This is a genomic window from Flaviaestuariibacter flavus (genome assembly GCF_004337505.1).
GTDB lineage: Bacteria > Bacteroidota > Bacteroidia > Chitinophagales > Chitinophagaceae > Flavisolibacter > Flavisolibacter flavus.
This window is the reverse complement of sequence record NZ_SJZI01000002.1, coordinates 280,303-395,287: the sequence shown is the minus strand read 5'-3', so window position 1 is coordinate 395,287 and position 114,985 is coordinate 280,303. Positions and strand designations below refer to the sequence as shown.

At 56.7% G+C, this 114,985-nt stretch carries 101 protein-coding genes and 5 tRNA genes (1 of these 106 cut by a window edge); 52 read left to right on the top strand and 54 right to left on the bottom strand.

Translation table 11 applies throughout. The features are described from left to right. The 4 genes in view from EPD60_RS02400 to EPD60_RS02385 are tightly spaced (at most 7 nt apart) and all read right to left on the bottom strand, a layout consistent with a single transcriptional unit that may run on beyond the window. On the bottom strand, positions 1 to 929 hold the 5' portion of the coding sequence (locus EPD60_RS02400; RefSeq protein ID WP_131446471.1) for a glycosyltransferase. 205 nt of this gene lie to the left of the window's left edge; only the first 929 of its 1,134 coding nucleotides appear in the window; its start codon is at positions 927 to 929; its stop codon lies beyond the left edge, outside the window. Further along, entirely contained in the window at positions 929 to 1,873 is a 945-nt protein-coding gene (locus tag EPD60_RS02395; RefSeq protein WP_131446469.1) for a glycosyltransferase family 2 protein, read from the bottom strand. The genes EPD60_RS02400 and EPD60_RS02395 overlap by 1 nt, the downstream gene beginning before the upstream one ends. Before the next feature lie 3 nt (positions 1,874 to 1,876). Then, the gene (locus tag EPD60_RS02390; RefSeq protein WP_131446467.1) at positions 1,877 to 2,380 is read right to left on the bottom strand and encodes a DUF4199 family protein; all 504 of its coding nucleotides are present in this window, start codon (positions 2,378 to 2,380) and stop codon (positions 1,877 to 1,879) included. A gap of 7 nt (positions 2,381 to 2,387) precedes the next feature. After that, positions 2,388 to 3,656 (bottom strand): dihydroorotase, encoded by a 1,269-nt coding sequence (locus tag EPD60_RS02385; RefSeq protein ID WP_131446465.1) that lies wholly within the window; start codon positions 3,654 to 3,656, stop codon positions 2,388 to 2,390. Between the two features lie 219 nt (positions 3,657 to 3,875). Here EPD60_RS02385 and EPD60_RS02380 point away from each other — a divergent pair. Further along, positions 3,876 to 3,949: transfer RNA gene (locus EPD60_RS02380), tRNA-Pro, on the top strand. A 649-nt stretch (positions 3,950 to 4,598) separates the two neighbouring features. Here EPD60_RS02380 and EPD60_RS02375 read toward each other — a convergent pair. The 7 genes from EPD60_RS02375 to EPD60_RS02355 form a co-directional block, all read right to left on the bottom strand. After that, the gene (locus EPD60_RS02375; RefSeq protein ID WP_165871374.1) at positions 4,599 to 5,153 is read right to left on the bottom strand and encodes a helix-turn-helix domain-containing protein; all 555 of its coding nucleotides are present in this window, start codon (positions 5,151 to 5,153) and stop codon (positions 4,599 to 4,601) included. Between the two features lie 262 nt (positions 5,154 to 5,415). Next, the gene (locus tag EPD60_RS02370; RefSeq protein WP_131446461.1) at positions 5,416 to 6,186 is read right to left on the bottom strand and encodes a DUF4397 domain-containing protein; all 771 of its coding nucleotides are present in this window, start codon (positions 6,184 to 6,186) and stop codon (positions 5,416 to 5,418) included. Positions 6,187 to 6,204: 18 nt separating this feature from the next. Continuing rightward, positions 6,205 to 7,800 carry a SusD/RagB family nutrient-binding outer membrane lipoprotein gene (locus EPD60_RS02365; protein ID WP_131446459.1) on the bottom strand — a complete coding sequence of 532 codons (1,596 nt, stop codon included), beginning with the start codon at positions 7,798 to 7,800 and terminating at the stop codon, positions 6,205 to 6,207. Positions 7,801 to 7,819: 19 nt separating this feature from the next. Then, positions 7,820 to 10,909 (bottom strand): SusC/RagA family TonB-linked outer membrane protein, encoded by a 3,090-nt coding sequence (locus tag EPD60_RS02360; RefSeq protein ID WP_131446457.1) that lies wholly within the window; start codon positions 10,907 to 10,909, stop codon positions 7,820 to 7,822. Positions 10,910 to 11,446: 537 nt separating this feature from the next. Further along, positions 11,447 to 11,512, bottom strand: a tRNA-His gene (locus EPD60_RS16790). 47 nt (positions 11,513 to 11,559) lie between these two features. After that, positions 11,560 to 11,625 (bottom strand) — tRNA-His (locus tag EPD60_RS16785). Between the two features lie 47 nt (positions 11,626 to 11,672). Further along, positions 11,673 to 11,746: transfer RNA gene (locus EPD60_RS02355), tRNA-Pro, on the bottom strand. A 105-nt stretch (positions 11,747 to 11,851) separates the two neighbouring features. Between EPD60_RS02355 and EPD60_RS02350 the strand changes: the two genes are divergently transcribed. Next, a complete protein-coding gene (locus EPD60_RS02350) occupies positions 11,852 to 12,445 on the top strand; it encodes a TrmH family RNA methyltransferase (RefSeq protein ID WP_131446455.1) in 594 nt (197 codons plus the stop codon). Beyond that, positions 12,432 to 12,932 carry a TlpA disulfide reductase family protein gene (locus EPD60_RS02345; protein WP_165871373.1) on the top strand — a complete coding sequence of 167 codons (501 nt, stop codon included), beginning with the start codon at positions 12,432 to 12,434 and terminating at the stop codon, positions 12,930 to 12,932. The genes EPD60_RS02350 and EPD60_RS02345 overlap by 14 nt, the downstream gene beginning before the upstream one ends. Before the next feature lie 40 nt (positions 12,933 to 12,972). Here the strand turns inward: EPD60_RS02345 and EPD60_RS02340 are convergent, their stop codons facing one another. The 12 genes from EPD60_RS02340 to EPD60_RS02285 all read right to left on the bottom strand — a co-directional run bounded on the left by EPD60_RS02340 (position 12,973) and on the right by EPD60_RS02285 (position 23,492). Then, on the bottom strand, positions 12,973 to 13,572 hold the full coding sequence (locus EPD60_RS02340; RefSeq protein ID WP_131446451.1) for a thioredoxin family protein: 600 nt from the start codon (positions 13,570 to 13,572) through the stop codon (positions 12,973 to 12,975). 56 nt (positions 13,573 to 13,628) lie between these two features. After that, entirely contained in the window at positions 13,629 to 14,567 is a 939-nt protein-coding gene (locus EPD60_RS02335) for a YihY/virulence factor BrkB family protein (protein ID WP_131446449.1), read from the bottom strand. After that, positions 14,567 to 15,601 (bottom strand): endolytic transglycosylase MltG, encoded by a 1,035-nt coding sequence (gene mltG / locus EPD60_RS02330; RefSeq protein ID WP_131446447.1) that lies wholly within the window; start codon positions 15,599 to 15,601, stop codon positions 14,567 to 14,569. The genes EPD60_RS02335 and mltG overlap by 1 nt, the downstream gene beginning before the upstream one ends. Positions 15,602 to 15,674: 73 nt before the next feature. Beyond that, a complete protein-coding gene (secG, locus tag EPD60_RS02325; protein WP_131446445.1) occupies positions 15,675 to 16,010 on the bottom strand; it encodes a preprotein translocase subunit SecG in 336 nt (111 codons plus the stop codon). A 1-nt stretch (position 16,011) separates the two neighbouring features. Then, positions 16,012 to 16,815, bottom strand: coding sequence for a hypothetical protein (locus tag EPD60_RS02320; RefSeq protein WP_131446443.1), 804 nt, complete (start codon positions 16,813 to 16,815; stop codon positions 16,012 to 16,014). Between the two features lie 21 nt (positions 16,816 to 16,836). After that, the gene (lptE, locus tag EPD60_RS02315) at positions 16,837 to 17,364 is read right to left on the bottom strand and encodes an LPS assembly lipoprotein LptE (protein WP_131446441.1); all 528 of its coding nucleotides are present in this window, start codon (positions 17,362 to 17,364) and stop codon (positions 16,837 to 16,839) included. Positions 17,365 to 17,494: 130 nt separating this feature from the next. Further along, positions 17,495 to 18,745 (bottom strand): sigma-54 interaction domain-containing protein, encoded by a 1,251-nt coding sequence (locus EPD60_RS02310; protein ID WP_131446439.1) that lies wholly within the window; start codon positions 18,743 to 18,745, stop codon positions 17,495 to 17,497. 9 nt (positions 18,746 to 18,754) lie between these two features. Then, positions 18,755 to 20,167 (bottom strand): tRNA (N6-isopentenyl adenosine(37)-C2)-methylthiotransferase MiaB, encoded by a 1,413-nt coding sequence (miaB, locus tag EPD60_RS02305; RefSeq protein WP_131446437.1) that lies wholly within the window; start codon positions 20,165 to 20,167, stop codon positions 18,755 to 18,757. A 675-nt stretch (positions 20,168 to 20,842) separates the two neighbouring features. After that, positions 20,843 to 21,355, bottom strand: a complete 513-nt coding sequence (locus tag EPD60_RS02300; RefSeq protein ID WP_131446435.1) for a hypothetical protein — start codon at positions 21,353 to 21,355, stop codon at positions 20,843 to 20,845. Between the two features lie 140 nt (positions 21,356 to 21,495). Next, positions 21,496 to 22,119, bottom strand: coding sequence for a hypothetical protein (locus EPD60_RS02295; protein WP_131446433.1), 624 nt, complete (start codon positions 22,117 to 22,119; stop codon positions 21,496 to 21,498). A 9-nt stretch (positions 22,120 to 22,128) separates the two neighbouring features. Continuing rightward, a complete protein-coding gene (locus EPD60_RS02290; protein WP_131446431.1) occupies positions 22,129 to 22,620 on the bottom strand; it encodes a hypothetical protein in 492 nt (163 codons plus the stop codon). A 92-nt stretch (positions 22,621 to 22,712) separates the two neighbouring features. After that, positions 22,713 to 23,492, bottom strand: a complete 780-nt coding sequence (locus tag EPD60_RS02285) for a (Fe-S)-binding protein (protein WP_131446429.1) — start codon at positions 23,490 to 23,492, stop codon at positions 22,713 to 22,715. A 250-nt stretch (positions 23,493 to 23,742) separates the two neighbouring features. On the opposite strand from EPD60_RS02285, the gene EPD60_RS02280 reads away from it, so the two are divergent. From EPD60_RS02280 to EPD60_RS02270, 3 genes are all read left to right on the top strand, one after another. Further along, the gene (locus EPD60_RS02280; RefSeq protein ID WP_131446427.1) at positions 23,743 to 24,783 is read left to right on the top strand and encodes a hypothetical protein; all 1,041 of its coding nucleotides are present in this window, start codon (positions 23,743 to 23,745) and stop codon (positions 24,781 to 24,783) included. A 79-nt stretch (positions 24,784 to 24,862) separates the two neighbouring features. After that, a complete protein-coding gene (locus EPD60_RS02275; RefSeq protein ID WP_131446425.1) occupies positions 24,863 to 25,582 on the top strand; it encodes a LysE family translocator in 720 nt (239 codons plus the stop codon). Between the two features lie 9 nt (positions 25,583 to 25,591). Beyond that, positions 25,592 to 26,083, top strand: coding sequence for a DinB family protein (locus tag EPD60_RS02270; protein ID WP_131446423.1), 492 nt, complete (start codon positions 25,592 to 25,594; stop codon positions 26,081 to 26,083). Positions 26,084 to 26,178: 95 nt separating this feature from the next. On the opposite strand, the gene EPD60_RS02265 is transcribed toward EPD60_RS02270, so the two are convergent. Next, positions 26,179 to 27,522, bottom strand: a complete 1,344-nt coding sequence (locus tag EPD60_RS02265; protein WP_131446421.1) for a 4Fe-4S dicluster domain-containing protein — start codon at positions 27,520 to 27,522, stop codon at positions 26,179 to 26,181. A 33-nt stretch (positions 27,523 to 27,555) separates the two neighbouring features. Between EPD60_RS02265 and EPD60_RS02260 the strand changes: the two genes are divergently transcribed. After that, complete coding sequence (locus EPD60_RS02260; protein WP_131446419.1) at positions 27,556 to 28,065, top strand: phosphoribosyltransferase family protein; 510 nt, start codon at positions 27,556 to 27,558, stop codon at positions 28,063 to 28,065. A 197-nt stretch (positions 28,066 to 28,262) separates the two neighbouring features. Here the strand turns inward: EPD60_RS02260 and EPD60_RS02255 are convergent, their stop codons facing one another. After that, complete coding sequence (locus EPD60_RS02255) at positions 28,263 to 29,249, bottom strand: DUF2279 domain-containing protein (RefSeq protein WP_165871372.1); 987 nt, start codon at positions 29,247 to 29,249, stop codon at positions 28,263 to 28,265. Positions 29,250 to 29,333: 84 nt separating this feature from the next. On the opposite strand from EPD60_RS02255, the gene EPD60_RS02250 reads away from it, so the two are divergent. Next, positions 29,334 to 31,058, top strand: a complete 1,725-nt coding sequence (locus tag EPD60_RS02250) for a phospho-sugar mutase (RefSeq protein ID WP_131446415.1) — start codon at positions 29,334 to 29,336, stop codon at positions 31,056 to 31,058. Between the two features lie 60 nt (positions 31,059 to 31,118). Here the strand turns inward: EPD60_RS02250 and EPD60_RS02245 are convergent, their stop codons facing one another. Further along, entirely contained in the window at positions 31,119 to 31,745 is a 627-nt protein-coding gene (locus EPD60_RS02245) for a methyltransferase family protein (protein ID WP_131446413.1), read from the bottom strand. 22 nt (positions 31,746 to 31,767) lie between these two features. Here EPD60_RS02245 and EPD60_RS02240 point away from each other — a divergent pair, with 22 nt between their 5' ends. From EPD60_RS02240 to EPD60_RS02190, 11 genes are all read left to right on the top strand, one after another. Next, positions 31,768 to 32,424 (top strand): protein-L-isoaspartate(D-aspartate) O-methyltransferase, encoded by a 657-nt coding sequence (locus EPD60_RS02240; RefSeq protein WP_131446411.1) that lies wholly within the window; start codon positions 31,768 to 31,770, stop codon positions 32,422 to 32,424. Between the two features lie 146 nt (positions 32,425 to 32,570). Further along, positions 32,571 to 35,015 (top strand): penicillin acylase family protein, encoded by a 2,445-nt coding sequence (locus EPD60_RS02235; RefSeq protein ID WP_131446409.1) that lies wholly within the window; start codon positions 32,571 to 32,573, stop codon positions 35,013 to 35,015. 7 nt (positions 35,016 to 35,022) lie between these two features. Next, positions 35,023 to 35,364 carry a hypothetical protein gene (locus EPD60_RS02230; protein ID WP_131446407.1) on the top strand — a complete coding sequence of 114 codons (342 nt, stop codon included), beginning with the start codon at positions 35,023 to 35,025 and terminating at the stop codon, positions 35,362 to 35,364. An 8-nt stretch (positions 35,365 to 35,372) separates the two neighbouring features. Further along, on the top strand, positions 35,373 to 37,841 hold the full coding sequence (locus EPD60_RS02225) for a DUF5686 and carboxypeptidase regulatory-like domain-containing protein (protein ID WP_131446405.1): 2,469 nt from the start codon (positions 35,373 to 35,375) through the stop codon (positions 37,839 to 37,841). A 45-nt stretch (positions 37,842 to 37,886) separates the two neighbouring features. Further along, positions 37,887 to 38,228, top strand: a complete 342-nt coding sequence (locus EPD60_RS02220) for a hypothetical protein (RefSeq protein WP_131446403.1) — start codon at positions 37,887 to 37,889, stop codon at positions 38,226 to 38,228. Positions 38,229 to 38,364: 136 nt separating this feature from the next. Then, positions 38,365 to 39,414, top strand: a complete 1,050-nt coding sequence (gene trhO / locus EPD60_RS02215) for an oxygen-dependent tRNA uridine(34) hydroxylase TrhO (RefSeq protein WP_131446401.1) — start codon at positions 38,365 to 38,367, stop codon at positions 39,412 to 39,414. Between the two features lie 47 nt (positions 39,415 to 39,461). Beyond that, positions 39,462 to 39,968, top strand: coding sequence for a hypothetical protein (locus EPD60_RS02210; protein WP_131446399.1), 507 nt, complete (start codon positions 39,462 to 39,464; stop codon positions 39,966 to 39,968). A 53-nt stretch (positions 39,969 to 40,021) separates the two neighbouring features. Next, positions 40,022 to 42,253: a TonB-dependent receptor gene (locus EPD60_RS02205; RefSeq protein ID WP_131446397.1), complete on the top strand. Its 2,232-nt coding sequence runs from the start codon at positions 40,022 to 40,024 to the stop codon at positions 42,251 to 42,253. Between the two features lie 48 nt (positions 42,254 to 42,301). After that, positions 42,302 to 43,156 (top strand): heme/hemin ABC transporter substrate-binding protein, encoded by an 855-nt coding sequence (locus tag EPD60_RS02200; RefSeq protein WP_131446395.1) that lies wholly within the window; start codon positions 42,302 to 42,304, stop codon positions 43,154 to 43,156. Beyond that, the gene (locus EPD60_RS02195) at positions 43,156 to 44,217 is read left to right on the top strand and encodes a FecCD family ABC transporter permease (protein ID WP_131446393.1); all 1,062 of its coding nucleotides are present in this window, start codon (positions 43,156 to 43,158) and stop codon (positions 44,215 to 44,217) included. Before EPD60_RS02200 ends, EPD60_RS02195 begins: the two co-directional genes overlap by 1 nt. Positions 44,218 to 44,254: 37 nt before the next feature. Continuing rightward, positions 44,255 to 44,980, top strand: coding sequence for an ATP-binding cassette domain-containing protein (locus EPD60_RS02190; RefSeq protein ID WP_425474778.1), 726 nt, complete (start codon positions 44,255 to 44,257; stop codon positions 44,978 to 44,980). Between the two features lie 43 nt (positions 44,981 to 45,023). Here the strand turns inward: EPD60_RS02190 and EPD60_RS02185 are convergent, their stop codons facing one another. After that, on the bottom strand, positions 45,024 to 45,947 hold the full coding sequence (locus EPD60_RS02185; RefSeq protein ID WP_131446389.1) for a phosphoribosylaminoimidazolesuccinocarboxamide synthase: 924 nt from the start codon (positions 45,945 to 45,947) through the stop codon (positions 45,024 to 45,026). A 204-nt stretch (positions 45,948 to 46,151) separates the two neighbouring features. On the opposite strand from EPD60_RS02185, the gene EPD60_RS02180 reads away from it, so the two are divergent. Continuing rightward, positions 46,152 to 49,070 (top strand): TonB-dependent receptor, encoded by a 2,919-nt coding sequence (locus EPD60_RS02180; RefSeq protein WP_131446387.1) that lies wholly within the window; start codon positions 46,152 to 46,154, stop codon positions 49,068 to 49,070. A 316-nt stretch (positions 49,071 to 49,386) separates the two neighbouring features. On the opposite strand, the gene EPD60_RS02175 is transcribed toward EPD60_RS02180, so the two are convergent. Next, positions 49,387 to 50,394, bottom strand: a complete 1,008-nt coding sequence (locus tag EPD60_RS02175) for a hypothetical protein (RefSeq protein ID WP_131446385.1) — start codon at positions 50,392 to 50,394, stop codon at positions 49,387 to 49,389. A 120-nt stretch (positions 50,395 to 50,514) separates the two neighbouring features. Between EPD60_RS02175 and holA the strand changes: the two genes are divergently transcribed. After that, entirely contained in the window at positions 50,515 to 51,519 is a 1,005-nt protein-coding gene (gene holA, locus EPD60_RS02170) for a DNA polymerase III subunit delta (RefSeq protein WP_131446383.1), read from the top strand. On the opposite strand, the gene ribF is transcribed toward holA, so the two are convergent. Next, the gene (ribF, locus tag EPD60_RS02165) at positions 51,516 to 52,439 is read right to left on the bottom strand and encodes a riboflavin biosynthesis protein RibF (RefSeq protein WP_243647743.1); all 924 of its coding nucleotides are present in this window, start codon (positions 52,437 to 52,439) and stop codon (positions 51,516 to 51,518) included. The two genes, holA and ribF, sit on opposite strands and share 4 nt — an antisense overlap. A gap of 192 nt (positions 52,440 to 52,631) precedes the next feature. Here ribF and EPD60_RS02160 point away from each other — a divergent pair, with 192 nt between their 5' ends. Together EPD60_RS02160 and EPD60_RS02155 are read left to right on the top strand one after the other, a co-directional pair. Beyond that, on the top strand, positions 52,632 to 53,798 hold the full coding sequence (locus EPD60_RS02160; protein WP_131446379.1) for an AIR synthase-related protein: 1,167 nt from the start codon (positions 52,632 to 52,634) through the stop codon (positions 53,796 to 53,798). Between the two features lie 21 nt (positions 53,799 to 53,819). Further along, positions 53,820 to 54,509: a cell division ATP-binding protein FtsE gene (locus EPD60_RS02155; RefSeq protein ID WP_131446377.1), complete on the top strand. Its 690-nt coding sequence runs from the start codon at positions 53,820 to 53,822 to the stop codon at positions 54,507 to 54,509. Here the strand turns inward: EPD60_RS02155 and EPD60_RS02150 are convergent. The 5 genes from EPD60_RS02150 to EPD60_RS02130 all read right to left on the bottom strand — a co-directional run bounded on the left by EPD60_RS02150 (position 54,493) and on the right by EPD60_RS02130 (position 60,476). Beyond that, positions 54,493 to 55,605 carry a glycosyltransferase family protein gene (locus EPD60_RS02150; RefSeq protein WP_131446375.1) on the bottom strand — a complete coding sequence of 371 codons (1,113 nt, stop codon included), beginning with the start codon at positions 55,603 to 55,605 and terminating at the stop codon, positions 54,493 to 54,495. The two genes, EPD60_RS02155 and EPD60_RS02150, sit on opposite strands and share 17 nt — an antisense overlap. After that, a complete protein-coding gene (locus tag EPD60_RS02145) occupies positions 55,595 to 56,692 on the bottom strand; it encodes a glycosyltransferase family 4 protein (protein ID WP_131446373.1) in 1,098 nt (365 codons plus the stop codon). The genes EPD60_RS02150 and EPD60_RS02145 overlap by 11 nt, the downstream gene beginning before the upstream one ends. After that, complete coding sequence (locus tag EPD60_RS02140) at positions 56,693 to 57,595, bottom strand: Gfo/Idh/MocA family oxidoreductase (RefSeq protein WP_131446371.1); 903 nt, start codon at positions 57,593 to 57,595, stop codon at positions 56,693 to 56,695. It abuts the gene before it with no gap. 78 nt (positions 57,596 to 57,673) lie between these two features. Beyond that, a complete protein-coding gene (locus EPD60_RS02135) occupies positions 57,674 to 60,256 on the bottom strand; it encodes an outer membrane beta-barrel family protein (RefSeq protein ID WP_243647742.1) in 2,583 nt (860 codons plus the stop codon). A gap of 146 nt (positions 60,257 to 60,402) precedes the next feature. Beyond that, a tRNA-His gene (locus EPD60_RS02130) sits at positions 60,403 to 60,476 on the bottom strand. Positions 60,477 to 60,705: 229 nt separating this feature from the next. On the opposite strand from EPD60_RS02130, the gene EPD60_RS02125 reads away from it, so the two are divergent. Then, on the top strand, positions 60,706 to 62,850 hold the full coding sequence (locus EPD60_RS02125) for a carboxy terminal-processing peptidase (protein ID WP_131446369.1): 2,145 nt from the start codon (positions 60,706 to 60,708) through the stop codon (positions 62,848 to 62,850). 66 nt (positions 62,851 to 62,916) lie between these two features. Here EPD60_RS02125 and EPD60_RS02120 read toward each other — a convergent pair whose 3' ends face one another. Both EPD60_RS02120 and EPD60_RS02115 read right to left on the bottom strand, forming a co-directional pair. After that, positions 62,917 to 63,441 carry a DinB family protein gene (locus EPD60_RS02120; RefSeq protein WP_131446367.1) on the bottom strand — a complete coding sequence of 175 codons (525 nt, stop codon included), beginning with the start codon at positions 63,439 to 63,441 and terminating at the stop codon, positions 62,917 to 62,919. A gap of 76 nt (positions 63,442 to 63,517) precedes the next feature. After that, positions 63,518 to 65,257: a S8 family serine peptidase gene (locus EPD60_RS02115; protein WP_131446365.1), complete on the bottom strand. Its 1,740-nt coding sequence runs from the start codon at positions 65,255 to 65,257 to the stop codon at positions 63,518 to 63,520. 117 nt (positions 65,258 to 65,374) lie between these two features. Here EPD60_RS02115 and EPD60_RS02110 point away from each other — a divergent pair, with 117 nt between their 5' ends. The 4 genes from EPD60_RS02110 (at position 65,375) to EPD60_RS16780 (ending at position 67,037) form a co-directional block, all read left to right on the top strand. Next, positions 65,375 to 65,815: an AraC family transcriptional regulator gene (locus EPD60_RS02110; RefSeq protein ID WP_131446363.1), complete on the top strand. Its 441-nt coding sequence runs from the start codon at positions 65,375 to 65,377 to the stop codon at positions 65,813 to 65,815. A 41-nt stretch (positions 65,816 to 65,856) separates the two neighbouring features. Beyond that, positions 65,857 to 66,291: a VOC family protein gene (locus EPD60_RS02105; RefSeq protein WP_131446361.1), complete on the top strand. Its 435-nt coding sequence runs from the start codon at positions 65,857 to 65,859 to the stop codon at positions 66,289 to 66,291. Positions 66,292 to 66,370: 79 nt separating this feature from the next. Then, entirely contained in the window at positions 66,371 to 66,823 is a 453-nt protein-coding gene (locus tag EPD60_RS02100) for a VOC family protein (protein ID WP_131446359.1), read from the top strand. Between the two features lie 76 nt (positions 66,824 to 66,899). Then, a complete protein-coding gene (locus tag EPD60_RS16780; RefSeq protein WP_165871371.1) occupies positions 66,900 to 67,037 on the top strand; it encodes a hypothetical protein in 138 nt (45 codons plus the stop codon). Positions 67,038 to 67,181: 144 nt separating this feature from the next. Here EPD60_RS16780 and amaB read toward each other — a convergent pair whose 3' ends face one another. The 8 genes from amaB to panC form a co-directional block, all read right to left on the bottom strand. Beyond that, entirely contained in the window at positions 67,182 to 68,708 is a 1,527-nt protein-coding gene (amaB, locus tag EPD60_RS02095) for an L-piperidine-6-carboxylate dehydrogenase (RefSeq protein WP_131446357.1), read from the bottom strand. Positions 68,709 to 68,720: 12 nt separating this feature from the next. Further along, positions 68,721 to 70,649 (bottom strand): TonB-dependent receptor plug domain-containing protein, encoded by a 1,929-nt coding sequence (locus tag EPD60_RS02090; protein WP_131446355.1) that lies wholly within the window; start codon positions 70,647 to 70,649, stop codon positions 68,721 to 68,723. 124 nt (positions 70,650 to 70,773) lie between these two features. Further along, positions 70,774 to 71,589 (bottom strand): 3-methyl-2-oxobutanoate hydroxymethyltransferase, encoded by an 816-nt coding sequence (panB, locus tag EPD60_RS02085; RefSeq protein WP_131446353.1) that lies wholly within the window; start codon positions 71,587 to 71,589, stop codon positions 70,774 to 70,776. A gap of 59 nt (positions 71,590 to 71,648) precedes the next feature. Continuing rightward, entirely contained in the window at positions 71,649 to 72,551 is a 903-nt protein-coding gene (locus EPD60_RS02080; RefSeq protein WP_131446351.1) for a Ppx/GppA phosphatase family protein, read from the bottom strand. After that, positions 72,532 to 74,622 carry a polyphosphate kinase 1 gene (gene ppk1, locus EPD60_RS02075; RefSeq protein WP_131446349.1) on the bottom strand — a complete coding sequence of 697 codons (2,091 nt, stop codon included), beginning with the start codon at positions 74,620 to 74,622 and terminating at the stop codon, positions 72,532 to 72,534. Before ppk1 ends, EPD60_RS02080 begins: the two co-directional genes overlap by 20 nt. Before the next feature lie 21 nt (positions 74,623 to 74,643). Next, on the bottom strand, positions 74,644 to 75,675 hold the full coding sequence (locus tag EPD60_RS02070) for a lysylphosphatidylglycerol synthase transmembrane domain-containing protein (RefSeq protein WP_131446347.1): 1,032 nt from the start codon (positions 75,673 to 75,675) through the stop codon (positions 74,644 to 74,646). Between the two features lie 49 nt (positions 75,676 to 75,724). Further along, positions 75,725 to 76,069: an aspartate 1-decarboxylase gene (gene panD / locus EPD60_RS02065; protein ID WP_131446345.1), complete on the bottom strand. Its 345-nt coding sequence runs from the start codon at positions 76,067 to 76,069 to the stop codon at positions 75,725 to 75,727. A gap of 49 nt (positions 76,070 to 76,118) precedes the next feature. Continuing rightward, the gene (gene panC, locus EPD60_RS02060; RefSeq protein WP_131446343.1) at positions 76,119 to 76,961 is read right to left on the bottom strand and encodes a pantoate--beta-alanine ligase; all 843 of its coding nucleotides are present in this window, start codon (positions 76,959 to 76,961) and stop codon (positions 76,119 to 76,121) included. 90 nt (positions 76,962 to 77,051) lie between these two features. Here panC and EPD60_RS02055 point away from each other — a divergent pair, with 90 nt between their 5' ends. The 6 genes from EPD60_RS02055 (at position 77,052) to EPD60_RS02030 (ending at position 83,604) form a co-directional block, all read left to right on the top strand. Beyond that, the gene (locus EPD60_RS02055) at positions 77,052 to 77,867 is read left to right on the top strand and encodes a glycogen/starch synthase (RefSeq protein WP_131446341.1); all 816 of its coding nucleotides are present in this window, start codon (positions 77,052 to 77,054) and stop codon (positions 77,865 to 77,867) included. A gap of 41 nt (positions 77,868 to 77,908) precedes the next feature. Then, positions 77,909 to 79,417 (top strand): DUF4270 family protein, encoded by a 1,509-nt coding sequence (locus tag EPD60_RS02050; protein ID WP_131446339.1) that lies wholly within the window; start codon positions 77,909 to 77,911, stop codon positions 79,415 to 79,417. 75 nt (positions 79,418 to 79,492) lie between these two features. Further along, on the top strand, positions 79,493 to 80,743 hold the full coding sequence (gene metK / locus EPD60_RS02045; protein ID WP_131446337.1) for a methionine adenosyltransferase: 1,251 nt from the start codon (positions 79,493 to 79,495) through the stop codon (positions 80,741 to 80,743). 185 nt (positions 80,744 to 80,928) lie between these two features. Continuing rightward, a complete protein-coding gene (gene rlmB / locus EPD60_RS02040; RefSeq protein WP_243647741.1) occupies positions 80,929 to 81,699 on the top strand; it encodes a 23S rRNA (guanosine(2251)-2'-O)-methyltransferase RlmB in 771 nt (256 codons plus the stop codon). A 6-nt stretch (positions 81,700 to 81,705) separates the two neighbouring features. Continuing rightward, entirely contained in the window at positions 81,706 to 82,566 is an 861-nt protein-coding gene (locus EPD60_RS02035; protein ID WP_131446335.1) for a hydroxymethylglutaryl-CoA lyase, read from the top strand. Next, a complete protein-coding gene (locus EPD60_RS02030; RefSeq protein WP_131446333.1) occupies positions 82,567 to 83,604 on the top strand; it encodes a GSCFA domain-containing protein in 1,038 nt (345 codons plus the stop codon). Here the strand turns inward: EPD60_RS02030 and EPD60_RS02025 are convergent. Continuing rightward, positions 83,601 to 84,212 carry a MiaE family protein gene (locus tag EPD60_RS02025; RefSeq protein ID WP_131446331.1) on the bottom strand — a complete coding sequence of 204 codons (612 nt, stop codon included), beginning with the start codon at positions 84,210 to 84,212 and terminating at the stop codon, positions 83,601 to 83,603. The genes EPD60_RS02030 and EPD60_RS02025 overlap by 4 nt on opposite strands. 198 nt (positions 84,213 to 84,410) lie before the next feature. Here EPD60_RS02025 and rpsO point away from each other — a divergent pair, with 198 nt between their 5' ends. The 9 genes from rpsO to EPD60_RS01980 all read left to right on the top strand — a co-directional run bounded on the left by rpsO (position 84,411) and on the right by EPD60_RS01980 (position 95,173). After that, positions 84,411 to 84,680, top strand: a complete 270-nt coding sequence (rpsO, locus tag EPD60_RS02020; protein ID WP_131446329.1) for a 30S ribosomal protein S15 — start codon at positions 84,411 to 84,413, stop codon at positions 84,678 to 84,680. A gap of 149 nt (positions 84,681 to 84,829) precedes the next feature. Then, positions 84,830 to 87,268: a polyribonucleotide nucleotidyltransferase gene (pnp, locus tag EPD60_RS02015; RefSeq protein ID WP_131446326.1), complete on the top strand. Its 2,439-nt coding sequence runs from the start codon at positions 84,830 to 84,832 to the stop codon at positions 87,266 to 87,268. A 90-nt stretch (positions 87,269 to 87,358) separates the two neighbouring features. Then, positions 87,359 to 88,165 (top strand): 50S ribosomal protein L11 methyltransferase, encoded by an 807-nt coding sequence (gene prmA / locus EPD60_RS02010; protein WP_131446324.1) that lies wholly within the window; start codon positions 87,359 to 87,361, stop codon positions 88,163 to 88,165. Positions 88,166 to 88,237: 72 nt separating this feature from the next. Next, entirely contained in the window at positions 88,238 to 88,894 is a 657-nt protein-coding gene (gene plsY / locus EPD60_RS02005) for a glycerol-3-phosphate 1-O-acyltransferase PlsY (protein WP_131446322.1), read from the top strand. Positions 88,895 to 89,000: 106 nt separating this feature from the next. Beyond that, a complete protein-coding gene (locus EPD60_RS02000; protein ID WP_131446320.1) occupies positions 89,001 to 89,816 on the top strand; it encodes a M48 family metallopeptidase in 816 nt (271 codons plus the stop codon). A gap of 184 nt (positions 89,817 to 90,000) precedes the next feature. Next, positions 90,001 to 90,468: a hypothetical protein gene (locus tag EPD60_RS01995; RefSeq protein ID WP_131446318.1), complete on the top strand. Its 468-nt coding sequence runs from the start codon at positions 90,001 to 90,003 to the stop codon at positions 90,466 to 90,468. Positions 90,469 to 90,653: 185 nt separating this feature from the next. Continuing rightward, the gene (locus tag EPD60_RS01990; RefSeq protein ID WP_131446316.1) at positions 90,654 to 91,853 is read left to right on the top strand and encodes a glycosyltransferase family 1 protein; all 1,200 of its coding nucleotides are present in this window, start codon (positions 90,654 to 90,656) and stop codon (positions 91,851 to 91,853) included. A gap of 52 nt (positions 91,854 to 91,905) precedes the next feature. After that, positions 91,906 to 94,086: a sugar nucleotide-binding protein gene (locus EPD60_RS01985; RefSeq protein ID WP_131446314.1), complete on the top strand. Its 2,181-nt coding sequence runs from the start codon at positions 91,906 to 91,908 to the stop codon at positions 94,084 to 94,086. A 10-nt stretch (positions 94,087 to 94,096) separates the two neighbouring features. After that, on the top strand, positions 94,097 to 95,173 hold the full coding sequence (locus EPD60_RS01980; protein ID WP_131446312.1) for an aldose epimerase family protein: 1,077 nt from the start codon (positions 94,097 to 94,099) through the stop codon (positions 95,171 to 95,173). Between the two features lie 46 nt (positions 95,174 to 95,219). On the opposite strand, the gene galK is transcribed toward EPD60_RS01980, so the two are convergent. Then, on the bottom strand, positions 95,220 to 96,383 hold the full coding sequence (gene galK, locus EPD60_RS01975) for a galactokinase (protein WP_131446310.1): 1,164 nt from the start codon (positions 96,381 to 96,383) through the stop codon (positions 95,220 to 95,222). Between the two features lie 228 nt (positions 96,384 to 96,611). Between galK and EPD60_RS01970 the strand changes: the two genes are divergently transcribed. After that, entirely contained in the window at positions 96,612 to 97,742 is a 1,131-nt protein-coding gene (locus EPD60_RS01970) for a cellulase family glycosylhydrolase (RefSeq protein ID WP_165871370.1), read from the top strand. A gap of 168 nt (positions 97,743 to 97,910) precedes the next feature. Here EPD60_RS01970 and EPD60_RS01965 read toward each other — a convergent pair whose 3' ends face one another. From EPD60_RS01965 to EPD60_RS01955, 3 genes are all read right to left on the bottom strand, one after another. After that, positions 97,911 to 98,162, bottom strand: coding sequence for a hypothetical protein (locus tag EPD60_RS01965; RefSeq protein WP_131446306.1), 252 nt, complete (start codon positions 98,160 to 98,162; stop codon positions 97,911 to 97,913). A 140-nt stretch (positions 98,163 to 98,302) separates the two neighbouring features. Then, positions 98,303 to 100,438 carry an elongation factor G gene (locus EPD60_RS01960; protein WP_131446304.1) on the bottom strand — a complete coding sequence of 712 codons (2,136 nt, stop codon included), beginning with the start codon at positions 100,436 to 100,438 and terminating at the stop codon, positions 98,303 to 98,305. 82 nt (positions 100,439 to 100,520) lie between these two features. Then, positions 100,521 to 100,898, bottom strand: a complete 378-nt coding sequence (locus tag EPD60_RS01955) for a hypothetical protein (RefSeq protein WP_131446302.1) — start codon at positions 100,896 to 100,898, stop codon at positions 100,521 to 100,523. 208 nt (positions 100,899 to 101,106) lie between these two features. Between EPD60_RS01955 and dnaG the strand changes: the two genes are divergently transcribed. The 4 genes from dnaG (at position 101,107) to EPD60_RS01935 (ending at position 104,553) form a co-directional block, all read left to right on the top strand. After that, entirely contained in the window at positions 101,107 to 103,128 is a 2,022-nt protein-coding gene (gene dnaG / locus EPD60_RS01950; RefSeq protein ID WP_131446300.1) for a DNA primase, read from the top strand. 59 nt (positions 103,129 to 103,187) lie between these two features. Further along, positions 103,188 to 103,661, top strand: a complete 474-nt coding sequence (locus tag EPD60_RS01945; RefSeq protein ID WP_207896518.1) for a hypothetical protein — start codon at positions 103,188 to 103,190, stop codon at positions 103,659 to 103,661. A gap of 72 nt (positions 103,662 to 103,733) precedes the next feature. Continuing rightward, entirely contained in the window at positions 103,734 to 103,940 is a 207-nt protein-coding gene (locus EPD60_RS01940) for a hypothetical protein (RefSeq protein ID WP_131446298.1), read from the top strand. 82 nt (positions 103,941 to 104,022) lie between these two features. After that, positions 104,023 to 104,553 (top strand): YceI family protein, encoded by a 531-nt coding sequence (locus EPD60_RS01935; protein WP_131446296.1) that lies wholly within the window; start codon positions 104,023 to 104,025, stop codon positions 104,551 to 104,553. A 43-nt stretch (positions 104,554 to 104,596) separates the two neighbouring features. Here EPD60_RS01935 and EPD60_RS01930 read toward each other — a convergent pair whose 3' ends face one another. The 3 genes from EPD60_RS01930 to EPD60_RS01920 are packed head-to-tail and all read right to left on the bottom strand — an operon-like array spanning position 104,597 to position 108,247. Beyond that, positions 104,597 to 105,589, bottom strand: a complete 993-nt coding sequence (locus EPD60_RS01930) for a YpdA family putative bacillithiol disulfide reductase (RefSeq protein ID WP_131446294.1) — start codon at positions 105,587 to 105,589, stop codon at positions 104,597 to 104,599. A gap of 9 nt (positions 105,590 to 105,598) precedes the next feature. Beyond that, entirely contained in the window at positions 105,599 to 106,333 is a 735-nt protein-coding gene (locus tag EPD60_RS01925) for a YqjF family protein (RefSeq protein WP_131446292.1), read from the bottom strand. 21 nt (positions 106,334 to 106,354) lie between these two features. Next, positions 106,355 to 108,247, bottom strand: coding sequence for a PKD domain-containing protein (locus EPD60_RS01920; protein WP_131446290.1), 1,893 nt, complete (start codon positions 108,245 to 108,247; stop codon positions 106,355 to 106,357). A gap of 64 nt (positions 108,248 to 108,311) precedes the next feature. Between EPD60_RS01920 and EPD60_RS01915 the strand changes: the two genes are divergently transcribed. Further along, entirely contained in the window at positions 108,312 to 109,496 is a 1,185-nt protein-coding gene (locus EPD60_RS01915; protein ID WP_131446288.1) for an acetyl-CoA C-acyltransferase, read from the top strand. 94 nt (positions 109,497 to 109,590) lie between these two features. On the opposite strand, the gene EPD60_RS01910 is transcribed toward EPD60_RS01915, so the two are convergent. Then, complete coding sequence (locus tag EPD60_RS01910) at positions 109,591 to 109,902, bottom strand: SemiSWEET family sugar transporter (protein WP_131446286.1); 312 nt, start codon at positions 109,900 to 109,902, stop codon at positions 109,591 to 109,593. Between the two features lie 64 nt (positions 109,903 to 109,966). Between EPD60_RS01910 and EPD60_RS01905 the strand changes: the two genes are divergently transcribed. Further along, positions 109,967 to 110,953: a pyruvate dehydrogenase complex E1 component subunit beta gene (locus EPD60_RS01905; protein WP_131446284.1), complete on the top strand. Its 987-nt coding sequence runs from the start codon at positions 109,967 to 109,969 to the stop codon at positions 110,951 to 110,953. A gap of 326 nt (positions 110,954 to 111,279) precedes the next feature. Beyond that, positions 111,280 to 112,443: a sigma-54-dependent transcriptional regulator gene (locus EPD60_RS01900; RefSeq protein WP_131446282.1), complete on the top strand. Its 1,164-nt coding sequence runs from the start codon at positions 111,280 to 111,282 to the stop codon at positions 112,441 to 112,443. On the opposite strand, the gene EPD60_RS01895 is transcribed toward EPD60_RS01900, so the two are convergent. Further along, positions 112,432 to 113,313 carry a MerR family transcriptional regulator gene (locus tag EPD60_RS01895; protein WP_131446280.1) on the bottom strand — a complete coding sequence of 294 codons (882 nt, stop codon included), beginning with the start codon at positions 113,311 to 113,313 and terminating at the stop codon, positions 112,432 to 112,434. The genes EPD60_RS01900 and EPD60_RS01895 overlap by 12 nt on opposite strands. Before the next feature lie 99 nt (positions 113,314 to 113,412). Here EPD60_RS01895 and lepB point away from each other — a divergent pair, with 99 nt between their 5' ends. After that, entirely contained in the window at positions 113,413 to 114,963 is a 1,551-nt protein-coding gene (gene lepB / locus EPD60_RS01890) for a signal peptidase I (protein WP_131446278.1), read from the top strand. Positions 114,964 to 114,985: the final 22 nt, after the last annotated feature.

Genomic DNA, 114,985 nt, shown 5'->3' with positions numbered 1-114,985 from the left:
TTCGTCACCACCATCGGGCGCTCGAAATAGTAGGCCAGGGGCGTTACCCCGCTTTGCGTGGCATTGCGGTAAGGCTGCACGATGAAATCGCCGGCGCAGAGGTACTGGCGCACGGCCGGGTCGGCGATGAACCGTGTGTGAAGGATCACCTTGTCGGCGATGCCTTTGTTGCGGATGATCTCCCGGTAGGGCGCTTCGTCCTCGTAAAACTCGCCGGCGACCAGCAGCCGGATATCGCTGTCGCGAAGCGGTGCTTCAGCCATTGCTTCCAGCAGGAGGTCAAGGCCTTTATACTTGCGGATGAAGCCAAAAAAAAGAATGATGCGGTCACCTTCCGGCAGCCCGAGCATGCGGCGCGCCTCGGCTTTCGGCAGCAGCGCGCCAAAGTTGTCATATAGCGGGTGACGAACAAGCCGCGCGGGTTTTTTCGGAACGAAGCGCTTCAGGTCGCCCATCACCTTGTCGCTCATCGTAACGAAGGCGTCGACCGCGGGAAGGAAATATTTGGTGAAGGCGGTGTCGAAGGCGCGCTTCTCGTGCGGCACTACGTTGTCGGCGATGCAGACGATACGCGTATGCCCGTTGCCGCGAACGATGCGCAGGATCGTTCCCAGCGCAGGACCCATAAAAGGCAGCCAGTAACGCACTACGATGAGATCGGGGCGTTCGCGGCGCAGCCGGCGGCCTTCCGAAACCCAGTTGAACGGGTTGACCGAATTCACCAGCGAACGGATGCGCAGCCCTTCGGGCGCCGGCTCATCGCTGTATTGCGTCGTTCCGGGAAAAAGGAAGCCGGGGTATTGCAGCGAAAACGAAACAAGGGAGCAGTCATGCCCTTCATGTATGAATTCTTCGGCAAGTCGCTGGTTGAAGGTTGCCAGGCCTCCGCGCAGCGGGTGTGCCGGACCAAGAATCAGGATTCGGGCCATCAGATGCCGGCTTTTTCTTCGATGAGGTAGGAGTTTCGCCCCGGCGCATTACGTGCCACGAGCTCCGACACGAAGCCCGCCAGGAACAGCTGCATGCCCATCACGAGAAAGGCAAGTGCCAGGTAGAAGCCCGGCTTGTTGGTAAGCGGGTAGTCGTTCGGGTAAGCAATTTTAGAGACGATCAGCCACAGCGTGTTGATGGCGCCCAGCAGGAAAAATATTGTTCCCCAGAGACCGAAAAAGTGCATCGGTCGCTTAGAGAATTTACCCACGAACGAGATGGACAGCAGGTCGAGGAAGCCGTTGATAAAGCGCTCCCAGCCAAACTTTGTTACGCCGTATTTGCGGGCGCGGTGCTCCACCACCTTTTCACCGATCTTCCGGAAGCCGGCCCACTTGGCCAGCACCGGGATATAGCGGTGCATCTCGCCATAAACTTCTATGCTCTTGACGACCTTTTTTCGGTAAGCCTTCAACCCGCAGTTGAAGTCGTGCAGGTGAATCTTCGACATGCGGCGTGTGGCCGCGTTAAACAGTTTGGAAGGCAGGTTTTTTGTAAGCTTGTTGTCGTAGCGCTTTTTTTTCCACCCGCTCACCAGGTCAAAGCCATCCTCGAGAATCATGCGGCGCAATTCGGGGATCTCATCGGGCGAATCCTGGAGGTCGGCATCCATCGTGATCACCACATCGCCCAGCGCGGCCTTGAAGCCTTCGTTGAGCGCGGCCGATTTACCATAGTTACGCTGGAACCGGATGCCTTTGATGTTCGGGTTGGCGGCACGCAACTGTTGAATCACTTCCCAGGAACGGTCGGTGCTGCCATCGTCGATGAGGATCACCTCGTAGCTGTAGCCATGCTGGGTGCACACGCGGTGAATCCACTCCGTAAGCTCGGGCAGCGATTCTTCTTCATTCAGCAGGGGCACGACGAGGGAAAGGTCCATGAATTAGTCCGTTTTTGTTTTGCGGGTACTCACCAGCGCAGCCAGTGCGGCAGCTACCGCGCCGGTAACGAGGTGGAGGAAAATATAAATAGTAACGATACGCTGTGTAAAGTGTTGGTCCCAGTCCTGGATGGCCTTGCTCACCGCCTCATCGTCCATGCCCGAACTCCTGCGGTCAACCGAACGCTGGAGCGCTTCTACAAGGTGGTCTTTATAGCCCGGGAACGCCTTGAAAAAGATCACCACGAACAGCACCATGATGACCGTGATGACGCTGGCGATGCGGAAGCCATAGGCGAAGTTGGTGCCGAAGGTGCTGCCGGGTGTAACGCGGGCATGCTGCCAGGTATTGTAAAAGATGCCGATGACCATGGGCAGTGTCGCTGCCAGCAGCATCGACGGGTTGAGGCCGAGGCCCCGGGTGTGGATCCAGGTGTGGATGCCGAGCATTACCACTGCGATCAGCAGTGCCGGCCGCAGGTGTGCATTTTTTTTGGTCGCCTCCATAAGCAGTTTAAAAAGTGTTCAAAAATAAGCCGCCCCGGTGAATAATGCCGCCAATGCGTGCGGTAAAGGCTTTGCCGAAAAACGGCGAGTTGGCGCTGCGGCTCCGGTTCTGTGTTTCTGTGAAGGTCCAGGGAGTCTGCGGGGCATGCAGCGTGATCGTCGCGGGGCTTCCTTCGCGGATCGTCGCATCGTCGAGGCCGAAGATGCGACGCGCGTTAGCGCCGAAGAGGGCTGCCAGCATATCCGGCGCCAGTTCCGGCATTGCCTTGGCAACGGCGGCATAAGCGGTTTGCAGTCCCAGCGCCCCGTTGGCAGCGTATTCAAACTCCACCACTTTGTGGTCGCTGTCTTGCGGCAGGTGATGGCTTGCGATGCAATCGACGGTACCGTCGATAACGGCAGCACGCAACGCTTCCCGGTCGGCAGCGGTGCGCAGGGGCGGGGCCAGCTTCAGGTTGGTGTCGTAGCCGGCCAGGTCATCATCGGTGAAAAGCAGGTGCAGCGGCGTCACGGAGCAGGTCACCCGCAGGCCTTCGGCTTTGGCGGCGCGGATGCGGCTGACGGAGCCCGCGCAGGATATGCCGGTAAGGTGCAGGCGGGCGCCGGTATAGCGAAGCAGCTCGATGTCGCGGGCCACCATCAGCTCTTCGGCAAGGGCAGGGCGGCCGGGAAGCCCGAGCCGGGTGGAAACCACGCCTTCATGCATCAGTCCGCCCGGGTTGAACGAACGGTCGTCGGGCAACTGAATGATAACGCCATCGATCGCCAAAATGTATTGAAGGGCCTTGAGGAGCAGGCCGCCCGACTGGATCGGTTTGAGTCCATCCGAAAATGCTTTGGCGCCGCTGGCGGCCATGTCATAAAGCTCGGCCAGCTCTTTTCCTTCGGTGTTGCGGGTAAGAGCGCCGATGGGATGAAGGTTAACCGGCCCGTTTTCACCGCTGCGCCGGATGTATTCCACGGTTGATTTGTTGTACACGCAGGGATTGGTATTGGGCACCAGCAGCACATCGGTATAGCCACCTGCGGCTGCCGCTGCTGCCCCGCTCTGCAGGGATTCGCGGTGCTCTTCACCCGGGTCGCAGAACTGCGCAAACAGGTCGACGAAGCCAGGGCTCGCGCACAGCCCGTCTGCGTCGGTTACTTCATAACCGGCCGGGTCGATGCCGGTAGCGATCTGATGAATGATGCCGTCGCGAATGGCGATGTCGGCAATTTGCCCGTGCAGGTGAGAAGCGGGATCGACGATCGTCGCCCGGCGAAGGAGCAGGTTCATGACGGGGCGAAGGTACCGATTGGCGCGCGCAGTTGTTTCGCTTCGCTCTTGAAGTTTGTACACAACCGGAGGCAGTGAAAACGAAGGGAAAGGAAAAGGTTAAAAAAATATGGAATAGTGTGTTGAATTCCTTTATTTTGCACCTCCGAAACCGGTTTCTGCAACGCACGTGTCGCCAGCAGGGCCGGGGTGAGACCCGCTTCGGCGGAGATCATCGATCGGGATGTAGCGCAGCCCGGTAGCGCGCTTCGTTCGGGACGAAGAGGCCGCTGGTTCGAATCCAGTCATCCCGACAAACAAAAAAAGTCCGTGACGTAAGTCACGGACTTTTTTTTGCGCATGATCCCTGCAGGAAGCGACGAAGCCGGGACGTCAATCCCGGCTTGCATCGTGGCTGAACAAAAACTTCAGGCGCTTGGTTGCAGTAACCGGCTGAAGTCGCGCCAATTACGACTCGCGCGTTCTGGTAACGCGTGATGCTGAAGTTTCTGGTTAAGAATATACAGTTAGCACGGTCTCGCTGCGACGCCAGTAATGGTACTACCGTTCCCAAAGTCCACTTCGTCCATTTCGAATTCTAAGCGGAGGCTATTTGCATGCTAAAAAGTGCTACCACAGTGACTACTAAGCTGAGTAGTTTTCATAGCTGCAGATTAAGGTGGTTGTGGTTTTGCTTTTTGCCGGAGCCCCAGGTTGCCTATTGTATGTTGTCATTGAATCAGGGGAAACAGGGGGTGGAAGATCTTGCGCCCCATTGGTGGGAAGCGCTTTTGCCGGATCGGTATTCAGGTTGCTCATGCTTTATTGGTTTTGTTGACGGTTCAGCTTTTTTTTGCCGGGCGCGTTGTTGGACGGCTGGTTCAGGCGATAAAGGTGCGCTGAATTCCTTGCGGCTTCGTTACGTGATTTATTCAAAAGATTATAGAATTTATAGACGGCAGCTCATGCCTCAACATGCTTTAGCCGCACTGCACTTTTCTTTTTAAATAGTGACGGTGTTATACCGGTTACTTTTTTAAACTGTGCCGACAGGTGCTGTACGCTGCTGTAATTCATGAGGTAGGCAATTTCGGTAAGCGTAAGTCTTTCCTGGCTGAGCAGGAATTTTACCCGCTCAATTTTCCGGTCAATCATGTAATGCTCCAGTGTAACGCCTTCCGATGCGGCGAAGAGGTGGGAGAGGTAATTATAATCATAATGCAGTCGACCGGAAAGAAATTCAGAAAATTTCAAGGTCAGTGGTTCAGCCTGCTGAATGGCATCCATGACCACTGCTTTTATCTTGTCCAGCAGCACACCGTTTCCGCCATTGGTCAGCTCAAGGCCAGCAGTTTTCAACCGGTGGTTCAGGGAGTCCAGCTGTGCCGTTGTAACCGGTTCGCGGATCTCCGCGTACCCGATCTCCACCTGGTCATAGGCAAGTCCGAGTGCGTCGAGTTGCGCTTTCACAAAAAGTCTGCAGCGGGTGCATACCATATTTTTGATGAATACTTTCATAACAGCTGGACATTCCATCTGTTGCCGAAAGAGTCACCGGAAAACACCACCCTTCACCCCGAAATATTGTGCCGATATTGTTGGCAAACAGGCACTTCCGCCGCTGCCTCAGGCATTCCTGCCGGTGGTCGGAAACAGGGCTTGGGGTAAGCCTCGGAAGGAGGTTTCCAGCTGCCGGTGGCTTTATTCCAACTATTGTTCATGGCCGGTAAAAACAAAAGGCTATCCCGGGGGATAGCCTTTTGCTATTGGAAAAGTAGCCTTAGTTGTGCGTGTAGAAGCTGCTTTTCAGGGTAGTGGATGCGCGGGTCTGGCCGGCGAGGTAGAAGGTATACTTCTTCGCGCGTGCCGGGGTAAAGGTGGTGCTCGCCGTCGCCAGCGTAGCCCCGTTGCTCACCCGCTTGTAGGTCACCGTATACACCTGGCTGGCGCCGGCCGAAACCGTGTCGAACGAAGTCACGGTCTTGGGAGCGATACCCGTGAAGTTGCGGGTGTAGGCGAACTCGTTGGTAGGCGAGGTCTTGGTGATCGTAACCGTCACGGAGCTGTCGCTGGCAAAGTTGGCCATGCGCACATAAGCCTTGGTGGGCATATCAATGCTCAGGTCATCCTCGATCAGGACCCCGCTTGCCTGTGTGAACGTGTCCACCAGCGCGTAAGTGTAAAACTTACCCGGTGCCAGGGTTTGCGTGGCGGAGCTCAGTGCAGCTCCGGGCATTACGGTTGATGATTCGATCACGGTGCCGTCAATCTTTACCGAACCGGCCGGAACAGACACGTAAGCCACGGTCGACGGAAAGATGCTGCCGTAGGAGATGCCGGTAACAGAACCGTTCGAGGCTGCTGCTGCGCCCGACACCTTGGTGCCATTGACGAAGAAGTTGAGCGCCGGCGCATTGGTGGCGAAATTGAGAAACTTAACGTTGGCATTTCCTTCCGGGGCCGGGGTGAAGCGCTCGGTGATGGTCGCTTCTTTCTTGCAGGCTACAACCAGCATGGCGAGGAATGCAAATCCGAATATTGTCTTTTTCATGATAATGTTTCTGGTTGTTTATTGCTGAATCCACATTTTGTATGTCTGGTAGTCGGCGTTGAATCCACCGATGCGGGTGAGCGCATCCACGTTCCAGGCATACTCGGAGTTATAGCGAGGGCGCATCCGGTAGGCGGGCTTGCCGCCGTTGTCCGGAAAGAGGGAGGCGGGCAGCGCAAAGGTCGGAAACTGGTCGGCGCTGTAGTCAAACTTGCGCAGGTCAACCCAGGTTTCGATGAATCCATAGCCCCAGAGTGCGATGTACTTCTGCAGCATGATCTTGCTGATGTTGATCTTGGTGACGTCGGTCGGGATTACAGAAGTATCGGCCAGGTAAGCATTCTTGGCGGCTGTATAGTTTACGGCGACGTTGGGATCCGTGATAAAGGGGAATGCAACCTGCAGCGTTGTGGCGCCGGTGCCGGTAGCGCCGTTGCCAACGAAGTCCACGTGGGCCTTGACGCCTTTCGAATAGGCATCGAGGGCGGTTGCGTTATCATTGTTTTTCAGGGCGGCTTCTGCCTTGATAAACTGCAGCATCGGGTAGGTCATCAGCGGGAAGGGAGCGCGGTCCTGGTACAGGTATTTACCGGGGTTGGAGGCCGGTGAAGGCAGCGTACCCATCGTGGTGCCCCAGAGGCTGCGCACAGCCGTTGTAGCCGTGTTGGAGGCCTGTGTGGTGTAAGGCGCAAGTCCGCGGTAGATACCGTCGGTGGAAGCCGACAGCATGATCGGGCGGCGCGGGTCTATAGCCCCGTTGAAGCGGCTACCGTCCATAAGGCGTACAATAAAGGCAGACTGGCCGAAGTTTGCCAGGTTCTGGCGCGTTGTGCCGAAGAAGTTGGCATCGGCGGAGCCGGTAGCGTCAAACGGAACAAGGGCGTCGTCGTTGTTGCCGGTAAAGGAAGAATCGACATAGCGAATCACAGCGGCCGCGTTATAGTCAGCCTTCTTGATCCGGTGGTGCTCGTTGATCGCCATCAGTCCGTAAACGAAGCGCTTCCAGCGCGTCACGTTGCCGCGGTACATGATATCGAAACGGCCGAAGATCGGCGTGCCTACGCCATCGGAGTTGCGGTTGAGGTAGGTAATCGACTCTTCGCAGAGGCGCTTTACGACTGCATAAACCGTATCCTGGGTGTCGTAGTCGAAGGTGTTGCGGTTCGGATCGAAGGCTTGCTTCAGAATGATCTCGCCATGGTAGTCGGTGAGCATCTGCCAGCCCCAGGCCTGCAGGGCAAGGCCGGCGCCGGCGATATCCCACTTCTTCTGCTCGCGGGCGATGTTGATCATGTCAACAGTGTTCATGCCGCCCTTCCAATACACATTGCGCCAAAGGTCGCCGCTGGCGTCGCTGCCGGGGATGTAGCCATGACGCTCGAAAGGAGCAAAGCTGTTGCCGGTGCTGGAGTTGGCCCAGTTTTGAACGATCGTGCCGAGCGCGCGGGCGTCGAACTGGATACCAAGCGCGTAGTTGCTCTCGATCGTCGGGAGATACAGGGCGGGGTCTACAGCGGCGGGGTTGTTGACGTTGTTGTTGACGTCGAGGTATTTTTTACAGCTGGTAGCGCCCACAAGAACGGTTGCTGCCAGTATGATGGATAACTTTTTCATTGTTGTTTTCTTGTTTGGATTAGAAGCCTACACGCACATTGAAGTTGAACGTCTTGGGAACGGGCAGGTTACCGAAGTCGATACCCATGGAGCCGCTGCCACCCGTAGCTACGGTGGTGCCGTTCACGCCCGGGTCGCCGCCGGTGTAGTTGGTGAACATGAACAGGTCGGTAGCGGTTACGCCGATCGAGGCCGACTTGATCACCTTGGTGAAGCCGAGGATGCGCTCGGGCAGGCGATAGCTGAGCGTGATGTCACGCAGACGCACCCAGTTAACGTCGCGCTCGATAAACTCCTGGTCGATCACCGACGAAGTGTAGAACGTGTTGTTGTAGTAAGGGTTGATCACGATGTTGTTCGGCGTCGGGTTCTTGGTGTTCTCGAGGCCGTCGCGCAGTACGCCGGTGAACACCAAGGGCTGCTCGCGGTTGGCCACGGCGAGGGGGTGCAGGCCGAGGTTGTACATATAGGCACCGGTAGCGTTGAACACATCTCCGCCCTTCTTGATATCGATCAGGAAGTTCAGGTTGAGGCGCTTGTAGGAGAAGCTGTTGTAAACACCCATTTTGAAGTCGGGGTTACGGTCGCCGGCAACCGGCCATACGGCGAAGGATTGCTTCAGCGGCAGGCCCGAGGTCGGATCGATGAGTAGCTGGCCGGCATCGTTGTACATGTACTCCTGCAGGGCCGTCAGCGTCGTCAGCGGGCCACCGAGGCGGGCACCGTTACGAACGTTGTTAAACAGCCAGGTATCCGAGTTGTAGAACTCCGATACGCCTTCCGGCAGACGGGTCAGGCGGCTGTCGGTCTTCGTGTAGTTGATCGACGCTTCCCAGGTAAAGTTCTTGCCCTGGATCGGTGTACCACGGAGCAGGATCTCGGTACCCCAGTTCTCCAGCTCACCGCCGTTGATCACTTTCAGGATGTAGCCGGTGCCGTAAGAGATACGCAGGTCATTGATGATCTGGTCAACGCTCTTGCTCTTGTAGTACGCAACGTCGAGGCTGAGGCGGTTCTTGAAGAATTGGAGCTCGGCGCCGATCTCGCGGGAAGTTACCTTCTCCGGACGCAGCTCGGGGTTGGGAGCGGTAAAGATGGCGCCGTAGCCGCCACCGGTGGTTTGCTGGGGCTCGAGGGCAGCCGTCGTAGCAAACGGGCGGGCGTCCTTACCAACCTGCGCGATGGAAGCACGGATGCGTCCCATCGTCAGCACATTGGTCAGCTTTGAGTTCTTCATCAGCTCCGTGAATACGAAGGAACCACTGGCAGAGGGGTAGAAGAAAGAGTTGTTCTTCACCGGCAGCGTCGACGACCAGTCGTTACGTCCTGTAACGGTCATGTAGAACATGTCGTTGTAGCTCATGGTCAGGTCGCCGAACACACCTACTACACGCTTCGGCGTATAGGTCTGCTTGCCGCGTACCGAATTGTAGGTGGCGTTGTTGATAGAGTTGAAATCCGGGTCGAGGAAGCGCTCGCCGTACGTAGCGAAGGTGCGGTCGTCGTAATCATACACGGCGCTACCGACACGGAGGGTCGTCTTGAACCGGTTGTCCAGGAAGTTCTTGCGGGCCTCGCCGAAATAGGTGAGGGTGGTTACGCGGTTTACCTGGTTGGCTACGTTGAGGCTACCCTGTGTGCCCACGGCGCGGGCCGATTCGGGGTGGTAGAACACGCGGTAGTCGTTGTTGCTGACGTCGATGCCGAGGCGGCCGGTAAACGACAGCCAGGGGAACATGTCATAGATCAGGCTCAGGTTCGAGATCACGCGGTTGCCGCGGTCATCGAGTTTGTTCTTGTTAACGTCGAAGAAGGGGTTCTCGATCTCCGAGGCGGTCGTCGTGAACTTGGCACGGGTACCGTTCGGGTTGAGATAGTTCGCCATCTCCACATCGGCGGGGTAGGTGAGCAGCGACAGGTAGAAGCTATTGGCACCTTTCGAAACCTTTGTGTTCTTCGTGTTGATGAACTGGAGGTTGGTTTCGGCGCGCAGCTTCGTGAAAAGTTGTGCGGTACCCGTAAGCGATACGTTGAAGCGGTCGTACTTGGTGGTGGGAACGACACCTTCGCGGCTGCTGTAGCCGGCCGACAGGCGGTAGGTATAACCGTTGGCGCCGCCGTCAAGCGAAATATTGTGCTTCTGCACCGTACCGGTACGGAAGAAATTGTTCATGTTGTCGTAGAACACCGTTCCTTCCGGGTAGCGCGGACCGAAGGCACCGAAGGTGGTGGAGCTGGTCACGCCGTTGGCGCCGCGCTGGTATACACGGGGCACTTCGGGCAGGTTGTCGATCTTCTCGATGCCGTAGGTGAAGTCGTAGGAGATCGAGGCGCGGCCCGACTTGCCTTTTTTCGTTGTGATCACGATCGCGCCGTTGGCTGCACCGATACCATAAAGGGCGGCTGCTTCGGGTCCTTTCAGGATCGTGAGGCTTTCGATGTCGTTGGGGTTCAGGTCGGAGATCCGGTTGGAGAAGTCAACCGTCCGGTTTTCCGTCTGTGACACCATGTTGTTGGCCTGGAAGGTCTCGTTGTTTACCGGCAGACCGTCGATCACAAAGAGGGGCTGGTTGGAGCCGCTGAGCGAGTTGATACCGCGCAGCTGGATGGAGGTAGACGAGCCCGGCATGCCGCTGGTGCCGCTGACGGTAACACCCGGCACGCGGCCGGCGAGGGAGTTGACAAAGTTGTCGCGTTGCGTTTGCGCGAGGTCGCTGCCTTTAACGTCGTTGGCGGCGTAGCCCAGTGAGCGCTTCGAGCGGGTGATACCGAGGGCGGTCACCACCACCTGGTCCAGCTCGGTGCCACGGCGCGTGAGGCGCAGGCTGACATTCGACTGGTCGGCGCTTACCGTTACCGAGCGGTTGCCATAACCGACCGAAGTAAACACCAGTTGCTGGCCGGCCTGTACCTCGATGGTATACTTGCCGCTGGCATCAGTGAAAACGGTTGCTTTCGTTTGAGGGTTCGTTACCGTAACACCCTGCATCGGCTTGCCGTCCTCATCGGAAAGGACAGTGCCCGTGATTCTTCGCTGTTGGGCAAAGGCCGACAGCTGAAGTAGTAGCCCGCACATAAGTATGGCGGACGGTCTTGCGTACTTGTACATAGAAGCGGTTTTCTAAATGTTAATAAGAGCAATCAAAAAAGTAATCAATTGTAATGGGTATGGAAATGCACCGTGTTTAGTTGGATTCTCAGGCAGTTTTTAGATCAAGGGTGCATAAGCCAATTACGCATAAGCAATCGCGTACAAAACTATAAATAATTTGTTAAATGTCTGATAAGGGTAACACCTGATCTGGAAAACTGGCGGTGAGTTGCGCGCAGCCCGGTTTCATTTGAGGAAAAATGACGGTGAATCGGTAGCGGATGCGGGCCGGGAAAAATAAATTACAATGAAACCTTTATAGTTAGAAGTCGTTCCGGTTCATTTTTTTTTCCTGCCTGCCGGTTTGCGCTGACAGTTTCCCATTCTGCTGATCGATCCAAAAATGAATCAGAACGCATTTTGAAAAACTTGGTTGCTCGCCTGTTTTCTTCAGCGTTCATCGAAACGACTATTCAATTTTATTAGCGGTAGTCTTCGAGGCGCACCGGTAAATGAAAAAAGCTCCGAATTTCTTCAGAGCTTTTTTACTGTTCGTCGGGTGGACTGGATTCGAACCAGCGACCCTCCCGCCACAGGCGGGATGCGCTACCGGGCGCACCGGGAAATGAAAAAAGCTCCGAATTTCTTCAGAGCTTTTTTACTGTTCGTCGGGTGGACTGGATTCGAACCAGCGACCCTCCCGCCACAGGCGGGATGCGCTACCGGGCGCACCGGGAAATGAAAAAAGCTCCGAATTTCTTCAGAGCTTTTTTACTGTTCGTCGGGTGGACTGGATTCGAACCAGCGACCCCTTGCACCCCATGCAAGTGCGCTACCGGGCTGCGCCACCACCCGAACCGGGATTCAATAAAACGCCTTGCGTTGTTCCATTGACGGGGTGCAAATTTAAGGGAAATAGTCAATTCAAAATCAACCGACAAAGATTTTCTTTGCAGGGCTATGACCCCCGAACGCCGTGCTAAGATCGAAGCCGTGCTGGCCAAACGCCAGGACAACCTCACCATCGTATTGGAAAACGTTTTCGACCCCCACAACATCTCCGCGGTCATGCGGAGCTGTGATGCGGTAGGGGTGCAGGAGATCTACGTTTTGAATACCAAAATTCCCCGCCACAAGAAGTGGGGCGACCGCAGCTCGAGCAGCGCCAACAAGTGGCTTACCGTTCACCAGTTTACAGACACCGATGCCTGTGTAGCCGAACTCCGGAAACGCTACGGAAGGATTTTAACAACACACCTGAGTTCGGATGCCGTAAGTTTATACGACACTGACCTGACGATTCCGGCTGCCCTTGTGTTCGGAAATGAACATGCGGGCGTAAGCGAGGAGTTGCTGGCACATGCCGATGGAAATTTCATCATTCCGCAGCTGGGGATGATCCAGTCGCTGAACATCAGCGTGGCCTGTGCCGTAACGCTCTATGAAGCTTTCCGGCAAAAGTCGGCTGCGGGGCATTACGCCGAATCAAAACTGCCAACGGCGCTGCAGGCGCAGCTGGCGCAACAATGGGGATTGCAAGATGAAACAGATTAATAATATCATACTGGCGGCCTTGCTGCTGTTCTCGCTGGGCGCCGGCGCACAAAGCTCTGTGCCGAAAGTGAAGATCGACGCGCTCGAGAAAATGATCGCTGAATCCGACCGTCCGACCGTCGTGAATTTCTGGGCCACGTTCTGCGCGCCATGCGTCAAGGAGATTCCGTATTTCCAGGGTCTGGTAAAGAAGTATGAAAAAGCCGGTGTACGCCTCCTCCTGGTATCGCTCGACATGCCGGAGGATTATGCGAAAGTGGGCGCCTTTGCAAAAAAGCGCGGCTTCACAGCCCCGGTCTACTTTCTCGATGAAACCAATGCCGACCTCTTTTGCCCACGTGTCGACCCCAAGTGGTCGGGGGCCATCCCGGCGACGCTGTTCATCAACCGGGCAACAGCCTACCGGAGTTTCTATGAAGAAGGTGTTTCAAAAGAAGCGTTTGAAAAGGAATTGAAAAAGATGCTTATTAAAGCTTCGAAATTATAAAAGCCGGCTCATCGCCGGCTTTTTCATTGAATTCAATTTATCAGATCCGCTTGATCGAGCAACCGACGGAGTTGGAGGTTTTTTGTGAAACATCTTTACCGGCAAGCATTTCGTCCATCGCGATCCGGAGGTGCTTGCGCGTTACACCGGAAGCATCGGGATTGTTGTCGATGGCGCCATGGTACACCAGTTTACCGCTTTTGTCGAAGAGGAAGCACTCCGGTGTTCTCTTTGCACCGAAGGCATCGGCCAGGGCTGATTTCTCGTCCACCACGTAATGCCATTTGTAGGCTTGCTCTTTTGCGTATTCTTTCATCGCGTCATAGGAGTCGGCATCGCTGCGCTGCGCCTCGTTGGAGTTGATCAGCACCACACCGATCTTCTTGTCGAGTGCATAGTTGCAGTGCGCCACGGTGCGCTCCTGGTTCCTGATCACATAGGGGCAGGTGTTGCAGCTGAACATTACCAGCAACCCGTTTTCCTTCGCGGCTTCTTTCAGCGAAACCGACTTGCCGCTGATGTCTTTCAGCTTTACATCGGCTTTGGGGAGGCTGGCGCCGATAGGCAGTTCATCTATGCCCCGGAAGGCGACGATGGCCACGATGGCGGCAAGGAACAGGAACATTCCGCTCTTTTTCATGTTGTGTATTTTGTATTCCCTAAGATCGGAAAAGAATCACTACGGCATCCCGCCGCTCATGGATTTTCAATTCCCTTTTGCTTGCGCAGGTTCAGCAGGGTCACATTCAGCTCAAAGCCGAGCAGCAATACCAGCGAGTTGACGAATATGAGCGACATGAGGATGAAAACCGCGCTCACCGATCCGTAGAGCTTGTTGTAGTTCGAGAAATTATTAGCCCAGATGCTCACCAGGAAGGAGGCAAGCACCATCAGCGACGTTGCGAATACCGAGCCGGGTGTCACCAGCGGCCACTTTTTGGAAACCGCAGGGCCGTGCCTATAAATGAAAGATACGGACCAGAAAATGAGCCCCAGGATCACGATCCAGCGGGTGCTTGAAATGATGTCGCGGACATTCTGGTTTTCGATGCCGACCCATTTGAGCACGCCGCGCTGGGCAATGAGCAGCAGCACACATACAAAGATGGTCACAAAGAAAATCATCGTCAGCCGCAGCGCGGTCTTCCGCTTCTGGAGGCCCGAGGTATGTGCAAAACCCTCATAGTTCTTATCAAATGAGCGCAGGATGCCCATCATGGCGTTACTGGAGAAGAACAAAGCCAATACGAGGCCAAAGGAAAGCAGTCCGTTCCGCGGACGCTGGAGGAAGTCGCGGAGAAACCCGATAATGACCGAGTTGTTCTTTTCACCTGGAACAATATCGCGGATGATGCCGAAAAGTTCGCGGGTAAACTGGCGCGAGATCGGCAGCAGCGGCACGAGCGTAAAGAGGAAGAGCAGCGTGGGCGGAATGGCCATGAAAACATTAAACGAGATAGCCGCCGCCCGCTCCGGCAGGCTGGTGCGTTGCAGCTGCCGCCCGAAGGCGCGTGTCAGCTCAAAGAGACTGAAGTGGCGGATACCCGGCACATAGGCGTTCTTCGAGCCCTCGATCACCCGGTTGATGGGGCGCCGGCCGGGAAAGCGTCTGCGGAATGAGGTCGGGATGGCCATCAGCGTTCGGAAGATTTGTTTTTTTGCGCACGCTCGTCGAGCGCCTGGTGGTAGGCCTTTGCGTTCGCAAGGTGCTCGCCATAGGTGGCCGTAAAGGTGTGCGTGCCGGGCTTTTCGGGGTTGGCAACGAAGAACAGGTAGTCCGTCTTCGGGGAATCCAGCACCGCGTCGATAGTTTTCCGTTGCGGGGTGCAGATCGGGCCCGGCGGCAGGCCGGTTACCTGGTAAGTATTGAAGGGCGATGCCACGGCCGTGTGCACCTGCAGCACCCGCGTGATGCTGAAATCTCCCACCGCGTATTTTACGGTCGGGTCGGCCTGGAGGCGCATCCCTTTATGCATCCGGTTGAGGTACACCGAAGCAATATTTCCTTTCTCTTCCTGTGCATTGGTTTCTTCTTCCACGATCGAGGCGAGGGTATAGGCATCTTCCTTGCTCAGGCCGAGTTTCTTTGCTTTATCGAGGCGCTCGTTGGTCCAGAAGCCCGCGGCTACATCGGCCAGCTTGCGCAGCACCTGGCGCGGACCGGCGGTCCAGTTGTAGGTATAGGTATCCGGGAAGATGAGCGTCATGGCCTTGTCGGGCGTCACCTTGAAAGCCGCCATCGAATCGGGGTTGCGGAAGAAGGCCATGAATTGCGCCGAGTCCATTTCAAACTTATTCCCCACGATTTCCGCGAGGTCGCCGGGTGTGCGCAGCTTTTTGATGGTCAGCTTCACCGGTGTCTGGGTGCCGTTGCGCAGGGTGCGGACAATGGTCAGCAGGCTGGTGCCTTCGCTGAATTCGTATTTGCCGGGGTGGATGCGGCCCCAGTAACCGAGGCGTGATGCCAGCCACTGGAAAGCCCGTGGCGAGCGCACGATCTGTCGCTTCCCGATCGAGTCGAGCACGGCTTCCCGCGTAGGCGCAGCGGAGCTGATGTAAAGGGTGCCCTTCCGGCCTTCGAAGCCGGTGCCGGGGCCAAGGAGGATCCAGGCGGCGCCGATGGCGGCCAGGAAAAGAACCAGGAAGATCAGGAGCAGGATGCGTCTCATACCGGGGTAAAGTAAATAAAAAAACCCTGCCGGTGTGGCGGGGCTTTTCCTAAGATTATGTTAGGGCCGGCGCTTACTTGGTGGGACCAGGCTGTGCACCGGGGAGGGTCGTGGTGTTTTTGGGAGCAGGGCGCGATACCGGGCCGGTACCGATGTTTTCCAGGCCGGCTTCGTTGCTGCGGCTGTCGCCGATGAACACCTTCGAGAAGATGCACAGCAGTGCGATCACAGCGGCACAAACCCAGGTGCCTTTTTCGAGTACGTCGGTCGTTTGCTTCACACCCATGAACTGGTTGGAGAAACCGCCTACGGAGCCGGCAAGGCCGCCGCCCTTGGGGTTCTGCACCAGCACGAAAAAGCCGAGGATCACACTAGCCAGGATAATGAGTATGATGAATAAGGTGGTCATGTCAGTCGTTTAACGTATTGATTTTGTCTGCAAAATAAGCGCTTTTTGCCGGATAGAGCAAACTTAATTTCCGGTAGATCTCCTGGGCTTTCGCCTTGTTTCCCTGCTTCAGCCACACTTCGGCCATCGACTCGGTAACGATCTCCGATTCGCGTACCGACTTGCCGGCCATGCCTTCCACGCGCGCATCGGAGCGGTGCTCATTTCCTGCTTCCGTGGTTTCGGTGGGCTGAACGCGCTTCATCGTCTTGAGCCACTCGGTAAAGCTTTTGAGCTGCTTGCCGAATTTGTCGGTGCCGAAATCAGCTTGCGACAGCTTGATACCCTGCGAAGCGAAATAGTCGACCGTATGATAAGGCTCAAAAGAAATGTCGCCGGTAGGAGGGGCATTGAGATCGATCTCGTTGAGACCGGGGAGGGGCGCGTCGGTGGCATCCGGATCGCCGGTTTCGGCTGCTTCCAGTTCCTCTTCCGGCGTAGCGATGGCGTGCTCCTCGATCGATGTCGGCCCGAAGTCCGGAAGCTCGATCGGCGCCGGGGCAGACGCGGTCTCCTCTTCGGGGAGCACCGCTATATCGCGGTTGAGAAAGAATTCAAACGAAACAGGATCGTGGTAATAAAGCAGCGCCTTCTGGTAATAGCGCCGGTATTCTTCCGTGGCTGGGTCCAGCTTTTTCAGCAACATGAAGTGCGCCGGCGCGAAATACGGATACTGCTCGGTCAGCTGCGCGATCTCGGCAGGCGTGCATTCAGCAAAGGATTTTTGCAAAAGCGATTCGGAAAGAATGTTCATCGGCGCTGCCATGGCGCCAAATTACGGTCAATCTTACCAATTCGAAAAAAGGCGGTTGAAAATATCGTCGGTGAGGCCGCGGACGATTTCTTCAAACAGTTCCCGCTCCGCATCCTGCAGCGACTTGGTGGCCTGGAAATCGAACGGCCGCGACAGCGTATACTCCTGCGGCGGCGCGGCGGGATCGCGCCCCTTGGTGACACTTACCTGAACCGTGACGGTGAGACGGTTGAGCGAGGCACCGGTGCTGCTTACGCCCGACGTGCTGAGGGAATAATCGGTAATGGTCGCATTGACCACGAGGTCGGCGCCGGGGTCGTTCGATACGCGGAGCCTGGTCTGGTTCTGGATCTTACGGCGCAGGCGGTCGGTGAGGTTGCCGGCGAGCTGCGTGTTCACATAGGGCGCGCGGTTCACGATCGGCGCAATCTGCACCGACTTCACCGTGTCGGGTATCGACACGTCGCGGAAGCTGTATACCCCGCAGGAGCTGAGGAAGGTCGTGCCCGCGATCAGTGCCACGATTGCGATCAGGAAACCGATTTTTTTATAGTTGCGCATGCCGTGTAAAACTAAGTCGAATGGGATAATGGGGTGATGGGGTAATGTGCTAATAAACTGCAAATGTCGGATTGCATAAATCGGTTGGAAAAAGGTGATTACCCCATCAGCACATCACCCCGTTACCCCACTATTCGTCGATATTGTATTCTTTCAGCTTCCGGTACAGCGTCCGCTCGGAAATGCCAAGGTCGGAAGCCGCGTCTTTTCGCTTGTTCTTGTGTTTCTTTAGTGCCTTTACGATCAGCTCTTTTTCCTTGTCCATGATATTGAGGCTTTCCTCCACTTCCTCGTGGTGGTGGATGTCGTCGTGGAGGATGACGGGCTGCACGGGGATGCCGGGGTTGTGGGGGACCAGCACCGGCTGCACCGGCCCGTCGTCGTGGTGGTGCACCGGCTGAATGTCCTGCAGCTCGCGGAAGAGGCCGGCATGCTGCGCCGCCGCACCGGGGTTCTGCAGCATATCGGCAAAAAGCTTCTTGAGCTCCGTCACGTCGCGCTTCATATCGAAGAACAGCTTGTACAGGATCTCGCGCTCGTTGCCAAAGGCGCCTTCATTGCTGTGCACACCCGCTGCCAGCACCGGCAGGCGGTTCATGTTGGCCTCGGGAATAAAGCGCGTCAGCTCCTGCGCCGTTACCAGCTTTTCGGAGGCCAGCACCGAGATCTGCTCGGCGATATTTTTCAGCTCGCGTACGTTGCCCGGCCAGGTATACTGGGAGAGACGCTGCCGCGCGGCGTCGTCGAGCTGTACCGGCGTGGTTTTGTAGCGCTCGGCGAAGTCGACCACGAACTTGCGGAACAGCAGCGGGATGTCTTCCTTGCGGTCGCGGAGGGCCGGCACGCGGATGGGAACGGTGTTAAGGCGATAGTACAGGTCTTCGCGGAACTTGCCGGCCTGCACCTGCTGCAGCAGGTCGCGGTTGGTGGCGGCAATCACACGCACATCCGTCTTCTGCACCTTCGAAGAACCCACGCGGATAAACTCCCCCGTCTCCAGCACGCGCAGCAGGCGCGCCTGGGTGCCGAGGGGCATCTCGCCGATTTCGTCGAGGAAGATGGTGCCGCCGTTCACCGTTTCGAAATAACCCTTGCGGCTGTCGACCGCTCCGGTGAAAGAGCCTTTTTCATGGCCGAACAATTCCGAGTCGATGGTGCCTTCGGGGATGGCGCCGCAGTTGACCGCGATAAACGGGTTGTGCTTGCGCCCCGAAAGAGAATGAATGATGTGCGAAAAGGCTTCCTTGCCCACGCCGCTCTCCCCGTTGATCAGCACCGTGAGGTCGGTGTTGGCCACCTGGGTGGCTACCTGGAGCGCGTAGTTGAGGGCGGGAGAGTTGCCGATAATGCCGAACCTGTTTTTGATCGATTGCTGATCCATGAGTTGTATTTATACGATGCTTCCGAGCAGCGTGGCCTTGGTGCATTCCTGCACGGTCACGTTTACATAATCGCCGGGCTTAAGGTCTTGTCCGTTCTTGGCAAATACGATGACTTTATTCTGCGAGTTCCGTCCCATCCAGTCGCTTTCCGAGCGGCGGGAGGTGGATTCGATGAGTACTTTATAAGTCTTGCCGAGGTCTTTCCGGTTGCTTTCGAGCGAGAGACGGTTCTGCAGGTTTACGATCTCCGTGAGGCGACGTTTCTTCACGTCTTCGGGGATATCATCCTTGTAGCGGCGCTGCGCCAGGGTGCCGGGGCGCTCGCTGTAAAAGAACATATAGCTCATCTCGTACTTCGCGTGCTCCATCATCGACAGCGTCTCCCGGTGCTCTTCTTCCGTTTCGGTGCAGAAGCCGGCGATGACGTCGCTCGACAGCGCGCAGTCGGGCATGATTTCCTTGATGCGGTCTACCTTGGCCTGGTACCACTCGCGGGTATAGGTGCGGTTCATCAGCTGCAGCACGCGCGTGGAGCCGCTTTGCAGCGGCAGGTGGATGTACTTGCAGATGTTTTCGTACTTGGCCATCGTGTGCAGCACATCGTCGGTGATGTCTTTGGGATGCGAGGTGGCAAAGCGCACCCGCAGCAGCGGCGACACGAGGGCCACCTGCTCCAGCAGCTGTGCAAAGTTGACCGGCTCCGCACCGTCGGCAGTATAATAGTAAGAGTCAACGTTCTGGCCCAGCAGCGTCACCTCGCGGTAGCCGCCTTCGAAGAGCGAGCGGCACTCATTGACGATGGAAACGTTGTCGCGCGAACGCTCGCGGCCGCGGGTAAAGGGCACCACGCAGAAGGAGCACATATTGTTGCAGCCACGCATGATGGATACGAAGGCCGTTATTCCGTTGGAGTTTAAGCGCACCGGCGCGATGTCGGCATAGGTCTCTTCGCGGCTCAGGAGCACGTTGACGGCCTTCTGCCCGCCGTCGGCCTCCGAGATCAGCTGGGGCAGGGTGCGGTAGGCGTCGGGGCCCACCACCAGGTCTACCAGCTTTTCCTCTTCCAGGAATTTGCTCTTGAGGCGCTCCGCCATACAGCCCAGCACGCCCACCAGCATTCCCGGGCGGGACTGCTTCAGCTTGCGGAACTCGGTGAGGCGCTTGCGCACCGTCTGCTCCGCCTTTTCGCGGATGGAGCAGGTATTCAGGAGGATCAGATCGGCCTCCTCGAAGTTGCGGGTGGCGCCAAAGCCGTCTTCCGCCAGGATCGAGGCTACGATCTCGGAATCGGAAAAGTTCATCTGGCAGCCATAGCTTTCGATATAAAAATGGCGCTTGGCGCCCACGGCTTCGATGGCGGAGGGGGCAAAAGCCTCGCCCTGGCGCGTTTCATCGATCACTTTCTCGGTCAATTCCAGCATAACGCAAAAAATAGGGCACAAAGATAACGCCTCAAGCCGGATTGTGTGACAAAGTGGCAGATTTTTGCGTTAAACCAAACTTTGCTTTTGGCGTGGGAGATTCCGGGTGTTTTTTTGAATGTTGGACGTGTTCCGTGGGAAAAAACAAACCGTAGAGCGAACAATCCAGGCCGAGTGTGGAGAAAAAAGGTGAAATAGACACATTTTGGGTATGGGTTCGCTTCCTATCCGAACCTTCAAATTTCCAATTTGGGAATTTCTTGCGCGCGGTAAAGCGCCAAATTCCGAATTTGGCGCTCTATTCCACGCGAAGCAGCTTCAAATACATGATTTGAAGGTTTTCAGCGCACACAAAAGCTCCGGTTTTAGGATTTGAGCCTTCCCTCCGGCTGATGTAGTTCTAAATTTGCGATTGGAAGTGCTCCTGACCTGATAGACAGGGGCGGGTCGAAAATGAGATGCTCGTTTGTAGGGTATAACCAGGCAAACAATCACCGGGTCAGATCTGCGGTCCGCTTTTTCGCGACGGCGCGGCGGATGAAATGGTTTCGCCAGCAAGAAATGAAAAAACGGGACGCTTGCGTCCCGTTCAAAAAAACGTTGTGCCGTCGTGCCGTTGTGTCTTCGTGATCCGAGGGCGCTTGCGGCCGTCTCACCGCATTAAAGGTCACAGGATCACGCCGGGTTGATCTGGTAGCGTCCCGCCAGCCAGCTGTCTTTTACCGGGATGATCCATTTGGACTCCATTTCGGCCTTGGTGCCGACGGTATTGTTGAAATACAGCGTGTCGGGTGTGATAAGCCCGCCGTTAAGCGCCGGCTGCACCTGCGCCATCGGGATGGTCTGGATGCGCTCCTTTACAAAAAAGGCGAGGTGGGTACGGTTGAAGAAGTCGACCTTGAATTTCTCGCCCATCTCTTTTACAAAACGCACCGACGAATCGGTGCTGCAGCCCGATACGCCGGCGGCGCGCTCGTCGGCCATGAGCACCAGGAACTGCCCGAAGAGCAGGTTGCCCCAGGCGCTCACCTGTGCGCCGTGTGAGCGCCAGGCTTTCACAAAATCTTCCAGCAGCGGCTCCAGCGCGAGGGCCTCGCTCATAAAAAGAAGTCGGTTGCTCTGGTAGATCCATACACGGCTGTCGGGGGCGAAATTATCGGGCAGGTATTGCTGGAAATCAAGCGTCATGGCGCAAAGGTAGGATGGGGAATCTTTTGATCTCGGATCTCTGGATCTCGGATCTGAGGGTAGATTCTATCCGTAAGGCCTGTTTTTCGGATTGATCCGAAGCCATCATTGCGATCGTGTTATTTTTTTTCTCACGGGTCTCAGGGTTTGTCTACCAATTTCCAGTCTTTAATGAGCCAGGTGCCGAGGAGGCCGCGGCGCAGGGAAAGGTCGGCGAGGTAACGGTTGGAGTCGCGGGTTTGCTTGGCCTTGAGCTCTTCGTAAGTGGCATCGATGGTGGCGCTGTATCCTTTGGCAATGATGTGAATACCGGAGCCCCTGCTGGTGCTGACGGATCGTACCTCTGCCAGGTCGTGCTCCAATGGCTGCCGCGCGCCGTAGGCGGCATTAACGCGGTCCCATACAATGCGGAACAGGAGCCCCACGGTAGTGTAACCACCCACGCTGCCGATCACCACCAGCAGCAGCACGAAAAAGAGCTTATCGCGCAGCACCACCTTGGTACTGGTAAAAACCTCCGCCACTTCGGGGCGCAGCCAGGTAAACACGAGCGCGATACCGAGCCCTACCGGGATATAGTTGGCCAGCAGCTTGTAGGTGGCGTTGCCGCCGAATTGCATCGGCTCCAGGAACCAGTAATAGCACAGCGAAAGCAGGATGCCGCCAATCATCGTGTAGCCGGCACGCCTGATGGAGCGGTCGGACCGCCGGGTAATACCGGTGGGCACGCTTTTTTGCGTATGGGCGAACCTTTTCTGCATCATCCGAACTCTTTAGAAATGTTCTTTCCGAAAGCGGCGCAAGCGGTTGCGGTCGGCAACAAATTTACTGACGGAATACAGAATGCCGGCCGGAAGAAGTACCAGCGCCAGTCTTTCCAACATAAGGAAAAACGGAAAGCCCTTGCCCAGGATAAAATGAATGATCACGAGACCGACAATGAGGAGCACGGCGCCGAGGGCCAGGCAGAAGAGATAGAAGAACAACGCGTGGCGCCAGTACCATTTGAGCGTGCGCCCCGCCAGCTCGTCGGCCTCGCCTTCGGAAACCGCACCGTTGGATTTCTCCTTTTTCCGGGTGAAAGTCTGCACCAGGCCCATAAAAGTCGCGATCACCGTATAGCGTAGCAGCGCACGGGAGTGATCCTGTTCTTCCTGCCAGCCACCGGTAACATACCGCATGGCTACCAAGAGCAGCAGGATTGCGACAAAGTGCCTCAGGAAATGCGTGAAAAAAATACCGACGCGGTTGCGTTGCTCTTCCATGGAATGAAAATATACCGGACTGGCAATGTCGCAAATGGGCCTGCTGCCAAACCAAGTCAGACATCCGACATCCGCGATCGGAAAATTTCCCCCTACGCCATACTGCGGGCCACGAGCTCGGCCACATCCAGCACCTGCACCGATTCTTCTTTTTCAGCGTTCTTAACGCCGTCGGTGAGCATGGTGTTGCAGAAGGGGCAGGCCGCCGCTACGATGTTGGCGCCGGTTTCGATGGCTTCAGTGGAACGCTCGAGGTTGATGCGGGTGGTGCCCGGCTCTTCCTCCTTGAACATCTGCGCGCCGCCGGCACCGCAGCAAAGGCCGTTTTTGCGGCAGCGTTTCATCTCCACCAGCTCGGCGTCGAGAGCTTCCAGCACCTGGCGGGGCGCCTCGTAGATGTCGTTGCCGCGCCCGAGGTAGCAGGAGTCGTGGTAAGTGATCTTGCGCCCTTTGAAGGATTCGCCTTCCTTCATCCGGATCTTGCCCTGCTGAATGAGCTCGTTGAGGTAAGTAGTGTGGTGCACCACTTCGTAGGTGCCGCCCAGCACGGGGTATTCGTTCTTGAAAATATTGAAGCAGTGAGGACAGGCCGTCACGATCTTCTTTACGTTGTAGTTGTTGAGGGTCTGGATGTTCTGGTAAGCCATCATCTGGAAGAGGAACTCGTTGCCCGCGCGGCGTGCCGGGTCGCCGGTACATACTTCTTCGGGGCCGAGGATGGCGAAGGAAACACCCACCTTGTGCAGGATGGTGGCAAAGGCCTTGGTGATCTTTTGCGCACGTGCATCGAAAGAGCCGGCACAGCCTACCCAGAACAGCACTTCGGGACTTTCACCGGCGGCGGCCATTTCGGCCATGGTACGAACCTGCATAGAGAGAATTTGATGATGTCGGATGTCTGATTTGCGCAAGCGGCGCGAAACAAACCTTCGCGATTAAATTATTGCCGGTCAAAAATAATAAGTAAGATGTTACGTGGTAGAATTGTTTAACGGCAGAATCGTGGCTGGCCACTTTGGTTGGGAGCCTTCGGTAATTGGAAGCGTGTAAAGGCGAAGGCCCTTACCAATTAACCAATAGACCAATTTACTCTTTCTCTGCGCTACATTTGCCGGCCGGACTATGAGCAGATTCCTTACCCGCATTCGTAACTGGGAGCAGTGGCCCTTCTGGCTGCGCTACCTCAACATCACCCCGATGTGGGCCTGGTATTGTATCAAATCGGGATCGCCCTGGTTTTTTACGCCGTCGAATCCCACGCTTACGTTTGGCGGCTTCGAGGGTGAGAGCAAGAAGGAAATGTATGAGCAGCTGCCGCCGGGCTCTTTCCCCGACACCGTTTACGTCGCACCGCGGATCCCGTTTGCCGAAGTGCGGGCATTGGTGGAGGCCGGTGGCATTTCGTTTCCCTGTATTGTCAAGCCCGATGTGGGTATGGCTGGCATCCTGTTCCGGAAGATCGCGGGCTGGGAAGACCTGGAGGCCTACCACGCGCAGATGCCGGTGGATTATCTCGTGCAGGCCCTTATTCCCTACCCGGTGGAGTACAGCATATTTTATTATCGTTACCCCGGGCGGGAGCGGGGCGTTATCACGGGCTTCCTGCAAAAAGAGCCGATGAGCGTCACGGGCGATGGCAGGTCAAGCCTGCTCGAACTTGTGGAGCGCCATCCCAATGCACGCTTCCGCGTAGAAGAAATGCGGCAGAAGCACGACCTGGAGCGCGTGCTGCCGGCAGGGGAGAAGCTGTTCCTGACCTATGCCGCCAACCTGAACCGCGGTGGTGTTTTCATCAACCTCCATGCAGAGATCGATGAGGAGCTCACCCGCCTGGTAGACCGCATCAATGGCTATTCAAAGGAATTCTATTACGGCCGCTACGACCTCAAAGCGGCTTCGCTCGAGGACCTGAAAGCGGGCCGGAATTTCCTGCTGCTCGAATACAATGGCTCCGGCGCCGAGCCCAACCATGTGTACCAGCAGAGCATGACCCTGCGGCAGGCGCACCGCGAGATCCTGCATCATTGGAAAGTGCTGTACGAGATCTCGAAGATCAACCGCAAGGCCGGGATCAGGGTATGGCCCGTCCTCCGCGGCTGGAACTTCCTGCAGCAGTCGAAAAAACATTTCGCCCTGCTCAAAGTCCTCGACGAAAAAATTTAACCAACCGCCTGAACCTCTTGTACCTGCTGAACCGCTTGAACCCCTAAATCCCTTACTTTCGGGCGCACGAAATCTTGCCATGCCCAAGCTCCTCCGGATCTTCATCACTGGGATGTTCATTTCCTTTTTGGGTTCGCTCCCGCTGGGCACGCTCAACGTGGCGGCCATGCAGATCGCCATCTACAAGGGCATCGCATCAGGACTCTTTTTTTCATCGGGTTGCCTATTGGTGGAGGTGATCTATGTGCGCCTGTCCCTGGTGGCGATGGATTGGGTACGCAAGCAGAAAAAGCTTTTCCGGATCCTGGAATGGGTGACGCTTGGGATCGTGGTGATCCTGGCGATTTCGAGCTTCAGCGCCGCTGCCCACACGGCAAAGTACAACACGCCGGTAGAGCCGTCCTACCTGCGCAACACGCTGCACCCGCTGCTGCTCGGCTTTCTCATGAGTGCGGTCAACCCGGTGCAGATACCGTTTTGGTTTGGCTGGAGCACGGTTCTGTTTACAAAGAAGATCTTGCTGCCCCGCAATGACCATTATAACACCTATATCGCGGGCATCGCGCTGGGCACGCTGTTCGGCAACTTCGTGTTCGTATTCGGCGGCGCCGCCATTGCCGGCTATATATCGGACAAGCAGGGCCTGCTCAACTGGGTCATCGGCGGCATCTTTACGCTCACGGCGCTGATCCAGGTCTGGAAAATGTGGCGCAACAAAGGCGCCGAACGCTGGGTAGAACACCCGGAAGAGCATACAAAGCCCTTCGAGGACGAGATCGACGAGCTGCAACAATTATAAACCACCAATATGATCAATCAATCCCTGCTTCCCGAACTGAAGCACGAAGCGGCCTCCACCCGCAAGATGCTGGAGCGCGTACCTTTTGACAAATGGAGCTGGAAGCCGCATGAGAAGTCGATGTCGCTTGGCGACCTGGCCACCCACGTTGCCGACCTCGTCAACTGGACCGCCTTTACCATCGGCACCGACGAGATCAACTGGGCCGAGTTCAAGTACAACCCGCCTGTGCCTAACAGCACTGAAGACCTCGTGGCCATTGCGCAGAAGAACGAAGACGCATCGATCGCCGCCATGGAAGCTGCCTCCGATGCCCAGCTGATGCAACCCTGGACGATGCGCAACGGTGAGGCCGTGTTTTTCACCATGCCGCGCGTAGCCGTTATCCGCACCTTCGCCATGAACCACCTGGTGCACCACCGCGGGCAGCTGTCGGTATACCTGCGCCTGCTGGGCGTGCCGGTGCCGGGTATGTACGGCCCGACGGCAGATGAATCGTAAACCATAAGCCGTAAGCCATGAACGCTGACGCCAGATAAATAAGAAAGGATGCCTCAGGCATCCTTTCTTATTGCAGTGCATCGAAGGCTCACAGTTTACGAGCCCTCTTCGTTAAGCTCCAACGCCCAGTTGGCGCGGTCGTCGGGACTGAACTTCCAGGGAGCGAAGTTGTTTTCCACGTTGCTGTACATACCGTTCCACTCGGAGGGCTGGTTCGATTCCTCAAGGGCAAGGTAGCGTTTCAGCTGGTTGATGATGCTCAGCGGGTTGATGAGCACGGGGCAGGCTTGCACGCAGGCCTGGCAGGAGGTGCAGGCCCAGAGTTCCTCGGTGGTGATATAGTCGTGCAGCAGCGTCTTGCCGTCTTCCTGGATGGTGCCGCCGTTCTTCTCGCGGGCAACACCGATCTCTTCCATGCGGTCGCGGGTGTCCATCATGATCTTCCGCGGCGACAGCTTTTTGCCTGTTTGCGTGGCCGGGCAGGCCTGCGAGCAGCGGCCGCACTCGGTGCAGGTATAGGCGTCGAGCAGGTTCTTCCAGCTCAGGTCGGCCACGTCTTTGGCGCCAAAGCGCTTATGGCCTTCTGCGGCGGCATCGCCGGTGGGCGCCAGCTCGGGCTGCATGGCATAGAGCACTTCCTGCTGGATCTCGGGCATATTGGTCATCTCGGCCTGCGGCTTCAGGCGGGCGAAATAGGTGTTGGGAAATGCCAGGATGATATGCAGGTGCTTGGAGTAGGGGAGGTAGTTGAGAAAAACAAAGATGCCCGCGATGTGCAGCCACCAGGCGCTGCGCTCAACGCCCACCAGGGTGCTGGTGTTAAAGCCGGCAAATATTGGTGTGATGATGCCGGATACCCAGAAGTCGGCCGTCTGCACTTCGCCGTAATGCCCGTAACCCCGGAGTTGCAGGGCTTTGTCGGCCGCATTCATAACGAGGAAGAGCGACATCAGCAGGATCTCCCAGCTCAGGATGAAGTTGGCGTCGCTGCGCGGCCAGCCGTTAAGCTCAGGCATGTTGAGGCGCTTCACGCGCACCACGTTGCGGCGCAGCAGGAAAACGACGCAGGAAGCCAGCACGAGAAAAGCGAGTATCTCGAAAAAGTTGATAACAAAGGTGTAGAAAGTTCCCAGCGTGGGTGCAAAGAGGCGGTGCGAGCCCAGGATGCCATCGAGGATGATCTCGAGGATCTCGATGTTGATGATGACGAAACCCGCATACACCAGGAAATGCAGCAGTCCGACAAGCGGTTTGTCGAACATCCGCTTCTGGCCGAAGGCCATCAGCAGTGTGTTGCGCCAGCGCGCACCCGGGTTGTCTTTGAGCTCCTCATCGCGCCCCAGGTTGATGTTGCGGCGGATGGCACCCACCTTGCGGGCGAACACCCAAACCGCGGTGGCGGCCAGGATCACGAACAAAATTTGCTGCACAAGTTGCATGCGTGTAGTATTTTAACCGCGTAAAAATAACAGATGGGTCCCGATATTGTTGCAAAGAATTCGATCCTCGACGCAGACGCCGCCCGGCGCCGCATCCGGCGCATGGCCTACGAAGTAGCCGAGCAGAACACCGGCGAAACCGGCATTGTCATCCTGGGCATTGAAGGCAATGGTGAGGTGGTGGCCGGCCAGCTACGGCAGGAGCTGTCATCCATCTTTACGGTACCCGTCTCCACCGGCATCGTACGGATCAATAAAAAGGCCCCGCTCGACGCGCGCATCGATGGCGCCACTGGTATCGATGGTAAAGTAATCCTGGTGGTAGACGATGTGTCCAACACCGGCAAAACGCTCCTATATGCGTTGAAACCGCTGCTGTCCTTTCAGCCCAAAAAGATCCAGACCCTCGTGCTGGTGGAGCGTTCGCACAAGCTGTTTGCCGTGCAACCCGATTTTGTAGGACTTTCCGTATCCACTACGCTGCAGGAGCATATTACCGTAGAGACGGACGGAACTATTGTCACGGGCGCTTTTTTGCACTAGAGGACGAAGTGCTCGGGCGCGAAGCCGACGCGCAGCGTCTTTGCGGGCGGAGCGAAGCAAATCCTGTATGTACAAGGTGGTAGCATCCGCAAGTAGTTCCGACCTGAAGCTCTTGCCGGCTACGGCCTGTTCTTAGGTCGCGCAGTTTGCTGCGTTCGCGATGGCGGCCGGAGGCTGTCGCTTCGCAAAAATTCATTCTAAAAATGCAGCAGGTGTCCCTTGAAGGACCCGTTTGAAAACTCCAGCGACGGGGCCGGGAACTTCAGGATATTGATAGAATAAAACACGCTCCGCAAAAGTTTACTTTTCGTCGGGATCTGCGTCAGGTCGATGTCCGGCGCCAGGTACCATTGCCGGAATCGCTTAATATCGGGCCGGCTGAATGAAACATTGCCATTTGCGTCCTTGTCCCTGTTTTCATAGCCGCCAAACATGCCGTCGGCACCATAGCCAACGGAAATACGCAGCCATTTGGGAAGTTTCCAGGCTGCCGGAAGCGGGAAAGAAAGCCAATAGGTTTGCGTATTGTAATCCTTGAGCAATTTATTCTGGAGGCTGCTGCCGAATAACTGCCTGGCACGCGGGGCCAGCTCGGGACCATAGCTACGCGGGTGAGCCGAGAATTTCAACCGGAACTTTTGCTCGCCCCAGCACAGTTGCTGCGTGGCGAAAAGCGCTGCCCCGAAAAGGTCTGCGCCCGCGTCGCCCCAGCTCCAGCCCCATTCGGCGGAGCGGCCGTCGAGGTATTCCACTCCCAGCATGAAAGCCAGGCCCGAGCCGGCTGCCAGCAGTGTAGCTTTTTTATTGCTGTAACCGCTCCAGCGCCAGAGCCCATAGCCGATATGGCTCATCGAGTATACCGACCAGGCATGGCCCACCTTGTCCATCTGCTGCCATTCGCCGATATCATTAAAGGTGTGGAATGCGCTGTGCTCGTAGTCCTTGTACCAGGCGCCATTGAGCCATGCCAGCATACCACCGTAGATGCCGACAGCCATTCCATCTACCAGCACCTTGCGGCGGCCAAAGCCATCCGTTACCGGTTTTGCGGATACCATCGCGGCTGCGGTTGCCTTACGGAAATTATCCGGCCGGGCCACGACGATCGGCTTAAGGGCAGGCGTGTCCTGTGCCGCGGCACCGAGGAAAAGGAAGCTAAAAATGACAATACATAACTTCTTCACGGGCCAAATGTACATACCTGTAAATTCGCATCGGCAGGGTTTGCCCGGCCCTTTGCATAACGGATAAACGAAAATCAACGCAATATGGATGCAGCAATTGCACAGAAAGTACAGAACTGGCTCGACGGAGCTTTCGATGAAGAAACGAAAAGCGCGGTGCGTGAGCTCCAGGCCAACCATCCCGACGACCTCGCCGATGCATTTTACCGGAACCTCGAGTTCGGTACCGGCGGCCTGCGCGGCATCATGGGTATCGGCACCAACCGCATGAACAAATACACGGTGGGCATGGCTACACAGGGATATGCCAACTACCTTAAGAAAAGCTTTCCCGGCCAGCAGGTAAAAGTGGCCATCGCACACGACTCGCGCAACAACAGCCGCTTTTTTGCGGAGACAGTCGCCGGTGTTTTCGGCGCCAACGATATCAGGGTGTTTCTCTTCGAAGAGCTGCGTCCTACACCGGAGCTGTCGTTTGCCATCCGCCACCTGGGATGCCAGGGCGGCGTGGTGTGCACCGCTTCACACAACCCTAAAGAATACAACGGTTACAAGGCTTATTGGAACGACGGCGGCCAGCTGGTACCCCCGCACGATAAAAACGTGATCGCCGAAGTGGAAGCCATCGCGTCTGTTGAAGACGTAAAATGGAGTGGCGGCGAGGCGAATATCACGCTCGTTGGCAAGGAGATCGACGAGGCTTACCGCAAGATGGTAAAGGGCCTCAGCGTTTATCCCGAAGCCATCGCCGCGCAGCACGACCTTAAGATCGTATATACGCCCATCCACGGGACGGGCATCAAGCTGGTGCCGCAGGTGCTGGCCGACTATGGCTTTACCAATGTCACCATCGTTGACGAGCAGGCCACACCCGACGGCAATTTCCCGACGGTTGTCTATCCCAACCCGGAAGAATCAGAGGCAATGAGCATCGGGCTGAAAAAAGCGCAGGCAATCGATGCCGACATCCTCTGCGGCACCGACCCCGACGCCGACCGCGTTGGCGTCGGCGTGAAGGATCACAAGGGCAACTGGGTGCTGCTCAATGGCAACCAGACCGCTGTACTGGCCTTCAATTACATGATGGAAAGCCGTCGCGAAAAAGGACTCCAGCAACCGAACGATATGGTGGTAAAGACCATTGTGACCACGAATATGATCGATGAGGTGGCAGCGGCGCTGAGTGTAAACTGCTACAGCGTGCTTACCGGCTTCAAGTGGATCTCGGAGCTCATCCGCGCCAAGGAAGGAAAAGAGAACTATATCATCGGCGGGGAAGAAAGCTATGGCCTGATGATCGGCCAGGAGATCCGCGACAAAGACGCCGTGTCGGCCGTGGCTATTCTTTGCGAGATGGCGGCCTATGAAAAGAACAAAGGCCGCTCGCTGTTCCAGAAGCTCATCGACCTCTATGTTACCTATGGCTGCTACCGGGAGCACCTCGTGTCGATCACGAAAAAGGGAATGAACGGGCAGCAGGAAATCGCCGACATGATGGAACGCTACCGCAGCAACCCTCCGCAATCGCTCGGCGGCGTGAAAGTGGCCCAGATGCTCGACTACCAGAAGCAGGTGGCTACCGATCTTACTTCGGGACAAACAACACCGATCACCCTGCCGAAGTCGAACGTACTTCAGTTCGTGCTGGAAGATGGCAGCAAGATCTCGGCGCGTCCTTCGGGCACAGAACCCAAAATCAAGTTCTACTTCAGTGTAAAAGCGCCGCTCGCCTCCGCCGAACAGTTCGACGAAGTGTACGGCGGGCTGGAAGGCAAGATCAGTGCTATTACCAAAGATCTTGGTGTATAAGATCTGCCAAGAGCATCGTTGCTCATCCTACCACATTCAAAAAGGCCTTCGGGCCTTTTTTTATTTTAGTATCCGCGGCCACAATCGCGGTACCTGCCGGCGGTATCGTTCATAGTCGGCGCCGAAATCCTGTACCAGCTTGGCTTCTTCAAAAGGGATCGCCAACACCGTGTAGGCATGAATGAAAAAAGCCGTGATGCCCATCGAAGCATAGGGAACAACCAGGAACAGTCCCCATACGAAAGCAAAGGTGCCGAGGTAAAGCGGGTGCCGCACATAGCGGTGCACGCCGTCGATGCGGAGCTCGGGTGCCACCACCTCGTGACGGAAAAGACTTTTGAGCCCGCTCAGGCTGAGAAAGTATTTCCTGATGCAGGCGACCATTAGGATTGCGCCCGCAGCGCCCAGGATATACCCGGCAAAGCGCCAGCCCGCGGGAAGCAGGAGCGGGGAGGGGATCCGAAGCTGCCACCACAGCAGGGCGCCGAGTGTCGCAAAGGCAAAAAGAACATACGCGGCGCGGTAGTACGGCGCGAGGCGGGGCATGCGCCCGAAGAGCGCCCGTTTGAGGCGTCCGCTGGCAAGGACGCTGTGGAAAAACCCGAACAAAACCCAGCCAAAGGCAAGCAGGAGGTGTTGCTGCAGCACTGTATAAAAATATTGTGTGGGCGCCCCGGCAAAGCCCATCCGGGGCGGTTATCTTTGTGCCATGAGGAAGTTTGAGGATACGTACCGCCATATGGGGCTACGTAAGAAGCTCGTGGACCTGCTGCGCGGCAAGGGCATTCAAAGTGAAGCCGTGCTCGACGCAATCAACAAGATTCCCCGTCATTTTTTCCTGGACTCGGCATTCGAGGAATTAGCCTACGAAGACCGTGCCTTCCCCATTGCTACCGGCCAGACGATCTCGCATCCCTACACGGTGGCCTACCAGTCGCAGCTGCTGGACGTAAAGCCGTTCCAGCGGGTGCTCGAAATCGGAACGGGCTCGGCCTACCAGGCCTGCGTGCTGGCGGAGCTCGGCGCCCAGGTGTTTACCATCGAGCGCCAGAAGCCGCTTTTCGATGAAAACAAAACTATCGCCTGGCTCCGAAAGTATCCTTCCATCAAGTATTTCTACGGCGACGGCTTTGAAGGCCTGCCCACTTACGGGCCTTTCGACCGGGTACTGATCACGGCCGCCGCTCCCTTCATTCCTCCTAAACTGGTACAGCAACTGAAGCCCGGTGGAATCATGGTAATCCCCACCGGCGAAGGCGACGTGCAGATCATGAAGCGTCTCACCAAAAACGCGGATGGCTCCGTCAGCGAGGAAGTATTCGAGCAATTCAGCTTCGTGCCGATGCTGGAAGGAAAGAATGGATAGCGAATGCGGTAATGCGGTAATGTGATAATATTCAGGCGGAGTTTCCCCGAAACATTGCCTGCCTTAGCCGGTAACCGGCAGGATTACCGCATTATCAAATTACCACATTACCACATTGTATTATCTTGTCGCCGAACTCATTGCTTATGAGAATCGTTCCGTTTCTTGTTTCTGCCGTTATCACGGGCGCGCTTGTATTTGCCCTCGAACACAAGTGGAAGGGTGTGCCGCAGGTAGGGCCCTTCCTGAGCCCGCAGCAAGGCTTCTGGCAGAATGCCGAGCCTGCGAATGAAGATTACAATGCCAACCTGAAGCTTCCCGGGCTAAAAGGAAAAACGACCGTTTATATCGATAACCGCCTGGTGCCCCACGTGTTTGCCGATAACGAAGAAGATGCCTATTACGTGCAGGGTTATCTCCATGCGAAGTTCCGGCTCTGGCAGATGGAATTCCAAACCTATGCAGCCGCCGGACGCCTCTCCGAGATTCTGGGCGAGAATCCCGACATCCTCAAGTATGACCGCAGCCAGCGCCGGCTTGGAATGGTAACCGGTGCCGAGGCAACGCTGAAAGCCATGGAGGCAGACACGGAGAGTAAGAAGTATTTTGACGCTTACACTGCGGGTGTCAATGCCTGGATCGATGCGCTTCCTTCCAGTGCACTGCCGGTGGAATACAAGCTGCTCGGCTACCGCCCTGAGCGTTGGAGCAACCTGAAGACCGCCCTATTCAGCAAGGCAATGGCAAAAGACCTTGCCTCTTATGAGCGCGACCTGGAATTCACCAACGAACGTTCGGTTTTTGACCTCTCCCAGATAAAAGCTCTATACGACGACCTGTCCGACTCGTCGAAGCCGATCGTACCGCAGGGTACGGCTTTCGCACCGGCGGGTATCGTGCCGGTAAAGCCGGCCACGGCCGACTCCCTTTATTTCAGGCAAGACAGCAGCCTGCGTGTAAGGCCCGTTGGCAAACCCGACCGGAACAATGGCTCGAACAACTGGGCCGTAGCCGGCAGCCGCACCGCCTCGGGAGCGCCCATACTTTGCAACGACCCGCACCTCAACCTCACGCTGCCTTCCATCTGGTTTGAAATGCAGCTGCATACCCCCACGATGAATGTATACGGCTGCACCTTCCCGGGTGCTCCGAGCGTGATCATGGGCTTCAACGACGAGATCGCATTCGGAACAACCAATGCCATGCGGGATGTAAAAGACTATTATGCAATCCGCTTCCGCGACAATTCAAAAAAAGAATACTGGTACAACGGGCAGTGGACGCCGACGCAACTGAAGATAGAACACATCAAAGTCGCCGGCGCGCCCACCATTTATGATACGGTGGCATATACGGTATTTGGTCCCGTGTCCTATGATGCTTCCTTCACCAATGAAGTTTCTGACGATCGTGCGATCGCCGTGCGCTGGACCGGGCAGGAAGGATCCAACGACCCCGCGCTTTTTTTTAAGTTGAACCGTGCAGCGAATTATGATCAGTATCGCGAGGCCATCCGCGGACTGAAAACGCCGGGGCAGAATGTCATTTTCGCCAGCAAGTCCGGCGATATCGCTATCTGGCAGCAGGGCAGGTTTCCTGCGCGCTGGGAAGGGCAGGGGCTCTTCGTGATGCCCGGCGAGGACAGCAGCTTTGCCTGGCAGGGCTTCATTCCGGACGAAGAGAACCCGCACGTGCTTAACCCCGCGGAAGGCTTTGTGCAAAGTGCCAACCAGCGGCCTACGGATGGCAGCTATCCGTATTTCATTCCGGGAAACTATATCAGCCCACGCGGCGTGACGATCCATAACACGCTGATGCAACTGCAGCGGGCAACGCCTGGCCAGATGATGGCGCTCCAGCAAAGTACTTTCAACAGTGTTGCGGAAGATGCTGTTCCGCTGATGCTCCGCTTCCTCGACAGGAATGCCGTCGACCCGAAAGATGTGACCTATTACGATGAACTTGCGCGCTGGGATTTCCAGGAGCGCGCCGAAGGCCGCGCCGCCACCATTTTCTGGTCCGTGTGGGATTCGCTGAAGACCGCGTTTGTGGGCGATGAACTGGGGCGTGTCAGTGAACCGAAAGTGTGGCCCGACGATCAGAAGGTGCTCGAGCTGTTGCTCCGTGACACCGCGAATGTTTTTGTCGATGATATCCGCACGCCCGAAACAGAGACGCTGCCCCAGCTGGTACGCCGTGCCTGGGCCGGTGCTGCCGCATCCCTGCATGCCGAAGAAAAAGAGAACAACCTGACCTGGTATAAACACAAGAAAGCGGCGATCCGCCACCTGCTCCGCGATGCGCTCTCACCTTTCTGGCACCGCGAACTGGTGGTAGGCGGCAGTGCGGTGACACCCAATGCCGTCACGCAATACCACGGTCCGAGCTGGCGGCAGGTGATCCAGTTGTCGCGCCAAACGGTCGCCTACGGCATCTACCCGGGCGGGCAAAGCGGTAATCCCGGCAGCCGTTATTACGATAATTTCACCGACGACTGGGCTCGTGGCCGCTACTACCCGCTCTGGATGATGGAGGCCACCGAGGCCAAAGACACGCGGGTTCGCTGGACCATGACCTTCAACCCTTCATAAACTGCTTATGCGTTTCCTGGTTTCAATCCTGCTCATCCTGCTTTTTGCCTTCATCGCCGGCCGTTACCTCCCCTGGTGGAGCGTAGCCGTGGTGGCTTTCCTGGTCGGCGTGGCACTGCCGCAGCGCCTGCCCCGGAGCTTTTTGTCGGGATTTTTAGCAATTTTTTTACTGTGGGCCGGCATTGCATTATGGCTCGACCTCGAAAATGAACAGTTACTTTCGCGAAAGGTCGCTGAGCTGCTGCACCTGCCTTCGTCCTTCCTGCTCTTGCTGGTAACAGCGCTGGTTGGTGGACTGGTAGGCGGATTTGCAGCACTCAGCGGCGGCGCCCTCCGGGCCAACCGATAAAACTGCATATGCGAAAGATCCTGCTGCTCCTCAGCCTGCTGGCTGCAACCGCCGTTCATGCGCAAAAGGTAACAGGGAAAGTTACCGACCTGCTGGGCAACCTGCTACCGTACGCGACCATCCAGGTAAAAGGAAGAAACATCGGCGCGACTGCCAACGCGGAAGGCCGCTTCCGGCTGGCGCTGCAGCCCGGCGATTATACCATCGTATGCCAGCATGTGGGCTACCAGCAAACCGAGAAGACGATCACCCTTGGAACGGAAGACATAGAGCTGCACTTCCAGTTGCAACAGCAGCAGCTTACCCTTGGAGAAGTAATTATCAAGAAAGGCGAGGACCCGGCTTACGCGATCATCCGCGAAGCGATCCGCAAACGGGTTACTTACCGCGACGAGCTGCGGCGGTTCTCCACGCAGGTCTATACAAAGGGACAATTCCGGCTGCGCGATTTCCCGAAAAAGTTCCTGGGTCAGAAGGTGGACTTTGAAGACGGCGATACTTCGAAACGAAAGATGCTCTACCTGTCGGAAACCGTAGCGCGGTATTCGGTGGATCCGCCGCGGAAGGTGAAAGTGGAGGTGATTGCAACCAAGGTGAGCGGCAACTCCGACGGCTTCGGGCTCAGCGCGCCCCGCATTTTCACGCTTTACGACAACTTGCTGCAGGTGGGCACGGGCCTTAACCCACGCGGGTTTATCTCGCCCATTTCCGATAACGCGCTTCACTACTACAAATACAAGTACGAGGGTGCCTTTACCGAGAACGGGCGGATGATCAACCGGATCCGCGTCATCCCGAAGCGCCGCTACGAGCCGCTGTTCCAGGGTTATATCAACATCGTTGAAGACGACTGGCGCATCCATTCACTCGACCTGACGATGGTGAAGGAATTCGCGCTCCAGACACTCGACACACTCCGCCTGCAGCAGCTGTACGTGCCGCTGCCTTCCGGGCAATGGGTACTCCGCAACCAGGTGCTGTACCCGGCCGTGAAGGTATTCGGGTTCGACGCCTTTGGGTCCTTTGTAAACGTTTATTCCGATTATGACCTCGACCCGAAGTTTCCGAAAGGCTACTTCGACAATACCGTGCTGCGCTACACCGACAGCTCGAACAAGAAGCCGGAAGACTACTGGAGCGGCTCGCGTCCCATTGCGCTGCAGGATGATGAGGTGACCGATTACCGGCGTAAAGACAGTATCGAGAAGTTGCAGCACTCCCCGCAATACCTCGATTCGCTCGACCGGATCCGCAACAAGGTATCGTTGCAGCAAATGGTGCTTACGGGACAAAGCTTCACACGTGAAAAGCGCCGCGAAACCTGGTTCGTTCCGTCGTTGCTCGAAACGGTAAGCTACAACACCGTGGAGGGACTGGTGATCAACGCGCGGGCTACCTATACCAAACAACTTGATTCCTTTGGGTTTACCCGCCGTGCCCTTTCCGTTACACCGGAGTTGCGCTACGGCTTCAGTAACCGGCACCTGAACCCCAACCTCAGCGTCAGCTACAACTTCAGCAACAAGCGGTATCGCTATATCACGCTGTCGGGCGGCAGCGATGTATTCCAGTTCAACAATGAAAACCCGGTAAGCCCCTTTCTCAACAGCTTTTCAACCTTGTTGTCGAAGGTCAACCGGCTGAAGATCTATGAAGCGCGCTACTTCCGCGCCGACTATGAACAAGGGCTTGAGGATGGCTTCAACTTCAGTGCGCGGGTGCAATACCAGGACCGGATTCCACTTGAAAACAGCACTGACTTTACCATCCGGTCGAAGGAAGGAGTAGAATTTACGCCCAATGCACCGACGCCGCTGGCCGACACCAATATCACCCGTCACCAGGCGTTCCTGGTAACGGTCGGCCTTCGCTGGCAGCCGGGCACCCGTTACATTGAGTTCCCGCAGCGCCGGGTGAGCATTGGATCGCGCTACCCGGTCTTCGGATTGGCTTTTACCAGGGCGCTGCCCGGTGTGCTGGGGGGCGACGTGTCGTACAGCCGCTGGAATTTCAGCATCGCTCACAGCCTCAACCTGCGCCTGGGTGGCCGCATGATCTACCAGGTGCAGCTCGGGGGCTTCATCAACCGCGATTCGCTGCAGACGCCGGATTATATCCATTTCAAAGGAAACGCCATCAAATTCAGCGAATCTTATGCGGGCCGGTTCCAGCTCGTGCCTCCCTATTATTTCAGCAATGCAAGCCGTTTCTACACGGCGGTATTCTTCGAGCATCATTTCAATGGCCTGCTGACCAATAAGATCCCGCTGGTCCGCAAGCTGAAATGGAACCTGGTGGCCGGTGCCAACATGATGTACCATGCTCCGGGCAGAAGTTACCTCGAGCCGTTTGTAGGCCTCGAGAACATCTTCCGGATCTTCCGTATCGATCTTATTTACGGGATTGAAGACAACGGCGTCGAGCATCTGGAATTTCCGCGCCTTGGACTTTCCACTTCGTTGTTTTCTCGTCAGTGATCCTTAGTTTTGCAGCCATCACCCATCGGAATAAAACAAGCCCGTATGTCTCTCAGCTCAACCGCGATGCAAGCCATCAACGAAACCCACCAAAGCCTTATCCACCCGCAAACCAATGCCCCTTTCCTGGCAGCCGCGCTCGTTATGAGTGTTTACGCGGCACAGCTCAGCAAAAAGCAGCTCCGCCGTATGAAGCGCCGTGCGCTCTGGTCTTTCTTTAAGGCGAAAATTGCCGGAATGATCACGGGCCGCGACAGCGGGATTTCTACACGTACGCTGATGTACATCCTCATCGGCCTGGGGGTGCTGATCCTGGCCTTTATCGCCCCGGTTGTAGCCATCATCCTGCTCCTGGTGGGCGTGCTGATCCTCCTGCTCAACCGCTGATTTAGCATTTCAAGCCGGCAGAAGTGGTTACCTTTGCGGCTCCATCCGTAAAGCGGCTTCCTCATGCGCTGCCGCTGCAACGGAATGGAAAGAAGTTTTGTTCACCCGACGAGTGTCCTTAAAATTTCAAACCACTATGCCTGTCCTGCACAACCGTGTCTCCAACGAGGAGCTGAAGCTCCGTATGCTGGCGGAAACAGAAGCCCGCACCACGATCTCCTTTTATTGCTATTTCCACATCGAAGACCCGCAGGCCTTCCGCGACACCCTTTACGTAGGGCTGGAGCAGCTCCGGGTTTTCGGCCGCATCTATGTTGCTTCTGAGGGTATCAACGCCCAGGTGAGCGTACCCCGGTCACGCTTCGACGAGCTGCGGGCCTTTCTCTACTCAATCCCCGCGCTTGATGGCCTTCGCCTCAATGTGGCGGTGGACGACGACGGCAAGTCGTTCTGGGTACTGCGGATCAAGGTAAAGGACAAGATCGTGGCCGACGGGATCAGCGATCCTTCCTTCGATATGGCCAACCGGGGCAAGTATGTGGACGCCGCCCGCTTCAACCGCCTCCTGGAGGATCCGGATACTGTGGTGGTAGACATGCGCAATCACTATGAGTTCGAGGTGGGGCATTTTGAAAAAGCGATCGAGGTGCCTTCCGATACGTTCCGGGAGCAGCTGCCCATGGCGGTGGAAATGCTTCAGGAGCAGAAAGACCGCAATATTATCATGTACTGCACCGGCGGGATCCGCTGCGAAAAAGCTTCGGCTTACATGCTGCACCAGGGCTTCAGCAATGTGTACCACCTCGAGGGCGGTATCATCAACTATGCACGCCAGGTAAAAGAGCTGGGGCTGGAGCAGAAATTTCACGGGAAGAACTTCGTGTTCGACGAGCGCCTTGGCGAACGGATCACAGACGAAGTGATCGCGCAATGCCACCAGTGCGGCGTCCCGGCCGATACGCACGTCAACTGTGTCAACGAATCCTGCCACCTGCTGTTCATCCAGTGTGATGCGTGCCGGGAGCAATACGAGCGCTGCTGCAGCACCGAATGCCAGGAACTCATGCAGCTACCCGAAGAGGAGCGCAAAGAGCTGCGGAAAGGCGTGGAAAAGGGCCGTAACGTCTTCAGCAAGTCGCGCCGCGGGCTGCGCCAGCGCCTGAGCCCGCCCGGCGGCCCGGCCTAACCGATATTCGCTATTCGTTATTCGATATTTCTTAGCTTGCGTACCCGATGCGCCGCCTGACTGCTTTTTTATGCTTCCTGCTCCTGCTGCTCGCCACTGGCGGACGGTCGCTGCTGTTCCGGCTACAGCTGGCAGAGGTGCGCGCGGAGATGCGCGAAAGCCTGCGACAGGGGCGTATCCCGGAAGGCAGCGAGACTTTCCTTTTTGACGCCCGTACGTACGCTTCTATCCAATGGCTCGAGGGCGGGAAGGAGTTTGAGTGGAAAGGCACCCGCTATGACGTGCTCGGGCGGACCAACGATGGCGGATCGGTACGCGTCCGGGCCGTGGCCGACCACAAAGAATCGCAGCTCGTATCCCGCTACCACCAGGAAAAACAGGACGAACCTCTTCCCTCGAAAAGCCTCCAGAAACTGCTTTCAGTACCCTACCTGGTACCCGCACCGGTTACTGTTCCGCTGCCCGGAACCGTCTCCTGCGCGTACCCGCCGGAAGGCTGCGAAAGGCTTCACCCGCCGTACGTTTCCGTGCCGGACCCGCCGCCGCTTGCCTGATCGTTTGAAACAGCTCCGAACGACCATTTTTCATTTTTTATCAAACGATCTTTATGAAGCGACTGCTTTTGAGCGCAGCCACCGTGGCGTGCGTACAAGCCTCTTTTGGGCAAACAGTTCCCAACACCGATACTACCCGTAAACCCGATATGAAAGAGCTCGAAGAGGTGGAAGTTACCTCATCGGCCAACCGGAAGATTCTCTACCAGCCTGCTGCCATCACCAAGCTTGCCCCGCGCGAGCTGCGCCGCAGTACCGGCCTTTTTCTCGACGACGCCATCAATGCCAATGTACCGGGCGTACAGATGATGCGCCGCGGCGTATCATCCGGGCAGGTGATCAACATCCGTGGCTACGGTGCGGGTGTGCGTGGCGCCAATGGTGCCAGCAGCAATTTCGATATACAGGGTGTCAAGATGTACCTCAATGGTATCCCGCTTACCGATGCCGAAGGAATTACCGTGCTCGACGATATCGACTTCGCTACCGTGGGCAGCGCCGAAATAGTGAAAGGCCCTGCAGGAACGCTGTACGGCCAGGCGATCGCAGGCGCTGTGAACCTGCGGACGATGAAAGCCGAGCCTGGCAAAACTTCGGTTGGGCAGCAGGTGCTGCTTGGCAATTACGGGCTGCAGCGCTACACCACAACCTTTCAGCATGGCTCGGAGCGTTCGTCGATCCTATTGAATTACGGGCACCAGGAGTCCGATGGGTCTTCTATTCACAACCATTCACGAAAGGACTTTGTGAACTTTGCCGGAGATTTCACACCGAATGCACGCCAGGCCATCACAGCTTTTTTGGGCTTTGCGAATAGCTACGATGAACGTTTCGGCGAACTGGACACGGCACAGTGGCGCCGGGAGGATTACAGCGGAAACCCGAATTATATCAAGAATGACGCTCATTCGCGCATCGTGAGTGTCCGTGCCGGGATCGGCCATACGTATGTGTTCAGTGAACGTTTCAGCAACACAACGACAGTCTTTGGCTACAGTGCCGCAACCGATGCTTCTTCGGCGGGCGGGTGGACCGATAAAAACCCGGTCAACTTCGGCGCCCGTTCTACTTTCAATACCCGCTTCGCACTCGGCCGTGCCACCCTCAGCGGACTCACCGGCATCGAGTCGTTGCACCAGCGTGCCCAGAAAGTCGACTACCGCATGGGGGCAGACCGGCGCGACCCGCTGGCCTATAACCGCGTTGATTCCGTTCGGGGTAACGTAGCAACGCAAACCGCTGCCAATTCCGTCTTTACCGACTGGACGCTTGGCTTACCGGGTGATCTTTCCTTTACCGTCGGTGTTAGCTGGAATCAGTTGAGGCTGAAACTCAATGACCGGCAGCTCGGACTCACTATTGCATCGAGCCGCAATGCGGTAGTGCCGGATGTATACAGCCAGACCTATGAAGACATGTGGTCGCCGCGGGTGGCCGTAAATAAGGTTTTTGCCGGCAAAATATCCACCTATGCTTCCTGGAGTCGCGGCTTTAAGGCGCCGACAACAGCCTATTTCTACCTGCCTTTTGCAAACGGCGCCCCGGCTACCGCCAAGGTAAATACCGGCCTTGTGCCCGAACGTGGCGATCAGTTTGAACTAGGAAGCAAGGGTGCGCTCGCGCAGGACCGGCTGACCTACGAGGTGGCAATCTTCCGCACTGTATTTTCAAACAAAATGACCACGATCGCGGTACCGCTCAACAATGACCCGGCTACTGCAACTACGGAATACAGCTACGTCACCAACGGCGGAAAGCAAATCCATAAAGGGATCGAAATAGCCCTTCGCGTTGCGGCTTACCAGTCGGCCACGGGCTTCTTCAAGGAAGTGGCTCCCTTTGTAAACTTTACGTACACAGACGGAAAATATGAAGACTTCCGCTTTATGCGTTTCCGATTGGGTCAGAACAACAAAAAAGACAGCACCGTTGATTTCAGCGGGAACAAGGTTGCCGGGCTTCCCCCGGTCGTATTCAACGCGGGTATCGACATAGTAACCCGGCCAGGTCTTTACTTTAATGCGTACTACGCCTACCGTGACGCTATTTACCTCACGGGTGATAACCTGGTGCGCGCCGAATCGTTCGGGCTGATCAATGCGAAGCTTGGTTTCCGCCGCTCCGTTGGTGCGCATTTCGATCTTGACGCTTCGGTTGGCGCTGTCAACCTCGGTGGAACGCAGTACTACCAGATGGTTTTCATTAACCAGCTTCCCGACGCGTATGTTCCGGCACCACGTGATACACAATGGTTCGGGAGCATTGCCCTCAAATACAATTTCTAATCAATACGCAGCGGCGGTTCAACCCGAACTGCCGCTGCTTTTTCAACTATGCGTAAAACCTATTACCTGTGCGTATTCGCACTGACGCTTATGGCCTGCAACCGGTTCGGCAAGAAGCAGGAGGGAGGCGGGAAAGATCGGATCGTTTGTGTTTCGAAGCAGCTGACCGAATTCCTTTTTGCACTCGGGCAAGGCGATAAGATCGTGGGCGTGGATGTGAGCAGCACCTATCCCGCCGAAGCAAAAAAGAAAACCACTGTCGGTTACCACCGGCACCTGAGTGCCGAAGGCATCGCCTCGCTCGATCCGACACTGGTGGTGCATCAGGGCGACATAGCACCCGCCGAGGTTATGAGCCAACTGGAGGACCTGAAAGTGCCGGTGAAGGTGTACCCTGCCGGCAACTCCATTGACAGTGCCAGGATCGTGCTGCGTCTCCTGGGCAAAGAATTCGGGAAGGAGAACGTTGCCGACAGCCTGAATCGTGTTCTTGACGCCGACCTTGCCGCAGCCGCGCAGCAGGTGGCAAAATACCCCGGCAAGCCGCGGGTACTGGTGATCCACTTCGGGCAGCAGCGCAACCAGTATTTCGTCATAGGCACGCGTGGCGCCGCCAAAAAGATGATCGAGCTTGCGGGTGGCGAGCAGGCGGCCGACACAAGCGGCTTCCGCAACCTGAGCCCCGAGGTAATTGTGAAGCTGCAACCCGACGTTATCCTTGCCACCGACTTCGGTTTCGACCGCCTTGGCAGCAGCGAGAAGTTTCTCGAGTTGCCCGGGCTTTCATTGACACCCGCGGCGAAGAACGGCAAGATCTACCGGGTGGAGGAGCATGACCTGCTTTACTTTGGACCACGCACCGGCAAAAACGTACAGGCCCTTGCAGAAATCATACATCGCTGATGCTCTGGGCCTGGTCCTATAAAAAGATCTATGCGGCGCTGTCGCTGCTGCTGCTGGTGCTGTTTTTCGTCTCCGTAGGGGTCGGCGCTGTGCCGATCGCTTTTGGCGAGATCCCGGGCCTGCTGCGTCATCACTGGGGCGGCCCGGGCGAGGTGAACGGGTTGCACGAGGCGCTTTTCTTCAGCATCCGCCTGCCGCGAAGCCTGCTTTGCATATTGGTGGGTGCCGCGCTGTCGGTATCGGGTGCGCTGATGCAATCGCTGTTTCGAAACCCGATCGTAGAGCCCGGACTCGTAGGCACCTCAGCCGGTTCCGCGCTTGGCGCGGCGCTGTTGATCGTGCTCGGGCAGAACGCCTTCTTCGGGCGCTTCGCCTTCCTGGGAAGCCTGTTGGCTCCCGCCTGTGCATTTATCGGCGGCATGGTGGCAACCTTGCTGGTCTATTATTTCGCGTCGGCGGTCAACCGGGTGAATATATCGGTGATGATTCTTGCCGGTATAGCGGTGAACGCGCTGGCAAATGGCGGTACAGGTTTCCTCGCCTACATCGCACGCGATCCGCAGGCACGTTCCATTACCTTCTGGAGCCTCGGCACCTTATCCGTAGCCAGCTGGAAGATGGTGGGCATTGTCTGTATTTCTACGGTATCCGGTATTTTGCTGGCGCTGCGCCTCGCCAGCCCGCTGAACGTGCTGCAGCTTGGTGACGCCGAAGCGCGCTACCTCGGTGTGCGTACGGAGCGGCTCAAGATCTCGGTGCTGCTGGTCAATGCCCTGCTGGTGGCCGTTGCCACCTCCATGGTGGGCGTAATCAGTTTCGTGGGCCTGATCGTGCCGCACCTGCTGCGCCTGCTGAAGGGCTCCGACAACCGCCACCTGGTTGCGGGCTCGGCCCTGCTCGGGGCTTCGGTGCTGCTCGCAACCGATATGGTTTGCCGCGTGGTGATCGCACCGGCCGAAATGCCGATCGGGATCGTAACCGCGTTTATCGGCGCGCCCCTCTTTCTTTACCTGCTCCACCGCATCCGCCGCAGCGGGCAAAAAGGAGGTTTCTATGCTTGACGCACGCTCGGTTTCCTACAAAGTAGGGGCTACAACACTGTTACAGCCTTGCTCGCTCACCTTCGAACCCGGGCGCTTTCATGTGATCATGGGACCGAATGGGGCGGGCAAATCAACCTTGCTCCAATTGCTTGCCGGCGAGCTGAAGCCGGCCACCGGCGCTGTGTACTGGCATAACGAGCCGGTCATGGGCTTTGCGCGAGCCGAATGGGCACGGCAGCGCGCGGTACTGTCGCAACACTACGCGCTTCAGTTCCCCATCACCGTGCAGGAAGTGGTGGCCCTGGGTCGCTATCCGTATGCCGGCACCCGCCCGGCGGCTGAAGAAGAAAAGCTGATCCGCGAATGCCTGGAAGCGATGCAGATGGAAGCCTTTACCGGTCGTGACTACAACACCTTGTCGGGTGGGGAAGCACAGAAAGTGCAGATGAGCCGGGTGCTGGCGCAACTGGGAGGGAGCGAGGCCCGGGGGAAACTGCTGTTACTCGACGAACCGGTGTCGCACCTCGACCTGCGGTACCAGCACAGCCTGTTGCAGACCGCCCGTAAATTATGTCTCGATGGTAATACGGTGATTGCGGTACTGCACGATCTCAACCTGGCACTCCGCTTTGCCGACCGCATCCTTTTTATTAAATCCGGCAAGGTTCGCTATGACCTTCCCAAAACAGAACTGACGGACCCCGAAATTATCGGCGACGTTTTCGACATCCCGGTGCGGCTCCTTCGGGATGCCGAGGGACAGGCATTCTTTGTATTTTGAAATGATAGTTTCAAGGTGCCAGGCAACCCGTTTCGTTGTCCGGCTATTTGCCCGCAAGTGCCTTTTCGATGCGCGAAAAAGTTTCTGCCTCGGGGAGTGCTTCCGGGCGGAACGCCTCGCCGGTTACTTTTTCAAACAGCTCGATATAGCGTTGCGAAATTTCACGCACCCATTCGTCGGTCATCTCCGGTGCCGTCTGCCCTTCCTTGCCCATGAATTCATTCTGGATCAGCCATTCACGCACAAACTCCTTGCTTAGCTGCTTTTGCTTCTCACCACGCTGCTGGCGCTCTTCAAAGCCGTCGGCGTAGAAATAGCGGGATGAATCCGGCGTGTGGATTTCGTCCATAAGGGTGATGGCGCCCCCGTAGGTTCCGAATTCATACTTCGTATCAGCGAGTATCAGCCCCTGGCGGCGGGCCAGCTCATTGCCCCGGGCGAATAGCGCCAGCGCGTATGCTTTGATCTGTTCCCATTCTTCCCTGGTTGCGAGGCCTTGCTCCAGCAGCTCTTTTTCGGTGATGTCCTCATCGTGGCCTTCGCTGGCTTTGGTGGAAGGCGTGATCAGCGGCTGCGGGAAAAAGTCATTTTCCTTCAGCCCGTCGGGCATCAGCACACCGCAAAGAACGCGGCCACCACTATTGTAGGTACGCCAGGCATGGCCGCAAACGTTGCCGCGCACGACCACCTCTATCCTGAACGGCGTACAGCGTCTGCCCACTGCCGCATTGGGGGCGGGCGTCGCATCGAGCCAGTTCGGACAAATCGCACGCGTCTGCCCAAGCATATATGCCGCGAGCTGGTTTAGTACCTGCCCTTTGAAGGGAACAGGGCGGGGGAGGATCACGTCGAAGGCGGAGATGCGGTCGGAGGCGATCATCACGAGCTGTGTTTCGCCGATGAAATACACGTCGCGCACTTTGCCGCGGTAGAAGCCGGTCTGGTTGGGAAAGGTATGCGGAGCCATGCCCCGAAAGTACCAACGGGAAAGGGTACGCGCCGTGCATTATTATACACCCGGAGCGCTTTGTGGTGGAAATAAAAATTTTAACACCTTCGTGCGAATCTGTATTTTTCCGCACAAATAGTATGGGTGTCAAAGGCTTCGAGCCGAAGCCGGGCGACACCTGAGAAGCAACGTATGTTGGTTCCAAAACTAAATCAAAACAATATGAGAAAAAGCTTGCGCGCATCCTCCGCTTTGCTTGCCGGTGTGATGCTATCGTTCTCGGTAGCCGCACAAAACGTCACATTGACCGGTAAAGTACAGAACACCAGTTCCAAGGAAAACGTCCCCGCTGTATCGATCACAGTAAAGAATGGTGCCCAGGGCGCCTACACCGACGACAACGGTAACTTCCGCCTGACGGTAAACAAGCTGCCGGTAACGCTGGTGGTGAGCTCCGTTGGTTTTGAAAGCCGCGAGATCACGGTTAACAGCGCAGCCGACGTGGCTAATATCAACATCGCACCCAGCTCGATGCTGGGCCAGGAAGTGGTTGTATCGGCTACCCGCGCTCCCGAGCGCATCCTCGAAACACCAGTGACGGTTGAGAAGATGAACTCCATCACCCTGCGCAACGTGCCTGCCCCGAGCCTTTACGAATCCCTCAACAACCTGAAGGGTGTGGATATGCATACTGCATCACTCACCTTCCGCACGGTAACGACCCGCGGGTTCATTTCGAGCGGTAATATCCGCATGAACCAGCTGATCGACGGCATGGACAACCAGGCCCCCGGCCTGAACTTCTCGGTTGGTTCCGTAATCGGGCCCTCCGACCTGGACATCGATAACATCGAGCTGCTCGCCGGCGCTTCTTCGGCCCTGTATGGGTCGGGTGGCATCAACGGCACACTCCTGATCAATACAAAGAGTCCCTTCAAATTCCAGGGCCTGAGCGCCCAGGTGAAGCAGGGTATCATGCACCTGCAGGATCCCAACCAGAAGCCCTCGCCTTACTACGACTGGTCTTTCCGTTACGGAAAGGCCTGGAAGGAAAAGATCGGGTTTAAAGTTTCTGCCCAGTTTGTTAAAGCCAACGACTGGGGTGCGTATGACGAGGACAATGTGCTGCGCACGAGCGTTGCCAGCCGTGTTGTCGCCGGTAACCGCAGCTCCGACCCGGGCTACGACGGTGTAAACGTTTATGGCGACGAAACAAACGCCAATCTCCAGCAGGTAACCTTCGGTGTGGAAGACGCGATCCGTCGCGGTCTGGCCGGATCCGGTGTCAATGCCAACCTGATCGCCCAGCAGTTTCTTGGGCTCTTCCCGACCGCTACCCCGACGCAGCTGAACACCTTCCTCAGCAACCCCGCTTTTGCGCCCATCCGCTCAACGCTGGCGCAATTCATCCCGCTCTATATCACCAACCGTAACGGCAGCAATCCCAGCCAGCTCGTATCGCGTACCGGTTACAAGGAGCGCGATCTCGTAGATTATAACACGATCAACTTCAAGGGCTCTGCCGGCCTGCACTACAAGATCACACCGGGTATCGAAGCTTCGATCACCTCGATCTTTGGTACGGGCACAACCGTATATACCGGTGCCGACCGCTACTCGCTGAAAGACCTGAAGATGTCGCAGCACAAACTCGAAGTACGTGCGCGCAACTGGTTCGTTCGTGGCTATACTACGCAGGAAAACGCAGGTAACTCGTATGTAGGTACTGCCGTTGGCCGTATCATGAACGAGCGCTTCAAGCCGAGCCGCACTGCATGGTATCCCCAGTATGCCGTTGCCTATGCCCTGAACCGCTATAACGGCGCTTCCAACGCCCAGGCGCACAATGCCGCCCGCAGCGTTGCCGACGCCGGCATGCCGATGCCCGGAACACCGGAATTTGAAAACCTGAAGAACGCGGTGATGAACGCATCGCTTGGCCGTGATCCCCAGGTGAACGGCGCCCGCTTCCTCGACCGCTCCGATCTGTGGGCCGGCGAAGGACAGGTGAACCTCTCCAAAATGGCCGGCTTCGATGAGACGGTCGGCGTGATTGCCGGTGTGCAGTACAAGCAATACGTACTGAACTCGCAGGGTACGCTTTTCGCGGACAGCGCCGGTACGCTGAAGCCGTCAGAGATCGGCGGTTACCTGCAGCTGAAGAAGGCTTTCCTTCGCGACTTCCTCACCATCACCGCTGCCGGTCGCTACGATAAGCACACCAATTTCGATGGTCGCTTTACGCCTCGCATAACGGCGGTTCTGAAGGTTGCGAAAGACAACAACGTCCGTCTTTCCTACCAGCAGGCTTACCGTTTCCCCACCAACCAGGATCAATACATCAACCTGAATACAGGTTCGGCGCTGCTGATCGGTGCGCTGCCCTCCTTCATTTCGGCCTATAACCTCGAGCAAGGCAAAGCCGGCTACCAGGCTGCTTTCACAGCCGAGTCGGTGACCGCCGCCCGTGCCACCGGCAACGCCGCACTGCTCCAGGAGTACAGCACCCGCGCCTTGAAGCCTGAAAGCGTAACCTCTTATGAGGTCGGTTACAAAGGCATTGTAGGCCGCAAGCTGTTCTTCGATGCGTACGGTTACTACAGCCAGTACAAAGACTTCCTGGGCCGCGTGGCACTCGTGCAGACCCAGACCTCTTCTTCCGCCGGTGCGCTGAACCCCGACTCTTCGCGCGCCATCTCCTATGCGCAGAATGCTACACAGAATGTGAATGCATACGGCTGGGGTGTTTCTGCTGAGTGGAACTTCTACCGCGGCTTCAACATTTACGGCAACGTGTTCTCCGACAAACTCGATAATGTTCCGGAAGGCACCATTACCTACTTCAACTCGCCCCGCTACCGTACCAACCTCGGTATCCGCAACGAGAATGTAGGCAGAGGCTTCGGCTTCAACATTGTCTGGAAGTGGCAGGATGAAAACTTCTACGAGGGTACTTTCGTAACCGGCACACTGCCTGCGTTCAGCACGGTAGACGCGCAGGTTTCCTACCGCATGCCCAACACGAAGTCCATCTTCCGTATCGGCGCTACCAACCTGACCAACCATTACTACCGCTCGGGCTATGGCTCGCCGGCTGTTGGTGGACTGTACTACGCCTCCTTCGGCTACAACATCTTCTAAGAGATCATTGCTGATAAAAGTAAAGCCTCCCAACCGGGAGGCTTTACTTTTTAGGATATCGTCAGGCAGAGTACGATCCGGCAGCCTCTGGTGACCCGACCCCTTGCGGGCTACGAGATAAATAACGCATGCGAACGGCTTATGAGAGCAGCTTTTGCGGGCTATTGAAACGTCCCCTGCAAGGAGGGCCGGTAATTAAAGAACCAAGTAACCACCAAGCCGCCTTACCGATTAAGCAATAGACCGACTTGCCAGTTAACAAGAAGGCCCGCCCTAAAAAGAGCAGGCCTTATGAGGAGTAGTGAGTTGTCGTTAATTAACCGAAGAGGCCACCTTTCTTCAGCGAGCGGGTACCTTCGGCGATCTTGAAGCCGTTCTGGTACACTTCGATCTTGTAATCGCCGGTCTTGAACTCGGGGCGACGCAGGGGAACGCTTACGTTCTTGCGGGTGCCTTGTTCGTAGTCAACCGTGGTTTTGAAGCTGAAGGGGCGGTCGCCATCGTTGCGGGTAGTCAGTGTGCCGGAACCGAGGGCGGGATCATTCACCACCTGGCCGTCAGGACCAGTTACCACTACATACAGGTCGGCAGGGCCGGAGCGGGCAACGCGGTTCTCCACGTCGAAGGTGATCACCAGCTTATTGACGCGGCGGGCAGTGGTGGTTTCTTTTTCCTTGCCATTGCGCTTCTCGTCAATGGGATGGATCTGGATGTTCGATGCAGAGAAAGTCGACGCTACGTCCACGGTCTGGGCGAGCTCTTCTTTTTCGGCAGTGGTTGTCTGCAGGTTCGACTGCAGCACGGTGCGCTCTTCTTTCAGCTGGTTGTTGTTAGCCGCGAGTTCCTGGTTTTCACCGTTGAGGCGGGCTACTTCAGCTTCGAGGTTGCCAATCTTGTTGTTCAGGGTAGCAATGAGCGAGCGGGCGTGGCGCAGTTCGGCAGAAGTGGCGTTGCGCTTGCTCACAATGGATTCAATTTCGCGACGCAGCTTCGAGATCTCGCTGTTGCTCGAAGTCACCTGGCCCTGGAGGGAATTGTTCTGGCCGGTGAGCGAGTCGAGACGCACAGCGGCTTCGTTGTACAGCAGCTGCACGGAGTCACGGGCGCTCATGGCGTTATTGGCCTGCACCTGTGTTGTAGCGATGGTTTCCTTGTTCTCGTTGCTGTCTTTCAGAAAATACGCCCAGGAACCTAATATAGCAGCGGCCAATGCCACAATCGCTATATTTTTGACCTTGTTACTCGAAGAGCTCGTAGTAGTCGTCGTGCCTGTCGTACGGTTCTGCTGCGGTTCGTTAGCGGAGGGATAATTCGTGTTCGCCATCGTGAATCGATTTAAGTTAAGAAATCTGGTTTTGTAGGTTAAGTGTGTTGCGAATTTCGCACACGTAATACAAAACCATGCCAGAAAAGTTAAAGAGTTGCATCTCAATGTCTTAATAAAATGAAAGCGGACCAGATCATTGCCGATATCAAAAAAGGAAAAACCAGGCCAGTGTATTGGCTCGAAGGTGACGAGGATTTTTTCATCGACCAGGTGATCGATTTCGCGGAGCACCACATCCTTTCGGAGGCCGAAGCCGGGTTTAACAAAACGGTTTTTTACGGCCGCGATGCCGATTGGGCGTCGGTGGTCAACGCCTGCCGGCGCTACCCGATGTTCTCGGAGCGACAGGTGGTATTGCTCAAAGAAGCACAGGCGATGCGCGACATCGACAAGCTCGAAGGCTATATCGAAAAGCCGCTGCCGTCGACCCTGCTGTTTGTTGCGTATAAAGGCAAAAAGCTCGACGGCCGCACCAAGCTGGCCAAGATGCTGAAAGAAAAAAGCGTATTGCTGACCACCAAAAAACTTTACGACAACGAATTGCCCGCGTGGACCGACGAGCAGGTGCGGAGCAAGGGTTTCTCCATCACCCCGAAAGCCCGCGAGCTGCTCATCGATCACATTGGCAACGACCTGAGCCGCATCAGCAACGAGATCGATAAGATGGCGCTCAACCTGGCCGGGCGCAATAATATTACCGAAGACGACATCGAGCAGTTTGTCGGCATCAGCAAGGAATACAACGTTTTCGAGTTGCAGGATGCGCTGGCACGCCGCGACTATTACAAGGCAATGCGGATCGTAACCTACTTCGCCCATAACCCGAAGGCTGCCCCGCTGCCGCTTGTTTTTCCCTCGCTGTACGGCTTCTTCAGCAAGCTGCTGGTACTACACAGCGCGCCGGGCGGTACCGACAACAAATCATTGGCCGCGGCGTCGGGAATCAACGAATGGAAGTTGCGCGAATACCAGCAGGCAGCGCGCATCTATTCCCCGCAATCAGTAGAAAAGAATATCCTGCTGCTGCATCAATACAACCTGAAAAGCGTTGGTGTAGACGATGCCGGCACCGACGATGGTGAATTGCTGAAGGAACTGGTGGTGAAAATGATGATGGATTAAACACCCATCTTGTGCTCCTTCCAGGAGCTCAAGATCCGCAACGAGTCTTCCTTATCCCTGTGGAGCTGTTCTTTCAGCGCGTCTAAAGAGCTGTACTTCTCCTGCCCGCGCAGGTAGCTGAGCACTTCCACGCGGATGACCTGGTCGTAGATTTCTTCCTGGAAGTCAAAAAGGTTGATCTCCACGCGCTCTACAACGTCATTCAGCGTCGGGCGCTTGCCGATGCTCAGCATGCCCCCGAGGGTACGCCCTTCGTGTATTGCCCGGGCTGCAAAAACACCTTCACCAAGCCGGATCTTGTCGCTGCTGGTATACTGCAGGTTGGCGGTCGGGTAGCCGATGGTGCGCCCGAGCTTATCGCCGGGAATCACCAGGCCTTCAAAAAAGAAGGGATAGCCCAGCAGCTCGTTGGCAGTTGCCACGTCGCTCTGCTTCAATGCCGTGCGGATCTTAGTGCTTGAAATAGCAATGGAATGCAGCACCTGCCGTGGGATCTCGATAAGGCGGTATCCATACTGGTGTTGCAACTGCTCCAGCAGCTCGTAGCCACCCGCCCGGCCTTTGCCGAAGCGGTGGTCGTAGCCGATGATGAGGGTATGCGGCTGAAAGCGACGCACCAGGAAATCGGAAATATATTGCTCCGCATCCTGGGCGGCAAAGTCAGGGGTAAAAGGAACTACCACCAGGTGATCGATGCCATGGGCTTCGAGCAGGCCGGCTTTCTCCGGGAGCGTTGTCAGCAGCTCAAGCGAAGCGTCGGTCTGTACAATCGTGCGTGGGTGCGGATCAAAGGTGATGACCACCGTTTCGCCGCCGGTGCTTGCTGCTTCCTGCCGGAGCGCAGCGAGGATCTGCTGGTGGCCCGTATGTACGCCGTCGAAGGTACCGATCGTCACCACCGCATTTCGGAACCGCGGCAAGCCCTCCAGATTGTAATGCACCTGCATGGCCGCGAAGTTAATGGTCTGCCGGGCTTCCGGCGATTTGCTTTACCGGAACAATAGGATCCTCCCGGCCGCAGCACGCACCCGCGATGCAACCGCTTAGCGCCCGGCAAATAGTGCGGCAAACCCAAAGGCATTTCGTCTTAGTTTTGCTGCAATACCTTCATCATGTCTCTGTACTCGCAACGCGGTGTTTCGGCACAAAAGGAAGATGTTCATGCAGCCACACGCAACCTTTCAAAGGGCCTTTATCCCAGGGCGTTTTGCAAGATCGATCCCGACCTGCTCGGCGGTGACGCCGATTGGGTGAACGTCATGCATGCCGACGGCGCAGGTACCAAGAGCATCCTCGCTTACCTGTATTGGAAAGAAACCGGGGACCTTTCGGTTTGGAAGGGAATCGCCCAGGATGCGATCGTGATGAACCTCGATGATCTTATCTGCACCGGTATTTACGACCGGATGCTGTTTTCATCTTCCATTGATCGTAACAAACACCGCGTACCCGGCGAGGTGCTTACCGCGCTGATCGAAGGCACGCAGGAATTTCTCGATACGATGGCCACCCTTGGAGTGAACATCGCCTTCCTGGGCGGCGAAACCGCCGACGTAGGCGACGTGGTTCGCACGGTAGCCGTGAACGGAACAATGGCTGCCCGCTGGCGCAAGTCGGCGCTTATTACCAATGAAAAAATTGCAGCCGGGCAGGTGATTGTCGGTCTCGCCAGCGACGGGCAGGCCGGCTACGAACAGGCTTATAACAGCGGCATCGGGTCGAACGGACTTACGAGTGCCCGCCATGATGTGCTGCACAAGCATTATAAAACCTTCCCCGAAACCTTCGACGACCTGGTTCCGGAAGAAGTCGTGTACATCGGCCAGCACCGGCTTACGGATACGCTGCCTGTGGAAGGGCAGCTTTGCACCGTGGGCAGCCTGTTGCTTTCGCCGACACGCACGTTCGCGCCGGTAGTGCGCACAATGATCGAAGAGCATTTCGACCAGATTCACGGGCTGATCCACTGCAGCGGCGGTGGTCAGACCAAGTGTGCCAAATACCTGCCGGATGGCGTGGCCGTGGTCAAGGACAACCTGCCCGCGCCTCCGGAGATCTTCCGGCTCATCCAGACCTGCAGTGGTTCCGACGAGCGCGAAATGTACCAGGTCTTCAATATGGGCATACGCCTTGAAGTATATACCAGTGAGAAGGCCGCCGAGGCGCTGATCGCTATCGCCCGCCACTATGGCATCGCGGCGCAGGTGATCGGCCGGGTGGAAAGTTCTGTTAAAAAGGAAGTGGTGCTGCGGACTGCCGGTACCGAAATTCGTTATTGATTATCTTTCAAAAAATTGCATATGTCGGACGCGATCATTGAGCTCAGGAACGTGAATATTTACCAGGGTGACAGCCAGGTGCTGCGCAACGTCAACATCGCCGTCAACCGTGGCGAGTTCGTGTACCTCGTGGGTAAGACCGGTACCGGTAAATCGAGCCTCCTGAAGACACTGTACGGCGAGCTTCCGCTTCGCGAGGGCGAGGCTACCGTTGCCGGTTACAATCTTCGCCAGCTCGACTGGAAAAAGGTGCCCTTCCTGCGCCGCAGCCTTGGTGTGGTGTTTCAGGACTTCCAGCTGCTTACCGACCGCAATGTGAACGAGAATCTCAAATTCGTTCTGAAGGCTACGGGCTGGAAAGACGAGAAGCTGATGGACGAAAAGATCGCCGATGTGCTTGATAAGGTAGGCCTCAAATCAAAGGGCTTTAAGATGCCTTTCGAAATGTCGGGCGGCGAACAACAGCGGGTGGATATCGCGCGCGCCCTGTTGAATTCGCCCAAGCTGATCCTCGCCGACGAACCGACAGGTAACCTCGACCCGGAGACTTCCGATGAGATCATGCAACTGCTCTTCCACATCTCGCGCGACTACGGAACGGCGATTGTGATGGCGACGCACGACTATATCGTGATCAACAAATTCCCGGCACGGATGCTCCGTACCGAAATGGGCCAGGTGATCGACAACGCATCTATAGCCATGCATTAAGCGCGGTGGCGTTGAATCGGTTGTTGTAAACATCCGCCACGATACGGCGGCGCTCCCGTAATTCCCCGGTAAACGGTTGTTCCCAAAGCCGCAGCAATGCGGCCTTGAATTCTGCTGCATTTTCGGCCAGCTCCACGGCGCCCGCAAAAGAAGTTCCGGCAATACCGGCACGGTTCGTCAGGCAATGCCGCCCTTCAAAAAGCGCGTGCAGCATCTTCAGCTTGAGCCCCGTTGTATTAAAGGAAGGAAGAACATGTACCTGCGCCTCCCGTACCAGTTCATTCAGAACGATTTCTTCAGGGTTCGAAACAAAACGGACATCGGCCCGGCCTTTAAGAGCCAGGAGCGATGGAGGAATGTTCTTCCCTGCTACCACAAAGGGAAGCGGCAGTTCCTGGAAGACGTTGCGAATGAGCCAGGAGGCGGCCTCCACGTTTTCCGACACCTCCATATTGCCATGGTAAAGGCAGAAATCTCCGCGGCCCGCGGGGCCGGAAAGTTCCTGCCAGGGCGTAAAAGAGGGAACAAACGGAAGGTTGGTAAAACCGTAGCGCGCCTCCAGCGTTTCGATATCGTTTTTTGCCACACATGCCAGGGGGAGCTCTTTGGGCAGCCCGTGCTGGTAGGCCTGCAGCAGGCGGCCTTCCAGGAAAAAGTAGGCTTTCCGTAGCGGGTTGGGTTCGTTGGCCGCGAGCCCGGCATAATAGGCGGCTTCATCGTTGTGCATCCGCACCAGCACTTTGCGCTTGCCATAAAAGTGGGAGAGCAGTCCCGTACAATGGATGCCTTCAAGAAGCAGTGGAGCATCGTCAGTCTCGAGTCTTTTACGCAGCTCCGACGAATTGCGCGACCCTACAATATAAGGCTGCTTTTGCCACAGACTGGCCAGAAAGCTTTTTCGGGGGTATGCGTGAATAGCGGTACAATAAGGGGCCAATGCTTCCGCATTACGACCGGAACGGTATGCGAAATAATGCAGCTCGATGCTCCGCCCGCTTTCCGCAAGCGCTTTCACTTTATAAAACATGTCGATGGCCCCGCCATAATCGGGTGGTGCCGGCGCATCGAGGCAAACGATATGCAACTTACCGGGCATCGGCGAACGCTTTTTGGTAAACAGCCAGCAGGCGGGGTGCCTCGTGCGCCCAGTTCCATTCCGCCCGCGCTTGCAAAGCGTTTACACGAAGGCGCTCATAAAGCGCCTTGTCCGAGCAAAGGCGGTTGACTGCAGCTGCAATCGTTTCGGGATTCATGTCGGGAATCAGCAGGGCTACTTCATGCGCCCGGTTGTGACGCTGGTATTCGGGGTAATCGTTCGTCACCTGCGGCACGCCTGCCTGTACATAGTCGAAAAATTTATTCGGCAGACAATAGAGCTGGTTGAGGCCTTCCGGCTCGGTGAAGTTGACGCCGATGCGCGCGCCTGCAGTGTACCGGCGCAGCTCCTCAGGAAGCAGCATGCCTGTCAGGCGTACCTTATCACCTACACCTTCGCGCACTATGAGCGCCCGGAGCTGCGGCATGAAGTTGCCGTCGCCACAGATCACCAGCGGTAATTCAAAAGAGCGCACAGCCGGAATCAGCCATTCGAAGCCACGTCCTTCATTGACAGCACCCTGGTATAGTATATAAGCTTCTCCTGTCACCGGCCCGGGCAGGGGAGCCGGTTGCGGAACATTGCGTACCACGGCAAAGTCTTTTCCCTGCCGCTCCCGAAACAGTTCAGCGATACCTTCCGCAACCGTGTAACGGTTAGGGATATGCGCGCAGGTGAGTGCCTCCGCCCACATCCAGAAACGCTGCAGGCGCGGCCGGCGCCGTACTTCCTTCATTTCCGGGAAAAGCTCGTGGGCATCGTAAAACAATACTTTCTTCCGCAGCTTGCCGGCAAACAGGCAGGGGAGGGCCGTATCCAGGTCGTTGGCGCAAAAGCCGTCGCTCTTTACGAACATCAGGTAAAGAAAAAGCCTGAGATTAAACGCAGCATAGAACAGCGGGCCGCGTTCGAAGAAGCAGTGGAGGCGCTTTTGCGCATACGGTCGCTCGCGTAGCGGCAGCGAGCCGCGGCGGTGGCGGCCAACGAGCGTAACAGAATAGCCCGCTTCGGCCAGCGTGCTGCAGATCCGCTGCATGCGCTGGTCATAGGTGAGATCGTTGGTGACGGCAAGAACGATACGTGTCAATCAGGAAAGTTTGCGGACGCGTCCATAAATACGGTCGATGAATTCAACAGTACGGAGGGCCTCGAAGGCATCCCACCCGGCAACCTTTTTTCCCGACAGGACCGATATCCAGTTTTGGTGCTGATCAGCCGACTGTCCGGGATCTGTAAGCTTGATGCCTTCAGCCTGTACCTCTTTTAGCAGGAGCGTTCCATCTTCTGCAAAGCCGCCCGACACGGTGACCTTTCCGTTCCGGCCTTCCACCTGTACCGAACAGCCCGGCTCGTGCCCGGAGCCAGCATCGGTCAGCGACCAATCGAGGTAGCCGACCGCATCCTCACCGAAATGGAGTTCGGCATGTCCCCCACGCTCCTCATCGGCATTCGGCTCCAGCTGCTCATGGGCAGCGGAGAGCGGACCGGTGAGCCCGGCCAGTGCTTTGGCGAGCCCGTAAAAACGGGTGTGAAGCAGGCCGCCGTCGGGAAATGTATTACCGCTTTCCTTGCCGGTGCTGCGCGCCCAGGCGTGGAGCCGGTTGATGGGCCCGATCTCTTCGCGAAGCTGGCTCCAGAAGATGCACGGCGATTCTGCCACCCAGATGTTCCGGCGGGTATAGCGCGCTGTTTCGAGAATCTGCCAGGCGGCCGCTGCAGTGATGCAGAGCGGCGCATTGCACAGGACGTCGCGCCCCGCCTGTAGCGCCTTGATGGCATATTCAGCATGATAGCCGGTACGCGTGTGCACCCATACGAGCGCCGCGTTGCTGCCCGCGAGCAGCTCGTCGATATTGTTAAAGGTTGCGGCCCCGGCCGGCGCAGAGGCACCGGAAAGCGGGCAGGCGGCAACCACACGGGCATCCGGAGGCAGGGCGGCAGTTAACGCGGCAGGGAAGGCAGCATCGTGAATAAGCGCGATTTCGTACATGCTTCAAAAGTAATCGTTCCGGCAAAGAAAAAGTCCTGCCGGAGCAGGACTTCGTGTTGATGTTCTCAGAGGATTTAATTACATGCCGGCATCCATGCCACCGTCTTCCGTGCGGGTGTTCTTGCGCTTGAAGAGCGTGGCGTCCATCTTGCCGAAGCGATAGCTGAAGGTAAGACGGAGGATCTGCGGGTCGCGGCGGCGAACAATGTTCTGCTCGAAGCCGGCCGTAGCCGTGTAGGAGTCATACTTGCGGGTGCGGAAAATGTCGTTCATGTTGAGGCCAAGCGAAGCCTTGCGCTCTTTCAGGAACTCGTAGCGGACGGCCATGTCCACGCCGTAGTTCGGGCGGATATAACCCTGGGCCGTAGAGCCGCCACCGCCGCCCATGCCACCGAAACCACCGCGGCCGCCACCGCCGCCGCTGTTGGAACCGCCGGGACCGGCAACGATCTTCGACGTGTAGTCACCCGAAAGCTGGATGCTGAAGTTTTTCGGAAGGCGGAACTGGTTATTGATCTTTACGAAGTAGCTCACGAAGGGATCCTGGGGCGTGATACCAGTCACCTTTACCTGCGAGGTAAAGAGGTTCAGGTTGGAGGTAAGATCCCAGAAGCTGGCGATCTTATTGCGTGATACCAGCTCGAGACCGCTCACCCAGCTGCGGTTAGCGTTAATGAAGGTGTTCACAAACACATCGCGCTTCAGGAAGGTGTCGAACTCCGGCTGCTGGATCTGTGTGATGAGGTTGTTGGTATTCTTGAAGTAAAGCGACGCGATGAAGTTGTCGCGGTTCTTCGACTGGTGCGCGTACGACAGTTCCACCGAGTTGGTGAACTCCGGAACAAGGCCGGGATTGCCGCGGCTGATGTTCAGCGTGTCTGTATAGTCGGTGAAGGGGAAGAGCTGGAAGAAGTTGGGACGGTTGATCCGGCGGCTGAAATTCAGCTGCAGGTCGTTATAATCATTCAGCTTCTGGCTTAGGAACACGCTCGGGAAAAGGCTCACCGGGTACTCGGTGCGGAAGGACTGCTTCCGGTTGAGGATGCCTTCGTTGGTAGAGCTCTCCGCACGCAGACCAAGCTGGTAGCCGAAGTTCTTCGCCTTACCCGAATAGTTGCCGTATACGGCGTAAACACGCTCCTGGTTGGTATAGTAGGTGTTGGTGGTGTTCTCCGGACGTACATAGGTGATGTCGCTCACTAGGTCGCGGATCTGCATCCGCACGCCGCCTTCCACCTTGGCTTTGTCGCTGAGCGGGTTGGCATAATCGGCCTGGGCTACGATAAAGCGGTTGTCACCAGAAATACGCTGTGACTGCACATAGTCGTCGAGGCGCTTTTGGTCGGGATAAGTTCGGTAGGTCTGCGTGGTGATGACACTTTCATTCGAGTTGGTACCCTTGTTGTAGTTCACATCCGCCGTCAGCTCGTGGCCGGCCTTCGGGAAGTTGTGCTTGAAGGAAACCTGCGCGCCGCCGTTCTGGCCCCAGTTTCGGCCATCGGTATAGCGCGGCTGGAGGGTAGAAGTATCGGTGTTGGGAACGTTGTAGTGCTTGTCGGTAAAGATATCCGTCTCGGTCACGTTGGTCATGTTGCGCTTGCCGAAGTTGCCGCTAACCGTGATCGTGTTCCGGTTGTTAAGGAAGTAGTCCATACCAAGGCGACCGAATCCGAAGGTGCCCTGCATCGTGGAAGAATCTTCCTGGTGCAGGTTGCTGTTGATGAGTGTGCCCGTGGATCGGCGGTCGGTGATGCCCGAGCCGATCGACTTACGCTGCATCACATTGGCGCTGGCAAACACGTTGACCTTGCCCTGGCGTACGTTCACATCGGCACCTACGGTTCCGCGGAGGCGCGAGTCGACGCTGGCGCGGATGTTACCCGCGTAACCGGCGCGGCGCTGCTTTTTCAGAACGATGTTGAGGATGCCTGCCGTGCCGCCCGATGCGTCGAACTTGGCGGAGGGGTTGGTGATGATCTCGATCGTCTCAATCGCGTCGGCAGGGATCTGCTCGAGCGTCAGTACCGTGGGACGGCCGTCGACGAATATGGTGGGAGCGTTGTTGCGAAGGGTAACGTTGCCTTCCACGTCAACAGCAACAGAGGGTACGTTGCGCATAACGTCAACGGCGGTGCCGCCGGCCGAGGTGATGTTGCGGTCAACGTTGAACACCTTGCGGTCGATACCCAGTGTCAGCTGGGGGCGCTGGGCCGTTACCGTTACATTGGAAAGCTCCTGCTGGTTGATGGTCAGCTTCAGGTTGCCGAGGTCTTTGTCGATGGCATTGATCATTGCATTGGGATCACCACCGCCTTTCGGACGCTCAAACTGCACTTTCTGCTCAAAGGTTGTATAGCCGATGCCCGTGATGCGCAGCGTATACTGTCCCATCACCGGAACATTCTCGATGCTGAAATCGCCATTGGCTGCGGTCAGCTGGCCGCCCACAACGGCTTCTTTGCGTTGCTTCGTTACAGTGTCCATCTTCATGGTCACCAGCACCACGGAGGCAGCTTCCACACCTTTGTTGGAAGCATCCACCACGCGGCCATAGAAGCGGCCGTTGGGCATGGCGCCGCGGGCGCCGTTGGTTGCCGGGCGGGTCTGGGCGCCGGCCGATAAGCAGAAAATCAGCAGTGTAAACAGGGTAACTAATCTCATGGTCATGAATTGGAGCCGCAAAGGTAGCCGCCCGGGGGCGGGGAGGCCGGGTTTGTTAACTATTATTAACGTATCAACTTCGGAGTGGTTGCGGAGCTGTATAAGCGGCAAAAGAAAAGCCCCCTGCGGGTTGCAAGGGGCTTTTGGGTGATTAACGGGGTTCGAACCCGCGACCTTCGGAACCACAATCCGACGCTCTAACCAGCTGAGCTACAACCACCGTTTTGCGGGTTGCAAAAATAGGAAGCCTGCGCATTTACTCCAAAAAATAATTGAACAAACTAGCAGCGCTCTTTTTTCCCGCTTTGTTAACCTTTGTTCACGGAAGAAAACCCACGCGCTTTCCACTCATCAAAAACGTTTGTTAAGAAGGAGGGTGTTCTTAACCGAGCATTGTTTTTGCTTTAAATTTGAGAAGTATGCCCCCGGCAATAAAATCACTATTCAGTATGAAAAGACTCCCCCTGCTGCTAACCATGGTGGCGGTCTGCGTATTTCTGACTATACGCAGCCTCGGTACCGGCCCTGCAACACCTCCTTCGAAGTATGAGCGTATCCTTCAGACCGTGGGTGAAATGATCCGCCAGGGCCATTACAGCCCCAAGGATATGAACGATGATTTTTCGCGCCGCGCCTATGCGAAATATTTCGAGGCGATGGACCCGGAAAAAAATATTTTCCTCCAGGAAGATCTCAAGGCGCTTTCCCGCCACGAAACCCGCATCGACGATGAAGTGAAAGGCGCGCCCGTGGAATTTTTCCTGGATGTCAGCAAGGTGTTCAATAAGCGCATCGAAGCCGTTTCCAAAATGCAGGATGAGCTGTTGAGCAAGCCCTTCGACTTTACCGTGAACGAAACCTACACGGCCGATCCCAAAAAGGTGAACTACCCGAAGACCCTGGCCGAACAGCGCGAGACGATCCGCAAGAAGCTCAAGTACATGGTGCTCGAACGTTTCGTTGAACTCCAGGAGGCCCGTGAAAAGAACAAGGATACCAAAGACTTCGTGGTGAAGACCGACGCCGAGCTCGAAGCTGAGGCCCGCGACCGGGTACGCAAGGTGATGACCCGCGTACAGCAGCGCTTCACGAAAACTTTTGACGACGACAAGCGCTTCGCGCTGTATGTGAATACCATCACCCAGCTGATGGACCCTTATACCGAATTCTTCCCCCCGGTTGAAAAGCGCTACTTCGACGAGCAGCTTAGCGGTACCTTCTCGGGTATCGGCGCTTCGCTTCAATATGATGAAGGCAATATCAAGATCGCGACGCTGCTTACCGGCTCGCCCGCCTGGAAATCGAAGCAGGTGGAAGTAGGCGACATCATCCTCAAGGTGGGCCAGGGTAAAGACTCCGCCCAGGACATCACCGGCTTTGAGGTGGAAGACGCCGTGAAGCTGATCCGTGGCAAGCAGGGCACCGATGTGACCCTTACCCTGAAGAAAAAAGATGGTACCCTCCAGCGGCTCACCCTCACCCGCGACAAGATCCAGCAGGACGAGGTTTATGCACGCAGTGCCGTGGTGGACCAGGGCGGTGAGAAGATCGGTTATATCTACCTGCCTGAGTTCTATGCAGACTTCGACAACCCCAACGGTCGCCGTTGCGCCGTGGATGTTGCTGAAGAGGTAAAAAAGCTCAAGGCCGCTAAAGTGGACGGCATCGTGATCGACCTCCGTAACAACGGTGGTGGCTCGCTCTATGATGTAGTGCAGATGGCCGGCCTCTTTATCGAAGACGGCCCCATCGTTCAGGTTCGTGACCGCCAAGGCCGCCCCATGGTCATGCGCGACAAAGACCAGGGTGTGCTTTATGACGGCCCGCTGGCCGTTATGGTGAACGAGTTCAGCGCTTCGGCCTCCGAGATCTTTGCCGCGGCCATCCAGGATTATAACCGCGGTGTGATCATCGGCTCAACCAGCACTTATGGAAAAGGTACGGTCCAGCGCGCTATCAGCCTCGACCAGGAATCGAACTTCCTCAACCAGAATCCTGAGCTCGGCTCTCTGAAAATTACCCTGCAGAAGTTCTACCGCGTAAACGGTGGCGCTACCCAGCTTAAGGGCGTAGTGCCCGATGTGGTGGTTCCCGACCAGTACGAGACCTTCAAGTACCGCGAGCGCGACAACGATAACGCGTTGCCTTGGGACGAGATCAGCAAAGCTCAATACAAGACCTGGGATGGCGGATACGATATCCAGACCATCAAGAACCTGAGCAGCTCCCGGATCAGCAGCAACCCGGTATTCCAGCAGATCCGCCGGAATACCGCCGCCCTCGATCGTCGCAACGACAAGGAGTTCACCCTCCAGATCGATAAGTACAAGGCCGAACAGAAAGAGCTGCGCCTGCTGGCCAAGCAGACCGACAGCCTCATCAAGGCAAACAAGGAAATGCAGATCACGTACCTGCCCGAAGACAAGGAGCGGATGGCGCAGGACAAAAACAAGGAAGAGCGTTACAATGCCTGGCTGAAAGATCGCAGCCGCGACATTTACCTCGACCAGGCTGTTAAGGTGATCGGCGATATCCGCAACCAGCAAGCCCTCGCCCGCGGCAAAAAAGAGGACAAGCCTGTAAAGACCTTTTAGGGTTGATAACTGATAATAGTAAAAGCCCCGCCGAAAGGTGGGGCTTTTTTATGTCTTCCGGTGCGTTCAGGCGGTCGCGGGCTGGAGGTAGCGCTCCTTTAAAATACCCACGTGGTGCAGGATGTGGCCGCAAATAATGTATGCAATGCCGCGCACATAGACCGGGTTGTTGCTGGCAACGCCTTCCTGGTTCAGCTGTTCTGCCGAAAAGCCTTCAAATAAAGTGTCTGTGCTGTCCAATACTGTTTCCAGCTCCCGCAGTAAGGACGAAGGGCTGCGCCGGCCGGCTTCGCTCTTTTCGGCAAAGCGGTTTTCATCAAAAGAGGGCAGGGGCGTGCTGTCCTGGCGCGAAAAACGCAGGGCCCGGTAGGCGAAGATGCGCTCCGCATCAATGATATGCAGCACGAGTTCTTTGATCGTCCATTTGCCGGCAGCGTAGGCAAAGTCCCACTGTTGGTCCGGCAGCGTGCGTAGGACAGGAAGGATAGCGTCGCGGCGCGAACGCAGCGCGGCCTCCAGGTCCAGGTCTTCCACCTGGCGCACATAGCGGTGATAATATTCGGGAATGCGGTTATAATCGACGTTGGCCATAAAAGGAGTTTGAAGCTAAAATAAAGAACCCCGGCGTAATGCCGGGGTTGCTTGTATTAATGGTGGAGACAACTGGTCAGAAGGTCTTTACGGGCTTCGGCTCCGACTTTACCTTGGATTTTTTCTCCTCGGTCTTTGTCTTCGACTTGCCTTTTTCGTCCTTAATCTTGGTCTTGTTGTCTTCGATCTTCACTTTTACTTTTCCACTGGTGATCGCGTCGGCGAGCTTCACGGCTTCGTAAGCGTTGACCGTGCCGCCCGTGCGGCTCAGCTCGGAGAACGGCACTACGTCCATCTCACCGGGCTTCTTCACTTTCGTGTCGTTCTTCACCACGCTGTTTTCGATAACATATTTCAGCTGGGCGCCGCTCAGGTTCGGGTAGTAACCAAGCACAAAGGCAGCCACGCCGGCCGTTACCGGTGAAGCCATCGACGTACCCGATTCGTTGCCGTATACATTTCCGCCGGGAAGGGTAGAGTAAATGTCGACACCGGGGGCAAAGACATCACTTTCCTTTTTCCCGTAATTGGAGAAGGAAGCTACAAGGCCGCCGTTGGCCGGGTCGCCGCTGGCATTGACGGTGATCCAGGTGCGGGCACGGCTGCTGTCGAGCATCACCGGGGTCGGGAAGTTGTAATCCGAATCCAGGTCCTTGTGCGAGTTGCCCGAAGCATGTACCAGGAGCACGCCTTTGTCCTGCGCATACCGTACCGCGTCGTCGATCCAGTCCTTATGCGGCGAGAAGCTCTTGCCGAAGCTCATATTGATGATCTTCGCGCCGTTATCAACAGCGTAGCGGATGGCCAGCGCGATATCCTTGTCATGCTCGTCGCCATCAGGCACCACCCGCAGGGTCATGATCCGCACGTTGTCGGCGATACCATCGATCCCCTTGCCGTTGCCGCGAACGGCGCCGATAATGCCCGAAACGTGGGTGCCGTGCATCGGCGTGGAGGCCATGATGTCGTTATTGCCGTAGTTAAGATCCTTGAGGTCATTCTCGTTGTCCTTGGTGACGTCGCCCCGGTAGTTCGGCGGGGCCTGGGTGAGGGCATCGCCCTTCCGGAGCTGTCCTTCGAGTTCATCAAGGATCTCGCGGTTGGTGATATCGTACTTGTTGTTCTGTTCCGAGATGCTCATGTAGATCTGGTAAGCCATCTGCGTTTCCTGGCCGGAAGGCTTGTAGTTTTTCAGGTCGTTGCCGGTAAAAACCGGCTTCTTGAGCTCTGCGCCAATCAGCGAATCGCCCCGCTTCAGGATCGGGTACATCCGCTTAAGCATCATTACTTCGTTCGGGTCGGCGTCGCCTTCCACGGATGCTTTCGCGCGCTTCCATTCAGCATACAGCTTCTGGTCGGCAGCCGAGAGCGTGGCGGGATCTGCGCTTTCAAAGCGGCTCTTATACTGGTGGTAAAAGCGGGCGCCTTCGTCGGAATCCACTTTCACGTTGCGGCCATCGCGGCCACCCAGCCAGTTCCAGCCGTGAATGTCATCGGGATAGCCGTTCTTGTCGTCGTCGATGCCATTGCCCGGTATCTCGCGGGGGTTGGTCCAGAGCACGGGGCGCAGGTCTTCGTGGGTAGTGTCGATGCCGGAGTCGATCACAGCCACCACCACCGTCTTGCTGGTGCGGCCTTTCACAAACTGGTAGGCTTTGTCGAGGCTGATGCCATAGTAGCCATCACTTGCCTTGTCTTTGAGGTGCCAGCCGTTGGGAGTGCCTTTCGGCTTGCTCACCATTTCCTGGGCCGATATGGTCAGGGTACTGCCCGTTGCCAGCAGTGCCAGCAGCAGGGATAAGGGTCGATTGTTCATTCAACTCATTAATTAGGCTTTAAAATTAAGGGAAGGCCTTCTAAGGGTTATGTGAAATATGAGAGCCGCCTGGTTTGCCGGGACGGCCTTAACTTGGTATTCGCAAACCCGATCGTCATGCTTCACCAGCAGCCAGAGATCTACCTATACCCGCGTGTTGTCCAGGCGAAGATGTTCATCGACGCAAATTATGCCGACCCGATCGACCTGAAACAGATCGCCGCCGCTGCCCATTTTTCCCGGTTTCACTTTCTCCGGCTGTTCCGGCGTATTTACGGGCGCACGCCCAATCAATACCTGGTACTGACCCGCATCCGGGCCGCCGCACGTTTGCTGGAGGCGGGCCGTCCGGTAGTATCAGCCTGCCACGAAAGCGGCTTTGCAAGCGCAGCAACCTTTGCTACCTTATTCCGTAAACATCGGGGGATTACTCCATCTGCATTCCGTGCGGCTGCGCTCCGGCGCAATGCCGCACTAAAGGCACAACCGCTCGCCTTTGTACCCGCCTGCTTTTCAGATCGTGCAGGGTGGAATCGCAATTTTGAAGAAGGTTCTTAAATGAGCGCTGGTCATCTTTACGTAACAAAAGCGAACCAGATATGATTACCCGAATGAACCACGTCAGCGTCTTTGTCCTTGATCAGGAAAGCGCCTATGATTTTTATGTAAACAAGCTCGGGTTCGACGTGCATACCGATGCCCCGATGGGCCCCGGCGCGCGGTGGCTGACGGTGTGCCCGCCGCAGCAACCGGAGCTCGAAATTTCGCTGATGCCGGTAACCGAGGGGATGTTATTCAAGGGCGAAGCCGCGCAGAAAATGCGCGAGCTTGTAAAAGCAGGCACTTTCGGTTTTGGTGTCTTTGAATGCGACGACCTCCAGGCTTCTTATGAGGAGCTGAGCGCACGAGGCGTTAAGTTTCGCAAACCACCAACACGGGAGTATTATGGTTACGAGGCCTTGTTTGTCGACGATTCCGGCAACTGGTTTTCACTGGGTGAAAAAAAGAAAGGCGAAACTGAACCCTCGTCGTAATTAACCCTTTATTTGGCGCATTCCGGTAGCCCCGGTAGAAAAAGAGTATAATAGGTTTGTGCTATCAAAATCAATCACTATGGCAAATAAGATCTTCGTCAACCTTCCGGTGCAGGACTTACAGAAGTCGATGGACTTTTTCCGGCACCTCGGCTTCGGCTTCAACATGCAGTTCACCAACCATGCGGCCGCCTGCCTCGTGCTCGGCGACAACATCTTTGCGATGCTGCTTACCCACGAGCACTTTGCGGCCTTCACCAAAAAGCCCATTGCCGATGCGCGCCAGACGACGGAGGTGCTCATTGCACTGGATGCCGAAAGCCGGGAGGCAGTAGATACAATGGTACGCCGCGCCGTAGAAGCGGGCGGAACGATCTACGCCGATCCGCAGGATCATGGCTGGATGTACGGACATTCCTTTGCTGACCTCGACGGCCACCAGTGGGAGATCGGGTTTATGGACGAAGCGGCACTGAAGCAAATGATGAATGCGCAGGGCGCTGCTAATGCGGGGGAACTTGCTGCCAATTGACCGTTGATAAGTGTGAAAAATTCCAAAGGCGCTCCGGCGCCTTTTTTTGTTTCGCGGCAAGAGTTAACTTTCCGCCATGCCGGGAGACAAGCAGCCTTCGAAGTTCAAATTGTGGCTCAAACGCATAGGGTGGGCCGGCTTCCTGTTTTTCCTGGTGAAGGGCCTGATCTGGATCGTTGTCTTCCTTTTCTTCAAAGAGAAGCTGTCCAGGTAAAACGGTTCACCGAGCCATTGTTTAAAGGAATATTTTCCGCCGGTCGAAACGTATATATTCCATTTACCTGGAAATAAATGAATTGCAAAGAGGCTGCATACGGCAGCCTCTTTGCAATAACGATTTGATATATATACCCGTAAACTAGAGGTCGAACCGGATGCCCTGTGCCAGCGGCAACTGGGTGCTGTAGTTGATCGTATTCGTCTGCCGGCGCATATAGATCCGCCAGGCGTCCGACCCGCTTTCGCGTCCACCGCCCGTTTCCTTTTCGCCGCCAAAGGCACCGCCGATTTCGGCGCCCGAAGTGCCGATGTTGACATTGGCAATGCCGCAGTCGGAGCCGGCCGAAGAAAGGAAGGTTTCCGCCTCGCGGAGGTTGAGCGTCATGATCGAAGACGAGAGTCCCTGCGGAACGCCGTTCTGGATGGCGATCGCCTCATCAAGCGTTTTGTATTTCATTAGGTACAGGATCGGCGCGAAGGTCTCATGCTGCACGATTTCAAAATGCGGCAATGCTTCTGCCACACAGGGCTTTACATAGCAGCCGCTTTCATAGCCGGCACCTTGGAGCACGCCGCCTTCCACGAGGAAGTTGCCGCCTTCGGCCTTGCACTTTTCAATCGCAGCGAGGTATTGATCAACCGCGGCCCGGTCAATGAGCGGACCCACATGGTTGTTCTGGTCCAGCGGGTCGCCGATGCGCAGTTGCCCATAGGCCGCCACCAGCTTGTTTTTGAACGACTCGTAAATGTCTTCGTGGATAATGAGGCGGCGCGTGGTGGTGCAGCGCTGCCCGGCCGTACCAACTGCGCCGAAAACGCAGCCGACGATGGCAATATCGAAGTCGGCATCCTTCGAAATGATAATGGCGTTGTTGCCGCCCAGCTCGAGCAGGGATCGCCCGAGGCGCGCGCCCACGGCAGCGCCCACCGCCTTGCCCATCCGGGTGGAGCCGGTGGCCGATACCAGCGGAACACGTCCGTCGGCAGCCATGCGCTCACCAAGATCACGCTCGCTGATAACCAGCCCGCAAACGCCTTCCGGAACATTATTTTTCCGGAATACTTCCGCGATGATATTCTGGCAGGCTACGGCGCAAAGCGGTGTTTTTTCGGATGGCTTCCAAACGCATACGTCGCCGCAAACCCAGGCCAGCATCGTATTCCAGCTCCAAACCGCCACCGGGAAGTTGAAGGCAGAGATAATTCCGACGATGCCCAGCGGGTGCCACTGCTCGTACATGCGGTGGCCGGGTCGCTCGCTGTGCATGGTGAGGCCGTGCAGCTGGCGGGAAAGCCCCACCGCGAAGTCGCAGATGTCGATCATTTCCTGCACTTCGCCATAACCTTCCTGGAGGCTTTTGCCCATTTCGTACGACACGAGCTTACCCAATGGCTCCTTGTAACGGCGCAGCGCTTCGCCTACCTGGCGCACGATGTCGCCACGTTTCGGTGAAGGATACATCCGCCATTCTGCAAATGCTTCCTGCGCCTTGCGGATCACCTGTTCATAGGCTGCGTCGTTTGCGAGCTCTACGCACCCGATTTCTTTGCCATCCACCGGCGATACGGAACTGATCTCTTTCCCGCCACCCGGGATCCATTGGGTGCCCGTGCTGGCACCACTGCTCTTCGGCGCGATGCCAAGGGCTTTTAAAATATCCTGCATAACAATCGTGTTTTAAAGTTTCACCTGTATACCACCCTGCCACCAGCGGCCGGGCATCGGCGCACCAAGAAGGTCGCTGTAGGGGCGGTCGAAAATATTATCAGCCTGCACAAAAATGCCAAGCCGCTGCGGCAAGATAAAGAAGTTCACCTTGCCGTTGAGAACGAAGTAGTCGCGCGAAAGTTCTGCTTTGATGGCAGGCGCTTCTGCCGTTGCAGCACGCTGTTTATAGATCGATGTAAAGCCCACCACAAGGCGCGGGCTGTTATACGAAACATGCGCATTAAACAGGTATTTGGCAAAGGACGTCAGGTAAAAACCCGCAACGTCACTATTGTTCTTTGCTTCGGCCCAGGTGAGTCCGGCGGAGCCGTCGATGGAGCGCCCGCTGCCCTTGAGCGGCTGGCGATAGTGGAGGTCGAGCTCGGCACCCGTAATATTTACTGACGCAATATTGCGGGCAAGAGCAAAGCTCCCCGTGGGTGAAAGATTTTCGCGGCGCGGCATATCGGCATAGGCCGTCGGCACGTAGTCGATCAGGCCGCGGTGCCAGCGACGGAAGATGCTGGCTGACACGCGGAAGTTTTTACCGACGAAACGATCCGCGCCAGCTTCGGCAGCGATTGCTTTTTCTGCTTCCAGTGCAGGGTTGCCGATCCGGCCACCGGTTACCAGCAACTTTTCATAATTATTATAGCGTTCGGTAAAGTCGGCGTCGCGGATGGTCTTGCCAACAGATCCGCGCAGCTGCCAGGAGCCGCTGCGATAGGAGAGCGCCAGTTGGGGAACGAGCTCGGCACCGCGGCGCTGGTTCCAGTCGAGGCGCAGGGCAGGCGCCATCGTAAACCTGCCCGCGAGCGTCCAGTTGAGTGCCGTTACACCGGCCAGTTGGTGCTCACCGTGGTTGCCGCGGTCGTTCGAGGAAATGGAGCGGTTGCTGTACTGGATGCCGCTGGTCAGCACCAGGCGCTCTTCGAAGCGGTGCTCGTTGCGCGCGTTGAGCTGTAACAGACCGCTGCGGTTCTCATTGGCCGTAGAAATACTGTTAAACTGGTAGTGGTCGCGCGTGACCTTATAGCCTGCATCGAAGGTAAAGCGGTCTTTAAGGCGCTCCAACGCCAGCGACAGTTGGTTCCAGTAGGTGCGTACCCGCTCGGCGGCGGTGTCGGTTAAAAAGGGTGTGTAGAAATTCTGCGCGGCGAAATCCCGCTCGTCGTAAGAGGAACGGAAGGCGAGCCGCACCTTCGGGGTGAAGAAATAATGCAACCCGAAGGAGGCGGTGTGTACATTGAAACCGCCGCGCGTTCCGCGCTGCTCCGGCCCGTCGCTGTTGTTGCTCAGCAGCCCGCCGCTATAGCCGGTCCGGCCGTCGAAGAAGTGACCTCCGGCCTGTCCATTGAGTGTGCGGTAAGTGCCCGCCCCGGCCTGCGCCTGCAGTCCGCGGCTTGCAAGCCCGGAACTTGCAGCGAATGTTTTGGTGATGATGTGGATGACGCCGCCGACCGCTTCCGAGCCATAAAGCGCGGCGGCCGCGCCCTTGAGCACTTCAATGCGATCGATCTCGGCCGGTGTTACCGGAAAATAAGTGCTGAAATGACCGGAAAAGGGATCATTGAGGCGGATGCCGTCCATGATCACGAGCACCTGCTGGAAGGTGCCGCCGCGCATCACGATATCGCTTTGCGCCCCCATCGGCCCGCGCGCCTGCACTTCTACGCCGGGCACATAGCGCAACAGTTCGTCGATGGAGCTGGCGGGAAGACGCTGCAGCTGCTCGCCGCGCAGCACCTCGATATTGCGGCCGGTGCGGGAAGTTTTAACCGGGTTGTAACCTGACGTAACGGTGACGGGGTCAAGCTCTTTATCGCTTTCCTGGGCCTGTGCGGCCGCCGCTGTCAATACAAGCAGCAGGAGCGAAAGCCCTCTTTTGGATGGGGTCATGTTTTGGCGTTTGCGCGGCGAAGATAGCAGGTCGGTGTGGGATGTCTGATGGCTGATGTCAGATGCCAGATTTTTCGACAAAGACAAGCCTTGTGCTATTTTCGATCAGCGGAACTCGGAACGTTTAATAGGATTCCGCATCGGTGGGGAAGCCGCCGCTCTTTACATCGTCGATATATTGCTTCACCGCACCGGTCACCTGCTCGTGGATGTTCAGGTATTGACGGAGGAAACGCGGACGGAACTCGGTGTTGATGCCGAGCATATCGTGCATCACCAGCACCTGGCCGTCGCAATGGGCGCCGGCGCCGATACCGATTGTGGGCACCTCGAGACTGTCGGAAACTTCCCGGGCCAGTGTGGCCGGGATTTTCTCCAGCACCACGGCAAAGCAGCCGGCATCCTGCAGCAGGAGCGCGTCTTTTTTGAGCTTGTTGGCTTCGGCTTCTTCCTTTGCCCGAACATTATAAGATCCGAATTTGTAGATCGACTGGGGCGTCAGGCCCAGGTGCGCCATGATGGGAATGCCGGCGGAGATGATGCGCTTCACCGAATCAAGGATTTCTTCTCCTCCCTCCATCTTCACGGCGTGCGCGCCGGTCTCTTTCATGATGCGGATGGCCGAAGCGAGTGCGATATCGCCATTTCCCTGGTAAGAACCAAAGGGCATGTCCACTACGATGAGGCAGCGCTTTGCGCCGCGCACAACCGACTGGGCGTGGTAGATCATCTGGTCGAGCGTGATGGGAAGCGTCGTTTCGTGGCCCGCCATCACGTTGGATGCGGAATCGCCCACCAGGATCACATCGATGCCCGCCCCGTCGATCATCCGGGCAAAAGAAAAATCATAGGCGGTCAGCATCGAGATCTTCTGACCGCTGGCCTTCATCTTCTGTAGCGTAGCGGTGGTGATGCGTTTTACTTCGGCGGCAGCAGACATGACTGGTTATTTGCCGCAAGTTAGGGAATGGGCGGATGTGCCTGCTGGATAATGGATGATCAGACCCAACGCACCTGTTCATTCCGGCTCAGTTCATCATACAGCGTATGAATCAGACCGTCCGCCAGGCCGATCTTGGGAACGAAGATCTCGTCGGCATCGGCCCAGCGCATCACGTTGATATAAATCAGCAGCGCGGGAACGATCACGTCGGCGCGGTCCTCGCGAAGCTTGTAAAGCTGCATGCGCTGGCGCAGCGTAAGCGCGCTGAATTCCTTGTAATAATTCCGCAGCCCGTCCAGGTTGAGCGGCTTGCCTTCTTTTCGCTTCGAAAGTGAAAATACCTTGTTGATATTGCCGCCCGAGCCGATGCAGGTCACGTGGTTATGGCCACGCGTGTATTGCTTGATATAGTCCTTCATCTGCTCCCAGGCATCTTTCGGCACCTGGTTTTTCAGCAGGCGGATCGTTCCGATATTAAAGGACTCTTTGAAAAGCAGCCGGCCGTCGCTGAAGAAGGTCAGCTCGGTAGAGCCGCCGCCAACGTCGATGTACAGGTAAGACTCCTGGCTGTTGAGGTTTTCGGCGATGTGGTTCTCATAAACGATACGGGCCTCTTCGCCGCCGGAGATCACCTGGAGCTCGATTCCTGTGCGCCGGCGAATCTCTTCCACTACTTCAGCCGCGTTGGCCGCATCGCGCATCGCCGATGTGGCGGCTGCTTTGAGATGCTTCACACCATACACCTCCATCAGGAGGCGATACGACTCGAGCGTCTTGAGCAGCATCTCGGTACGCTCGGGCGATATCCGACCCGTTTCGAATACGTCGAAGCCGAGGCGCAAGGGCACACGTACGAGGGCCGTCTTGATAAAATCCACTTCACCGCCCGGGGCCTGCACCACATCGGTGATCAGCAGACGGCCGGCATTGCTCCCTATGTCAATTGCTGCCAGTTTCACTTTCCGTAATGATTTTGTTGTGCAAATAATTATAGATCTCCACCTGCGAGCGGATCGGCGGCTGGTGCTCGTGCTGCACGTAGCGATTGCTGAGCGCGTTATCGAGCACGCGGGCTTTGATATTGTCCTGGAGCTGGATGCGGATGATATCCTGCAGTTCCTCTTTGAGGCGCTCGTCGAGAATCGGGCAGGTTGCTTCCACGCGGTGGTCGAGGTTTCGTGTCATCCAGTCGGCCGAGGAGATATAGATCTTTTCCTTACCGTTGTTCAGGAAGATCCAGACGCGCGCATGCTCCAGGTATTCATCCACGATCGAGATCGCCGTCATCGGCTTTGCGAAGCGCTCCTGCTCCGACAGGAGGCAAAAGATACCGCGTATGATGAGCCGTATTTCCACGCCGGCGCGGGCGGCGGCATACAGCGCATCGATGATTTCCTCATCGGAAAGGGAATTCATCTTTGCGGTGATGAGCGCCGGCTTTCCTTTCCGGGCGGCCTTTACTTCATTTTCGATCAGCTTCAGGATCTCTTTACGGGCGAAAACCGGGCTTGGGATGAGGGTTTTACAGGCCTTCAGGAAATGATTGCCCGTCTTGTAATGCTCGATATAATTGAATAGCCGGTTCACATCGGCCATGATGGCGCGGTTGGATGTCAGCAGGCAATGGTCGGCATATACTTTCGATGTGCTTTCATTGAGGTTGCCGGTGCTTACAAAGCCGTAATGAATGATGCGATCGTGGAGGCGCTTGCGGATCAGGCAGATCTTGGCGTGGATCTTCATGTTGGGAATCCCGATCAGCACCTTCACGCCTTCATCTTCGAGGCGTTCTTTCCATTCGAGGTTGGCTTCTTCGTCGAAGCGGGCCTTCAGCTCCAGCATCACCGTCACCTGCTTGCCGTTGCGCACCGCATTGATCAGCGCGTTGACGATCTTGGAGTTTTTGGCGAGTCGATAGGAGGTGAGCTTGATGGTAGTCACATCCGGGTCGATCGCCGCCTCACGCAGCAGGTCGATCACCGGGTTGAAACTGTGGTACGGAAAATTCAGCAGCACATCACGTTCCAGCACCACGTCCGTGGTGCGGCGCCATTCGAGCAGGGGATGCATGAACGGCTTGCGGCGGCTGCTCTTTACGGCAAACACCTCCTGCGGAAAATCCATGAAGTGCCGGAAGTTGTGGATGCGCCCGCCGGGGATAAGATTGTCGCGCTTGGTGAGGTTCATCCGGCGGATAAGGTATTCCAGCAGGCCCGGGTCCATTTCTTTGTCATATACAAAGCGAACCGGCTTGCCCTTGCGACGATTCTTGAGTCCTTTCTCCAGCTTCTGGATCAGGGTAGAGGAGAGGTCGCTTTCGATATCCATCTCCGCGTCTCTTGTTACCTTGAACACATTGGATTGATACTGGTCATAGCCGAAATAGGAAAAGATCGTCGGCAGGTTGGCCCGGATAATATCCTCGAGTAGGATGATGTGCTTTTCGTTATCGGGCGAGGGCAGGATCACGAACCGGTCGTTGAAGCGCGTGGGCACTTCGATCACGGCGTACTTGCGTTGCAGCGCGCTTTCCCTGCGCGACAGCACCACGCCGAGATAAATCGACTTGTCGCGGAGATAGGGAAAGTCGGGGATGCTCTCGATCATGAGCGGGATGACGTTCGGGCTCACCTCGTTGTCGTAATACTCTTCCACGAAAAGCCGCTGTTCTTCGTTGAGCTCTTTTTCATTTACGAGGAAGATCTTCTGTGCCCGCAGCTCCTGCATGATCCCGTCCCAGATGCGGTTGAATTCGCTTTGCTGGTTGAGCACCGTCATCTGGATTTCTTCCAGGATGGCCTCGGGATTGCTTTCGAGGTGCATCCGGGCGCGGGCGCCAAACTGGATCATACGCTTCAGGGTAGCCACGCGGACCCGGAAAAATTCGTCGAGATTATTGGAAAAAATGCCCAGAAACCGGATCCGTTCCGGTAGCGGAACGGTTTCGTCGGCAGCCTCCTGGAGCACGCGACCGTTAAAGGAGAGCCAGCTGATGTCGCGGGGAATTATTTTTCTACGGATCGTACTCATGGGCTTGTCTGTGCTTTCGGGTTATTCTGGAACAATTGTGCCGTTTTCCGGGCTGCGATTCTTATTATGGTGCGACAGGTAGGCAAAACAAAGGAGGCCTACGATCAGTGTTACGAGGGTTTGCACCACCCACAGCAGCCAGCCGAGGGCCACGCCGATGGTGTCTTCGTCGAGTCCATACCAACTCATCAGCTTGCCGATGAGGAGCGGGTAGGCGCCGATGCCGCCGGGCGTCACCACCATCCCGATGCTGCCGAGGGCGAGCGTGGTTAGTCCGCCGTTGATGCCGAGATGCGCGGTCTCCTGGAGCGCATAGATACCCAGCGTCGTCCCGGAGAGGTAGAGGCCCCAGATGAGCATGGTGTGAAACAGAAAACCTGCTTTATTGCGGATAAAGCGGATGCTGCTGAGCCCATGGCCGATCCCGGAGAGCACGCCCCGGATCTTCCCGACGAAGTCGATGTGCGCAAAGCGCTTCATGAAAAAGATGACGCCGCCTACCACAACGGTAATCCCGCCAAGAAGGAAAATCACCTTGCGTGCCGACACGTGACCGCTGCCGTCATTAACGATGTCGGAAAACTTTTCGACGATCGGGGTGGTAATGACATGGCCCTGGAACACGAAGGCGGCAGCAAAAGCCGCCACCAGGCAGATCACGTCGACGGCACGCTCCATTACGATGGTACCAATGAGTTTGTCGACGCGCGTTTTTTCGTAGCGTGCCAGCAGGGTGCATTTCACTACCTCACCGAGACGCGGTACCGCTGCGTTGACGAGGTAGCCGATCATCACCGAAGCAAATACGTTGAAGCGGCTTGGCCGGTAGCCCAGCGGTTCCATGAGGATCCGCCAGCGGAGTGCGCGGCTGTAATGAGCCAGTGTGAGCAGGAGAAAGGCGGGAAGTATGAGCCACTTGCGTGAGCGCTCCACGGCACCCTTGATGGCCTCCCAGTCGTTAGCGTCGATATCCTTGATCGAAAGCCATACGAAGAAGAGCCCCAGCCCCAGGAAAAAGAGATATTGTACGATCGTCAGCACCCGCTTCTTCATACGGCAATTTAAAGCGGGGGAGGAGACAGGCCAACTATTTCGGGTGTGCTTAACGTTTATTTCCCTCACGCGGAAAAACGATCCAGGGCCGGAACGCTTTTGCTTCTTCGAAATCCATCGAGGCGTAGGAGATGATCACCACCACATCGCCGACCATGCCCTTGCGTGCCGCCGGCCCGTTGAGGCAGCAAACGCCGGAGCCGCGCTTGCCTTTGATGAGATAGGTTTCCAGCCGTTCGCCATTGTTGACGTTCACTACCTGCACCTGCTCATTCTCGATCATGTTGGCGGCTTCCATCAGGTCCTCATCGAGCGTAAGCGAACCAACATAGTTGAGATTGGCTTCGGTGATCACGGCACGGTGCACCTTGGATTTTAAAACGGTTACGGTCATAGCGGCGCAAAGTTACGGCCTGAAACGGCAATCGCAACCGGCGGGCTGTTTATTCGATGACCATATTATCGATAAGCCGTACCGGGCCGATCGTGGCCGCTATGAGCGCCACGGCCGGCTTTTGCTTGTTCTCCAGTGGCAGCAATGTTTCGGGGGCACAGATGGCTACATAGTCGACCCGGAATCCGTCGGAACGAAGGGATTCGGTTGCCGCTTGTTCCAATGCCCGGTTGTCGTTGCTGTCAAACCCGGTACGGATGCGGTCGAGGGCACGCGAGAGGGCGAGGGCGGCGCTGCGTTGCGCGGGGCTGAGGCGCAGGTTGCGGCTGCTCATCGCCAGACCGTCTTCTTCACGCATCGTTGGTACAATGACCAGCTCCGTTTTACCCTGGCGACCGGTGAGCTCCAGCAGGCGCCTGACCACCATGCATTGCTGGAAATCCTTCTGGCCCAGGTAGAGGCGGTCGGGAGCAACGAGGTCGAGCAGGCGGTCTACCACCTGGCATACCCCCTGGAAATGCCCCGGCCGGAAGGCGCCTTCCAGGACGGTCTCGACGGGCCCCAGATCGTAGTGCCGCTTCACATGGCCCGCCGGATATACTTCGGCAACCGGGGGCAGAAAGAGGACGTCGCAGCCCGCGGTCAGCAGTTGCTCCACGTCGGCGTCGATCGTACTGGGGTAGTTGGTGAAGTCGTCGGGATTATTGAATTGCGTCGGGTTGACGAAGATGCTGCAGACGGTTACTGCGTTGGCGGCGCGGGCTTCCCGGATCAGCGAAAGGTGCCCGGGATGCAGGGCGCCCATTGTCGGTACAAAACCGATCGTTTGGCCGCCGGCGCGGCTTTGCGACAGGAACTCGGAAAGATCGCGGGCAGTTTTAAAAATATACATGGGAAAAGCAGGATTCAGGATTCCGGCGGCTTTGCCGGGAAAATGTTACCTTTGCACACCTTTTTTATCAGGCTTTAAACCGGGTTTACAATGTCAGCAAAGAAAAGAATTTTATTTATTGCCAACGAGATGTCGCCCTACCTGGAGTTGACCGAGTTCTCCGAGATCGTCAACCGACTCGCGATCAAGGCGAATGACAACGGTTTCGAGGTACGCTGCATCATGCCCCGTTTTGGCACCATCAACGAGCGCCGGCACCGCCTGCACGAAGTGGTGCGCCTCTCTGGCATCAACGTGTCGGTCGACAACGAAGACTTCCCGCTGCAGATCAAGGTAGCCTCGCTTCCGAACGCCCGTCTGCAGGTTTACTTCCTCGACAACGAAGACCTGTTCAAGCGCAAGTTCGTCTTCACCGATGAAAACGAGCAGTGGTACGACGACAACGCCCTGCGCACCGTGTTCTTCTGCAAAGGCGCGCTGGAAACGGTAAAGAAATTCGGCTGGCCCCCGGACATCATCCACTGCAGTGGCTGGATGACCTCCCTGATCCCGGCATACCTGAAGACCGTATATAAGAAAGAACCCGTTTTCGCGCACAGCAAAGTGGTCTTTACCATCGGTGAGAATACGTTTGAAGAAAGCCTTGGCGACGACTTCGTTCAAAAGGCACTGATCCACGCGTCGCTGAAGGAGAAAGACCTCGACGTATTCAAGGAGGCCACCAATACGGCGCTTTTCCGTGGCGGCGCAACGCATGCCGATGCCATCACCTTCGGATCCGAGCAGATCGATCCGGCTTTGGCGAGCGCCTTCTCCAAGGTGCGTGGCAAGAAGACCCTGCCCTATAATGCAGAGTCTGATTTAACAGACTATTTACAGTTGTATGTCGACCTTGCGGGTAAGTAAGAAGACCTCCATCCGACATTAAAAACGAACAAAATTTCCGCGTGAAGAATTACAGACGGCTGCTGCTCGGCACGGCCATGGTGCTCACCTTTGGAATCGGTATCGAATCGTGCAGAAAGATCAATGAGGCAACCGACCTGGGCGGCGGGCTTATCCCGGCAGTAGATAACATCAACACCTTTGCAGACACCCTCGATGTAAATATCGCGAACGAAGACTGGTCGGATTCGACCGTCCTTTATTCCAACGACGAACTGGCCCTGGGTACGATTTCCAACGACCCGGAGTTCGGAAACTCGAAAGCAAATATTTATTTCAACTTCGGCCCCAAAGCCTTTGATGTATATCCTTTCTACAATAAGGACTCCCTGGTATCGGCCACCACACCTGGTGTGCTATACGATTCGGCCTTTTTGAATATCGGTTATACAAGCATTTACGGTGACTCTGCAATCGAGCAGGGCGTGAAGCTTTACGAGATCGCGGCCAATTCCGGCTTTAACGATAGCAGCTATTATTCCACGAAGGCGCCCGACTTTGCCGTTAATGGCAGCGAACTGGGTGCAGTCTCTTATACTCCGGGTAAGTTGAAAGACTCGCAGCGTATCATCCGCAGGCGCGATACGACGTTTGTGACGGGGACGCTGCGTATCCGCCTCAACGATGCCAATGGTCGTAACTTCGTAAACCGCCTGATCAACGCAGATCCTTCGCTGGTCTATGGCGACCGTGCTTCTTTCTTCCGCAACTTCCCGGGCCTGGCCCTCCGCACCGACGAGACCAGGGGTAATGCGTTCACCTACTTCAACCTAGTAGATACGTTGCGCACCAAGCTCACAGTGTACTACACTACCAAGCGCGATGGTATCACCGATACGACTTCCGTCAATTTCTACCATGGTGTTTTTGGCGGTGGTTTTGTCAATACCGGCGCCGGCGTGAAGCCTCGCGGCAGCCAGGCCAACGTGATCCGCCGCCGCAACAACGGCAATGGCGGCAACTGGCTTACCTACCTTAACTCCGGCCTGCAGGACCGCGTGTTCGTGCAGTCGGATCCCGGCTCGCAAACCATCATTACCATTCCCGGCCTTACCGGTTATTCGAACCGCGTTATCCACCGGGCTGAGCTGATCGCAACGCGCCTTCACACCGTCAACGAGGATCGCCTGGCTGCACCGCCGTTCCTGTATCTGACCCGAACAACCACCGGCCGCGATACACTCACCATTGCCGATGACTCGCTTTCGGTGAACCCCTCCACAGGTGCCATCGCTGCTTCGCTTTTCGGCGGCGCGCTCCAGGGCGACGACACCTACCGTTTCAATATCTCCCGCCACGTTCAGAATATTGTTCAGGGCCGTGCACCGAATACGAAGCTGAAGCTTTTTGCTCCCTTCCGGTACACGGTTGCCGACAACCGCTTCTCAGGAAGAACGCGCACGTTCAACATCGTTCCCCGTATCGGCTATGGCCGCGTGGTGCTTGCCGGCCCCACCAACGCCAACCCTCAGGTAAGAATGCGGGTGCGCGTTGTCTGGTCCCGTATTTAGAGACGCATATTTTTGACAGGGTGCTATATTTGCACCCTGTTTTATTTTTCAGAACCTTAAACAATCCAGCCACTCATGCCTTATCTGTTTACTTCGGAGAGCGTGTCGGAAGGCCACCCCGACAAAGTCGCCGACCAGATCTCCGACGCCCTCATCGACCATTTCCTTGCCTTTGATCCGCAATCGAAGGTGGCTTGCGAAACGCTTGTCACCACCGGACAGGTAGTGCTGGCGGGCGAGGTGAAGTCGAAGGCTTATCTCGACGTACAGGAAATCGCGCGCGGCGTTATCCGTAAGATCGGCTATACCAAGAGCGAGTACATGTTCGAAGCCAACTCCTGCGGTATCCTTTCGGCTATCCACGAACAGTCTTCCGATATCAACCAGGGTGTTGACCGCCAGAAGAAAGAAGAACAGGGCGCCGGCGACCAGGGGATGATGTTCGGTTATGCATCCAATGAAACCGAAGACTTCATGCCGCTCGCGCTTGACCTTGCCCACAAGCTGCTGATCGAACTGGCCGCCCTCCGCCGCGAAAACAAGGCGATCAAATACCTGCGCCCCGACGCCAAGAGCCAGGTGACCCTTGAGTATGACGATAACAACCGTCCGGTGCGTATCGATGCCATCGTGGTATCGACGCAGCACGACGACTTCGATACCGAAAAGAAGATGGCCGAGCAGATCCGCAAGGACATCATCAACATTCTCATCCCGCGGGTAAAGACGAAGTACAAAAAGTACGCGAAACTGTTCAACAACGATATCAAGTACCACATCAATCCCACGGGCAAGTTCGTGATCGGCGGCCCGCACGGCGACACCGGCCTCACCGGCCGTAAGATCATCGTAGACACTTACGGTGGTAAAGGTGCCCACGGCGGCGGTGCTTTCTCCGGAAAGGATCCTTCCAAGGTTGACCGCTCGGCGGCCTATGCAACCCGTCACATCGCCAAGAACCTCGTAGCCGCCGGCCTCTGCGATGAGGTGCTGGTGCAGGTATCCTACGCTATCGGCGTGGCCCAGCCCACCTCGATCAACGTAAACACCTATGGCACTGCCAAGGTGGAGCTGACCGACGCGGAGATCGCCGAGATCGTTGCGGGCATTTTCGATATGCGTCCTTACTTTATCGAGCAGCGCCTGAAGCTGCGCAACCCGATCTACAGCGAAACCGCTGCCTATGGTCACATGGGTCGCCAGCCGCAGGTGGTAACAAAGGAGTTCGTTCAGCCGGGTGGTAAAACCATCCAGAAGAAAGTGGAACTCTTTACCTGGGAAAAACTCGACTACGTACCCAAGGTAAAAAAAGCCTTCGGTATCTGATACGAAAGCCTCCGCAAGGAGGCTTTTTTGTTAAGTGGTTAATTAGTCTTTTGGTTAATTGGTAACTTGTACGCTACCACGTTCATTACCGCATTACCGCATTACCGCATTACCGCATTACCGCATTACCCCGCATTACCCCGCATTACCGCATTACCGCATTAATCTTCGCGTACCTTTGACGCGTGAAAAATTTCCGCTCCCCGCAACGACCGAAAAAGAATATGCTGCTGGCAGGCCGGACGGCCATCCTCCAGGCATTGGAAGAAGGCCGCTCTCTTGACCGTATTTTCCTGCAAAAGAACGCCCCGGCACAGCTGCAGGGCGAAATGCGGAAGGCTTCCGAAAAGTTCGGTGTGCCGGTAAATTATGTTCCGGTAGAAAAGCTCAATGGCTTCAACCTGGGCGATCACGGCGGCTGTGTGGCGCTCATTTCCCGGGTGCTCTACCAGGACCTGCAGGAAGTGATTTCCTGGGTGGTGGAAAAAGGAGAGACGCCGCTGTTTCTTATCCTCGATGGCGTGACCGATATCCGCAATATCGGCGGCATCGCCCGCACGGCATGGAGTATGGGTGTTCAGGCCCTCATCATCCCCGACAAAGGCGTTGGCGCCCTCAATGAAGACGCCATGCTCACATCGGCCGGCGCACTGGAGCAGATCACCGTTTGCCGGGTCAACAGCCTCATGAAGGCAGTGGACGAACTGCGGCTCAACGGCATCCGCGTTCTGGCATCCGAAATGGAAGCCGCAACCACGATTTTCGACATCGATTTCAAGGAGCCCGTGGCGATTGTAATGGGCGGGGAGGAGCGTGGCATTCACCCGGCGCTGCGTAAGATCTGCGACGAGCAGTTCAGGATCCCGATGCCCACCAGCTTTGAGTCGCTCAACGTTTCGGTTGCCACCGGTATGATCCTCTACGAAGCCATGAAACAGCGCCTACAAAATAATTGATCCACCATGACGCAAAGACCGCTGAAGCTTGTTGAGTGCCCGCGCGACGCCATGCAGGGCTGGAAGACCTTCATCCCGACGGAAGAAAAGATCCGCTACATCAACCGGCTCCTGCAGGTGGGCTTCGACACGATCGATTTCGGATCCTTTGTTTCGCCGAAAGCCATTCCCCAGATGGCCGATACCGCCGCCGTGCTTGAGGGACTTCGCCTGGAGACAAGTAATTCGAAGCTGCTGGCCATCGTCGCCAATACACGCGGCGCGGAAACGGCCGTCGCCCTGGCGCCGGTGCGCTATCTCGGCTTTCCGTTTTCGGTGTCTGAAACCTTTCAGCAGCGCAATACAAATGCAACCATTGCCGAGGGAATGGAGCGGGTGCGCGAGATTCAGCACCTCTGCGTCGCCAACGGCAAGGAGCTTGTCGTCTATATCTCGATGGGTTTTGGTAATCCTTATGGTGATCCGTGGAGCGAAGAAATCGTGTTCGACTGGGTGGCCCGTATCGTGGCCCTTGGCGTGCCGGTGATATCGCTGGCCGACACAGTAGGCGTAGCAACGCCGGAGCAGATCGGGCGGATTACAAAGTACCTGGTGGATGCGCTGCCCGGCACCGAGATCGGTGTGCACCTGCATGCCACCGCTGAAGGCTGGCGCGAGAAAGTAACCGCCGCCTATGATGCCGGCTGCCGCCGCTTCGATGGTGCGCTGAAGGGTATCGGCGGCTGTCCGATGGCCAACGACGAACTCGTGGGCAACATGAATACCGAATGGCTTATCTCGTATTTTGAAGAAAAAGGACACAGCCTCGGCCTCGACAAGGCTGCCTTACAGGACAGCCTCCGGATGGCCGGCGAAATCTTCGTGTAGATGGAACTGATGCTGCCCGTAAATATCCCCGATCCCGGCGTCCGGCTGCATCCCGGCGCGTCGATCCTTTCAATCGGATCCTGTTTTACCGAACACATCGGCACAGCGCTGCAGGAACTGAAATTCCGCGTGCTCCAGAACCCTTCGGGTATTTTGTTCGATCCCGTTTCGGTATGCCGGAGCCTGCAGTCGTACCTGCAGCCGCAACCTTATTCGGAAGCCGACGTTTTCTACCTGAACGAAGCCTGGCATAGCTGGAATCACCATGGGCGCTTTTCCGGCACCGACCGGGATGCCGTGATCGGAAGCCTCAATGCGGCACAGGCGGAGGCCCATGAATTCCTGAAATCGGCCGGCTGGCTGATCATCACCCTGGGCTCTTCGTTCAGCTACCGGCTGGCAGACGAAGACACAAGGCCTGCGCAACCCCTCGCTGCAGGCGGCGGCGTGGCCAACTGCCACCGCGCGCCGGCGGGCTGGTTTCGCAAGCACCTGCTCACGATCGACGAAACTGTGTCGGCCCTCGACAACACGCTGCACATGCTCTTTCGCTTCAACCCGGCACTGCGCATCATCTTCACCATTTCACCGGTGCGTCATATCCGCGACGGGGTAGTGGAGAACAACAGGAGCAAGGCGCGCCTCCTGGAAGCGGTGCATCACCTGGTGGGCAAATTCGATAAGCTTTATTATTTCCCTTCGTATGAGTTGGTCGTCGACATTTTGCGCGATTACCGTTTTTACGCGGAAGACCTCGTGCATCCGAATTACCTGGCTACCGGCTTTGTGCTCGAGCATTTCCTGAAAACATATGTGTCGGAGGAGGACCGTAAGCTGCTGGAAGAGATCCGCAGGCTGAATATCGCGCGGAAGCACAAGCCTTCCTTCCCGGATACGGAAGCCCACCAGAAGTTTCTCGCCGCCCATCTCGAAAAGGCAACACGGCTGCAGGCCACCTGGCCCTCCCTGGATTTCCAAAAAGAGATTCAATATTTCGGAAACACAGACCTGGATCCCGGACCCGAACAGGGAGCTTAGTGGATCCGGTCGCCCCGTACTTCCAGGTTCCGGATCACTCCGGCTTCGAACTGGAGCCACTCTGCCCAGCGATCGCGGACGCGTTCCTTCGGAAAGCGCGCTTCGGCAAGGCCTATGAAGAGCGTATAGTGGCCTGCTTCACTTTCCATGAAACGCCGGTAAAACTTTCGTAGCTGTTCGTCGGCGAGCCCCTCGCTGAGCCGCTTGAAACGCTCACAGCTGCGCGCTTCCACCATCGCCATGAAAAGCATCTGGTCGAGGTAGCGCTCCTCCACGCGTCCCGCTTTTTTGGCAAATTCAAGCAGGCGGCCCACATATTCGTCCTTTCGCTGTCGTCCCAGCCGGAGCCCCCGTCGTCTGAGTTCGGCAACCACCAGGCGAAAATGGCCCCATTCCTCGCTGGCTACGGGTGACAAGGCCGTTACCAGTTCCTCGTACTCACAGAAGCGCTGGACCAGGGAGATGCAGGTGATGGCGGCCTTTTGCTCGCACCAGGCATGGTCGGTAAGGATCGCTTCAAGCGAAAGGGCGGCCAGGTCAACCCAGCGCGGGTCGGTAGGGAGTTTGAGGCCAAGGATGGCCCGGGTATCATCGGAATAAGGTTCCATGAACGAAAGGTTCTGGGTTTTAGGGTACTGTGGCCCGGAGTTAAGAATAGGGGAGGACCGGCAATTTCCGGACTTTGGGGCTGATTTTGAGGGTCTTTTAAAGCGAAACTTGTCTCGTTTACGCAATTCCCCTACCTTTGCAGCCAAAATAAGTAAACGTTTGGGTATCCAATGGGGATACCTCCAAAATTTCAAAAAATGCCGTTAGCAAAAGAAAAGAAGGCCGCCATCATCTCCCAGTACGGCGGCAATGCACAGAACACCGGTTCTATTGAAGGTCAGATCGCGCTCATCACGGAGCGTATGGCCCAGATCTCTGCCCACCTGCAGCAGAACAAAAAAGATTTCTCTACCCACCGTGGTCTCATGCAGCTCGTAGGTAAGCGCCGTCGCCTGCTGAACTACCTGCAAAAGCACAACCTGGAAGGCTACCGCTCTCTCATTGAGAAGCTGGGTATCCGTAAATAAGTTAAAGCCCCTCCCGACCCTCCCGTGTCCGGGAGGGCTTTTTTCTTTTAAGGCCCCCTGCCTTCGTGCCCGCGTGCGCGCCACTTTCAACTCCGTTTGGAGCCCGCCTACCTCTGAGAAACACTCCAAACATTAAATTCTTCAGCTTTATGTTGACCCAAAAATTTTCCCGCACATTTGATATCGGTGGTGGCCGCGAGGTGACCATCGAGACGGGACGCCTCGCCCGCCAGGCCGACGGCTCCGTTACCGTCCGCTGCGGCAACAGCGTACTCCTCGCCACCGTGGTGGCCACCGAGGAGCCCAAGCCCGGCCAGTCCTTCTTCCCCCTCTCCGTAGACTATATGGAGAAGTTCGCCTCCGCCGGCCGCATCCCCGGCTCGTTCTTCAAGCGCGAAGGCCGCCTCAACGATTACGAGGTGCTTACTTCCCGCCTCGTTGACCGCGCCCTGCGCCCCCTCTTCCCCGAAGACTATTTCTGCGAAGTACAGGTAATCATCACGCTCGTTTCTTCCGACCCGGAAGTTATGCCCGACGCGATGGCCTGCCTCGCCGCCTCCGCCGCCCTTGCCGTTTCCACCGTGCCCATCCAGGAGATCATCTCCGAAGTACGCGTGAGCCGCATCAATGGCGAATACATCATCAACCCCACGCGCTCGCAGATGGAGCAGTCCGATATGGACTTCATTATCGCCGCCACCGAGAAGAACATCATGATGGTGGAAGGTGAAGCCAAGGAGTGCAGCGAAGAAGACCTCGTGAAGGTGATCGAGCTCGCCCACGAAGCCATCAAGGTCCAGATCAAGGCCCAGGAAGAACTCCGCGACATGGTTGGTGTCGGCCCCAAGCGCGACTACCCCAAACCCCAGCACGACGAAGAGCTGCGTGCCCGCGTGAACGCCCTCGGCGAAAAGCGCATGGCCGAGATCGCCCGCGCCAACGAGCCCAAGGCCCAGCGCAAGGAATCCTACAAAAAAGTAAAAGAAGAAGTAACCGCCGCCATCAAGGCCGAGACACTCCTGCCCGAAGGCGGCGAGCTGCCCGAGCTGACCAAGAAGCTGATCGGCGATTACCTCAGCGACCTGCAATACCATACCGTACGCGATATGATCCTGAACGACCGGGTACGCCTCGACGGCCGCTCGCTCGACCAGGTACGCCCGCTCGATATGGAAGTAGACGTGCTCCCCGGTCCCCACGGCTCGGCGCTGTTCACCCGCGGTGAAACCCAGTCGCTGACCACCGTAACCCTCGGCACGCCCCTCGACGAGCTGCTCATCGAAAGCGCCGCCAAGTCGGACTACTCCAAGTTCATCCTCCACTACAACTTCCCCCCGTTCTCTACAGGTGAGGTGAAGTTCCTCCGCGGCCCCGGCCGCCGCGAGGTAGGCCACGGCAACCTGGCCCTCCGCTCGCTGAAGCAGATGATGCCCGGTGGCGAGTACAGCTACACCGTGCGCGTGGTGAGCGACATCCTCGAATCCAACGGCTCCTCATCGATGGCAACGGTTTGCGCCGGCTGTCTCGCCCTGATGGATGCCGGTGTTCCCTTCCGCAAGCACGTTTCGGGTGTGGCCATGGGTCTCATCACGAAAGGCGATAAATACGCAATCCTGACCGATATCCTGGGTGATGAAGACCACCTCGGCGACATGGACTTCAAAGTAACCGGTACCCGCGATGGTATCTGCGGTGTGCAGATGGACATCAAGGTGGACGGTCTTTCGATGGACGTGATGCGCGCTGCCCTCGAGCAGGCCCGCCAGGGACGGATGCACATCCTCGAAGCCATGGAACGCTGCCTGCCGGCCGCACGCGAAGACGTGAAGCCGCATGCACCGCGCACCGTGAAGATCTTCATCGACCGCGAGTTCATCGGCGCGGTGATCGGGCCCGGCGGCAAGATCATCCAGCAGATCCAGCGCGAAACCGGTACGACAATCAACATCGAAGAAAAGAACGACCAGGGCGAGGTAGCCATCTTCGGCGCCGTGAAAGAAGGCGTAGACAAGGCACTGGCCTGGGTGAAAGGTATCGTGGAAGTACCCGAAGAGGGCGGCGAATACGAAGGCAAAGTGATGTCCATCATGCCGTATGGCGCCTTTGTTGAATTCATGCCCGGCAAGCAGGGCCTCATGCACATCTCCGAAGTGAGCTGGAAGCGTCTTGAAACGCTCGACGGCGTGCTCAACGAAGGCGATATGGTGAAGATCAAGCTGATCGGCGTAGACCAGAAGACCGGTAAATTCAAGCTGAGCCGCAAGGCCCTGCTTCCGAAGCCCGAAGGTCACGTGGAGCAGGAGCGTCGCGAGCGCCCGGAACGCGGTGATCGTCGTGATGACCGTGGAGGTGATCGCCGCGACCGCGGGGACCGCCGCGATGATCGACGTGGCGACCGTCGTGATGACCGTGGCGGAGACCGCCGCAGCGAGCGCAACGACCGCCGCGAAGAGCGTCGCGAGGCCCGCAGCGGTGACGGCGACAACCAACCGCAGCGCGAAAGCGAAGGCAACGCCTCCCAGCAGCAACAGCAGCCGGAGCAGCCCCAGCAAAGCCATCCCGAGCTTGGTCCCGATGACCTGCTCTGATTGATGATAAAATGATGAAAAGGCTGTCTCGCGACAGCCTTTTCAATTTTTGGATCTCCGATCTCTGATTTCGGATTTACTGAATACAATATGAACCATATTCTGATTAACATACCCGCCGAACCCGCCCAGCAGGAAGTTGCCATCGGGCTGCTATCCGAGATAGCTACCGGCTTCGAGCAGCAGGACGACCGCATACTCGCCTATATTGAAGAGGGCTCCGTTTCGCATGAAGATGTCACGGAGATCCTTCGCGGCTTTTCGTACAGCACCGAGGTGATCGGAGCGCGCAACTGGAATGCCGAGTGGGAGAAAAACTTCCCGCCGGTGATCGTCAACGACTTCGTGGCGGTGCGGGCGCATTTTCACGAGCCGATTAAAAGCGTGAAGCACGAGCTAGTGATCACACCGAAAATGAGTTTCGGTACCGGCCACCACGCCACCACCTGGCAGGTGATGCAGGCGATGGAGACCGTCGACTTCAAAGACAAGACGGTGTTTGACTTCGGCACCGGCACCGGTGTGCTGGCCATACTGGCGGAAAAGCTCGGCGCTGCGTCCGTGCTTGCGATCGATAACGACCCCTGGAGCATCGAAAACGCCGAAGAGAACTGCGAACGGAACGGATGTACCCGTGTTGAAGTAAAGCTGAGCTCCGTGCTGCCGGAGGCGGGGCAGTACGATGTGATCATTGCCAATATCAACCGCAACGTGCTGCTGCAACACGTTGATCAGCTGGCGCGGATCAATGTGCCGGGCGGTTATTTACTGCTGAGCGGACTGCTTGTGGAAGACCGGCCGGTTATTGAAGAGGCGTACAGTGAAAAAGGATATGAGCCTCACCGTTATACGGAAAAAAATGGGTGGATTTCCTTAGGCTTCGTTAACAAATTATAAAGGAACGGCCGTATTTAACACCCGCATGCCGGCCGATTGCCCTAAATTTGGCCGCACTTCAACCTGTCGCACATGAATGAACTATTGGTGATCCTGGTCGCCTACATGCTTGGGAGCATTCCCACGGCGGTATGGACCAGCAGGCATTTTTTCAACATCGACATCCGCGACTACGGTAGCGGCAATTCCGGTGCTACCAATACCTATCGCGTGCTCGGCCCGAAATGGGGCACTTTTGTGATGATCGTGGATATGATTAAAGCGATTGTCGCCGTCAAGCTCGTCTTTTTCCTTCCGGCCGCTTTTCACGACGACCTGTACCTGGTGAACATGCAGCTCGGCCTTGGTCTTGCCGCTGTGCTCGGCCATATCTTCCCGGTGTGGGCGAATTTCAGGGGCGGAAAGGGAGTCGCATCGCTCTTCGGGATGGTGCTCGGGATTCAGCCGAATGTGGCTTTGTGTTGCGTCGGCATTTTTATCCTCGTACTTTACCTCACCCGCTGGGTATCGCTGAGCTCAATTCTTGCGTCTGTGGCCTTCCCGATCTTTATCCTTTTCATCTTCAACGAACCGGAACACCTGTACCGCATCTTCGCTGTTACGGTGGGAATGCTCGTTTTACTGACGCATCAAAAGAACATCGGGCGTATCCTGAAAGGCAACGAAAACAAGGTTCCGATCCTGAAGCACCGCGACCGGCGCCAGGGCCGCCGGCACCTCGGCAAGTAAGCCCAACCTTAAATGATTTGTTATACCAACGTCCTGCTGCCTGCGGGACGTTTGTTTTTTGGCTGTGTTGGTATCATCTTTGACCCAGACTAAAAAAATGACACGTATGAAGATCCTTAAGACCGTATCGGCCTTTATCATCGGCTCGGCTATGATCATCGGTTGCTCGCGCAACCCTATTACCGGGCGCAACCAGCTCAGCCTCGTGAGCGAATCGGAACTGCAGCAAATGGGTAACCAGCAATACCGCCAGTTTCTCAGCGAAAACAAAGTGGTCAGCCCCTCCGCCGACCGCGACGCAGAAATGGTGCGCCGGGTGGGCCAGCGGGTGGTAAACGCCATTACTACTTATCACCGTCAGAAAGGAATCATGGATCGTCTGGAAGGCTATAAGTGGGAATACAACCTCGTTTCCGACAACCAGATCAACGCCTGGTGTATGCCGGGAGGCAAAATCGTCGTTTATACCGGCCTGCTCCCGGTTACCCGCAATGAAGCGGCGCTTGCCGCGGTAATGGGCCACGAGATCTCGCACGCGCTTTTCCAGCACGGTAACGAGCGAATGAGCCAGGGCATGGTGCAGCAGGGCCTGGGTTCTGCGCTTTCGCTTGCCCTTTCCAACCGCCCCGCTGAAACCCAGAACATCTTCCTTCAGGCTTACGGCGTAGGTTCTACCGTATTAGGCACCCTGCCGTTCTCCCGCAAGCAGGAGTCGGAGGCTGACCATTATGGACTGATCTGGATGGCGATGGCCGGCTACAATCCCAACGAAGCTGTTGCCCTTTGGGAGCGCATGGCGCAGGTTGGTGGATCGAAGCCGCCGCAGATCCTGAGCAGCCACCCTTCGGATGAAACGCGTATCCGCCAGATCCGCGAATGGCTGCCCGAAGCCATGAAATATTACAAACCGATGGGAAAATAGACCTCGGGAAAACCCTTACCAGAGGCCTATTTCCGGCTTTCAACGCGCTAAAACCCCGCTCCGGCGGGGTTTTTCTGTGTTTCGCCTTGGCAAATTGCCGTATTATAGGTACTTTTGCACATCCGTAACCCGGAAAACCAACGCCCAATTCGTTAACTGCTTGTTCACAAAACGGAAAACAATTATGTCCCAAACAATTGTAGAAAAGTTACAGTTAAAGAACGAAAAGACGATCTTGATCCAGGGCCTTCCGTCTTCCATCGAAAAGCAATTTGCCAAAGTTTCCTTTGCCAAGAATCTCACTCCGCTGCTCCGCTCGCGGAAACTTGATTTTGCACTGATTTTCGTCGTGAATGAAACACAGCTCAATAATATCCTCCAGGATATTATGCCGGCTGTAAAGGAAGAAACCCGTCTTTGGGTAGCCCACCCAAAGAGCACCTCCAAGATCGCTACGGACCTCAACCGCGAAAGCAGCTGGAACAAGCTGGTAGCAGCCGGTTACGAGAGCTCGGAGCAAGTGACGCTCGACCACGTATGGAACGCTGTCAATTTCCGGAAAGCCGAAACCCTTTCGGTGATCGAGGAAGTGGCGATTGTAGACGAGGTTGTCGCCAAGCCGACCCGGAAGCGTAAAGTTGTTACTGCCTGATTATTAATTAGAAAGCATTTTTGAGAGCCCCCGAACAGGGGGCTTTTTCATTGTGGATTAATCAGCCGGCTCATCCCTGAGTGGGGGGTAGCGGAAAAAAATCCACAGCGGCAGGCGGCCGAAGCCCGCTGGTTTTGTATTTACCGGGGTGCATACGGTGGCACACTAATAGTACATATAAAGACATGATTACAAACACTCCAACTGCCGCCTGGCCACATATCAGCAATATTGACCTCATCTGCTTTTCGCATCTGCGTTGGAACTTTGTTTACCAGCGGCCGCAACACCTGCTCAGTCGCTTCGCGCAACACACGCGGGTGTTTTTCGTGGAAGAACCGATCTTTCATGACGGCGCCAATCGCCTCCAGATCAGCGAGTCGGCCAATAACGTTTATATCATCGTACCGCACCTCCAACACGGGCTTTCCGAGCAAGCCGTGCTTCAAAGCCAGCGCGAGCTGCTCAACGACCTGATTTCGGTTATGGAGATCAACCAGTATTTCTGCTGGTATTACACACCGATGGCGCTGCCTTTCAGCGACCACCTGGAGCCCACCGTTACGGTGTATGATTGCATGGACGAGCTTTCTGCCTTTAAGTTTGCCCCGCCCGCCCTCAAAGACAATGAGCAGCGGCTCCTGAAGCGCGCCGATGTTGTATTTACAGGAGGTTACAGCATCTACGAAGCCAAGCAGCATACCCATGCCCATATCTATCCTTTCCCCAGCAGCATCGACCGCGAGCATTTCGCCCGGGCGCGCAGCATCAGTGCCGACACGGCCGACCAGGCCGGCATCCCGCACCCGCGTTTCGGCTTTTACGGGGTAATCGACGAGCGCTTCGACATCGATATGATCGCCGAAGCCGCTACACAGCGTCCCGACTGGCAGTTTGTGCTGATCGGCCCCGTAGTGAAGATCGACCCGGCCACGCTGCCGCGCAATAACAATATCCACTACCTCGGCGGCAAAGATTACAAGGAACTCCCGCATTACCTGGCGGGCTGGGATGTAGCCGTGATCCCTTTCGCACAAAACGAATCCACGCGTTATATCAGCCCCACAAAAACCCCCGAATACCTCGCCGCAGGCAAGCCGGTGATCTCTACACCGATACGAGATGTGGTGTCGCCCTACGGTGACAACAAGCTCGTGCACATCGCCGGCACCGCGGAAGAATTCATCCGCTGCGGTGACGAGATCCTGGCATCCGCCGACCGCGAGTCCTGGCTGAAGCAGGTAGATGCATTCCTGGCCGGCAACTCCTGGGACCGCACCTGGAGCGAGATGACACAACACATCGAAAACCGGATCAAAGCCCGGAAGACGCACAGCACCCCGACGGCGTCGGGTACCAGTTACGTGTCTACCGAATCGATCTGATCGCGGCGCCCGGCCTCCTTGCGCCGGGCTTTCTTTTACGAACATATTTTGCATGGCAGAGGAGACACCTGGTTTGGCTGTATGGGGCGGCATGGAGTGTACGATCAACCGCGTATGCGACGAGTATTTCGACCAGTTTGCACTGGGTAACGTTTATGCACAACCGGCAAGTGAGTCAATAGCAGACCTCGGCATCAGCAAGCTGCGTTTCCCGGTATTATGGGAGCGGCACGAACCCACAAAAGGTGTGGCCGGTGACTGGTCCTTTACAGACGGGCAGCTGAACTATTACCGGAGCCGTGGCATCGACATCATCGCAACCCTGGTACACCATGGCAGCGGCCCCTCGTTTACGGGCCTGCTTGATCCTGACTTCCCGCACCTGCTGGCGACCTACGCCCGGCGGGTGGCGGAGCGTTATCCCTGGGTCAGCCATTACACACCGGTAAACGAGCCGCTCACCACCGCGCGTTTCAGCGGGCTCTATGGGTTCTGGTATCCACATCATGCAAGTGATGAAAGCTTCCTGCGCTGCCTCCTGCACCAGCTAAAAGGCACCGTACTGGCCATGGCGGCGATCCGGGAGGTGAACCCCGCAGCACGCCTTGTTCAGACGGAAGACCTGGGAAAAACCTACAGCACGCCGCTGCTGCGGTACCAGGCGCGCTTCGAAAACGAGCGGCGCTGGCTCACGTATGACCTGCTCTGCGGACGGGTTGACGAGCAACACCCCCTTTGGAATTATTTCCTGGAGCACCGGGCAGGGGAGGAAGACCTGCGCTTTTTCCTGGAGAATCCCTGTCCGCCCGACGTTTTCGGCTTCAATTACTACGTCACTTCCGAGCGCTTCATCGATGAACGGCTGGAACGCTATCCACACCTCCTGCCCGGAGGCAACGGGCGGCAGCGCTACGTGGATACCGAGGCAGCCCGGGTGCCGGTATCAGAGCCGACCGGTGCCGCAGTGTTGCTGCGCGAGGCCTGGCGACGTTACGGGGCCCCCATGGCCCTCACGGAAGTACACCTTCATTGTCACCGGGAGGAACAGCTGCGCTGGTTCCGCTATATCCTGGAATCCTGCCAACAGCTGCGCGCCGAGGGAGTCGGCATTCACGCCGTGACGGCATGGGCGCTCCTCGGCTCTTACGGTTGGAACCGCGTGCTCACCGGCCCTTCCTTCGACTATGAACCCGGCGCCTTTGACCTTAGAAGCGGAAAGCCCCGGCCAACGGCGCTGGCACGTTATATCCGCTCAGTCGGCGATAGTCCGCAGGACGAGCACATCGCTGCCGCTCCCGGGTGGTGGCTCCGCGACACGCGCTATGTGGACAAAAGCGGCGACGAAGAGCGCTGCGGGGAGCCCGCCTTCGTAGGCCGGCCGATCCTGATCATCGGCAAGCGCGGCACGCTTGGAAGAGCTTTTGCTCGGGTATGCTACGACAGGGCGCTGCCGACGATCGTAGCCGGAAGGGAAGACTGCGATATCACCAGCGCGGCGTCTATCGCGGCGGCATTGGAGCGCTACCAGCCCTGGGCGGTGATCAACGCCGCGGGATATGTTCGGGTAGATGATGCCGAAGCGGATGCCGAACGTTGCCTGCTTGAAAACCACATCGGGCCGGCGTTGCTGGCTGCCGCCTGCGATGACCGGGGCATCCGGCTCCTGAGCTTTTCTTCGGATCTCGTATTTGATGGGGGAAAAGACGGCGCCTATGTTGAAAGCGACCGGGTTAACCCGCTTAATGTTTATGGCGAAAGCAAGGCGCTTGCCGAGCGCGACATGCTCGAGCGAATGCCCGAGGCGCTAATGGTGCGCACCAGCGCCTTTTTCAGCCCCTGGGACCGGTACAATTTCGTGCATTGGGTAGAGGAGCGCCTTGGCGCCGGCATCCGCATCCCGGTGGCAGGCGACCTGCATATTTCCCCCACCTATGTGCCCGACCTCGTGCACCAGGCGCTCGACCTGCTCGTGGACCGGGAAAAGGGCATCTGGCATCTGGCCAACCCGGGCCGCTACACGTGGGCGGACCTTGCCCGGAAAGTTGCGGAGGCTTGTTGCCTCGACGGGGACCTTCTGGACGTTTTTCCTGCGAAGGAAATGGGCTGGCCCGCCCGGCGCCCGCACAACAGCGTGCTGGGTTCTGAAAAAGCCTTACTCCTTCCTGACACGGGCAACGCGCTGAATCGTTACTTTGCAGAGAAGACCGCCAGCGAGGAATTGGTATACCCCTAAAAACGAATGCATGGCCCTGACGCATGACGACCCCAGGAAAGCTTTATCGGACGCCGCTTTTCAAAAAAATATTGCCGGAAAGGATACCGGGCTCTACTGGATCACCAATGGCAGGTTCACGGCGGCCATCACCAATTACGGCGCCCGGCTGGTGGCCCTGTTTGTGCCCGACCGCGACGGTAAGTTGCGCGACGTGGTGGTGGGCTTCGATAACATCGACGACTATATCCGCGACAAGGACTATCAGGGCGCCATCGTGGGCCGTTATGCCAACCGTATTGCTCGGGGCCGCTTCAGCCTCGACGAAAAAGAGTATACGCTGGCCATCAACAATGCGCCGAACCACCTGCACGGTGGCATCGTTGGTTTCAGCGCCCAGGTATGGGATGTTTTGCGGACAACCGACCAGGAGCTGGAGCTCCGCTTGCTGAGCCCGGACGGCGACGAGAGATACCCCGGTAACCTGCAGCTGACGGTCCGCTACTCGATCAGCGATACGAACGAGGTTTCTTTTGAATTTGAAGCGACCTGCGACGCACCTACGGTGCTCAACGTTTGCAATCATGCCTACTGGAACCTCAACGGGCAGGGGAGCGGCAGCGCCATGAACCATGAGCTCTTTATCAACGCCGGGCATTTTACACCGGTAGATGAATTCCTGATACCCACGGGCGACTTTGCCTTCGTTACCAATACGCCCTTCGACTTCAGCAAGCCCACCCGCATCGGGGAGCGCGTCGACGCCGATCACCCGCAGCTGGTTTACGGCGCCGGCTATGATCATAATTTCGTGCTCATCGACAGCGGCGATGAACGCAAGCTTGCCGCCGTGGCTACCGGCGACGAGAGCGGTATCCGGATGGCGGTGTACACCACGGAGCCCGGCATCCAGCTATATACCGGCAATTACCTCCAGGCGCTGCACCGGCTAAAATACGGCCTCAGCGACGAACGCCGCTCCGCTTTTTGCCTCGAAACCCAGCACTTTCCCGATTCGCCCAATAAGCCCGAGTTTCCGTCGGTGGTACTGTGGCCGGGCGAGGTGTTTCGCAGTCGGACGGACCATGCCTTTCTAACCGCTCCATAAGACCGGCGTCGAAAGCCAGGTATTACAATTTCTATTCGTCTTTTACTCAGGAAACGATCGAAGAGCCGTCACCAACAGTGACCACGATCGGCGTCAACTCGAGACCGGTGGCCTCCTTATACCGAGGTGCCAGCTCGCTCACCAGGGAGTCGATTGCATCTTCGCGGACAATATTGATGGTGCAGCCACCAAAGCCCCCGCCCATCATCCGGGCGCCAAGAACAGCGTCTTTTTCCCGCACGGCATTTACCAGGAAATCTAGCTCGGGGCAACTCACCTCGTATTCCTCGCTCAGCCCGCGGTGGGTGCGGTACATTTTCATTCCAAGTTCGGTCAGGTCGCCGCGTTTCAGATCCTCGCAGCCGGCCAGCAGCCGCTCGTTTTCCTCCACCACGTATTTGCAGCGGCGGAATACCAGCTCATCATTTTCCCGCACGCATTCGTTGAGCTGCTCCACGGTAACGTCGCGGAGGCTCTTTACGCCGGGATACTTCTTCTGAACCAGCGCAATGCCCGCCTCGCATTGCATCCGCCGGGTGTTGTATTCGGAGGATGCCAGCGAATGCTTGACGTTGGTGTTCAGCAGCAGCAATTTATAGCCTTCCATATGCAGGGGCACGTATTCATAATCCATACTGCGGCAGTCGAGACGCACCGCGTTGCCGGCCTTTCCGAACATGGAGGCAAACTGGTCCATGATGCCGCACAGCACGCCGGCATATTCATGTTCTGCCTTTTGGGCGATATAGATGAGCTCTTCGCGCGGTACGTTGGCTCCGAAGAGTTCGTTGAGCGCGAAGGCGGTGGCGCATTCCACGGCTGCGGAGGAAGAAAGTCCTGCGCCGAAGGGCACCTCGCCATCAACCACCAGGTTGAACCCGCCGAGGCGATGGCCGCGCTTGTGAAACTGCGCCACCACGCCGAGGATATAATTGGTCCACTGCCCCGGGCGCGGAGCAATGGTATCCAGCGTCGTGGAAAAATGGTCACCGAACTCCAGCGCCTGCAGCTCGATCCGGTCGTCACCGCGCCGTCCGAGCGCAACATATACCGCCTTGTCGATTGCAGCGGGAAGCACGAAGCCCTCGTTGTAATCGGTATGCTCGCCAATAATGTTGACACGGCCCGGCGAGCGGGCGACGAGGGTAGGAGCACCCCACTGTTCCTGGTAGGCTTTGGCCACTTTTTCCGCGGTGGAATTAACGTTCATCTGTAGGTCTTTTTATTCGGTTCCCGGGTCGCAAGCTACTGTATTGCAGCTGATCCCGTTACGCTAAAAAACCGGGCCCGGAGGCCCGTCTTGAAAATTCCTTTTTTCGTCGATGATTCGGCCGGTTTAACCCGATTTCAACAATCCTGCCGCAGCCCTTTGAAGTTATTTTGTCGTCTCAACTACAACAAAAAGAACTGACCCTTTACAGCCATGCAACCTATTGTATTGAACCACCCCCACCCGGATCAGGACCCTGAAATGAGCTACCGCTGGACCGTCGAAAAAGCCGCCGAATGGCAGCGCAAGACCGGTTGGCTGGTCGGCTGCAACTTTGTTCCCCATAATGCCATCAACCAGCTCGAAATGTGGCAGGCCGAGACCTTCGACCCCTTCCTCATCGACAAGGAGCTCGGCTGGGCTGCCTCGCTCGGCTTCAACACCGTGCGGGTATTTCTGCACCACCTGCTGTGGGAGCAGGACAGCAAAGGCTTCCTGGAGCGGATCGACCTCTTCCTTTCCATTGCCAAAAAACACGGCATCCGCGCCATGCTGGTGCTTTTCGATGCCGTATGGGACCCGAACCCCAGGCTCGGAAAGCAGCGCGCCCCCAAACACAACGTGCACAACTCGGGCTGGGTGCAGTGCCCCGGCTTTGAGGTGCTTAACAACCCCGACCGTTACGACGACCTGTACGAGTATGTGCACGGCGTAGTGAACCATTTCAAGCACGACGACCGCGTGGTGATCTGGGACCTCTACAATGAGCCCGACAACATGAACCTCGCTTCGTACAAGGACGACTACTATGTAAAGCACAAAGCCGAACTGTCGCTGGAGCTGCTGAAAAAAACGATCCGCTGGGTACGCGGCATCGGCCCCGACCAGCCCATTACGATGGCTCCGTGGCAGGAGTCGGAGAACTGGGCTTCCGAAAGCACCGCTTCGGTGCTGGATAACTACATGTTTACTCACTCCGACGTGATCTCCTTCCATTGCTACGCCAATAAAGAGGGGATGAAAAACCGTCTCGAGCAGCTGAGCCGCTTCGGCCGCCCGATGTTCTGCACGGAGTATATGGCCCGCCCCTTTGGCAACACCTTCCAGGAGATCCTGCCCCTCTTCCGGGAGCACGGTGTCGGCGCGTATAACTGGGGCTTTGTTGCCGGTAAGTCGCAGACACACTGCCCCTGGGACAGCTGGCAGACGCCCTACGAGCAGGAGCCCGAGCTGTGGTTCCACGACATCTTCCGCGCCAATGGCGAAGCCTATCGCCAGGAGGAAGTCGACTTCCTGCGCGGCTTTATCGCCGAAGCCCGTAAGGATGCGAAGAAGGTTGTGCTTTCCGCTATAGCCTGATGATTGATTGGACCTATAAAAAACCCCGACGGTAGCGTCGGGGTTTTTCTTTTCGGGCATGCCGGAACCGTGGAGTGTCGCGATAATATTTTTCCGTGGGTTCCGCGTTTTCCGCGCGCAAAAAAGGCAGCCATTCCGGCTGCCTCGTTATTTGGCGGAATATGATCCTTAGTTGCGGAGGTTGAATTTATAGAAGCCCTCGCGGTGGAGGATGCTCTGGGCCGGTACGAGCGTCAGCAGTGAGTCTTTAACCAGCTTTTCCACGAGGCGGATCTGCTCGACATCCTCGCCGGCCTGCGAGATCAGCCGGAGGCTCTCGATCTTCATCAGCGCCCGCTTGCTGGACTTCTGCGTCTGGCGCTCAAGCCAGGCGGATTTTTCGGCCAGGTACAGCTGGTGGTTACGGAAGTAGGCATGCATAGGTAGAAGATTTATTTAATGATTGGATTCGCTTGTTCGGAACAAGTTAAACCGGGTCATCTATAAATCGATCCTTTAATAGCCTCAACCGTCAATATCAGCGCTCAACCACCGGATTTTCGCGGTGAGTGGCCCGTTTTCTACGCCAGAGCTTCCATTTCATGGTGGCGGTAAGCTTCGGTCAGCCGCTTCTGCAGTTCAAAACTCATCGGCTGATAGTCCGCAAAGTGCATACTGAACTTTGCCCGTCCCTGTGTAATGGACCGCAGGGCTGACGAAAAATCGTGCAGCTCCGCCAGCGGCACGCGTGCGTTGATCTTGCGGAAACTTCCTTCGCTGTCGATGCCCTCCACCACGCCCCGACGGCTTTGGAGCTCACCCATTACGGCTCCGGTAAGGTCATCGGGGCACAGTACTTCTACCTGCTGCACCGGTTCGAGCACCTGCGGAGCCGCTTCCGGAAAAGCCTGGCGGAAAGCCATCATTCCCGCGATCTTGAAAGAGATATCGTTTGAGTCCACCGGGTGCATTTTCCCGTCAAAAACCGACACGCGCACATCGCGCACGTGGGAGCCCGTCAGCGGTCCCTCCTGCATTTTTTCCATGACACCTTTGAGAATCGACGGAAGAAAGCGCGCATCGATAGCTCCACCTACAATGCAGTTGTAAAAAGCCAGCTGCCCGCCCCATGGAAGCTCAAGCACTTCGCGGCCACGGACGTTGAGGCCTGCCGGGTCGGGCATTCCCTCGTACCACGGCTCGATTCGCAGTTGTACCTCGGCAAATTGTCCCGCGCCGCCCGACTGCTTCTTATGGCGATAAAGCGCTTCCGCGGACGAGCGGATCGTTTCGCGGTAGGGGATGCGCGGCCGGTCGAAGCGAACCTCGAGCTTTTGACCGTGCTCGATCTTCCACCGGGCCACCGCGAGGTGCATATCGCCCTGGCAATGCAGCAGCGTCTGGTGCAGCTCTGGCGACACCTCCACGATCAGGGTGGGATCTTCCTCGCGGAGCTGGTGCAGCGCGCTGGCCAGCTTTTCTTCCTCGCCCTTTTTAACCGCTTCGATGGCCACCGTCATATTGGGTGCGGGGAATTCGATGGGAAGCAGCTCGTAATTCTTCCCGCGGGCATGAAGCGTATTGTTGACGTGGGTGTTGCGCAGCTTGAGGGTCGCACCGATGTCGCCGGCGACAAGCTCCTGCACCGGTATCCGCTTGTTGCCCTCCATCAGGAACAGCTGGCCCAGCTTCTCCACAACCCCGTTCGATTCGTTCACGAGGTCCATGCCCTGGCGGATCGTGCCGCTAAATACTTTAAAAAAGGAAAGGTCGCCTACGTGTGCTTCGGATACTGTTTTGTAAATAAAAACGCAGGGAGGCGCTTCGGCGCTGCATTCGACTTTCTCACCCGATTTCGACACCGGTGCGGGCAATTCGCAGGCGCTCGGGCAAACATTATCAATGAAGCCCATGATGCGTCCCGACCCCATATTGCGCTCGGCGCTCAGGCAAAAGAGCGGGAAGAGCTCATGCGCGATCATGGCCGCACGCAGACCTGCCTTCAGTTCGTCCTCTTCGAGCTCGCCCTTGTCGAAGTAGTGTTCCATCAGCGTTTCATCAACTGCCGCAATCGCTTCCACCAGCTCGCGGTGCAGGGCTTCGGCGCGGGTTCTATCGCCTTCCGGAATCGGTAGCTTTTCGGGTTTCCCGCCGGTATCACGAAACTTATACAGCGTCATATGGAGCACATCCACGATCTCATGAAAGCCCGCGCCGGTCTGCAAGGGATATTGCACCATCACCACCCGCCGACCGAAATGCTCGCGCGCTTCCTGCACGGTGCGGTCGAAGTCGGCCTTGTCGTGATCGAGCTTATTGACCGCGAACAGCATCGGCGTGCGAAAACGCTCCGTGTACTGCCAGATGACATCCGTTCCCACTTCCACGCCACCAACCGCGTTGAGCAGCATCACACCCGTATCGGCTACACGCAGGGCGGATAGCACTTCACCAACAAAGTCGTCGTAGCCCGGTGTATCGAGGATATTGATCTTATACCCGCGCCATCGTGTATGCATCAATTTTGAGAAGATGGAGTTGCCGCGCTCGTGTTCGAGCTCGTGGAAGTCGCCGACCGTATTGCCTTCGGCGACGGAACCGCGGCGGCTCGTTAATCCGGCTTCAAAAAGCATGCATTCTGCCAGCGTGGTTTTCCCGGCGCCGGCATGGCCCAGCAGAACGATGTTCCGGACATGGGCGGTATCAAATTCAGCCATATAGCATTTTTTAGTTGAGCGTATGAATGCAAGTGCCCCGGCACGATGGTCGGGAGTGGGTACGGCCGAAAAAAAACGCTACCTAACAGTTGGTAGCGTTCACAAAATCGCGGAAGTCGGAACGGAGCTGCTGCAAGCCGTTCTCCAGGGTCAGAAAGGCGTCAAGCAGGCGTTCGTGCTGCGAATAGGTATCATTGGAAAGTTGCCCGCCGCCGTTGCGCTCAAAGCCGATCCGGCGTTCGTGCTGCTTGATCTCCTGTTTGAGATCGTGGATGTTTATTAACTGAATGTGAAACTGGTTATCGAAATGCTCCAGGTCTACGAGCTGTTCTTTAACGGTGTCCTTAGCCGAATCCTGGAGTAACTTTTTGCATTCCTGGAATTCGTCGCGGTAGTTGCGGAGAATCTGCCGCCATTCGGCTGTTTCAGAAGTGAGTTGTGCGAGATCGGTCTGAACCATGAGAGGGGTATTTTGAAGGGTTAAAAAATGCGTCTTCTTGTTCCTCACCGGTGCAATCAGGATGGTATTCTAAATTTACCAACTGCCCGGCCAAACAAAGAATTAGTTTATCAAAAAACATTTTCTTATATTTTTCTAAGCACAGCCGTAGTGGCCCGCCGCTTTGGTTCCCCGGAACTGCCCGGGAGCGGTTATCTTTGCGCTCCCCATGATTACCCAACAAACGATACAGGCGATACAGGACCGCGTGGATGTGCTCGACATCGTGGGGAATTTCGTACGCCTCAAAAGGAGGGGAGCCAATTACCTCGGGCTTTGTCCGTTTCATAACGAGCGCACGCCTTCTTTCACGGTGTCGCCATCTAAAGGCATTTACAAATGTTTTGGATGCGGCAAGAGCGGCAACTCGATCTCCTTCGTGATGGAGCACGAGAAGTTTTCCTACGTGGAGGCGCTGCGCTGGCTGGCCGCCCGCTACAATATCGAGGTGCAGGAGACGGCGGTATCGCAGGAGGTGCGGGAGCAGCAACAGACCGCCGAGAGCCTGCACATCATCAACACCTTTGCCCAGAAGTTTTTTGAGCAGCAGCTTTTCGAAACAGAAGAGGGAAAAGATATCGGGCTTTCGTACCTGCAGCAGCGTGGCTTCACCGAGGAAACGCTGCGTAAGTTTGGCATCGGCTATAACCCCGACAAACGCGACATTTTTGCATCGGCTGCGTTTAAGCAGAAATACAACCGCGAACTGACGCAGAAAGCGGGTCTCATCGCATTCCGCAACAACGATTGGGTAGATAATTACCGCGACCGGATCATCTTCCCGGTCCACAACCCGAGCGGCCGCGTGATTGGCTTCGGCGCGCGCCTGATCAAGAAGAACGACAAGGCCCCGAAATACATCAACACACCCGAAAACGAGCTCTATGTAAAGAGCCGCATTCTATACGGGATGTACTTCGCGCGGCAGGCGGTTGACAAGTTCGATGAATGCCTGCTTGTGGAAGGTTATACGGATGTACTCTCGCTGCACCAGGCGGGTGTTGAAAACGTAGTGGCGTCCGGCGGTACTTCGCTCACCACCGAGCAATTACGACTCGTAAAGAAATTCACGAAGAACCTCACCATCATTTACGACGGCGACGGCGCCGGCATCAAGGCCGCACTGCGCGGCCTCGACATGGCGCTAGAAGAAGGCCTCAACGTAAAGCTGGTGCTGATCCCCGACGGCGAGGACCCGGACAGTTATGTGCAAAAGGTCGGCGCCGTGGAGTTCCGGAATTTCATTGCGCACAACCGGAAGGACGTGGTGCTGTTCCAGGTGGAAGTGTCGATGCGCGACGCTGGTGACGATTCGGCACGCAAGGCGCAGGTCGTGAACCGCGTGGCCGAAACCATCGCCAGGATTGACAAAGCGGAAGACTTTACCAAGCAACAGGACTATATCCGTCAATGCGCGCAGCTGCTGAAGATTGACGAGGCCGGATTTACCAACCTGGTAAATAAGTTCATCCGCGATCGTATTGCCAAGCAGGAGCAGAAGGTGCCCTTCGAGGAAGCACAAACCCTGGCCGAGCAGGCGCAGGGCCCGGAACCTTCCTTCGACGACAATACGTTCCAGCTGCTGTTCCGCGACGAGCTGCAGGAGCGCGAGGTGGCGCGCGTGTTGCTGGAGCACGGGCATAAGAACGTTGATGGCCGCACCTTCGCCGAGATCATCCTGTCGGAGCTGCCGGAAGAAGAGCTGTTTGAAAGCGGCACGGTACTGCGTCTCATTCATGACTACCGCAACCTGCTGGGCCAGCACCGCGTTCCGGACAAGAACCTGTATATCTACCATCCCGATGCCGAGCTGGCAGCCTTTGCCGTTTCGCTCCTGCATTTCCCGCATGAGGAAAGCCGTTACTGGAAATCGGAACAGGCACAATCGGCCGGTTACCAAACCAAGCTGTTCCAGCTTGACTGGAACACTTTTCAGAAAACGATCGACCGTGAAAATTCCGACGAGCTTGGTAATTACCTGCTGACGCAGAAAGACACGACCAACGAGGAAGTGGAGTCGGCGGTGAATTACCTCAAGCTCCGCAAGGTCCGCAAGCTGATGCTGCAGAACCATGCCGACCTCGAGAAGGCTTCGCCCGAGCAGCAAATGACACTCCTGCTGACCCACAAGGCGCTTAAGGAAATGGAGCGCGAGCTTACGGAGAAGCTCGGGACGGTGATCATACGCTAAGTGCGGGAATCGACATTTCCGACTCTGGCCCGATTTTCACCCCTTTTTCAAAAAAACAAATGCGCACAACCGATGCTTTGCTGGGCGGACTTGCGGGTTCGGCCCTGCTGACGGCCACACATGAAACACTGCGCCGTACCGTGCCGAAGGCGCCGCGGATGGACCTCCTGGGAATGGAAGCCATCCGGAAGCTGCTGGCAAAGGGCCACCCAAACCAGCCGGGGACAGCCCGGCTTTTCTGGATCACCATGGCCGGCGACCTCCTTACAAATGCGCTCTACTATAGCCTGGGGGGTGTGAAGGCAAAGCACCCGGTGGTGCGCGGCACGATTCTCGGGATTGCCGCCGGTATCGGGGGCGTGCTGCTGCCGCAGCCCCTCGGCCTCAACGAGCAGCACAGCATGCGCACGGCAGCCACTGCGTTGATGACGATCGGCATTTACACACTTGGCGGCCTTGCGGCCGGGTTGGTGCTACGCCTGCTGCAAAAAAAACGGGAGCCGAAGCACCCGAACGCCGAGCTGGTGCTCTGATGTGGTAGTTTTTTGGTAGCGCAGCCGTCGCCCTGTGGCACAATTCATGATGCCACACCGGAAACTATTTTTATGTCAGGAAGAGGAGACAATAACAAGAAAGGCACATCGGGTGCCGGCGCCAGCAACCAGAGCGGCCAGGGCCTACCGCGCGAAGCCGGTAAAATGAATCATGGAAAGCAGACCGGCAGCCAGCCATCGCAGCCGATGGGCCGGGAGCGCGACCAGGATGCACATCGCAATACCAGTACCAAAGACAACAAGGGAGAAAGAAGCTGATCGGTAAAAGAATTTTTTTCGAATGCATTCTTGTATTATCTTCGATGTTGTAACATTGATTGTTTACCACTAAAACCTTTTTATGGCAATTACCTGGAAACTGGACCCTACCCACAGCGAGGTGCAATTCAAAGTTCGTCACCTGATGATCACTACGGTGACCGGTTATTTCAAGAGTTTTGATGTAGAAGTGGTCACTGAAAGCGACGACTTCACGACGGCTTCTGCGATCCGTTTTAAAGCCGATGTGGATTCGATCGACACCAACAACCAGCAACGCGATACGCACCTGAAGTCGGCCGATTTCTTCCATGCGGACGAGCACGGCCAGATCACGTTTGTTGGAAACAAGTATGAAAAAAGCGGCGACAACGCCAAGCTGCACGGTGATCTCACCATCCGTGGTATAACCAAGCCGGTTACGGTCGATGTGGAGTTCGGCGGCATCGTCGTTGATCCCTACGGCCAGACCAAAGCAGGCTTTACGGTTTCCGGTAAAATCAGCCGCAAGGAATTCGGGCTTACCTGGAATGCCGCCACAGAAGCCGGCCAGGTAGTCGTGAGCGATGATATCCGTCTCCTTTGCGAGATCCAGCTCGTCAAGCAAGCATAAATTTTATCTCGGATGTCAGGTGTAAGATCTCAGAAATGAGGTCTTACATCTGACTTTTTGCTTTTTCCATTTTATTCCTTATATCGGCAAGTATGCGGACCGCATGCTCCCGGGAATTCTCAATAAAAAGCCGGTGGGTGTTCATTCCACCGCAGATAACACCCGCCAGGTAAATCCCGGGCAGGTTGGTTTCGTGCGTTTCCTCATTGATGTGCGGCTGGCACACCGGTTCGCTGCCCACAGCGATCCCGAGCTTTCTCAGAAAGGGGAGGTTTGGCTGGTAGCCGGTCAGCGCCAGCACCCAATCGTTTTCCAAAATAACCGGTCCGTCGGGCGATTGTATTTCTACGGTATCCGGGGTTATCCCGGTTATTGATGAATTGAAATACGCTTTTATCGATCCTTCCGCGATCCGGTTGATGATGTCCGGACGAACCCAGTATTTCACCCGCTGACCGATTTCCGCTCCGCGCACCACCATTGTCACCGACGCACCCTTGCGCCAGCATTCAAGCGCGGCGTCAACCGCCGAGTTTTGTGCACCGACCACCACCACTTTCTGAAAGGCATAAAAATGCGGGTCGTCGTAGTAGTGCTTCACCTTGGGAAGGTCTTCACCCGGTACATCAAGACGAAAGGGAATGTCGTAAAAGCCGGTGGCGAGGATCACGAAACGCGCACCGTAGCTGCCTTTGCCCGTAACCACTTCATACCCATCGCCATCACGGCGCAGGTCCGTTACTTCTTCAAAAAGATGCAGGTTCACCTGCCGGTCCTGGGCTACACGCCGGTAATATTCAAGCGCGTCGGCCCGCTTTGGCTTTGGCTGGTTGGTTACAAAAGGAATTCCTCCGATCTCGAGCCGCTCCGAGGTTGAGAAAAAGGTCATATTGACCGGGTAGTGGTAGATGGAATTGACCAGCGTTCCTTTCTCGAGCACTACATAGGGAACTCCGTTGCGTTGTGCCTCAAGCGCACAGGCGATGCCGATCGGCCCAGCCCCGACGATCACCAGCGGGTAATTGCAATCCTTCACCCGGGCAAATTAGCCCTTTGCCAGATACAGGCGTTCGCCCTTCAGCACCGACACCGGGGAACCATCGGCAAGGAAAACCGAACGCGGCTCCGCTGCAAGCGGCTCCGCAAAGGCCGCTCCGTAAAGGCGCGCCACATCGCAACGGATGCTGTAATCGTGCACCCGGTGAACCCGCCAGCGCGGATGCTCCACTTTGTAGGTGCCGGTACACCTGTCACTGATCGTGGTATAGCCCCAGTAATGCTCGGTGATGAATGCCTCCGGGGAATCTTCCGCAGCCACCTCGCCGACCGCCTCGGCGTTTGCCCGGAGGTAATTCCAGTCGCCGCCCACGTGCCACTCGTAGCTTACCGAAATGCGATCCGCTTCCTGCTTCCATGAATGTCGCATCGGGTGGTAAACATAGTTTTCGCGGTAAAGCCCGTTGGCAACCCAGCAGATGGCCCGCCGCGGTACGATCTCCCTGAGAAATACTACCCCGCGCTTCCATTCATCGTCTTCGCGGAAGCGGACATAAAAGCGCAGGTTTACCTCTTCAAAGCGCCGGTGCCCGGGAATGGCGATGCCACGCACCCGTGTCTGGTCGAAAAGAAAACCAACCAGGCTTGCATAGCAGGTGCCGTCGTAGGTATCGAGCTCGGTACGGCAGGGGAGATAGGGGAGCAGCAACTTCGGATCGACGGCATAATTCGCCATGAGCAGGTTGCGCCATTCGGCGGTCAGGAATACGGGGGCTGCAGGCATCTTACAAAGTTAGCGCGCTGCCTAACGCACCAGCAGCACTGTGCCTTTGCGCGTAACAACACCAGGCTGCCGCACCAGTCCATACTGCGCTACCCAGACAAACACCTGGCTGCCATTGCCGCCGGATACATTGCGCGCATCCCATTTTTCGAAGGGGTTGGTGGAGCTGAATACAAGTTGCCCCCAGCGGCCATACACCTGCAGCCGGTAGCCCGTCAGTGCGCCGCGGTTGCCAAGCGGACCGAAGGCATCGTTGCGGCCATCACCGTTCGGCGAGAAAGCATCCGGGAAAAATACGTCGGAGCAATCCATCGTAACATTCATGGCGGCGCTGCCCGAACAGCCAAACGCATCGGTTACCCGAACGGAATAATTACCGCTTTCACTTACGAGAAAGGAAGTGTCGGTGCTGCCGTTCTGCCAGGTATAGCTGCTATAAGATCCCGGGTAGAGCCGCAGCGTTTCTCCCACGCAAAGCACGGTGTCCGCGCCGATGGAAACAGTGAAATCGTTAACTGTAGCGATGCGAAACCGCGCGGTGTCGGTGCAGCCACGATCATCGCGGATAGCGACGGTGTAGGCACCTGCCGCCAGCGAGTTGGAAGCCGAGTCGGTGCTTACCGCAGGTGTCCAGTTGAAGGAATACGGGTAGGTGCCGCCGCTGGCGGTGATTGATGCGCCGCCGTTTGCGCCATTGCAGCGTGCGTCGCGGATCGTTTGGGTGTGCGTCACCGGCGGCGGATCGACGATGGTCACGGATGTGCGGTTCGCACAGGCATCCGGAGCTGTAATGTCGACCGTATAGCTGCCGGCTGAAAGGCCCGTGGCCGTCGCCGTTGTCTGCACAGGCGTGGTAGACCAGCTGTACTGGTAAGTACCCGCCGGCGACACACGGACGGTCATCTCCGCATCGCGCCCGCCCTTGCAGGTGACCGGCCGGATAAGTTCCGGTGCCACTTCGATGTTACGCAAAACCTGCGTGGTGCTCGCCGTAGAGCCGTCGCTTGCCCGCACCGTCAGTGTAACGTTGTAGGTGCCGCTATTGCTGAACGTATGTGTCGGGTTTATGATTGTCGACGTATTGGATGCACCGGTTGCGGGATCTCCGAAGTCCCAGGTATAGCTATTGCCACAGGTGGCGGAAATGGGCTGAAACGACGCCGTGCGCGACGTGCTGCAGCTGAACGTAAACGCAGCATTGGCAGCCGCGGGCATCTGCCCGATCCAGATATCGTCGATGGCAAAGCCGTCGTAGTTATTGCATTGGTTGCCCGCCGCGAAGCGGAAGCGCAGCCGCACATTGGCGCGTCCGCCTAGTCCGTCGAGCGCATGGCTGGCGGTAACCCAGCCCCCGCTGCCTTCGCCGGCGCCGCCAGTGCAGGGAGCCGTGGGTTGTACGTTGCCCGCCCAGCCATCGGTGCGCAAGGCGGTAACATTGGCCGTTCGAAACCAGTTGCTGCCGGGGCAGGTGGTAGCGTCTGCCGCCGAGCCCACCACGTGCCAGCTGTTGCCTCCGTCGGTGGAATACTCGAGCGTGCCGCCATCATACTTTCTTTCGGTTTCCCAAAAAACCTTGAAGCGGATCGAAGGATTCGTGATACCAGTAAAATCAAAGCAGGGGCTGAGCAACCAAGAGTTCTGCCCGTTGCTGTAACCGCTGTAAAGAAGCCCGGCGGTTATCCAGCAGCGGGCGCCGCTGCCGGCGCCGGTGATAACCCTTTTGGCCGGCGTTCCCCAATCCCAGTCGGAGCCGGTGCCGCCGGGCACCCAGCCGCCGTTATTGGATTCGAAATCTTCCGAATAAGGAAAGGTGCTCACCACGGTAGTGCATTGCGCCAGTGCCGCCACCTGGCAAAGGAGCAGCAAAACAAGGGGCAAAAGGCCTTTAAAGGCAAGCAGGACGCAGCGTTTCATGAGGGGAAAGAGATCGCAAAGGTAGTGCTTCCCCCGCTTATCTTTGCCGCGCAAATACTGCTATATGAATCAGAAAGAAGTTTATATCGTATCGGCCGTGCGTACCCCGATGGGCTCTTTTGGCGGCGTGCTGAAAGATGTCCCCGCCCCGAAGCTCGGCGCGATTGCCATAAAGGCAGCCGTGGAGCGTGCCGGCATCCGTCCCGAAATGATCAACGAGGTGCTGATGGGATGCGTCATCCAGGCAGGTCTCGGACAGGCGCCCGCCCGCCAGGCCGCCCGCTACGCCGGTCTCCCCGACAGCGTGGTGTGCACCACCGTCAATAAAGTCTGTGCATCCGGTATGAAAGCCATCGCCCAGGGCGCCCAGAGCATCCTCCTTGGCGACAGCGACATTGTCGTGGCCGGCGGAATGGAAAATATGAGCCAGGTGCCTTTTTACGTGGAAAGCCTGCGCTGGGGCAACAAGTACGGCAATACCAACCTCGTTGACGGCCTGGCCAAGGATGGCCTGACCGACTGCTACAGCCAGACGGCGATGGGTAATGCCGCCGACTTCTGCGCCTCCGAGAACAAGATCTCGCGGGAGGAACAGGACGCCTTCGCTATTGAAAGCTACAAGCGCAGCCAGAAAGCCTGGGAAGAAGGCAAATTCAGCGACGAGGTAGTACCTGTAGAAATACCTTCCAAAAAGGGCGACTCGGTCGTTGTCAGCAAAGACGAAGAGCCCTGGAATGTTAAGTTTGATAAGATCGCGGGCCTCAAGCCGGCATTCGGCAAGGAAGGTACCGTTACCGCGGCCAATGCCAGCACGATGAACGATGGCGCTGCTGCCGTGGTGCTGATGAGCCGCGAAAAAGCCGAAGAGCTCGGCATCAAGCCGCTTGCAGTGATCCGTGGCTATGCCGACGCCGAGCAGGAGCCGCAATGGTTCACCACCACACCTTCGATCGCTGTTCCGGTTGCTGTGAAGCGCGCCGGCATCGAGCTGAAAGACGTTGACTACGTGGAACTGAACGAAGCGTTCTCCGTTGTTGGCATTGTCAACACAAAGAATATGAACCTCGACCCCGCCAAGGTGAACGTACATGGCGGTGCCGTTTCACTTGGCCACCCGCTGGGTTGCTCCGGCGCCCGCATCGTGGTGACGCTGGTGAACGTGCTGAAGCAGAACAAGGGCCGCTATGGCGCCGCAGGTATCTGCAACGGCGGCGGCGGCGCTTCGGCGATGGTCATCGAGAACGTATAGTTTCAGCAAGAGCGGAGCGGACAAAAGGTTCCGACCGAAAACTTTCCTGCTTTTATAACGGTAATGAATGGCCGCCCATCGGGTGGCCATTTTTTTAAGCACCTGCCGCGCGGGCCGCGTTAATCTGCGGCTCCCGGCCCTTCTGGTCCTTGTCGCCATACCTGATCCGCAGCACCATCATCAGGATATTGACGGAAAGCGAGAAGCAATTGGTGACGATGATCGGCAAATCGTTGCGCAGGAAGCCGTATACGATCCACAGGGCAACGCCGCCCATGAGTGTAACGAGCATGCCTTTCGAAACGTCTTCGGCTTTCTTTTCCTTGAGGGTTTTGACAACCTGCGGCAGGAGCGACGAAGCCGTGAGTATTCCGGCAACGATGCCGACGATCTGGGTGGTATCCATGTTGGCCTTCCTTGCAAAAGCAATGCTAATTACTGTACATTTGCCCCGCTATAATTCACAATTAATGAGAACGATCACCTTAAGAGAAGCTATCCGGGAAGCCATGTCGGAAGAAATGCGCCGCGACGAGCGCGTATTCCTGATGGGAGAGGAGGTAGCTGAATACAATGGCGCCTACAAGGTCAGCCAGGGCATGCTGGCCGAATTCGGACCGAAGCGTGTCATTGACACCCCGATCGCCGAGCTCGGCTTTGCAGCAGTTGGCGTCGGTGCCGCGCAGAACGGACTTCGCCCCATCGTTGAATTCATGACCTGGAACTTTGCCGTGCTGGCCCTCGATCAGATCCTCAACACCGCTTCGAAGATGCTGGCGATGAGCGGCGGCCAGATCACCTGCCCGATCGTTTTCCGCGGCCCGAATGGCTCGGCCGGACAGCTCGGCGCGCAACACTCCACCGCTTTTGAATCACTTTATGCAAATATCCCGGGACTGAAGGTGGTTTCCACCTGCGATCCCTACGACGCAAAAGGCCTCATGAAACAGGCCATCCGTTACGAGGAGGATCCCGTGATGTTTATGGAAGCCGAGCTTGCTTATGGCGACAAGGGCGAGGTTCCGGAAGAAGAATATTATATCCCCTTTGGCAAGGCTGTCGTGAAGAAGCAGGGCCGTGACGTCACCATCGTTTCTTTCAACAAGATGATGAAGGTAGCTATGGGAGCCGCACAGGAACTGGAGAAGGAAGGCATCTCCGCCGAGGTGATCGACCTGCGTTCCATCCGCCCGCTCGACTGGATGACCATCCTGGAAAGCGTCAAGAAAACGAACCGCCTGGTGATCGTTGAAGAGCAGTGGCCATTTGCGTCGGTGTCTTCCGAGATCACCTACCGCATTCAAAAGGAAGGCTTCGACTACCTCGACGCGCCGATCCGCCGTATTACGGCCGCCGATGCACCGCTGCACTATGCCCCCAACCTGGTGGCTGCCGCGCTGCCCGACGTACCCCGCACGGTGAAGCTGGTGAAGGAAGTGATGTACCTGAAGAAGTAAGCCCATCCTGATGAGGAGGTGCTTCCTCAAGTTGGGAATCGAATCGAAAAGTTGCGTATTTCTACGCAACTTTTTCATTTTCACCTAGTTGGTCTTTTAAAAATTCCGGACAAAAGTTTTGTTTTTCCGTTTTTCTGCGCATCTTTGTCTCGGTTTTTCATAGGATATTGGATTTTACACGAGGCTGGATTTCTATCCGGCCTTTTTCGTGCCCGGAGGTCACGGTATATCTGCAGAGCGCGACAAGCGGGGCCGGTATGCTTTTTTTACTCATCCGTAGCGTTAATTTGCCTCCACGTACTTTGCACCCATAACCGGAAAGAAGAATGAGCAGCTCCATCCTACTGATCGATGACGAAAAGGCCATCCGCAAAACCCTGGGCGAGATCCTGAATTTTGAAGGCTACGAAATTGACGAAGCGGCCGACGGCGAAGAAGGCCTCAGATGCTTCCAGAAAAAGACCTACGACGTCGTGCTTTGCGACATCAAGATGCCCAAGATCGACGGGCTTGAATTTCTCCAGAAAGCCACCGCGCACAACCCCGACGTTCCCATTATCATGATATCGGGCCACGGCACCATCGAAACCGCCGTAGAGGCCGTGAAAAAAGGCGCCTACGACTTCATCCAGAAGCCGCCGGACCTCAACCGCCTGCTGGTGACCATCCGCAACGCGAAGGAGCGCTACAGCCTCGTTGGCGAAAACAAAACCCTTCGCCGGCGGGTGCAGAAAGTGCAGGAAATGGTAGGCGAGTCGGCGCCCATCCGTAAGATCAAGGAAACTATTGAAAAAGTGGCGCCTACCGAGGCCCGCATCCTGATTACGGGCGAGAACGGCTCCGGCAAAGAGCTCGTGGCCCGCTGGATCCACCAGAAAAGCGCCCGCGCCGAAGGCCCCCTGGTTGAAGTGAACTGCGCCGCCATTCCCTCCGAGCTCATTGAAAGCGAGCTCTTCGGTCACGAGAAAGGCTCCTTTACGTCTGCCATCAAGCAACGCATCGGCAAATTCGAGCAGGCAAACGGCGGCACGCTCTTCCTCGACGAGATCGGTGATATGAGCCTCAGCGCCCAGGCCAAGGTGCTGCGCGCCCTCCAGGAAGGAAAGATCACCCGCGTGGGCGCCGACAAGGACATTGCCGTGGATGTGCGCGTGGTGGCAGCCACCAATAAAGACCTGCTGCACGAGGTGGAAGAAAAGCGCTTCCGTCTTGACCTCTACCATCGCCTTGGCGTCATTCTCATCCATGTGCCGGCGCTGAACGAGCGCCGCGAGGACGTGCCCCTGCTCGTCAACTTTTTCCTGAAAGACGTGTGCTCCGACTACGGCATCCCGAAGAAAGGCATTGCCGACGATGCCCTGCAGATGCTGCAGGAGCACAACTGGACCGGCAATATCCGTGAACTGCGCAACGTGGTGGAGCGCCTGGTGATCCTTTCCGGAAAAACGATCACGGCCGACGATGTAAAAAGCTACGTGCTACCCCGGTAAACCTTTCCGGATAAACTGAAGAATCGCGTCATCGGTCCGCAGCAGAACCAGGTTGCGGAACTGCCGCTGCATGCCCTGTATGGCGCTTCCCGAAACCACGAAGGTTTTTTCGGGAAATGCCTTGCATACCGATTCAAAGTAATCGTCGGCCGACTGGCCCGACAGGTTGGTGATCAGGTGGACGTAAATATAATTGCCCCGCCCGAGTACCGACGGCGGCAGGTCGGGCACCGACACACCGGTGCCGAGATAGGTGACCGCCCAGCCTTCGCGCCGTAACAGGTAATTGATGAACAGGAGCGGTAGTTCGTGGTGCTCGCCGCGCGGCGTCAGCAAAACGATCGGCGCCCGCGACGGTTCCTGCGGGGGCAGCTGCTCCGTTTCACTGATGATCTTGTTCTGGATCAGGTAGGAGGAGAAGTGCTCCTGCGCCGGGATGACATGGTTGGTGAGCCACAGGTGACCGATACGCTGGAGAAAGGGAAAGAACACATCAAGCACCGCTGCCTCAAGCCCTTTCTGAGCGACGAGGCGATCGAGTTGCCCGCGCAGGCGACGCTCGTCGAAAGCGGCGGCTGACTGCACCAGTGACAGCACCTCCTGTTCGGCTATGCCTCCGCGTTGCTGGATGCGTTCGATCGCGGCGAGGCGACCCGCCTCGTCGAGCGCTGCGATGTGGGAGATCTTCATGCCGCCATGATACAGGAAAGCCACCTGCAGCAGCACCTGCAGGTCATGCCCGTCGTAATACCGGTGCTGGCTGTCTTTTCGCTTTGCGGTGAAGAACGTGTAGCGCTGCTCCCAGATACGCAGGGTATGTGCCTTTATCTGGCTAAGGTTCTCTATGTCTTTGATAGTGAAGCGCTCCATAGGGCACGCACGATGAAGGTTGATTTAGCAAAACTTTGCGTAATATCGGGCCCGCAACCTACATAAAATAATAAATTTGCTCGCTTTAAAGGCTACCGGATGTCATTGAACCAGATACTGATCGTATACGGCATTTCCTTACTCCTCTTCCTGCTTCCCGCCCTGGGACTATACAAGCTCTTTCCGAAGGCCGGCGTGCCGGGCTGGAAAGGCCTGGTGCCGCTGTACAACACCTGGGTGATGCTCGACATCGCGAACCGGCGCAAGCACTGGTTTTTCTGGCAGCTGCTCCCGGTGGTTGGATGGTTCATCACGCTCGGCATCTACATCGAATTCGTCAAGGTTTACGGCCGCTTCAGCTTTGCATCGCATGCTGCAACCGCGGTCACCGGCGGCGCTTACATGGTGTACATGGCCAATGAGAAGCACGTGCGCTATATCGGTCCCGAAGGCGTCAAGATGTACCACAAGCCGGGCTGGCGCGAGTGGGTGGATGCCGCCGTATTCGCGATTGTCGCGGCCACGCTGATCCGCATTTTCGTATTCGAAGCCTACACGATCCCATCCGGTTCGATGGAAAAGACGCTCCTGATCAACGACTTTCTCTTCGTAAGCAAATTCAGCTACGGACCGCGGCTGCCCAATACACCGCTTTCGGTTCCCTTCATGCACAACTATCTTCCGGGTAGCAGCAAGCGTTCTTACAGCACGCTCATCGAGCTGCCCTACGTGCGCTGGTTTGCTTCGCCCGTAAAGCGCGGCGACGTGGTGGTGTTCAACTTCCCCGCCGGCGACACGGTGATCAATCACCCGGAGTTCCAGTCGCAGCAACCCTATTACGATGTAAAGCGCGCCGCCGAGAACGGCAATAAAAATGCGCAGTACATTCTTGCCGACCAGGAGCAATACCCGATCGTGGTACACCCGGTTGACAAGTCGGACAACTACATCAAGCGTTGCGTGGGCGTTGCCGGCGATACGCTTGAAGTGCGCGCCGGCCAGGTGTTTATCAATGGACGTCCGTCGGAGGCTCCGCCGAAATCGCAGATCAAGTACCTTGTTCAGACGAACGGCCAGCAACTCGACGAAAAGGTGGCCCGCGACCGCTACGACCTCGACATCACCAATGCCGAGCAGGTGACTCCACGCGGCAACAACACCTTCGAGATGATGCTGACGAACCGTGGCCTGGAGGCGATGCAGAAAGACGGTGTGGTACGCCAGTTCCGCCCGATGCTGGAATCGCCGGCAACAACCGACTCCAGCTACTGGGGCATGGTGCTGTTCCCGTACGACAAGAACCGCAAGTGGACCATCGATTTTTACGGACCGGTCTGGATCCCGAAAAAAGGCGCGACGCTCACCCTGACACCGGATAATTATCCCCTGTACGAGCGCGCGATCCGCACCTACGAAGGCAACGAGTTTTACCAGAAAGACGGCCGCTTCTTCCTCAATGGAAAGGAAACGACTTCGTATACATTCAAGATGGACTATTACTGGATGATGGGCGACAATCGTCATGGCTCGCAGGATAGCCGCTTCTGGGGCTTCGTGCCGGAAGATCGCATCGTGGGCAAGGCCTGGATGATCTGGTTCTCCTACGACAAGGGACCGCGCTGGAACCGCCTGTTCCGCATCGTTAAATAAGGCACGCAGAAAACGCGGAAAA

Excerpts from the sequence above, each read along its gene's own strand:
- EPD60_RS01995 (WP_131446318.1), top strand. The coding sequence starts at position 90,001 with ATGTCCCAAACAATTGTAGAAAAGTTACAGTTAAAGAACGAAAAGACG.
- EPD60_RS01985 (WP_131446314.1), top strand. The coding sequence starts at position 91,906 with ATGGCAGAGGAGACACCTGGTTTGGCTGTATGGGGCGGCATGGAGTGT.
- EPD60_RS02055 (WP_131446341.1), top strand. The coding sequence starts at position 77,052 with ATGTCAGCAAAGAAAAGAATTTTATTTATTGCCAACGAGATGTCGCCC.
- EPD60_RS02175 (WP_131446385.1), bottom strand. The coding sequence starts at position 50,394 with ATGGCGAACACGAATTATCCCTCCGCTAACGAACCGCAGCAGAACCGT.
- plsY (WP_131446322.1), top strand. The coding sequence starts at position 88,238 with ATGAATGAACTATTGGTGATCCTGGTCGCCTACATGCTTGGGAGCATT.
- EPD60_RS02100 (WP_131446359.1), top strand. The coding sequence starts at position 66,371 with ATGGCAAATAAGATCTTCGTCAACCTTCCGGTGCAGGACTTACAGAAG.
- EPD60_RS02225 (WP_131446405.1), top strand. The coding sequence starts at position 35,373 with ATGCGAAAGATCCTGCTGCTCCTCAGCCTGCTGGCTGCAACCGCCGTT.
- EPD60_RS02090 (WP_131446355.1), bottom strand. The coding sequence starts at position 70,649 with ATGACCCCATCCAAAAGAGGGCTTTCGCTCCTGCTGCTTGTATTGACA.
- EPD60_RS02295 (WP_131446433.1), bottom strand. The coding sequence starts at position 22,119 with ATGATGCAGAAAAGGTTCGCCCATACGCAAAAAAGCGTGCCCACCGGT.
- EPD60_RS01990 (WP_131446316.1), top strand. The coding sequence starts at position 90,654 with ATGATTACAAACACTCCAACTGCCGCCTGGCCACATATCAGCAATATT.
- EPD60_RS01900 (WP_131446282.1), top strand. The coding sequence starts at position 111,280 with ATGAGCAGCTCCATCCTACTGATCGATGACGAAAAGGCCATCCGCAAA.
- EPD60_RS02240 (WP_131446411.1), top strand. The coding sequence starts at position 31,768 with ATGAGGAAGTTTGAGGATACGTACCGCCATATGGGGCTACGTAAGAAG.
- EPD60_RS01960 (WP_131446304.1), bottom strand. The coding sequence starts at position 100,438 with ATGGCTGAATTTGATACCGCCCATGTCCGGAACATCGTTCTGCTGGGC.
- EPD60_RS01940 (WP_131446298.1), top strand. The coding sequence starts at position 103,734 with ATGTCAGGAAGAGGAGACAATAACAAGAAAGGCACATCGGGTGCCGGC.
- dnaG (WP_131446300.1), top strand. The coding sequence starts at position 101,107 with ATGATTACCCAACAAACGATACAGGCGATACAGGACCGCGTGGATGTG.
- ppk1 (WP_131446349.1), bottom strand. The coding sequence starts at position 74,622 with ATGAGTACGATCCGTAGAAAAATAATTCCCCGCGACATCAGCTGGCTC.
- lptE (WP_131446441.1), bottom strand. The coding sequence starts at position 17,364 with ATGCGCAACTATAAAAAAATCGGTTTCCTGATCGCAATCGTGGCACTG.
- EPD60_RS02375 (WP_165871374.1), bottom strand. The coding sequence starts at position 5,153 with ATGAAAGTATTCATCAAAAATATGGTATGCACCCGCTGCAGACTTTTT.
- lepB (WP_131446278.1), top strand. The coding sequence starts at position 113,413 with ATGTCATTGAACCAGATACTGATCGTATACGGCATTTCCTTACTCCTC.
- EPD60_RS02105 (WP_131446361.1), top strand. The coding sequence starts at position 65,857 with ATGATTACCCGAATGAACCACGTCAGCGTCTTTGTCCTTGATCAGGAA.
- EPD60_RS02220 (WP_131446403.1), top strand. The coding sequence starts at position 37,887 with ATGTCTCTCAGCTCAACCGCGATGCAAGCCATCAACGAAACCCACCAA.
- EPD60_RS01915 (WP_131446288.1), top strand. The coding sequence starts at position 108,312 with ATGAATCAGAAAGAAGTTTATATCGTATCGGCCGTGCGTACCCCGATG.
- mltG (WP_131446447.1), bottom strand. The coding sequence starts at position 15,601 with ATGAGACGCATCCTGCTCCTGATCTTCCTGGTTCTTTTCCTGGCCGCC.
- EPD60_RS02035 (WP_131446335.1), top strand. The coding sequence starts at position 81,706 with ATGACGCAAAGACCGCTGAAGCTTGTTGAGTGCCCGCGCGACGCCATG.
- EPD60_RS02285 (WP_131446429.1), bottom strand. The coding sequence starts at position 23,492 with ATGCAGGTTCGTACCATGGCCGAAATGGCCGCCGCCGGTGAAAGTCCC.
- EPD60_RS02120 (WP_131446367.1), bottom strand. The coding sequence starts at position 63,441 with ATGGCCAACGTCGATTATAACCGCATTCCCGAATATTATCACCGCTAT.
- EPD60_RS02265 (WP_131446421.1), bottom strand. The coding sequence starts at position 27,522 with ATGCAACTTGTGCAGCAAATTTTGTTCGTGATCCTGGCCGCCACCGCG.
- EPD60_RS02290 (WP_131446431.1), bottom strand. The coding sequence starts at position 22,620 with ATGGAAGAGCAACGCAACCGCGTCGGTATTTTTTTCACGCATTTCCTG.
- EPD60_RS02205 (WP_131446397.1), top strand. The coding sequence starts at position 40,022 with ATGAAGCGACTGCTTTTGAGCGCAGCCACCGTGGCGTGCGTACAAGCC.
- EPD60_RS01935 (WP_131446296.1), top strand. The coding sequence starts at position 104,023 with ATGGCAATTACCTGGAAACTGGACCCTACCCACAGCGAGGTGCAATTC.
- EPD60_RS02195 (WP_131446393.1), top strand. The coding sequence starts at position 43,156 with ATGCTCTGGGCCTGGTCCTATAAAAAGATCTATGCGGCGCTGTCGCTG.
- EPD60_RS01945 (WP_207896518.1), top strand. The coding sequence starts at position 103,188 with ATGCGCACAACCGATGCTTTGCTGGGCGGACTTGCGGGTTCGGCCCTG.
- EPD60_RS02025 (WP_131446331.1), bottom strand. The coding sequence starts at position 84,212 with ATGGAACCTTATTCCGATGATACCCGGGCCATCCTTGGCCTCAAACTC.
- trhO (WP_131446401.1), top strand. The coding sequence starts at position 38,365 with ATGCCTGTCCTGCACAACCGTGTCTCCAACGAGGAGCTGAAGCTCCGT.
- EPD60_RS02395 (WP_131446469.1), bottom strand. The coding sequence starts at position 1,873 with ATGGACCTTTCCCTCGTCGTGCCCCTGCTGAATGAAGAAGAATCGCTG.
- EPD60_RS01920 (WP_131446290.1), bottom strand. The coding sequence starts at position 108,247 with ATGAAACGCTGCGTCCTGCTTGCCTTTAAAGGCCTTTTGCCCCTTGTT.
- EPD60_RS02345 (WP_165871373.1), top strand. The coding sequence starts at position 12,432 with ATGAAACAGATTAATAATATCATACTGGCGGCCTTGCTGCTGTTCTCG.
- EPD60_RS02180 (WP_131446387.1), top strand. The coding sequence starts at position 46,152 with ATGAGAAAAAGCTTGCGCGCATCCTCCGCTTTGCTTGCCGGTGTGATG.
- EPD60_RS01925 (WP_131446292.1), bottom strand. The coding sequence starts at position 106,333 with ATGCCTGCAGCCCCCGTATTCCTGACCGCCGAATGGCGCAACCTGCTC.
- EPD60_RS01955 (WP_131446302.1), bottom strand. The coding sequence starts at position 100,898 with ATGGTTCAGACCGATCTCGCACAACTCACTTCTGAAACAGCCGAATGG.
- metK (WP_131446337.1), top strand. The coding sequence starts at position 79,493 with ATGCCTTATCTGTTTACTTCGGAGAGCGTGTCGGAAGGCCACCCCGAC.
- EPD60_RS02235 (WP_131446409.1), top strand. The coding sequence starts at position 32,571 with ATGAGAATCGTTCCGTTTCTTGTTTCTGCCGTTATCACGGGCGCGCTT.
- rpsO (WP_131446329.1), top strand. The coding sequence starts at position 84,411 with ATGCCGTTAGCAAAAGAAAAGAAGGCCGCCATCATCTCCCAGTACGGC.
- EPD60_RS02370 (WP_131446461.1), bottom strand. The coding sequence starts at position 6,186 with ATGAAAAAGACAATATTCGGATTTGCATTCCTCGCCATGCTGGTTGTA.
- EPD60_RS02385 (WP_131446465.1), bottom strand. The coding sequence starts at position 3,656 with ATGAACCTGCTCCTTCGCCGGGCGACGATCGTCGATCCCGCTTCTCAC.
- amaB (WP_131446357.1), bottom strand. The coding sequence starts at position 68,708 with ATGCAGGATATTTTAAAAGCCCTTGGCATCGCGCCGAAGAGCAGTGGT.
- EPD60_RS02000 (WP_131446320.1), top strand. The coding sequence starts at position 89,001 with ATGAAGATCCTTAAGACCGTATCGGCCTTTATCATCGGCTCGGCTATG.
- EPD60_RS02335 (WP_131446449.1), bottom strand. The coding sequence starts at position 14,567 with ATGGCCATCCCGACCTCATTCCGCAGACGCTTTCCCGGCCGGCGCCCC.
- EPD60_RS02270 (WP_131446423.1), top strand. The coding sequence starts at position 25,592 with ATGATCAATCAATCCCTGCTTCCCGAACTGAAGCACGAAGCGGCCTCC.
- EPD60_RS02300 (WP_131446435.1), bottom strand. The coding sequence starts at position 21,355 with ATGACGCTTGATTTCCAGCAATACCTGCCCGATAATTTCGCCCCCGAC.
- EPD60_RS02280 (WP_131446427.1), top strand. The coding sequence starts at position 23,743 with ATGAGCAGATTCCTTACCCGCATTCGTAACTGGGAGCAGTGGCCCTTC.
- EPD60_RS02365 (WP_131446459.1), bottom strand. The coding sequence starts at position 7,800 with ATGAAAAAGTTATCCATCATACTGGCAGCAACCGTTCTTGTGGGCGCT.
- EPD60_RS02125 (WP_131446369.1), top strand. The coding sequence starts at position 60,706 with ATGAAAAGACTCCCCCTGCTGCTAACCATGGTGGCGGTCTGCGTATTT.
- EPD60_RS02160 (WP_131446379.1), top strand. The coding sequence starts at position 52,632 with ATGTCTCTGTACTCGCAACGCGGTGTTTCGGCACAAAAGGAAGATGTT.
- EPD60_RS01980 (WP_131446312.1), top strand. The coding sequence starts at position 94,097 with ATGGCCCTGACGCATGACGACCCCAGGAAAGCTTTATCGGACGCCGCT.
- pnp (WP_131446326.1), top strand. The coding sequence starts at position 84,830 with ATGTTGACCCAAAAATTTTCCCGCACATTTGATATCGGTGGTGGCCGC.
- EPD60_RS02250 (WP_131446415.1), top strand. The coding sequence starts at position 29,334 with ATGGATGCAGCAATTGCACAGAAAGTACAGAACTGGCTCGACGGAGCT.
- panD (WP_131446345.1), bottom strand. The coding sequence starts at position 76,069 with ATGACCGTAACCGTTTTAAAATCCAAGGTGCACCGTGCCGTGATCACC.
- EPD60_RS02150 (WP_131446375.1), bottom strand. The coding sequence starts at position 55,605 with ATGCCCGGTAAGTTGCATATCGTTTGCCTCGATGCGCCGGCACCACCC.
- galK (WP_131446310.1), bottom strand. The coding sequence starts at position 96,383 with ATGAACGTTAATTCCACCGCGGAAAAAGTGGCCAAAGCCTACCAGGAA.
- EPD60_RS02135 (WP_243647742.1), bottom strand. The coding sequence starts at position 60,256 with ATGAGATTAGTTACCCTGTTTACACTGCTGATTTTCTGCTTATCGGCC.
- EPD60_RS02140 (WP_131446371.1), bottom strand. The coding sequence starts at position 57,595 with ATGTACGAAATCGCGCTTATTCACGATGCTGCCTTCCCTGCCGCGTTA.
- panC (WP_131446343.1), bottom strand. The coding sequence starts at position 76,961 with ATGTATATTTTTAAAACTGCCCGCGATCTTTCCGAGTTCCTGTCGCAA.
- EPD60_RS02350 (WP_131446455.1), top strand. The coding sequence starts at position 11,852 with ATGACCCCCGAACGCCGTGCTAAGATCGAAGCCGTGCTGGCCAAACGC.
- EPD60_RS02155 (WP_131446377.1), top strand. The coding sequence starts at position 53,820 with ATGTCGGACGCGATCATTGAGCTCAGGAACGTGAATATTTACCAGGGT.
- EPD60_RS02310 (WP_131446439.1), bottom strand. The coding sequence starts at position 18,745 with ATGGATCAGCAATCGATCAAAAACAGGTTCGGCATTATCGGCAACTCT.
- secG (WP_131446445.1), bottom strand. The coding sequence starts at position 16,010 with ATGACCACCTTATTCATCATACTCATTATCCTGGCTAGTGTGATCCTC.
- EPD60_RS02210 (WP_131446399.1), top strand. The coding sequence starts at position 39,462 with ATGCGCCGCCTGACTGCTTTTTTATGCTTCCTGCTCCTGCTGCTCGCC.
- EPD60_RS02115 (WP_131446365.1), bottom strand. The coding sequence starts at position 65,257 with ATGAACAATCGACCCTTATCCCTGCTGCTGGCACTGCTGGCAACGGGC.
- EPD60_RS01965 (WP_131446306.1), bottom strand. The coding sequence starts at position 98,162 with ATGCATGCCTACTTCCGTAACCACCAGCTGTACCTGGCCGAAAAATCC.
- EPD60_RS01895 (WP_131446280.1), bottom strand. The coding sequence starts at position 113,313 with ATGGAGCGCTTCACTATCAAAGACATAGAGAACCTTAGCCAGATAAAG.
- EPD60_RS02110 (WP_131446363.1), top strand. The coding sequence starts at position 65,375 with ATGCTTCACCAGCAGCCAGAGATCTACCTATACCCGCGTGTTGTCCAG.
- EPD60_RS02030 (WP_131446333.1), top strand. The coding sequence starts at position 82,567 with ATGGAACTGATGCTGCCCGTAAATATCCCCGATCCCGGCGTCCGGCTG.
- EPD60_RS02070 (WP_131446347.1), bottom strand. The coding sequence starts at position 75,675 with ATGAAGAAGCGGGTGCTGACGATCGTACAATATCTCTTTTTCCTGGGG.
- EPD60_RS02320 (WP_131446443.1), bottom strand. The coding sequence starts at position 16,815 with ATGGCAGCGCCGATGAACATTCTTTCCGAATCGCTTTTGCAAAAATCC.
- EPD60_RS02340 (WP_131446451.1), bottom strand. The coding sequence starts at position 13,572 with ATGAAAAAGAGCGGAATGTTCCTGTTCCTTGCCGCCATCGTGGCCATC.
- EPD60_RS02230 (WP_131446407.1), top strand. The coding sequence starts at position 35,023 with ATGCGTTTCCTGGTTTCAATCCTGCTCATCCTGCTTTTTGCCTTCATC.
- prmA (WP_131446324.1), top strand. The coding sequence starts at position 87,359 with ATGAACCATATTCTGATTAACATACCCGCCGAACCCGCCCAGCAGGAA.
- EPD60_RS02260 (WP_131446419.1), top strand. The coding sequence starts at position 27,556 with ATGGGTCCCGATATTGTTGCAAAGAATTCGATCCTCGACGCAGACGCC.
- EPD60_RS02245 (WP_131446413.1), bottom strand. The coding sequence starts at position 31,745 with ATGGGCTTTGCCGGGGCGCCCACACAATATTTTTATACAGTGCTGCAG.
- panB (WP_131446353.1), bottom strand. The coding sequence starts at position 71,589 with ATGTCTGCTGCCGCCGAAGTAAAACGCATCACCACCGCTACGCTACAG.
- EPD60_RS01910 (WP_131446286.1), bottom strand. The coding sequence starts at position 109,902 with ATGGATACCACCCAGATCGTCGGCATCGTTGCCGGAATACTCACGGCT.
- holA (WP_131446383.1), top strand. The coding sequence starts at position 50,515 with ATGAAAGCGGACCAGATCATTGCCGATATCAAAAAAGGAAAAACCAGG.
- EPD60_RS02360 (WP_131446457.1), bottom strand. The coding sequence starts at position 10,909 with ATGTACAAGTACGCAAGACCGTCCGCCATACTTATGTGCGGGCTACTA.
- EPD60_RS02390 (WP_131446467.1), bottom strand. The coding sequence starts at position 2,380 with ATGGAGGCGACCAAAAAAAATGCACACCTGCGGCCGGCACTGCTGATC.
- EPD60_RS02275 (WP_131446425.1), top strand. The coding sequence starts at position 24,863 with ATGCCCAAGCTCCTCCGGATCTTCATCACTGGGATGTTCATTTCCTTT.
- miaB (WP_131446437.1), bottom strand. The coding sequence starts at position 20,167 with ATGCTGGAATTGACCGAGAAAGTGATCGATGAAACGCGCCAGGGCGAG.
- EPD60_RS16780 (WP_165871371.1), top strand. The coding sequence starts at position 66,900 with ATGCCGGGAGACAAGCAGCCTTCGAAGTTCAAATTGTGGCTCAAACGC.
- EPD60_RS02185 (WP_131446389.1), bottom strand. The coding sequence starts at position 45,947 with ATGGCTCCGCATACCTTTCCCAACCAGACCGGCTTCTACCGCGGCAAA.
- EPD60_RS02200 (WP_131446395.1), top strand. The coding sequence starts at position 42,302 with ATGCGTAAAACCTATTACCTGTGCGTATTCGCACTGACGCTTATGGCC.
- EPD60_RS01905 (WP_131446284.1), top strand. The coding sequence starts at position 109,967 with ATGAGAACGATCACCTTAAGAGAAGCTATCCGGGAAGCCATGTCGGAA.